Annotated in this window: 108 protein-coding genes and 2 pseudogenes (1 of these 110 only partly in view); 79 read left to right on the top strand and 31 right to left on the bottom strand. The window is 32.3% G+C overall.

Translation table 11 applies throughout. From position 1 onward, the window contains the following. Together KA894_RS06410 and KA894_RS06405 are read right to left on the bottom strand one after the other, a co-directional pair. Nucleotides 1–431, bottom strand: the 5' portion of a protein-coding gene (locus KA894_RS06410; protein ID WP_096810801.1) for a metal ABC transporter permease. Its footprint begins 400 nt before the window's first position; 431 of the gene's 831 nt are visible here — the first part of the coding sequence; the start codon lies at nucleotides 429–431; the stop codon falls past the left edge of the window. A gap of 21 nt (nucleotides 432–452) precedes the next feature. Then, nucleotides 453–1,184 carry a metal ABC transporter ATP-binding protein gene (locus KA894_RS06405; protein WP_119487934.1) on the bottom strand — a complete coding sequence of 244 codons (732 nt, stop codon included), beginning with the start codon at nucleotides 1,182–1,184 and terminating at the stop codon, nucleotides 453–455. Nucleotides 1,185–1,304: 120 nt separating this feature from the next. Here KA894_RS06405 and KA894_RS06400 point away from each other — a divergent pair, with 120 nt between their 5' ends. Next, entirely contained in the window at nucleotides 1,305–1,949 is a 645-nt protein-coding gene (locus KA894_RS06400) for a metal-dependent transcriptional regulator (protein ID WP_096810799.1), read from the top strand. 565 nt (nucleotides 1,950–2,514) lie between these two features. Here KA894_RS06400 and KA894_RS06395 read toward each other — a convergent pair. Continuing rightward, nucleotides 2,515–3,264: a M50 family metallopeptidase gene (locus tag KA894_RS06395; protein WP_103373005.1), complete on the bottom strand. Its 750-nt coding sequence runs from the start codon at nucleotides 3,262–3,264 to the stop codon at nucleotides 2,515–2,517. Between the two features lie 234 nt (nucleotides 3,265–3,498). Here KA894_RS06395 and tarA point away from each other — a divergent pair, with 234 nt between their 5' ends. Continuing rightward, nucleotides 3,499–4,245, top strand: a complete 747-nt coding sequence (gene tarA, locus KA894_RS06390; protein ID WP_096810797.1) for an N-acetylglucosaminyldiphosphoundecaprenol N-acetyl-beta-D-mannosaminyltransferase TarA — start codon at nucleotides 3,499–3,501, stop codon at nucleotides 4,243–4,245. Nucleotides 4,246–4,662: 417 nt separating this feature from the next. On the opposite strand, the gene tagH is transcribed toward tarA, so the two are convergent. Continuing rightward, entirely contained in the window at nucleotides 4,663–5,457 is a 795-nt protein-coding gene (tagH, locus tag KA894_RS06385) for a teichoic acids export ABC transporter ATP-binding subunit TagH (RefSeq protein WP_096810796.1), read from the bottom strand. Between the two features lie 361 nt (nucleotides 5,458–5,818). On the opposite strand from tagH, the gene KA894_RS06380 reads away from it, so the two are divergent. The 4 genes from KA894_RS06380 (at nucleotide 5,819) to tagD (ending at nucleotide 9,394) form a co-directional block, all read left to right on the top strand. Next, the gene (locus KA894_RS06380) at nucleotides 5,819–6,619 is read left to right on the top strand and encodes an ABC transporter permease (RefSeq protein WP_096810795.1); all 801 of its coding nucleotides are present in this window, start codon (nucleotides 5,819–5,821) and stop codon (nucleotides 6,617–6,619) included. A 139-nt stretch (nucleotides 6,620–6,758) separates the two neighbouring features. After that, nucleotides 6,759–7,850, top strand: a complete 1,092-nt coding sequence (gene tarB, locus KA894_RS06375; RefSeq protein WP_119487933.1) for a teichoic acid glycerol-phosphate primase TarB — start codon at nucleotides 6,759–6,761, stop codon at nucleotides 7,848–7,850. Further along, nucleotides 7,847–8,905, top strand: coding sequence for a glycosyltransferase family 2 protein (locus tag KA894_RS06370; protein ID WP_096810793.1), 1,059 nt, complete (start codon nucleotides 7,847–7,849; stop codon nucleotides 8,903–8,905). The genes tarB and KA894_RS06370 overlap by 4 nt, the downstream gene beginning before the upstream one ends. Nucleotides 8,906–8,995: 90 nt before the next feature. Next, entirely contained in the window at nucleotides 8,996–9,394 is a 399-nt protein-coding gene (tagD, locus tag KA894_RS06365; RefSeq protein ID WP_096810792.1) for a glycerol-3-phosphate cytidylyltransferase, read from the top strand. Between the two features lie 317 nt (nucleotides 9,395–9,711). Here the strand turns inward: tagD and pbp4 are convergent, their stop codons facing one another. After that, nucleotides 9,712–11,004 (bottom strand): penicillin-binding protein PBP4, encoded by a 1,293-nt coding sequence (pbp4, locus tag KA894_RS06360; RefSeq protein WP_103373453.1) that lies wholly within the window; start codon nucleotides 11,002–11,004, stop codon nucleotides 9,712–9,714. Nucleotides 11,005–11,245: 241 nt separating this feature from the next. Here pbp4 and KA894_RS06355 point away from each other — a divergent pair, with 241 nt between their 5' ends. The 16 genes from KA894_RS06355 (at nucleotide 11,246) to KA894_RS06280 (ending at nucleotide 28,288) form a co-directional block, all read left to right on the top strand. Then, the gene (locus tag KA894_RS06355; protein WP_103372940.1) at nucleotides 11,246–12,964 is read left to right on the top strand and encodes an ABC transporter ATP-binding protein; all 1,719 of its coding nucleotides are present in this window, start codon (nucleotides 11,246–11,248) and stop codon (nucleotides 12,962–12,964) included. 361 nt (nucleotides 12,965–13,325) lie between these two features. After that, complete coding sequence (locus KA894_RS06350) at nucleotides 13,326–14,555, top strand: NupC/NupG family nucleoside CNT transporter (protein ID WP_096810789.1); 1,230 nt, start codon at nucleotides 13,326–13,328, stop codon at nucleotides 14,553–14,555. A 753-nt stretch (nucleotides 14,556–15,308) separates the two neighbouring features. Continuing rightward, nucleotides 15,309–16,145, top strand: a complete 837-nt coding sequence (locus tag KA894_RS06345) for a YitT family protein (RefSeq protein WP_119487931.1) — start codon at nucleotides 15,309–15,311, stop codon at nucleotides 16,143–16,145. 392 nt (nucleotides 16,146–16,537) lie between these two features. Then, a complete protein-coding gene (locus KA894_RS06340) occupies nucleotides 16,538–17,341 on the top strand; it encodes an ABC transporter ATP-binding protein (protein WP_103373610.1) in 804 nt (267 codons plus the stop codon). 8 nt (nucleotides 17,342–17,349) lie between these two features. After that, nucleotides 17,350–18,351: a FecCD family ABC transporter permease gene (locus tag KA894_RS06335; protein ID WP_103373611.1), complete on the top strand. Its 1,002-nt coding sequence runs from the start codon at nucleotides 17,350–17,352 to the stop codon at nucleotides 18,349–18,351. Further along, on the top strand, nucleotides 18,348–19,364 hold the full coding sequence (locus tag KA894_RS06330) for a FecCD family ABC transporter permease (RefSeq protein WP_096810785.1): 1,017 nt from the start codon (nucleotides 18,348–18,350) through the stop codon (nucleotides 19,362–19,364). Before KA894_RS06335 ends, KA894_RS06330 begins: the two co-directional genes overlap by 4 nt. A 223-nt stretch (nucleotides 19,365–19,587) precedes the next feature. Then, complete coding sequence (gene dhaK / locus KA894_RS06325; RefSeq protein WP_107644425.1) at nucleotides 19,588–20,556, top strand: dihydroxyacetone kinase subunit DhaK; 969 nt, start codon at nucleotides 19,588–19,590, stop codon at nucleotides 20,554–20,556. Nucleotides 20,557–20,589: 33 nt separating this feature from the next. Next, on the top strand, nucleotides 20,590–21,165 hold the full coding sequence (gene dhaL / locus KA894_RS06320) for a dihydroxyacetone kinase subunit DhaL (RefSeq protein ID WP_096810783.1): 576 nt from the start codon (nucleotides 20,590–20,592) through the stop codon (nucleotides 21,163–21,165). A gap of 2 nt (nucleotides 21,166–21,167) precedes the next feature. After that, nucleotides 21,168–21,533: a dihydroxyacetone kinase phosphoryl donor subunit DhaM gene (gene dhaM, locus KA894_RS06315; protein ID WP_096810782.1), complete on the top strand. Its 366-nt coding sequence runs from the start codon at nucleotides 21,168–21,170 to the stop codon at nucleotides 21,531–21,533. A gap of 176 nt (nucleotides 21,534–21,709) precedes the next feature. Further along, nucleotides 21,710–22,210 carry a hypothetical protein gene (locus tag KA894_RS06310; protein ID WP_210133838.1) on the top strand — a complete coding sequence of 167 codons (501 nt, stop codon included), beginning with the start codon at nucleotides 21,710–21,712 and terminating at the stop codon, nucleotides 22,208–22,210. A gap of 464 nt (nucleotides 22,211–22,674) precedes the next feature. Then, a complete protein-coding gene (locus KA894_RS06305; protein WP_103373389.1) occupies nucleotides 22,675–23,742 on the top strand; it encodes a YkvI family membrane protein in 1,068 nt (355 codons plus the stop codon). Nucleotides 23,743–23,889: 147 nt separating this feature from the next. Continuing rightward, nucleotides 23,890–24,921, top strand: a complete 1,032-nt coding sequence (locus KA894_RS06300; RefSeq protein ID WP_103373388.1) for an alpha/beta hydrolase — start codon at nucleotides 23,890–23,892, stop codon at nucleotides 24,919–24,921. A gap of 715 nt (nucleotides 24,922–25,636) precedes the next feature. Next, a complete protein-coding gene (locus tag KA894_RS06295) occupies nucleotides 25,637–26,212 on the top strand; it encodes a CPBP family glutamic-type intramembrane protease (protein WP_103373743.1) in 576 nt (191 codons plus the stop codon). Between the two features lie 2 nt (nucleotides 26,213–26,214). Next, nucleotides 26,215–26,670, top strand: coding sequence for an Msa family membrane protein (locus KA894_RS14930; RefSeq protein WP_368656175.1), 456 nt, complete (start codon nucleotides 26,215–26,217; stop codon nucleotides 26,668–26,670). Then, entirely contained in the window at nucleotides 26,645–27,535 is an 891-nt protein-coding gene (locus KA894_RS06285; RefSeq protein ID WP_096810776.1) for an ABC transporter ATP-binding protein, read from the top strand. The genes KA894_RS14930 and KA894_RS06285 overlap by 26 nt, the downstream gene beginning before the upstream one ends. Next, nucleotides 27,536–28,288: an amino acid transporter gene (locus KA894_RS06280; protein WP_096810775.1), complete on the top strand. Its 753-nt coding sequence runs from the start codon at nucleotides 27,536–27,538 to the stop codon at nucleotides 28,286–28,288. It begins immediately after the preceding gene. Nucleotides 28,289–28,887: 599 nt separating this feature from the next. Here KA894_RS06280 and KA894_RS06275 read toward each other — a convergent pair. Continuing rightward, nucleotides 28,888–29,394 (bottom strand): GNAT family N-acetyltransferase, encoded by a 507-nt coding sequence (locus KA894_RS06275; protein ID WP_096810774.1) that lies wholly within the window; start codon nucleotides 29,392–29,394, stop codon nucleotides 28,888–28,890. A gap of 119 nt (nucleotides 29,395–29,513) precedes the next feature. Between KA894_RS06275 and KA894_RS06270 the strand changes: the two genes are divergently transcribed. The 5 genes from KA894_RS06270 to KA894_RS06250 all read left to right on the top strand — a co-directional run bounded on the left by KA894_RS06270 (nucleotide 29,514) and on the right by KA894_RS06250 (nucleotide 34,494). Continuing rightward, nucleotides 29,514–30,431, top strand: coding sequence for a Rossmann-fold NAD(P)-binding domain-containing protein (locus tag KA894_RS06270; protein ID WP_096810773.1), 918 nt, complete (start codon nucleotides 29,514–29,516; stop codon nucleotides 30,429–30,431). A gap of 13 nt (nucleotides 30,432–30,444) precedes the next feature. Next, nucleotides 30,445–31,119, top strand: coding sequence for a response regulator transcription factor (locus KA894_RS06265; protein WP_096810772.1), 675 nt, complete (start codon nucleotides 30,445–30,447; stop codon nucleotides 31,117–31,119). Further along, nucleotides 31,112–32,137, top strand: a complete 1,026-nt coding sequence (locus tag KA894_RS06260) for a sensor histidine kinase (RefSeq protein WP_096810771.1) — start codon at nucleotides 31,112–31,114, stop codon at nucleotides 32,135–32,137. The genes KA894_RS06265 and KA894_RS06260 overlap by 8 nt, the downstream gene beginning before the upstream one ends. 718 nt (nucleotides 32,138–32,855) lie before the next feature. Continuing rightward, on the top strand, nucleotides 32,856–33,473 hold the full coding sequence (locus tag KA894_RS06255; RefSeq protein WP_096810770.1) for a DUF47 domain-containing protein: 618 nt from the start codon (nucleotides 32,856–32,858) through the stop codon (nucleotides 33,471–33,473). Between the two features lie 13 nt (nucleotides 33,474–33,486). After that, the gene (locus KA894_RS06250; protein WP_096810769.1) at nucleotides 33,487–34,494 is read left to right on the top strand and encodes an inorganic phosphate transporter; all 1,008 of its coding nucleotides are present in this window, start codon (nucleotides 33,487–33,489) and stop codon (nucleotides 34,492–34,494) included. Nucleotides 34,495–34,768: 274 nt separating this feature from the next. Here KA894_RS06250 and KA894_RS06245 read toward each other — a convergent pair whose 3' ends face one another. Next, nucleotides 34,769–35,578 (bottom strand): CHAP domain-containing protein, encoded by an 810-nt coding sequence (locus KA894_RS06245; protein WP_096810768.1) that lies wholly within the window; start codon nucleotides 35,576–35,578, stop codon nucleotides 34,769–34,771. A gap of 453 nt (nucleotides 35,579–36,031) precedes the next feature. On the opposite strand from KA894_RS06245, the gene KA894_RS06240 reads away from it, so the two are divergent. The 3 genes and pseudogenes from KA894_RS06240 to KA894_RS06230 all read left to right on the top strand — a co-directional run bounded on the left by KA894_RS06240 (nucleotide 36,032) and on the right by KA894_RS06230 (nucleotide 38,606). After that, complete coding sequence (locus KA894_RS06240) at nucleotides 36,032–36,694, top strand: Bax inhibitor-1/YccA family protein (RefSeq protein ID WP_096810767.1); 663 nt, start codon at nucleotides 36,032–36,034, stop codon at nucleotides 36,692–36,694. A gap of 691 nt (nucleotides 36,695–37,385) precedes the next feature. Beyond that, nucleotides 37,386–38,102 (top strand): YebC/PmpR family DNA-binding transcriptional regulator, encoded by a 717-nt coding sequence (locus KA894_RS06235; RefSeq protein WP_103373331.1) that lies wholly within the window; start codon nucleotides 37,386–37,388, stop codon nucleotides 38,100–38,102. A 1-nt stretch (nucleotide 38,103) separates the two neighbouring features. Continuing rightward, nucleotides 38,104–38,606 (top strand): annotated as a pseudogene (locus KA894_RS06230) (cupin domain-containing protein). Between the two features lie 70 nt (nucleotides 38,607–38,676). Here the strand turns inward: KA894_RS06230 and KA894_RS06225 are convergent. After that, on the bottom strand, nucleotides 38,677–39,789 hold the full coding sequence (locus KA894_RS06225; RefSeq protein ID WP_103373332.1) for a 5-methyltetrahydropteroyltriglutamate--homocysteine S-methyltransferase: 1,113 nt from the start codon (nucleotides 39,787–39,789) through the stop codon (nucleotides 38,677–38,679). 209 nt (nucleotides 39,790–39,998) lie between these two features. On the opposite strand from KA894_RS06225, the gene KA894_RS06220 reads away from it, so the two are divergent. The 5 genes from KA894_RS06220 (at nucleotide 39,999) to KA894_RS06200 (ending at nucleotide 44,970) form a co-directional block, all read left to right on the top strand. Further along, a complete protein-coding gene (locus tag KA894_RS06220) occupies nucleotides 39,999–40,718 on the top strand; it encodes a ribonuclease FAU-1 family protein (protein WP_119488124.1) in 720 nt (239 codons plus the stop codon). Between the two features lie 176 nt (nucleotides 40,719–40,894). Further along, complete coding sequence (locus KA894_RS06215; protein WP_096810762.1) at nucleotides 40,895–41,749, top strand: LysR family transcriptional regulator; 855 nt, start codon at nucleotides 40,895–40,897, stop codon at nucleotides 41,747–41,749. 88 nt (nucleotides 41,750–41,837) lie between these two features. Continuing rightward, entirely contained in the window at nucleotides 41,838–43,046 is a 1,209-nt protein-coding gene (locus KA894_RS06210; protein ID WP_096823929.1) for a sugar efflux transporter, read from the top strand. A 6-nt stretch (nucleotides 43,047–43,052) separates the two neighbouring features. Continuing rightward, on the top strand, nucleotides 43,053–43,541 hold the full coding sequence (locus tag KA894_RS06205) for a DUF456 domain-containing protein (protein WP_096810760.1): 489 nt from the start codon (nucleotides 43,053–43,055) through the stop codon (nucleotides 43,539–43,541). A gap of 265 nt (nucleotides 43,542–43,806) precedes the next feature. Continuing rightward, nucleotides 43,807–44,970 (top strand): MFS transporter, encoded by a 1,164-nt coding sequence (locus KA894_RS06200; RefSeq protein ID WP_096810759.1) that lies wholly within the window; start codon nucleotides 43,807–43,809, stop codon nucleotides 44,968–44,970. A 139-nt stretch (nucleotides 44,971–45,109) separates the two neighbouring features. Here the strand turns inward: KA894_RS06200 and KA894_RS06195 are convergent, their stop codons facing one another. Continuing rightward, a complete protein-coding gene (locus tag KA894_RS06195) occupies nucleotides 45,110–45,793 on the bottom strand; it encodes a DUF1129 family protein (RefSeq protein WP_115342529.1) in 684 nt (227 codons plus the stop codon). A 97-nt stretch (nucleotides 45,794–45,890) separates the two neighbouring features. On the opposite strand from KA894_RS06195, the gene KA894_RS06190 reads away from it, so the two are divergent. The 4 genes from KA894_RS06190 to KA894_RS06175 all read left to right on the top strand — a co-directional run bounded on the left by KA894_RS06190 (nucleotide 45,891) and on the right by KA894_RS06175 (nucleotide 47,822). After that, entirely contained in the window at nucleotides 45,891–46,361 is a 471-nt protein-coding gene (locus tag KA894_RS06190; protein ID WP_096810758.1) for a GNAT family N-acetyltransferase, read from the top strand. A gap of 42 nt (nucleotides 46,362–46,403) precedes the next feature. Further along, nucleotides 46,404–46,616, top strand: coding sequence for an SA0632 family lipoprotein (locus tag KA894_RS06185; protein ID WP_096810757.1), 213 nt, complete (start codon nucleotides 46,404–46,406; stop codon nucleotides 46,614–46,616). Between the two features lie 245 nt (nucleotides 46,617–46,861). Beyond that, nucleotides 46,862–47,158: a hypothetical protein gene (locus KA894_RS06180; protein ID WP_096810756.1), complete on the top strand. Its 297-nt coding sequence runs from the start codon at nucleotides 46,862–46,864 to the stop codon at nucleotides 47,156–47,158. 94 nt (nucleotides 47,159–47,252) lie between these two features. Then, on the top strand, nucleotides 47,253–47,822 hold the full coding sequence (locus KA894_RS06175; protein ID WP_096810755.1) for a GNAT family N-acetyltransferase: 570 nt from the start codon (nucleotides 47,253–47,255) through the stop codon (nucleotides 47,820–47,822). A 73-nt stretch (nucleotides 47,823–47,895) separates the two neighbouring features. Here the strand turns inward: KA894_RS06175 and KA894_RS06170 are convergent. Beyond that, nucleotides 47,896–49,325 (bottom strand): annotated as a pseudogene (locus tag KA894_RS06170) (aminotransferase-like domain-containing protein). Between the two features lie 320 nt (nucleotides 49,326–49,645). Between KA894_RS06170 and KA894_RS06165 the strand changes: the two are divergent. Beyond that, complete coding sequence (locus KA894_RS06165) at nucleotides 49,646–50,266, top strand: LysE/ArgO family amino acid transporter (protein WP_119488127.1); 621 nt, start codon at nucleotides 49,646–49,648, stop codon at nucleotides 50,264–50,266. 104 nt (nucleotides 50,267–50,370) lie between these two features. On the opposite strand, the gene KA894_RS06160 is transcribed toward KA894_RS06165, so the two are convergent. From KA894_RS06160 to KA894_RS06145, 4 genes are all read right to left on the bottom strand, one after another. After that, nucleotides 50,371–50,937, bottom strand: a complete 567-nt coding sequence (locus tag KA894_RS06160; protein WP_096810752.1) for an LOG family protein — start codon at nucleotides 50,935–50,937, stop codon at nucleotides 50,371–50,373. Between the two features lie 3 nt (nucleotides 50,938–50,940). Continuing rightward, the gene (locus tag KA894_RS06155; protein WP_096810751.1) at nucleotides 50,941–51,405 is read right to left on the bottom strand and encodes a YaiI/YqxD family protein; all 465 of its coding nucleotides are present in this window, start codon (nucleotides 51,403–51,405) and stop codon (nucleotides 50,941–50,943) included. Nucleotides 51,406–51,410: 5 nt separating this feature from the next. Beyond that, nucleotides 51,411–52,112, bottom strand: coding sequence for a hypothetical protein (locus KA894_RS06150; protein WP_103373337.1), 702 nt, complete (start codon nucleotides 52,110–52,112; stop codon nucleotides 51,411–51,413). A 186-nt stretch (nucleotides 52,113–52,298) separates the two neighbouring features. Further along, a complete protein-coding gene (locus tag KA894_RS06145; protein ID WP_096810749.1) occupies nucleotides 52,299–53,174 on the bottom strand; it encodes an undecaprenyl-diphosphate phosphatase in 876 nt (291 codons plus the stop codon). 380 nt (nucleotides 53,175–53,554) lie between these two features. Between KA894_RS06145 and KA894_RS06140 the strand changes: the two genes are divergently transcribed. Together KA894_RS06140 and cydC are read left to right on the top strand one after the other, a co-directional pair. Beyond that, on the top strand, nucleotides 53,555–55,180 hold the full coding sequence (locus KA894_RS06140; protein ID WP_096810748.1) for an ABC transporter ATP-binding protein/permease: 1,626 nt from the start codon (nucleotides 53,555–53,557) through the stop codon (nucleotides 55,178–55,180). Further along, a complete protein-coding gene (cydC, locus tag KA894_RS06135) occupies nucleotides 55,180–56,856 on the top strand; it encodes a thiol reductant ABC exporter subunit CydC (RefSeq protein WP_103372723.1) in 1,677 nt (558 codons plus the stop codon). Before KA894_RS06140 ends, cydC begins: the two co-directional genes overlap by 1 nt. Before the next feature lie 268 nt (nucleotides 56,857–57,124). On the opposite strand, the gene mgrA is transcribed toward cydC, so the two are convergent. After that, nucleotides 57,125–57,568, bottom strand: a complete 444-nt coding sequence (gene mgrA / locus KA894_RS06130; RefSeq protein WP_096810746.1) for a global transcriptional regulator MgrA — start codon at nucleotides 57,566–57,568, stop codon at nucleotides 57,125–57,127. A gap of 225 nt (nucleotides 57,569–57,793) precedes the next feature. Here mgrA and KA894_RS06125 point away from each other — a divergent pair, with 225 nt between their 5' ends. The 5 genes from KA894_RS06125 (at nucleotide 57,794) to mdh (ending at nucleotide 61,698) form a co-directional block, all read left to right on the top strand. Next, nucleotides 57,794–58,720 carry a CobW family GTP-binding protein gene (locus KA894_RS06125; protein ID WP_107644057.1) on the top strand — a complete coding sequence of 309 codons (927 nt, stop codon included), beginning with the start codon at nucleotides 57,794–57,796 and terminating at the stop codon, nucleotides 58,718–58,720. 38 nt (nucleotides 58,721–58,758) lie between these two features. After that, nucleotides 58,759–59,667, top strand: coding sequence for an aldo/keto reductase (locus KA894_RS06120; RefSeq protein WP_096810744.1), 909 nt, complete (start codon nucleotides 58,759–58,761; stop codon nucleotides 59,665–59,667). A 25-nt stretch (nucleotides 59,668–59,692) separates the two neighbouring features. Next, the gene (locus tag KA894_RS06115; RefSeq protein ID WP_096810743.1) at nucleotides 59,693–59,992 is read left to right on the top strand and encodes a hypothetical protein; all 300 of its coding nucleotides are present in this window, start codon (nucleotides 59,693–59,695) and stop codon (nucleotides 59,990–59,992) included. Between the two features lie 41 nt (nucleotides 59,993–60,033). Continuing rightward, on the top strand, nucleotides 60,034–60,651 hold the full coding sequence (locus KA894_RS06110; protein ID WP_096810742.1) for a DedA family protein: 618 nt from the start codon (nucleotides 60,034–60,036) through the stop codon (nucleotides 60,649–60,651). A 108-nt stretch (nucleotides 60,652–60,759) separates the two neighbouring features. Then, nucleotides 60,760–61,698 carry a malate dehydrogenase gene (gene mdh, locus KA894_RS06105; RefSeq protein WP_096810741.1) on the top strand — a complete coding sequence of 313 codons (939 nt, stop codon included), beginning with the start codon at nucleotides 60,760–60,762 and terminating at the stop codon, nucleotides 61,696–61,698. A 138-nt stretch (nucleotides 61,699–61,836) separates the two neighbouring features. Here mdh and KA894_RS14695 read toward each other — a convergent pair whose 3' ends face one another. From KA894_RS14695 to KA894_RS06095, 3 genes are all read right to left on the bottom strand, one after another. Continuing rightward, nucleotides 61,837–62,112: a hypothetical protein gene (locus KA894_RS14695; RefSeq protein WP_096810740.1), complete on the bottom strand. Its 276-nt coding sequence runs from the start codon at nucleotides 62,110–62,112 to the stop codon at nucleotides 61,837–61,839. Next, nucleotides 62,109–62,726: a DUF1361 domain-containing protein gene (locus KA894_RS06100; protein ID WP_096810739.1), complete on the bottom strand. Its 618-nt coding sequence runs from the start codon at nucleotides 62,724–62,726 to the stop codon at nucleotides 62,109–62,111. The genes KA894_RS14695 and KA894_RS06100 overlap by 4 nt, the downstream gene beginning before the upstream one ends. A 484-nt stretch (nucleotides 62,727–63,210) precedes the next feature. Then, nucleotides 63,211–63,630: a PPC domain-containing DNA-binding protein gene (locus tag KA894_RS06095; protein ID WP_096810738.1), complete on the bottom strand. Its 420-nt coding sequence runs from the start codon at nucleotides 63,628–63,630 to the stop codon at nucleotides 63,211–63,213. Between the two features lie 206 nt (nucleotides 63,631–63,836). Between KA894_RS06095 and norA the strand changes: the two genes are divergently transcribed. From norA to KA894_RS06040, 11 genes are all read left to right on the top strand, one after another. Beyond that, a complete protein-coding gene (gene norA / locus KA894_RS06090) occupies nucleotides 63,837–64,997 on the top strand; it encodes a multidrug efflux MFS transporter NorA (protein ID WP_096810737.1) in 1,161 nt (386 codons plus the stop codon). A gap of 427 nt (nucleotides 64,998–65,424) precedes the next feature. Then, on the top strand, nucleotides 65,425–66,156 hold the full coding sequence (locus KA894_RS06085; protein WP_096810736.1) for a hypothetical protein: 732 nt from the start codon (nucleotides 65,425–65,427) through the stop codon (nucleotides 66,154–66,156). 170 nt (nucleotides 66,157–66,326) lie between these two features. Further along, a complete protein-coding gene (gene galU / locus KA894_RS06080; RefSeq protein ID WP_119488176.1) occupies nucleotides 66,327–67,199 on the top strand; it encodes a UTP--glucose-1-phosphate uridylyltransferase GalU in 873 nt (290 codons plus the stop codon). A gap of 78 nt (nucleotides 67,200–67,277) precedes the next feature. Next, on the top strand, nucleotides 67,278–67,757 hold the full coding sequence (ybaK, locus tag KA894_RS06075; RefSeq protein ID WP_103373443.1) for a Cys-tRNA(Pro) deacylase: 480 nt from the start codon (nucleotides 67,278–67,280) through the stop codon (nucleotides 67,755–67,757). Nucleotides 67,758–68,064: 307 nt separating this feature from the next. Continuing rightward, entirely contained in the window at nucleotides 68,065–68,823 is a 759-nt protein-coding gene (locus tag KA894_RS06070; protein WP_096810734.1) for a DeoR/GlpR family DNA-binding transcription regulator, read from the top strand. Continuing rightward, a complete protein-coding gene (gene pfkB, locus KA894_RS06065; protein ID WP_096810733.1) occupies nucleotides 68,820–69,743 on the top strand; it encodes a 1-phosphofructokinase in 924 nt (307 codons plus the stop codon). The genes KA894_RS06070 and pfkB overlap by 4 nt, the downstream gene beginning before the upstream one ends. 1 nt (nucleotide 69,744) lies before the next feature. Then, nucleotides 69,745–71,691 carry a PTS fructose transporter subunit IIABC gene (locus KA894_RS06060; RefSeq protein WP_107644059.1) on the top strand — a complete coding sequence of 649 codons (1,947 nt, stop codon included), beginning with the start codon at nucleotides 69,745–69,747 and terminating at the stop codon, nucleotides 71,689–71,691. A 185-nt stretch (nucleotides 71,692–71,876) separates the two neighbouring features. Next, entirely contained in the window at nucleotides 71,877–73,034 is a 1,158-nt protein-coding gene (gene nagA, locus KA894_RS06055; RefSeq protein WP_096810731.1) for an N-acetylglucosamine-6-phosphate deacetylase, read from the top strand. A gap of 308 nt (nucleotides 73,035–73,342) precedes the next feature. Continuing rightward, on the top strand, nucleotides 73,343–74,695 hold the full coding sequence (locus KA894_RS06050; RefSeq protein ID WP_103373439.1) for a hemolysin family protein: 1,353 nt from the start codon (nucleotides 73,343–73,345) through the stop codon (nucleotides 74,693–74,695). Between the two features lie 362 nt (nucleotides 74,696–75,057). Then, a complete protein-coding gene (locus KA894_RS06045; RefSeq protein ID WP_103373652.1) occupies nucleotides 75,058–75,897 on the top strand; it encodes an aldo/keto reductase in 840 nt (279 codons plus the stop codon). Between the two features lie 518 nt (nucleotides 75,898–76,415). Continuing rightward, on the top strand, nucleotides 76,416–77,507 hold the full coding sequence (locus tag KA894_RS06040; RefSeq protein WP_103373651.1) for a glycosyltransferase family 2 protein: 1,092 nt from the start codon (nucleotides 76,416–76,418) through the stop codon (nucleotides 77,505–77,507). Between the two features lie 58 nt (nucleotides 77,508–77,565). Here the strand turns inward: KA894_RS06040 and KA894_RS06035 are convergent, their stop codons facing one another. From KA894_RS06035 to queC, 5 genes are all read right to left on the bottom strand, one after another. After that, the gene (locus tag KA894_RS06035) at nucleotides 77,566–77,820 is read right to left on the bottom strand and encodes a GlsB/YeaQ/YmgE family stress response membrane protein (RefSeq protein ID WP_096810727.1); all 255 of its coding nucleotides are present in this window, start codon (nucleotides 77,818–77,820) and stop codon (nucleotides 77,566–77,568) included. A 61-nt stretch (nucleotides 77,821–77,881) separates the two neighbouring features. Beyond that, nucleotides 77,882–78,475, bottom strand: a complete 594-nt coding sequence (locus tag KA894_RS06030) for a hypothetical protein (RefSeq protein ID WP_096810726.1) — start codon at nucleotides 78,473–78,475, stop codon at nucleotides 77,882–77,884. 244 nt (nucleotides 78,476–78,719) lie between these two features. Continuing rightward, nucleotides 78,720–79,436: a 7-carboxy-7-deazaguanine synthase QueE gene (gene queE, locus KA894_RS06025; RefSeq protein WP_115342361.1), complete on the bottom strand. Its 717-nt coding sequence runs from the start codon at nucleotides 79,434–79,436 to the stop codon at nucleotides 78,720–78,722. Continuing rightward, nucleotides 79,429–79,854: a 6-carboxytetrahydropterin synthase QueD gene (gene queD, locus KA894_RS06020; protein WP_096810724.1), complete on the bottom strand. Its 426-nt coding sequence runs from the start codon at nucleotides 79,852–79,854 to the stop codon at nucleotides 79,429–79,431. Before queD ends, queE begins: the two co-directional genes overlap by 8 nt. Before the next feature lies 1 nt (nucleotide 79,855). Then, a complete protein-coding gene (gene queC, locus KA894_RS06015) occupies nucleotides 79,856–80,527 on the bottom strand; it encodes a 7-cyano-7-deazaguanine synthase QueC (protein WP_115342360.1) in 672 nt (223 codons plus the stop codon). A 246-nt stretch (nucleotides 80,528–80,773) separates the two neighbouring features. On the opposite strand from queC, the gene KA894_RS06010 reads away from it, so the two are divergent. From KA894_RS06010 to ltaS, 7 genes are all read left to right on the top strand, one after another. Further along, nucleotides 80,774–81,367: an anthranilate synthase component II gene (locus KA894_RS06010; RefSeq protein WP_103373314.1), complete on the top strand. Its 594-nt coding sequence runs from the start codon at nucleotides 80,774–80,776 to the stop codon at nucleotides 81,365–81,367. Beyond that, nucleotides 81,351–82,490: an aminodeoxychorismate synthase component I gene (gene pabB, locus KA894_RS06005; protein WP_210133835.1), complete on the top strand. Its 1,140-nt coding sequence runs from the start codon at nucleotides 81,351–81,353 to the stop codon at nucleotides 82,488–82,490. Before KA894_RS06010 ends, pabB begins: the two co-directional genes overlap by 17 nt. Continuing rightward, the gene (locus tag KA894_RS06000; protein WP_119488012.1) at nucleotides 82,490–83,098 is read left to right on the top strand and encodes an aminotransferase class IV; all 609 of its coding nucleotides are present in this window, start codon (nucleotides 82,490–82,492) and stop codon (nucleotides 83,096–83,098) included. The genes pabB and KA894_RS06000 overlap by 1 nt, the downstream gene beginning before the upstream one ends. Nucleotides 83,099–83,347: 249 nt before the next feature. Next, on the top strand, nucleotides 83,348–83,527 hold the full coding sequence (locus tag KA894_RS05995) for a hypothetical protein (protein ID WP_157772557.1): 180 nt from the start codon (nucleotides 83,348–83,350) through the stop codon (nucleotides 83,525–83,527). Beyond that, a complete protein-coding gene (locus KA894_RS05990; RefSeq protein WP_096810718.1) occupies nucleotides 83,524–84,231 on the top strand; it encodes a 5-oxoprolinase subunit B family protein in 708 nt (235 codons plus the stop codon). Before KA894_RS05995 ends, KA894_RS05990 begins: the two co-directional genes overlap by 4 nt. After that, nucleotides 84,219–85,223 carry a 5-oxoprolinase subunit C family protein gene (locus KA894_RS05985; protein ID WP_103373317.1) on the top strand — a complete coding sequence of 335 codons (1,005 nt, stop codon included), beginning with the start codon at nucleotides 84,219–84,221 and terminating at the stop codon, nucleotides 85,221–85,223. Before KA894_RS05990 ends, KA894_RS05985 begins: the two co-directional genes overlap by 13 nt. Before the next feature lie 955 nt (nucleotides 85,224–86,178). Beyond that, nucleotides 86,179–88,119, top strand: a complete 1,941-nt coding sequence (ltaS, locus tag KA894_RS05980; RefSeq protein ID WP_096810716.1) for a polyglycerol-phosphate lipoteichoic acid synthase LtaS — start codon at nucleotides 86,179–86,181, stop codon at nucleotides 88,117–88,119. Between the two features lie 462 nt (nucleotides 88,120–88,581). On the opposite strand, the gene KA894_RS05975 is transcribed toward ltaS, so the two are convergent. Continuing rightward, nucleotides 88,582–89,400: a ZIP family metal transporter gene (locus KA894_RS05975; RefSeq protein WP_103372535.1), complete on the bottom strand. Its 819-nt coding sequence runs from the start codon at nucleotides 89,398–89,400 to the stop codon at nucleotides 88,582–88,584. Between the two features lie 112 nt (nucleotides 89,401–89,512). Between KA894_RS05975 and KA894_RS05970 the strand changes: the two genes are divergently transcribed. The 6 genes from KA894_RS05970 (at nucleotide 89,513) to KA894_RS05945 (ending at nucleotide 97,974) form a co-directional block, all read left to right on the top strand. Continuing rightward, entirely contained in the window at nucleotides 89,513–91,393 is a 1,881-nt protein-coding gene (locus KA894_RS05970) for an ABC-F family ATP-binding cassette domain-containing protein (protein WP_103372534.1), read from the top strand. A 13-nt stretch (nucleotides 91,394–91,406) separates the two neighbouring features. Next, on the top strand, nucleotides 91,407–93,185 hold the full coding sequence (gene recQ / locus KA894_RS05965) for a DNA helicase RecQ (protein WP_119488013.1): 1,779 nt from the start codon (nucleotides 91,407–91,409) through the stop codon (nucleotides 93,183–93,185). A gap of 289 nt (nucleotides 93,186–93,474) precedes the next feature. Beyond that, nucleotides 93,475–94,437, top strand: a complete 963-nt coding sequence (locus tag KA894_RS05960) for an ABC transporter ATP-binding protein (protein WP_096810712.1) — start codon at nucleotides 93,475–93,477, stop codon at nucleotides 94,435–94,437. Continuing rightward, nucleotides 94,434–95,948, top strand: coding sequence for an ABC transporter permease/substrate-binding protein (locus tag KA894_RS05955; RefSeq protein WP_096810711.1), 1,515 nt, complete (start codon nucleotides 94,434–94,436; stop codon nucleotides 95,946–95,948). The genes KA894_RS05960 and KA894_RS05955 overlap by 4 nt, the downstream gene beginning before the upstream one ends. 193 nt (nucleotides 95,949–96,141) lie before the next feature. Next, complete coding sequence (gene hisC, locus KA894_RS05950; RefSeq protein WP_096810710.1) at nucleotides 96,142–97,197, top strand: histidinol-phosphate transaminase; 1,056 nt, start codon at nucleotides 96,142–96,144, stop codon at nucleotides 97,195–97,197. A 228-nt stretch (nucleotides 97,198–97,425) separates the two neighbouring features. Beyond that, nucleotides 97,426–97,974: a 5' nucleotidase, NT5C type gene (locus KA894_RS05945; protein WP_096810709.1), complete on the top strand. Its 549-nt coding sequence runs from the start codon at nucleotides 97,426–97,428 to the stop codon at nucleotides 97,972–97,974. Between the two features lie 190 nt (nucleotides 97,975–98,164). Here the strand turns inward: KA894_RS05945 and KA894_RS05940 are convergent, their stop codons facing one another. From KA894_RS05940 to KA894_RS05920, 5 genes are all read right to left on the bottom strand, one after another. Next, nucleotides 98,165–99,106, bottom strand: coding sequence for a diacylglycerol/lipid kinase family protein (locus tag KA894_RS05940; protein WP_096810708.1), 942 nt, complete (start codon nucleotides 99,104–99,106; stop codon nucleotides 98,165–98,167). Nucleotides 99,107–99,243: 137 nt separating this feature from the next. Beyond that, nucleotides 99,244–100,752 (bottom strand): peptide MFS transporter, encoded by a 1,509-nt coding sequence (locus KA894_RS05935; RefSeq protein WP_096810707.1) that lies wholly within the window; start codon nucleotides 100,750–100,752, stop codon nucleotides 99,244–99,246. Nucleotides 100,753–101,052: 300 nt separating this feature from the next. Continuing rightward, a complete protein-coding gene (locus KA894_RS05930) occupies nucleotides 101,053–102,567 on the bottom strand; it encodes a peptide MFS transporter (protein ID WP_096810706.1) in 1,515 nt (504 codons plus the stop codon). Nucleotides 102,568–102,983: 416 nt separating this feature from the next. Then, nucleotides 102,984–103,484 (bottom strand): preQ(1) synthase, encoded by a 501-nt coding sequence (gene queF / locus KA894_RS05925; protein ID WP_096810705.1) that lies wholly within the window; start codon nucleotides 103,482–103,484, stop codon nucleotides 102,984–102,986. Between the two features lie 13 nt (nucleotides 103,485–103,497). Next, complete coding sequence (locus tag KA894_RS05920; RefSeq protein ID WP_210133832.1) at nucleotides 103,498–104,385, bottom strand: DMT family transporter; 888 nt, start codon at nucleotides 104,383–104,385, stop codon at nucleotides 103,498–103,500. Between the two features lie 704 nt (nucleotides 104,386–105,089). Here KA894_RS05920 and nrdI point away from each other — a divergent pair. The 8 genes from nrdI (at nucleotide 105,090) to KA894_RS05880 (ending at nucleotide 113,571) form a co-directional block, all read left to right on the top strand. Beyond that, entirely contained in the window at nucleotides 105,090–105,488 is a 399-nt protein-coding gene (nrdI, locus tag KA894_RS05915; protein ID WP_096810703.1) for a class Ib ribonucleoside-diphosphate reductase assembly flavoprotein NrdI, read from the top strand. Further along, nucleotides 105,451–107,556, top strand: a complete 2,106-nt coding sequence (nrdE, locus tag KA894_RS05910) for a class 1b ribonucleoside-diphosphate reductase subunit alpha (RefSeq protein WP_103373371.1) — start codon at nucleotides 105,451–105,453, stop codon at nucleotides 107,554–107,556. The genes nrdI and nrdE overlap by 38 nt, the downstream gene beginning before the upstream one ends. A 237-nt stretch (nucleotides 107,557–107,793) precedes the next feature. Beyond that, nucleotides 107,794–108,762, top strand: a complete 969-nt coding sequence (gene nrdF / locus KA894_RS05905) for a class 1b ribonucleoside-diphosphate reductase subunit beta (protein ID WP_096810701.1) — start codon at nucleotides 107,794–107,796, stop codon at nucleotides 108,760–108,762. Nucleotides 108,763–108,999: 237 nt separating this feature from the next. Then, entirely contained in the window at nucleotides 109,000–109,968 is a 969-nt protein-coding gene (locus KA894_RS05900) for an ABC transporter permease (protein WP_096810700.1), read from the top strand. Further along, nucleotides 109,958–110,917, top strand: a complete 960-nt coding sequence (locus tag KA894_RS05895) for an iron chelate uptake ABC transporter family permease subunit (RefSeq protein ID WP_096810699.1) — start codon at nucleotides 109,958–109,960, stop codon at nucleotides 110,915–110,917. Before KA894_RS05900 ends, KA894_RS05895 begins: the two co-directional genes overlap by 11 nt. After that, a complete protein-coding gene (locus KA894_RS05890) occupies nucleotides 110,914–111,714 on the top strand; it encodes an iron ABC transporter ATP-binding protein (RefSeq protein ID WP_096810698.1) in 801 nt (266 codons plus the stop codon). The genes KA894_RS05895 and KA894_RS05890 overlap by 4 nt, the downstream gene beginning before the upstream one ends. A gap of 108 nt (nucleotides 111,715–111,822) precedes the next feature. Continuing rightward, the gene (locus KA894_RS05885) at nucleotides 111,823–112,872 is read left to right on the top strand and encodes a ferrated catecholamine ABC transporter substrate-binding lipoprotein SstD (RefSeq protein WP_210133829.1); all 1,050 of its coding nucleotides are present in this window, start codon (nucleotides 111,823–111,825) and stop codon (nucleotides 112,870–112,872) included. Between the two features lie 375 nt (nucleotides 112,873–113,247). Further along, a complete protein-coding gene (locus KA894_RS05880; RefSeq protein WP_096810696.1) occupies nucleotides 113,248–113,571 on the top strand; it encodes a PH domain-containing protein in 324 nt (107 codons plus the stop codon). A 265-nt stretch (nucleotides 113,572–113,836) separates the two neighbouring features. Here the strand turns inward: KA894_RS05880 and KA894_RS05875 are convergent, their stop codons facing one another. Beyond that, nucleotides 113,837–114,151 carry a CHY zinc finger protein gene (locus KA894_RS05875; protein ID WP_096811237.1) on the bottom strand — a complete coding sequence of 105 codons (315 nt, stop codon included), beginning with the start codon at nucleotides 114,149–114,151 and terminating at the stop codon, nucleotides 113,837–113,839. A gap of 16 nt (nucleotides 114,152–114,167) precedes the next feature. Continuing rightward, a complete protein-coding gene (gene murB, locus KA894_RS05870) occupies nucleotides 114,168–115,088 on the bottom strand; it encodes a UDP-N-acetylmuramate dehydrogenase (protein ID WP_103373375.1) in 921 nt (306 codons plus the stop codon). Between the last annotated feature and the right edge of the window lie 255 nt (nucleotides 115,089–115,343).

Below are 115,343 nucleotides of genomic sequence, written 5' to 3'. Positions count from 1 at the left end.
ACAATGACACCCACGACTACAGTCGACCAAAAAGTAGACTGTGTTACTGCCAATAAATTACCAAAAAGAATGTGATATAAATCAGTAGTACTATTTATTAAACTAATTAAAATGACCCCAGTTGCTAAAAAGGCTGTAAAACTAATGCCAATAGCTGCGTCGGGTTTGGTTTTACTGCTTTTAGTAATAAAGCCTATAAAAATGCTGGCGATCATACCTGTAACTAATGCACCAATAAACATAGGAACACCGAATAAAAAGGACAGGGCAACGCCGGGTAATACCGCATGGCTCATTGCATCCCCCATAAGAGATAAGCCTCTAAGCACGATGAGGCAACCAACTGTTCCACAAACGATTCCTACAATAATTGAAATAATTAATGCATTACTTAAAAACTTGTATTCAAATAGATGTTGGAAAAATTCCATATAATGCTACTTCCTTTCTATTTAAGCCGATTCTGAACTTTGTTGTTGGTTTGTAGGATTTAAGAATGTTCTGTTTAGATATTCTGGTTGCATAGCAACGTGACTTTCTCCAAAGAAACGAATCGTTTTATTTAAAAGAATGACACGGTCAAAATATTCTTCTGCTTTTGATAAATCATGATGAACAATCAATAGTAACTTGCCCGCTTTTTTAAGTGCGCGTAATTGAGACATAATGATTTGTTCGCTATGGAAATCAATGCCAACAAATGGTTCATCTAAAAGGTAAAGCGTACTTTCTGTCATGAGCGCTCTAGCTACTAAAACCCTTTGTAACTGACCTCCGCTTAAAGCAGATATTTGTCTGCTTCTTAAATCTTCTAATTCTAATGTTTGTAAGAGCTGATTAAGTCTAGACCTCGTCTTAGGAGTAATAAATTTAAACCATCCAATATCTTTATAAGCCCCTGAAAGTACAACGTCCTCAACTTTAATTGGAAAATCTAAATCAATATGTGCTTTTTGGGGTATATATGTTATTGTTTTTAGCGTTTGCTGCATAGCAATATTATGTAAATTAGCACTTCCAGTTGATTTAAATTCTCCGATGAGAGATTTAAGTAGTGAGGATTTTCCTGCACCATTGGGTCCCATAATTCCAATAATTTCACCTTTGACAGGAATTTCAAGATTGATATCATCTAAAACATGTTTGTTCCCTAAAGTGAGATTTAAGTTATTAATTTTTAACATTTTAGACCTCCTTAATTTAAATTTTAGGCTAACCTAATTTAATTCATAATATAACATGAACTTTTAGCGTGTCAAGTAGATTCGTGGTACAATAAAGTGAATGACTTGAGAGGTGAGACCATGCTAACTGAAGAAAAAGAAGATTATTTGAAAGCAATTTTAACGCATAATGGCGATCATTCTTTCGTTTCAAATAAGACATTGTCCCAGTATTTAAATATTAAACCGCCATCTGTAAGTGAAATGGTAAATCGTTTAGAAAAATCTGGATTTGTAAAAACGAAACCGTATAAAGGTGTGCAACTTTCAGAAGAAGGATTGACATACACTTTAGACATTATTAAAAGACATCGTTTATTAGAGTTATTTTTAATAAAAATATTAGAATATAATTGGGAAGAGGTACATCAAGAAGCAGAGGTACTAGAGCATAAAGTTTCTCATTTATTCGTAGAACGCTTAGATAAATTATTAGATTATCCAATTACTTGCCCTCATGGTGGTATTATACCAAGAGACAACCAATATAAAGAGATATATACAACCAATTTATTGTCATTTGAAGCTGGAGATGAAGTGACAATTAAGCGGGTTCGAGACAGAACAGAATTGTTAGTTTATTTAACAAGTAAAGATATATTAATTGATGAACAAATAAAGATAGTGAATAAAGATGATACAAATAAAGTCATTATGGTCCAGAAAGAAGATAAAATAACAGTGCTTAGTTATGATAATGCAATGCATATTTATGCTGAAAAATAGTAGAGTTCAATTATAGAGAATTGATTTACATTTTCTTATGAATATTGTATATAATTGTGTTTAGAAAGAGAATGATCCTTGTTTAAGCATAAGTAGGAGTTACAATTTAGTTAAATAAGGTTTATATATTAATAGCTGTTAAAGCTGATTTAACTTGATGATAGAAACAAACGTATAGAAGTAATTTCATCGTGTCAAAGTCGTCTGTTTTTGCCCACTTTTTTATAAAGGTACGATATTTTAATGCACTGATGCTATTGGGGTGTAAGGACAAGAGACCATAAAATGGCACAGCAGCTATAAGTAAGTATGAACATTCAAAATTGCAAGGTTTTAAATACTAAAAGGCACCTCCATTTCAAAAATGAAGGCGCCTTTTATTTTGAGTATGAATACTTATGGTTAAAAATCATTTTTAAGATAAATCAACAATTAAGAAAACGGAAAAATAACTAGATCCTACAATAAGTATTTAAAATCTAGTTACCAGTGATTTCATGTTATAATCATTTTTTGAAATGTAATGCTTGTTCTGTCACTTATTCCTTTACATTCAAAAATAATTTTATGGAAGGAAGTATGTTTTGAATAGTTGATAAACTGTAAATAAGTTAATCGCTATCCAAATGACACTATAAACAAAAGTTGGTATATGCGTTAATTCTTTTAAAGTGCTACCATCCCAACTCACCCTGTTTTCCGAAAATGTTAATTTAAATATAGTCCAAGATGATTGAAGAACTTCGCCGAGTAAAACACCTAATATAAAGTGTTGGGTAACAGTGACAATGTAAAGTATCATTCGTTGATTGTCACTTTGAAATAAGCAATATAAAAGTGCAACTAATAGTATCACAATGATGATAGGAAGTAATTTTCTGGAAGTTAAATATAAGAAATAGGTAAACATTAATAGGTACGCAGTGATAAATAGACTTGGATATTGATATTTAATAGATAAAAAACCTAAAAATAGCATAAGTGCAGGCATAACGTAACCACCGAAAGTAGTGATGGATTGACCTAAACTTGTTTTTGATTGTGTAATTGCAAAGCCTTGTTGCGATGTAGCAAGTCGTTCTGATGGTGTCGCTACAATGACTAGGTCTCTAGGTTTGCCACCGCTTAATTTATTGAATAGTATATGGCCAAACTCGTGGGTTAATACTGGAATATAGTTAAAATATATATCTAAAATTGGGTTGATAGATTTATTTCGATAAGTATGTATCACGATATAAAGGATGGCGATAAAAATAATCCAATAAAGATGTAATTGTATGGATGAGCTAAAAAATGCGTTAACTTTAGTCATAGAAAACCTCGTTTTAATATTTCAATTGTTTATGTTTTGGAAAATCATCAAATGCGATTGCTTACTTAATAGTATAGAGTAATATCATTCATAAAGCATTTAGACTTTTGATGTATATTGAGATAGTTTAGCTATCGTTTTATTAATATTGTAATATATGTGAGTGAAAGTGTATGTTAAAATTACAATAAAAATGAATGTATATTGAGAGATGGAGTTAGGAGATTACTAATCATGACGAAAATTGACAAATTAGAAAAAGTAAATGTACTATCTGTTTTATTTGATAATGTGACACTAATAGAAATGCGAAATCATATCAAACAATTTTTTGAATCAGAAACTCAAAACAATTTATTCATTGTTACAGCTAATCCTGAAATTGTAGATTATACTACTAACAATGAAATCTACCGTAATTTAATCAATGGCGCCAACTATGTGGTGCCAGATGGTACAGGTATTGTTATGGCTTCAAAATTACTTAAAACACCTTTAAAGGAACGCGTGCCAGGCATAGAAGTAATGGAAGAATGTTTGAAAATCGCAAATGCTAATTATCAAAACGTATTTTTATTAGGGGCCAAAGATGAAATCGTAACGCAGGCAGTACAAAAACTAAGCGAAAAATATCCTAATATTTATTTTGGTTCACATCATGGTTACTTTGATATAGAAGATGAAATGGTGTTAAAACAAGTCACTTCGTTTAAACCTGATTATGTATTTGCCGGGATGGGTTATCCCAAGCAAGAGCAATGGATTGTTCGTCATGAAAATCAATTTAATCAAACCTTACTTATGGGTGTAGGTGGTTCTATTGAAGTGTTCAGTGGTACGAAAAAAAGAGCTCCGAATGTATTTCAAAAATTAAATATAGAATGGGTATATCGCTTTATTATAGATTGGAAACGTCTTGGAAGAATGAAAGCAATACCTAGATTTGTGTTTAAAGTAATTAAACAAAAAATAACTAAGTAATGAGGCTGGTATAAACTAAATATACCAGCCTCATTACTTATGATTGGCAGTAGTTTCTTTATGGATTTTCAGTCATCTACGACATAGTGACATGTGGCATTTAATTAGAACTATAAATTTCTATATAGGTTTATTGTTGAAAATATAAATATTTATTTAGTAATAAGTAGATGTAAAGAGATACTTTTTCTAAAGCTTAATATAAAAAGCATTTTAACCGATGATCTACGGTCTATATCATATTTGTAGCCCAAGCATGGTTTATGCCTAGGCTTTTAATTTAAGTACGAACATTAAGTTTTCTAGTAAGACTGCTATAATAAAAATGATTTTAAACCAATCTATAATCATATACTGAAGTGTGATTCATTGTAGCGAAAATAAATTCATTTAATTCTATTTCAGAGTTAATGGATTTTATTTTACTTCGAATCTTGAGTTATCTAATTCGTTTCTGAATGCTTTTTGTTCATCTTTGGAATACTTTTTAAACTCATTTAAGAATTTTTCATACTCAGGTAAAACTTCTTCTAATTCGCCAAATTTTTTCAGTTTACCTGCTTCAATCCATGCAATTTTAGTGCAAAATTCTCGAACTTGTCTCATATTATGACTAACAAAGAATATTGTTTTGCCTTGTTCTTTATATTCATAAATCTTATCTAAACATTTTTGAGCGAAAGTTTGATCACCGACAGATAATGCTTCATCGATAACGAGAATATCTGGGTTTGTTGTAATGTTAATGGAAAAACCTAATTTGGCACGCATACCACTTGAATATTTTTTAACAGGTTGATAAATGAATTCCCCAAGTTCACTGAATTCGATAATATCAGGTGTTAATTCTTTAATTTGTTTTCTAGTGAATCCCATGCATAACATTTTAAATTCAATGTTTTCAATACCAGATAATTGTCCGTTTAAACCGGCATTAATTGCAATCACGCTCACTTCACCGTGTCGATCGATATTTCCAGAAGTAGCGGAAAGTGATCCACCAATAATGTTGCTTAGTGTAGACTTTCCTGACCCGTTAATACCTACAAGGCCGATGACATCACCTTCATATGCAGTTAGTGATAAATCATTTAGGGCATAAAATGTTTTGTTTTTATGAAAAGGGACTAAGGCATCTTTTAAACGCTCTTTATTATTGCGATAGATGCGGTATTCTTTAGTTACATGTTCAATGCTAACCGATACATTCATAATTTTACCTTCCTTATTTGCAGATAATGTATAGTATATTATATATTATATTAGTTGTTAAATTTATTAACCTATTGTAAAGTAAGTGAGTACAAAATTTAAAAACGATGTTCTTATACAATTGTTAAATTTTACTGAATTTGAGTTATAAAATCAACTATAGTGAAGTTGACAAATTGTAATAACTTTTTGTTATAAATGAGTTTAATATTCATGTGTTTTTGCTATTATTCTATGTATTTAGTTTACTAAAGTAAATGGCAGTTGTTAAGATAATTTATAAAGCGTATATTAGATTTGAATATAGTCTTGTTATAACATAATTATGATTAGTAAATCGATTGAAAGTGGGTTTATTTAAATGAGTGCAGTGTGGGTAGTTTTAAAAGAGCATTTCAAAAATTTCTATCTAATTCAAAGATTAGCACAGTTCCAAGTCAAAATTACAAATACAAATAATTACCTAGGCATGGCTTGGGAATTAATTAATCCAGCAATGCAAATCATGGTTTATTGGTTTGTGTTTGGTCTAGGAATCAGAAATAATGGGCCAATTGATGGTATACCATTTATTTATTGGTTACTTGTAGGTATTAGTATGTGGTTCTTTGTGAACCAAGGTATATTAGAAGGCACAAAATCAATAGCGAGTAAATATAACCATGTGGCTAAGATGAATTTCCCGTTATCTATTATACCTTCTTATATTGTTATGAGTAGGTTCTATGGACATATTGCATTATTAGTAGTTGTTGTTTTGTTGTGTATGCTAGGTGGTTTTTACCCGTCTATTTACACAATTCAATTATTCTTATATGTGCCATTTGCACTCATATTTACTACAACAGTAGCGTTATTTACGTCAACATTAGGAGTGCTCGTCAAAGATACACAACCGGCAATTCAAGCATTGATGAGAATGGTGTTCTTTGCTTCATCTATTTTAATTGTACCTCCAGAAGGTATCGTTAAAGACGTTATGCAACTTAACCCGATTTATTATCTTGCGGAAGCATATCGTGCCGCAGTTCTACATAATGAATGGTACTTTATTACACACTGGGAATTAACATTCTACAACTTTTTCATTATTGTGTTCTTATTTATCATAGGATCAATCATGCATATGCGTTATAGAGACCATTTTGCAGACTTTATGTAATACCAATTTGATAATTGATTCTTAATATATAAAATAAAATCCTTTAATGGCTTAAACGTCGTTAAAGGATTTTTCTATAATTTTAAATATAAGATGGCTATAATAGAAGAAAACAAACTATAAATCGGCGGTGGATTTTTTGAGACAGTTAATAAAAAAGCTCTATATGACAATTATTAGCTTTTTGAATTTAATTTATAAAAAGAAAAAAATAAAAAACAACCACATTGTAATCATGATGACATTTGTTGAGGATGTACTTCCGATTATTGAAACATTAAATCGTAAGTCATACCATGTTACAGTTATTTCCAAGGAAATAAATAGAAAATATGTTAAAAACTTTGAAAATGTACTATTTATTCCTGCAGGTAATAAACAAGTGTTTCAACACATTAAGATAATAAGTACAGCAAAAATCATAGTCATTGATACATATTATTTAATGCTTGGAGGGCTCAAAAAGAAACCGCAACAGACAATTATTCAGACATGGCATGCTGTAGGAGCGTTGAAAAAATTTGGACTTACAGACCATCAAGTTGATTTAAATAATAAGAAAATGGTTAAGCAATATCAAAGTGTTTATCAAGCTACTGACAAATATTTAGTCGGTGGCGAGCCAATGGTTAAATGCTTTAAGGACTCATTTGGTGCACAAGACCATCAATTTTTAAGAACAGGTTTACCACGTTTAGTGCCGTACACAAGGTTAGATATAACCCAAAGACAACAAGAATTAAAATTGCAATACGGCATCAAAGATAAAGTAGCGCTTTATGTACCTACGTACCGTGAACATAATCAATCCAATCGTAGTATTGATAAAGCACAATTTGAAGCGGCATTACCGTCATATACATTGTTTAGTAAATTGCATCCGTCCCTATCTCAAGACAAACAATCTAAGATTAACTTACAGACATTGATGATTATGGCAGATATCGTTATTACAGATTATAGTTCATTAGCAATAGAAGCAAGTTTGCTAAATAAACCAACTTTCTTCTATGTGTATGATGAAGCTGACTATGAAAAAGAACGAGGGCTAAACGCTTTTTATTATAATATTCCAGAATATTATAAAGCGTATAGTGAAAAGGAATTAATATGTAAATTAAAAGAACAACGAAATGGTTTAAAACCATTATTTGAACCTTGGCATGAGTATAATGTGCAAGATAGTTTAACCCAAGTTATAAATCATATAGAGAAAATGGTGAAAGAATGAAATTATCAATTATCATACCAGTTTATAATGCAGCTAACACAATACAAAGAGCAATCAGTTCTATCGATACTAAACAAGATTATGAAATTATTTGTATCAATGATGGTTCTACTGATGAAAGTCAGCAAATTTTGGAACAGTTGCAAAAATCATCTAAAAATATTTATATCATAAACCAAAATAATCAAGGTGCAGCGATGAGTAGAAATAACGCTTTAACTCATGTTTCAGGTGATGCTTTTATATTTCTAGATGCAGATGACGAATTTTTACCAAACAGTATAGATGCAATGGCAGATTACTATCAACAAGATGAACATGTAGATATCGTCCTAGGGCAAATAGGTAGATTAAATAAGGGCGAGTGGAAAGGCGTTTACACGCACAAACCGATACAGAAATTTGATAAAGTAAACTTAGCGCAATGCCCTGAAATGATGCAGTCTATTGGGCCTGGTGGGAAATTGTTTAGTGCCAAATTTAAAGATTTACAATTTGATGCAGATGTTGTTTTTTGCGAAGAACATACCTTTATGATTAAGGCGTACAAAAAAGCGCGCGATATTCAACTATTACCCTTTATTGTATATGGTTATCATGAAGAAAAAGGTTCAGTGACAGATCAAAGAGCAGGTCGATTTGTAAGTTATATGAGCGACGCTATTAAAGTTAGAAATAGAGTTATGAACACACTATTGTTGAGGGAAGAACGTATTTATTATAGTTACCGTATGGACGAACTCATTGTGAGTTATTTATTACAAGCGTATTTAGAACATAACAAAAAATTAACACATCAACTTTTAGATATTGTAACGTCTTATATGAAAAGCATGCAGAATACAGATTATTCTGGGGAAGCAATGTTTAGAATCATCAAAGTTGTTGAACAAGCGAACAAGTACTGGGATAAAACGTTATACAAAAAATGGCAAGAGACATTACTAAGTGTCGGCATTGGTCGACCTAATTATTATCGTTTTAAATTTGAAACAATTCCGAAACGTTTTAAATTTAGAGGGAAATTAAAATTAAAGCAAATACTTAAAAAGTAAAACTTAGTATCATTCGTAAACTTTTGATCATTATGCTATACTTTTAAAAAATGTTAATTTTAATTAAATTTTGTTAAGGAGTATGAGCGCATGAAACGTGTTATTACTTATGGAACGTATGATTTATTACATTATGGTCATATTGAATTATTGAGGAGAGCTAGAGAAATGGGCGATTATTTAGTAGTAGCTTTATCTACAGATGAATTTAATCGTGTTAAAAACAAAAAATCTTACTATAACTATGAACAACGAAAAATGATGTTAGAATCTATCCGTTATGTTGATTTAGTAATCCCTGAAAGTGGATGGGGTCAAAAAGAAATTGATGTTGATCGCTATGAAATTGATACTTTCGTAATGGGACATGATTGGGAAGGTGAATTTGATTTCTTGAAAGATAAATGTGAAGTCATTTACCTTAACCGTACTGAAGGCATTTCTACGACTCAAATTAAAAAAGAACTATATGGCGACGCTGAAAAATAAACTGACAAGCAATTATTTTTAGGTTGTTTAGTTAACCGTAAATCATACGTTAGGCACATATATGTATTAGGGCTGGGGCATAAAGCAATGTCTCAGCCCTGACTATGATATTGGTCGCAGATGGTTAGGTTAAATTTTTGATTAACTTAATTTTAGGTGTCTAGCGATTTTTACAGAATTGGAAGAAAGCAATCTTTTTGAAAAAGAGATTTCGTCTCTAAATTAATTTTAAGTAACTATGTAAAAAGGATCGTTCACAAAATGTGAACGATCCTTTTTATTGGAAAAACATTTTTTAATAAGCAGTTATTTATAGCTTATTTACGGTTTTTTCTTTTTTTGAAAGCTTCGATAATAAGATAAATAATAATAGCAATAGCAGCAATAATTAAAACAGTACCCAGTAAAGTTAAGACAGGATGTTCATCCCAAGTTGTTTTAACGATTGTAGTAGTTTGATGCATAATTGGCTTACTTACCTTAACTGTTGGTGGTCCGTATTTATCAGAAATAAATTTACGGTCATATTCAATATGCAGTTTGCCGTCGTTTATAACATATTTATAATCATCTTTATCGAAATCACTTGGAAGTACATCATATAAATCTTTCTCTACATAATATGTTTTGCCATTAATTTTATGTGTACCTTTTGAAATAATTTTTTGGTATTTATATTGATCGAAAGACATATTCATTAAGGCATTACCAATCATATTGCGTTGTTTTTCACCACCTAAATTGTTGTAATCACCTGCACCCATAATCGTCTGGTTAATTCTCAACTTATCTCTTTTGGTAGTGATGGTATGATTATAATCCGCAATATCGCTTGACCCAGTTTTTAAACCATCCGTACCCTCTAAACTCATATCTGCACCTTCTAATGAATGGTTAAATGTATAGTATGTAACACCGTGTTGTGTTGGTGCTAGTTGTTTAGTAAAGTGTAGGATATTCGGTGTGTCTTGAACTGTACGTTGTGCTAAAATAGCAAAGTCTCTAGCAGTTGAAGTATTATTATCTTCATTTTTGTATTTTTTTGGTGCAAAATCTTTTAATTGGTTATTTTCAGCGCCTGTTGGATTTACAAAATGTGTATCTTTCATACCGATAGATTTTGCTTTTTTATTCATTAAATCAGTAAAATCTGAAAGGTTGTCAGAAACTTCTTGTCCAAGTATAAGCGCTGCAGCGTTACTTGAATTTGAAACTGTAATCTGAAGCAACTCTTTTATAGTATAAGTTTCTCCAGGATAGAGCTTAGTGTTACTTAATTCAGGCAAGGTAGACATTCGATAATGTTTATCAGTGATTTTCACCTTGTCATCTAAAGCTAAATCACCTTTTTTTACTGCTTCGAGTGTTAAATACATTGTCATTAGTTTGGTCATTGAAGCAGGGTACCATTTTTGATCAATATTATATTGATAAAGAATTTGACCAGTTTGAGCAATGTTTACTGCACTTTCAGGCTGATAATCATCGGTAACATTATAACCATATTGGTTTGCCGCTTGCGTGGGTGTTATTGTTTCTGCTTCGGCAAAAGGTGTTATAATTGAACCGACGAAGAGCGCAGTTACAATTACCATAATTAACTTTCTCATAATTACATTCCCTCTTAATATATTCTGTTTGACTACAACAGAAGTATTTTAGCATATTGTATGAAGATTATAAAATGTTACACCAATGAAAATTTGAAATAATTAAATTATCGAAAACTGTTGTGCAAAACACGAAATAATTGAGTTAAAATTGAATTAGCTTATTACTTTAAAGTTAAACTGCTCACATTTAACATAAGTTATGAAACAATTAAAAAATTTTTAGAAGAGGTAAATACACATGAAACAAGAGAATCCGTTATTCTACTTATTTAAAAAATTATCGTGGCCTGTTGGTCTGATTATCATTGCTGTTTTAATTTCTTCATTAGGCAGTATTACTGGACTAGTAGTTCCTTTTTTTACAGGTAAACTTGTAGATAAATTTTCTTTTGAAAATATTAATTGGATGTTTATCGCTGCTTTTATATCCATATTTATTATAAACGCTTTACTCAGTGGTATAGGTTTGTATTTATTGAGTAAAATTGGGGAGAAAATCATTTATGCTATTCGTTCCGTTTTATGGAAACATATTATCCATTTAAAAATGCCATTTTTTGATAAAAATGAAAGTGGTCAATTAATGAGCCGTCTAACGGATGACACAAAAGTGATTAATGAATTTATTTCGCAAAAACTGCCCAATTTACTGCCTTCTGTATTAACTATTGTAGGATCTTTAATAATGTTATTTGTGATGGATTGGCAAATGACTTTATTAACATTTATTACAATACCTATATTTGTATTAATAATGATTCCATTGGGTAAAATTATGCAAAATATATCAAAAAAAACGCAAGCAGAAATAGCTAATTTTAGCGGATTATTAGGCCGTGTATTAACAGAAATGCGATTAGTTAAAGTATCACGAACAGAAAAGATTGAATTAGATAATGCGCATAAAAATTTAAAAGAGATATACTTTTTAGGTTTGAAACAAGCGAAGATTACAGCAGTTATACAACCGATATCAGGTGTTATTATGTTATTAACGATTGCAGTTATTTTAGGATTTGGTGCGATACGTATTTCAACTGGCGCAATCACAGCAGGGACACTCATTGCAATGATTTTTTATGTTATTCAATTAACACAGCCTCTTATAAATTTATCTACATTAGTCACAGACTATAAAAAAGCTGTTGGTGCAAGTAGCCGTATATACGAAATTATGGAAGAACCTACTGAAGTATTTGTTACAGGACAACTACAGCCAATTATTGATGGGAGCTTAACCTTTGAAAACGTGGATTTTCAATATGGTAGTAAACCAATACTTTCCAATATATCATTTGATATACCATCTAGCAGTGTAACTGCATTCGTAGGGCCTTCGGGCTCAGGTAAGAGTACCATATTCAATATCATTGAACGTATGTATGATATTGAGCATGGTGATATTAAATATGGCAATCAATCCATCTATGATATAGCATTAGGAGCATGGCGAGAGAAAATTGGGTATGTGATGCAGTCTAATTCTATGATGAATGGTACGATTAGAGATAACATTTTATATGGTATTAACCGGGAAGTCTCTGATGAAGAATTGATTTATTACGCACAATTGGCAAATTGTCACGAGTTTATTGTAGCGTTTGAAGAAGGCTATGACACTATTGTTGGTGAAAGAGGGTTAAAATTATCAGGAGGCCAGCGTCAACGTATAGATATTGCGCGAAGTTTTGTTAAAAATCCAGATATTTTATTATTAGATGAGGCTACTGCCAATTTAGATAGTGAAAGTGAAAGAAAAATCCAAGATGCTTTAGAAGAATTAATGGAAAATCGAACAACAATTGTGATTGCCCATAGGTTATCCACAATTAAGAAAGCTGAACAGATTATTTTTATTGATAATGGTAATGTAACAGGTATAGGAACGCACCAAGCGCTAATGGCTAGTCACGAAAAATATCAGCAATTTGTCCATACACAAAACTTAACAAGATAGTTTGAACAATTAATGAAAACAACATGAAAACACGTATAATATTGCGTGAATCAATTATGTTTCTTAAATATATGCGAACTATAAAATTGTTATTTTATATAATGTACATACATGATATAATTATTGTGAATTATTAAGTGACAATCATTGAGGGAATGATGGTTTTATCATCAAGCATAGTATTAAATAAATAGGAAATAAAATTAAAAGATGAGTGCATTGAACGATAGCTGGACTAATACATGTAGCTTAAAACAAGCAGTAGACAATGTGCTCATCTTAATAATTCTTATACATAATCGAGTGTTGCTTTTATATATTCAGCTAATTATTTATTTAATTAAGAAATGGTGGGTGTATGATGTTTTTATTGATTAACATTATTGGGTTAATTGTATTCTTAGGTATCGCTGTACTTTTTTCTAGAAAAAAATCAGACATACAGTGGAAATCTATTGGTATATTAGTCGTTATTAACTTGTTCTTAGCATGGTTCTTTATGTATTTTCCTTGGGGGAAAGCAGGCGTCCAATACTTAGCGAACGGAATTGCTTGGGTGATTGACTCTGCACATGCAGGTACAGGGTTTGCTTTTGCAAGTTGGGTAAATACTGAAACGATGGATATGGCTGTAAGTGCGCTATTCCCAATTTTATTGGTAGTACCGCTTTTCGATATTTTAATGTATTTTAATATTTTACCTAAAGTTATTGGTGGTATCGGTTGGTTTTTAGCTAAAGTTACACGCCAGCCAAAATTCGAATCTTTCTTCGGTATTGAAATGATGTTTTTAGGTAATACAGAAGCTTTAGCCGTATCTAACGAACAGTTGAAAAGAATGAAAGAAACACGTGTGTTAACAGTTGCTATGATGGCTATGAGTTCAATCTCTGGTGCAATCGTTGGTGCATATGTTTCTATGATACCGGGCGATTTAGTTTTGACTGCTATTCCATTAAATATCATTAACGCAATTATCGTATCTTCTATCTTAAATCCTGTTTCAGTAGAAGAGAAAGAAGATGTTATTTACAGTATCCGCAATGAAGAAATTGAAAAACAACCATTTTTCTCATTTTTAGGAGATTCAGTATTAAATGCTGGTAAATTAATTTTGATTATTATCGCTTTCGTTATTAGCTTTGTTGCATTATCTGATTTAATTGATCGCTTTATCAATTTAATTACAGGTATTATTGGTGGTTGGGCTGGTCTCAAAGGCAGCTTTGGTCTTGACCAAATTTTAGGCACTTTCATGTATCCATTTGCTTTATTACTTGGCTTACCATTTGACGAAGCTTGGATTGTTGCGCAACAAATGGCTAAGAAAATCGTAACAAATGAGTTTGTGGTAATGGGACAAATTAAAGATGTAGTAGATGCTTATTCTCCACATAGACGTGCAGTGATTACTACGTTTTTAGTATCTTTTGCTAACTTCTCAACGATAGGAATGATTATTGGTACGTTGAAAGGTATCGTAGATAAAAAAACTTCAGATTTCGTGTCACAATATGTACCTATGATGTTACTTGCAGGTATTTTAGTGTCACTCATGACTGCTGGCTTTGTTGGATTATTTGCTTGGTAATACACCATGCGTGAAGTGGTTGTATAAACTGAGTGAATTATTTCTCAAACAATAGAAAAATATGATGAAGTGTTATAGAAAATATATTTTTAGCATGGCGTATGAAGATAGCGCGAAATAGAAAACCAATGCATTCACTTGGTTTTCATCTCGCGCTTTTTTGTGCATTAAATGGATATAAAAAGGTCTGAAACATAAATAATCATGTTTCTCTCATTATTATATAAAGCGCATTTAATTGGAAAAAAAAAGAAGGCCGCGCTTGTATTATTTTATCTAATCATTAAAGTTCAGAGAGAAGAAAGTAAATTTAGAAGGAAGCAGCTTCTACCCGTTTCTGTTTTAAACGATTATTAAATCAAAAAATAAAGCCAAGTAATTGAAGTGACGATACACATTCAATATTACTTGGCTTTCACGGGAAATGAATTAATTGTATATTAATAGTAAGGACTAGGTACTACCAATATACTCGAGCAAAAATTGTTTTGTATGTTACTATAAACAACACAAAGGAGATGGCTTCTTATTGCTAATCAATAAGAAGATAGGTTTTATTATAGCAAAGGAAAGTGTATAAGTAAACCGAAAATTCAGAATTTTTAAACTTCTAAAAGAAGATAATGCAATAAATATGATAATATCAAGGTTTTTCACATGTATTTATAAGCTGTATTTTATGAATGATATTGTGGTATCTTCCATAGTTTGCTAATATTCAAGTGATTGGAGTTATATAAGGGGGTCATGTGAGTGAATAAAACAGTACGAGATTTAATTTTGGTAGTAATCGGATCATTTATATTTTCAGCAGGCGTTAACACTTTTATCATATCTGCTGATTTAGGTGAGGGAGGCGTGACCGGTATAGCTATCGTACTTTATTATGCCTTTCACGTATCCCCTGGTATAACTAACTTTGTATTTAATGCGGTGCTTATTGCCATAGGCTATAAATTCTTGAGTAAAAGAAGTATGTATTTAACAATAGTGGCAACCATTTTGATATCATTATTTTTAGAATTAACTGTAAGCTGGGAAATAGAAACTGGTAATATACTCGTTAATGCTGTTTTTGGGGGCATGTGTGTAGGTTTGGGTATTGGTGTGATTGTGCTTGCAGGAGGAACGACAGCTGGTACAACTATTTTAGCTAGAATCGCTAATAAATACTTAGACGTCAGTACGCCCTATGCCTTATTGTTCTTCGATTTAATTGTTGTGGCAATTTCATTAACAGTGATACCAATTCCTAGGGCATTAGTTACAGTGATATCACTGTATATCGGTACAAAAGTTATGGATTATGTTATTGAAGGCTTAAATACGAAAAAAGCAATGACGATTATTTCTAGCAAACCAGATGAAATTGCTAAGGTGATTGATGAACAAGTTGGACGCGGACTTACTATTTTAAATGGTAGAGGATATTTCTCTAAACAAGAAAAAGATATATTATATGTTGTCATTACAAAAACGCAAGTGACCAAAGCCAAACGTTTAATCAAAAAAATAGACAGTGAGGCATTTCTCGTTATTCATGATGTACGTGATGTCTATGGTAATGGTTTTTTAATTGATGAACATTAATTGAAAAATTGTAAATTAAAACCTTGTTACAGGATTTAAATCGTGTATCAAGGTTTTAATTTTTTATAAAGTTTAAATTATCAAATGTAGGAGCAGTTTTTATCAGCATGAATTGTCTTATTTCACCAATTACTGTTGATAACATATTCAAGAATAAGACGCGATTGTTATAGGCACTTCAAATCGTTTTTTTTTAACTTACATAGCAAACATAAATGTATAAATTCTTAAGATAATCAGTGATAATCTATCATATTTATTAGTCATCATACCTAAAAAATGATATAATATCATCTGTGATAATGATTATCATTTGGAAGAACAATACGATAAACAAATATAAACGATATAGATTATTTTATGCTTATTATGTATTAGGAAGAAGGGAAACTATGACTCGCTTAGAAGGAGAACAAGTTACGATAGGCTACGGGGATAATGTGATTGTGGACCAGTTAGATGTACACATTCCTACAGGTAAAATAACATCTATTATTGGACCTAATGGTTGCGGAAAATCAACCTTATTAAAAGCGCTTTCACGATTATTGCCAATTAAAGGTGGCGAAATTAAACTAGACGGCGAAGATTTGCATGCGCAATCAACCAAGGAAGTAGCTAAAAAAATTGCTATTTTACCTCAATCACCAGAAGTAGCAGATGGATTAACAGTTGGAGAACTTGTATCTTATGGACGTTTTCCACATCAAAAAGGGTTTGGCAGACTATCTGCAGAAGATAAAAAAGAGATTGATTGGGCTATGACAGTGACGGGAACTTATGAATTCCGTCTGCGTCCTATCAATGATTTAAGTGGCGGTCAACGTCAAAGAGTATGGATTGCAATGGCATTAGCGCAACGTACAGATATTATCTTTTTAGATGAACCTACAACCTATTTAGATATTTCACATCAATTAGAAATATTAGAATTAATTACCCAACTTAATGAAGAGCAAGGTTGTACTATCATTATGGTATTACATGATATTAATCAAGCAGTGCGTTTCTCAGACCATTTAATTACGATGAAGCAAGGAGATATCGTTGCAGATGGTGACACTGAAGAAGTATTAACAAAAGAAATTTTAGAAAAAGTATTCAATATAGACGTAGAAATTAGTACTGATCCCAGAACTGGGAAACCTATGCTAGTTACCTATGATTTATGTAGAAAAAGCTATTCAGAAGTTTAGGTGTAATGATGACCACACAGAAAAAAGGGAAGCTAAATTTTACAACAACATTTATCATTAGCGTAGTATTACTCATTGTTGCTTTGATTGTATCAATTGTAATTGGGGATGCTAAAATCCATATCTCAACTATATTTGACGCTGTTTTCAATTATGACAGTAAAAATCAACAACATAATATAATAAGTGAAATACGCATACCAAGAGATATAGGAGCTATGTTAGTCGGGGTTGCTTTGGCGACTTCAGGAGCAGTTATTCAAGGTGTGACTAAAAATGGCTTAGCAGATCCAAGTTTGATTGGGTTAAATTCAGGAGCCTCTTTCATGTTAGCACTCACTTTTGCATTTTATCCAACAGCCCCATTTATAGTATTAATGATAGCGGGGTTTATCGGCGCCATTATGGGTGGTTTTATAGTCCTCATGATAGGTAGATCAAGAAGTGATGGTTTTAACCCTATGAGAATTATCCTTGCCGGTGCTGCAGTAAGTGCTTTATTGACAGCTTTAAGTCAAGGTGTTGCACTATTGTTTAGATTAAATCAAAGTTTGACGTTCTGGAGCGCAGGCGGCGTATCTGGCACAACATGGGGTCAATTAATATGGGCAGCTCCATTTATAATAGTTGCACTTGTCATCATTGTTGCGATGAGTAAGCAACTAACTATTTTAAATTTAGGCGAAACTCTAGCCATAGGTTTGGGTCAAAACGTAGCATTAACACGTGCAATTGCTTTGATTATTTCAATGGTTATGGCTGGTATTGCAGTAGCCATGGTTGGTCAAATTGCATTTGTAGGACTTATGGTACCTCACATAGTGCGTTATTTAGTCGGTACAGATTATGCACGTGTACTTCCATTAACAGCTATTATAGGTGGTTTGTTATTGTTGGTTGCAGATACGGTAGCTCGTATGTTAGGTGAAGCTCCAGTTGGGGCAATCATTTCATTTATTGGCGTACCTTACTTTTTATATTTAGTTAAAAGAGGAGGGCGCTTTTCATGATAGATCCAAAGTTAAGACATAAGCAGTTATTAACAATGGCGATACTTATCATATTGGTACTATTGGCGTGTGCTTGGAGTATGACATCGGGTGAATACAAGATGTCAGTAGGTACGTTCTTTAAGACATTAATAGGACAAGGTGAATACACTGATACACTTATCTTAATGGAATTTAGGCTTCCAAGAATGATTATTACTATTTTAGCTGGCGCTGCTTTAGCAATGAGTGGAGCTATTATACAAAGTGTAACTAAAAACCCGTTAGCTGAGCCTGGTATTTTAGGTATAAATGCTGGCAGCGGGTTCGCTATCGCATTATTTATCGTGGTAGGACAAGTAAGCGCAGATAACTTTGTTTATGTATTACCGTTTATCAGTATGTTAGGCGGTATAATTACTGCATTAATTATATTTTCATTTAGTTACAATAGGGGTGAAGGTATCACGCCGGCAAGTATGGTATTAGTAGGTGTGGGTATGGCTACAGCGTTAAGCGGTGGTTCGCTCACGCTCATGTCTACATTTGATGAAGACCAATCGGAATTTATTGCTTCATGGCTTGCGGGTAACATTTGGGGTGACGAATGGGCTTTTGTAATTGCATTCTTGCCTTGGGTCATTGTACTTATCCCATTTTTATTATTAAAATCGAATGTTTTAAATCTGTTAAATACGCATCAATATATTGCTCAAGGCGTTGGTGTGAAAATTGGAAAAGAACGCATAGTGCTATTATTAATCGCAGTCGTACTCTCTTCAGCAGCGGTGTCAGTTGCTGGTGCTATTGGTTTTATTGGATTATTGGGCCCACATATTGCTAAATCTATAGTTGGCCCAAGACATCAATTATTCTTACCAATATCTATATTTATCGGTGCGTTTTTACTTGTGTTAGCAGATACGGTAGGGCAAATCATATTACAACCTTCTGGTATCCCAGCAGGTATTGTAGTATCAATTATCGGTGCCCCTTATTTCTTATACTTAATGTATAAAACAAAATCAGTTTAAGAGGGATATTTTGGGGAATTATATGAAAGTATCACATTAAACCTAATAAATTAAAAAATATTAAAAAACCATAATTATTCAACAAGAGTGGGTATCTATAATCAATCCAGTACACATTGATTAGTAACCCACTCTTTTTAAAAGTACACGAGGAGTTGTTAGCGTTTACATTTATAGATAATGTATACTATATATGAATAGCTAAAAATAGGAGGTCGTCGTTATGAAAAAATTAATCAAAGATAAAACACAATTTTTATCAGATATGTTAGATGGTCTTACGATTTCAAATAAACAGATTGAAGTTATTTCCGATACAGTTGTGGTACGAAAAAATAAAAAAGAAAAAGGTGTAGCGATTGTTTCTGGCGGGGGCAGTGGTCACGAACCAGCTCACGCTGGTTACGTTGCAGAAGGTATGTTAGATGCTGCAGTGTGTGGTGAGGTCTTTACATCTCCAACGCCGGACAAGATTTTAAGTGCGATCAAAGCCGTAGATAATGGCGATGGCGTGTTACTTGTTGTCAAAAATTATGCCGGAGATGTTATGAATTTTGAAATGGCACAAGAAATGGCGGAGATGGAAGATATACAAGTTGAAACAGTGGTAGTCAAAGATGATGTAGCTGTAAGTGATGAAACCCAACGTAGAGGCGTAGCTGGTACTGTATTTGTGCATAAAGTTGCTGGTTATCTAGCAGATAAAGGAGAGTCACTCGCTACAATTAAAGAAAAACTAGAACAATTATTACCAACTATAAAATCTATAGGTATGGCACTAACGCCCCCGTTAGTGCCTACAACCGGACAATATGGCTTTGATATTGATGATGAATCAATGGAGATTGGAATTGGTATACATGGTGAAAAGGGATTAGCACGTAAGAAAATTGAAAGTGTTGATTTGATTGTAGAACGACTAATAGCTGAGTTATTAAAAGAAGTAAAAGCTAAACAACTGATTGTCATGGTCAATGGCATGGGGGCAACGCCATTGTCTGAACTAAATATTGTAACAAAATATGTGTCACAACAATTAGATGATAAACAAAAAGACGTTAAACTGTGGTTAGTCGGAGATTATATGACTTCATTAGATATGGAAGGTGTTTCATTAACATTTGTGCCATACTCTGAAGCCGTATATGAAGCTCTGACTACATCTACAAGTAGTCCGTATTTTAATATTTAATACGGTGATAGATATAAGAGGGAGTGAAGATATATGAATGTAGCAGAGTTAAAAGAGAGACTACTTAATTTAGTTGATGTTTTTGAGGAAAAAGAGCCGTTATTAACAGAGTTAGATAGAGCGATTGGCGATGGCGACCATGGCGTGAATATGTTAAGAGGATTTAAATCCTTGCCTGAACAACTAGATGATAACTCAATGGCAGCATTATTCAAGTCTACTGGAATGGCATTAATGTCAAATATTGGCGGGGCCTCTGGTCCATTGTATGGCTTTAGTTTTGTAAAAATGTCACAAGTCGTCAAAGATGAATTAGATAATGATAACTTGAAAGAAGTGCTCAAAACATTTTCAGAAGCAGTTGCTCAACGTGGCAAAGTTGAATTGAATGAAAAAACAATGTATGACGTGATTGAACGTGCAAGCGAAGCGGTGAGTAATGGAGACACACTAGCGTTTGAGGACCTGCAATCTTATGCAGATTTGACCGAAAATATAGAAGCTACAAAAGGCCGAGCAGCTTATTTCAAAGAAGCATCAAAAGGTCATGTTGACCCTGGCGCCCAAAGTAGTGTGTATATCTTAAACGCATTGATTGGAGTTGATTAACCATGACACAAATTATCATTGTAAGCCATAGCAAGGAGATCGCTGAAGGAACAAAAGCGCTTATTAATCAAATGGTAGGAGAAGATGTTGGAGTTGTAGCTCAAGGTGGCGCAAATGGTAATATTGGCACTTCTTATGATGATATTCAAGAAATGATCAACCAATTGGATAATGATGCTTTATGTTTTTATGATATAGGTTCTGCTGAGATGAACCTTGATTTAGCCATTGAGATGTATGAAGGAAATTACCGTGTAGAAAAAATGAATGCACCGATAGTGGAGGGTGCTTTTAATGCAGCTGTAAAAATCTCTGTAGGGAACTCAATTGATGAAGTAGTAGATGAATTGAACAACCAATTCAATTAGTGCAAATTCAAGGATACATGTATAAAATTTCAGCAATGGTGTGAATTGAACAGTTATAATTAAAAGGCCTTCAATTAACTTGATAAAAATATTCTTTTTAAATGAATATATAATTGAGATGTGGTAAAATAATGTATAACTGTTATAGAAATCTGGATATCTAGGAGGACATTGCCATGAAAGCATTGATACAGAAGTATGTCTTAAACGGCGAATTTGAGTCAGTAAAACGTCTTATGTCCCAGACAGATTTTATGGAATTTGAAGAAGCTTATATCTCAAGTGCTCATGAAGTGGAAAGTATCATGTTCTATACATGTATTTTAGATATGATGAAAAATGAAGAAACTGCAGAAATGCACGACTTAGCTTTTCTATTACTTGTCTATCCATTAAGTGAACTACAAGGAGCTTTAGATTCTGCTTATTACCATGCGGAATCATCCATAAAACTTACTGACGGCAAAGAAGTAAAAAGCTTATTGCAAATGTTATTATTACACGCAGTTCCCGAACCAGTCATTTCTGATAAAAAAGCATTAGAGATTTCTCGCCAAATACTGAAAATAGATCCTTCAAATAGTGTTGCACGTAATGTATTAAAAGAAACTGCTAAACGTTTAGATAATGTAGTAGTCGATTTCAATGAACTTAATCATTTTAAAAATGCACATTAATAAGCAATAGTTAAATGTTGGATATGATTGAATTCTGATGTGGTAACAATTGAATATGAAAATGGTTTCAGCCGAAAACAATTCGATTCTATATTGATTGTTTTCGGTTTTTTTATGTTCAAAAATAGGACTATTGTTTAATCATGATTAGGATGAAATAGACGTTTATTTAAAAAAATAAAAATTTTTTCAAAAAAATTTACTTGTATTTTTGGTGTGTCTTTATAAAGAGAAAATGTATAAAGTTGCAAAATGTTAATTGATATTATTTATTATAATAGTATATGTGATATGCAATTATTTATTTTTAAAAGTAAAAGTGAATGATTAAAAAGGAATAAATAGTCTGTATATAATCTTTATTTTTTAATGGATTGTGTAAACTTTAATTTTGTCATGTTGCAAATTATAGTCAGTACGTTATAATTACAAAATGTGTTAACTATGAGGAGGTTATTTATCACATGGGGTTGAATAAAGAAGCTATAAAAATTGGTTTCGCTTATGTCGGTATCGTTGTAGGTGCTGGCTTTTCAACAGGACAGGAAGTTATGCAATTCTTCTCACCATATGGCTTGTGGTCATATATTGGTGTTATACTTTCTGGTCTCATTTTAGGATTTATAGGTAGACAAGTTGCAAAGATTGGTACGGCGTTTGACGCACAAAACCATGAATCAACTTTAGATTATTTATTCGGAAGTGCATTCAGTAAAATTGTGGACTATTTACTTATCTTTTTCTTATTCGGTATTTCAGTTACAATGATTGCTGGAGCAGGATCAACATTTCAAGAAAGTTTCGGTGTACCGACGTGGTTAGGTGCATTGATAATGGTTATTGCAATATATATCACACTATTGATGGATTTTAATAAAATTGTTAGAGCATTAGGCATTGTTACGCCGTTTCTAATTGTGTTAGTAGTTATTATTGCTGGGTATTATTTATTTAACGGTAGTATCTCATTTGGTGAGGTCAATGAGACTGTACCAGAAGCTACTTTATGGAAAGGAATTATATATGGTATAAACTATGGTGGACTGGCTTTTGCCGTAGGGTTTAGTACAATAGTAGCAATCGGTGGCGACGCTTCAAGACGTAGAGTTTCAGGCGCAGGCGCTTTATTTGGTGGTATTGTTTATACGGTATTATTAGCTTTAATTAACTTTGCGTTACAGTCTGAATTTCCTAAAATTAAAGATGCAGACATACCAATGTTGACGCTAGCGAATGATATAAGTCCATGGATAGCGCTTGTCTTATCAATCATTATGTTAGCTGTAATGTATAATACAATCCTTGGTTTAATGTATTCGTTCGCAGCGCGGTTCACAGAACCATATAGTAAAAAGTATCATATTTTTATTGTAGCTATGGTAATTATAGCTTATGGTTTAAGCTTTGTTGGTTTCGCAGGCTTAATAAACTATTTATATCCAATTATGGGTTATGTTGGTCTTATCGTTGTTATTGGCGTACTTATTAAGTACTACAGTAGAAAACGACAAAACAAAAAATTCATTGCATAAAATGTTAAAGAAACAATATAAATAAAAATATAATGTAGCTCAGCTTGCTAATAACTGCAAGCTGAGTTTTCTAGTGTGTCAATTCTTAATAATACTATTGTGAAATTATTTATTATGGTACAATGCTTCCGAAAGGAAAGGTAATCTATGAAAAATAAACGTAAGTGGACCCTTATCACGACGGTCATTATTATTATTGTTGCAGTAATTATGGCATTACTTTTAAAATTCCAATATGACAGACAAAATACAAGAGAAATAGATGAAAAAGTACAAATCAATAATAAAAATGTGAACGCATTTACAAATATCACTTATGGCACCGGCTTGCCGAATAGCCGACTGGATATATTAACCCCAAATGAATTAGACCAAGATAATAAACTCCCGGTGATTTTTTGGATGCATGGGGGCGGTTTCATCGCTGGAGACAAACAGTACAAAAATCCTTTGTTAGCTAAAATTGCTGAGCAAGGGTATATTGTCGTGAATATCAATTATGCACTTGCGCCGGATTTTAAATATCCTATGCAACTACAACAAATTGATCAAGCAGTAAGTTTTATTAAAAGAAATAAACATGAATTACCGATTGATTTTGATCAAGTTATTTTTGGTGGAGATTCTGCTGGTGCACAATTGTCGAGTCAATATGCCGCGATCCAAACAAATGAATCATTAAGAGAAGATATGGAATTTAAACAACAATTTGAGCCTGACCAACTTAAAGCAGCAATCTTTTTTGGTGGATTCTTTGATATGAAAACAGTTAGGGCAACAGAGTTTCCGAGAATTCAATTGTTTATGGAAAGTTATACTGGTAAACGAAATTGGGAACAACAATTTAAATATATTAGTGAAATGTCTACCATAAACCAAGTTACTGAAGATTATCCGCCCACATTTTTATCTGTTGGTGATGCCGATCCGTTTTATAGTCAAAATATTAATTTTTATAAAAAATTAAAAGCAACAGACGTACCGGTCGACAAATTGTTTTATGATGGTACACATAAATTAAGACATCAATATCAATTTCATATGGAATTGCCAGAGTCACAACAAAATATGAAAGACGTGTTAGCATTTCTAAGTAGAAACACAACATCATCAGGTGTCGAAACTGAATTTAACGCAGAACAGACTAACCCTAATGGCGTTGAACTAAATCCATACTAAAGTAATGTAGTATAACATCATGCCTATATACATTTACCAAAAAAGCACCCCATTTTAATGGAGGTGCTTTTTTTGATATGAAAAGTTTAATTTTGGTTGTGCATTTTTCGGCCGAATCGTGGATATTCAAAACGACTCGCAAACAATTATTTTCAGAAGATAAGTAACAATCAGCTATAAAAAGCATATCATTATTTAGTCAGTACCCTAAGCATTATTATTACTTCAATAATGATAAGCGCATCAATGCTAAGAAATAATTGTTAACACCCAGTTACTTTCACACTATAACACTAGCTTATCAAAATAGATTAATGCACACTTTTTAATATTTATATGCTTATTTAAAGTGATTATGAAGTATTATAAATAGAACTTTGTATAATATACTTATACCTTTAAAACATCATAACTAAAAAATCATTATTTTATATTAAACTGTAGATAACTAAAAAAATATAAATATATTAAAATTATGATTGTATTGTGTCTTATAAAAAAATAGAGTATACTCATAGTGAAAGGAGGGGAGCGTTATGAAATCATTAATGGATCTTTTTTCTTTGAATGAGGTAAATATATGGATTTTTAAATTTGGTAGAAGAGGTAAAAGATGGTATTTCTAAGCAAAATAAGTGGTAGTTAAAGACTAAGATATTAATAAAATTTTAAATTAATATCTTAGTCTTTTCCATTCTGAGGCTAGGAGCTAATAATGAAAAAATTTGAAAGTGTTTTATCATCAAGCGCGTTAATTATGATTGTAGGTGTTTTTTTTAATGTATGTATAATGTTTATTACGTTTTTCAACGACAGTGTATTTTCACGTATATACTTAATGTCTTTTGTGGTGTGTTTTTTATTATCTTTTATACTTTTACCGCTTTTATTAATTAACCGTTTTTTAGGCAAACCTATAAAACACCTTTTGAACCATGTATTTGACTGGAAAAGAACAGTAATATTATTTCCGATAGTCTTCTTATTATCATTATACTTAGCTGGCAAAGCAGCAACAATAGAATATTTTATAGTCGCTTTCGGTGAAGAATTTTTATTCCGACATTTAATATTAATGATACTGATGTCTGCTTTTAATAAAAAATGGAGTTTTATTATAGGTTCTTTAATGTTTGCTTTAATTTTACATTTAAATGGGAATTTTTTAATAAATTTGCTGACGAAGTTTCCAATAAGTCTTTTATTGTATTATCTATATCATAAATATAAATTACAGGATGCTATTTTTCTTCATTGGTTATATAACGTGTTTGTATATAGATTTTCTTAAAAGTGGAGGTTTTAAAATTGAATGCAAAATATAAAAGTATTTTAATTTCATTCGTTTTAAATATTGTATGTTCTATAATGATGTCAATTATAAATATTAATTTAGGTTTGATAGTAATGCTATTAGGTATTATCATAATTCCAATTATGATAAATATGATTTCTATATGTTTTAGTAAAACTAAATATACTATATCACTCATATTTATTATGAGTATTTTTAACCTAATCTATTACGTGATATCTGCTAAATCAATTATGCATAACCCTGTTTTTTATGATATAGCTTCAAAATATGCTTATGAAAAAGACGGATTTTATACTAGTATGAATACGAATCTGTTATCACTCTCCCAATTAACATTTCTTTTTTTACTGTACTTTGTTCTAAGTTATTTACTGGCTAAACTATTTACGAAAAGAGGGAGCAAAGATGTTAAAAATAGATCATATTTATAAAAAGTTTAAAAATGATAATGTCATGATTTTGGATAATATAAATTTAACTGTTAATGAAGGAGAAATAGTGGGTCTACTAGGTAAAAATGGTGCTGGCAAAACAACTTTAATGAAAATAATCGCTAAAACTAAAAAACCAACTTCAGGTCATATTTATATTGATAAAATAGATATTTTTAAACACGACAATATATTAAAAAATGTTGGAATTATGATTGATACTGTTTATTATGAGCATTTAACAGCTGAAAGGAACTTATTATACTTTTTAAAGGTAAATAATCAAACGCAATACATAGATAATATTCATAATATATTAAAATTAGTGGGTCTATTAGATACTAAAAATAAAAAAGTTAAAGATTTTTCTTTTGGTATGAAACAAAGACTCTCGTTAGCAATGTGTTTATTAACTGAGCCTAAATTAGCAATTATGGATGAACCTTTCGTAGGATTAGATCCTAATGGCGTGAAAATATTGATAAGCTCACTTAAAAATTGGGTTAAAAACAAGCGTATTTCTCTTTTAATATCAAGTCACCAATTAAATGAACTAGAAGAAGTATGTGATAGGTTTGTCATGTTAAAAGAAGGCAAGCTGCATAGTATAGAATTAGATAAACATGTTTCGTTTAAAATAGTACTTAATAAAAATGTTACACAAGCAGACACGCTTTCATATATAGAATTTTTCCCAATAATTAATAAAATAGAAGATAATATTATTTATATTAATAAAGAGGGAGATGACTATAATGGTTTAATGCAAAAGATACTCGAAAAATATAATTTAGTAAGCATAGAAAATACTGAAGAAGATTTATATCACATTTTCAATCATTTTGAAAATAAAGGAGATGATTAAATGTTATTTAGAAATATTTTCTTGAATATATCATCCCGTACATCTGCTAAAATTTTTTTCGCTATCGCTTTATATCCGTTACTCTATTTAATCACTTTATTTCTACCAACTAATTTTATGCAAGTTGGTGGCGTCAACAATGGATTGTCTGGTTTAGATTTTTATTGTGGCATATTATTGGCGCAATCTCAATTCGCCATACCCTTAATCATGATGTCTTATTTTGTTAGTTTACTATTTTACGAAGAATACAGTAGCGGTAAATTAATTTTTTACAAAGATATTAAACGTACAAAACTGCTTAACACTAAACTATTTACTTTGATTACTATATACACTATTTATTTCTTTATACTGTTTATAGTCTCGGAAGTACTCTATTTTACTTTTATTAAAAATTTCAACTACGCTTCTGGGATGTTTTTGCCTACTGAAACAGAGGATATGTATTCTGATATTTTAAGTATTTTTGGCATTTTTGGTATTTCATTTATCGCTATATGTTTTGCAGTATTATTATCTATGAAGTTTTCAACTGGTTTTACTATATTAGGTGTTATTTTATTATTTATGTTTATATCAATTGCGCCATTAATTCATGGCCTCCATTATCTTTTCCCTAATGGTTTCACAGATGCTAACAGCCTCAAAGTATTTTTATCACAATTTATTATTATATTAATTATGTCTATCGCTTATTGTTTAATTCTTTATGCTGCTAGTTTAATTTTATTTAAAAGAATTGAATATTGATTGTGGTCATTTTTGTTTAAACTAACTAACCAAGGCAAGATTTCTGGTTTTCACAGATATCTTGCTTTTAATTTACTTGTTTTTTGTATTTTTAACTATATGAGATTAGAAATTTTGGTAACTAAAGCGTTACACTGATTGTAATAGTATTTTATTTAAAATTATTTAATATTGTATGCTTTGCCTCATATTCTATAACTTCATGTTTTAAAGTTGTACACTTGAATTAACTTTAATTGAAATCTATAGTGCACTTTACTACACATAAATAAACACTCCTGAAGTTGAATTTTAGCGTTCAAGTTTAGGAGTGTAGCATAATCATAAGCATATACTTCATTTGGAATACAGGGTAAGGTTTAGTTGATTCATGATATATTATTTGATTTTAGCCATATTAGTCAGACAGCACTTGGAAATGTTAGAGTTGTATTTCACACTTTTCAAAGCATCGAATTTCAACTTACAAAGTTTAGTAATTAAATAAAAGCAGTGTTTTATATCTTAATTCAAAACATGTCATTGTCATTTGGATATTTATAAAAAAAAGATTAAACTATAAATAAGAAAGTTATTTATGTTTTTTTACATTTAAATCGTTAAATTAGTAATTTAGCCATGATATATTTATTATAGTAACGATGATCAATAAATAGTTTATCTTTAAGTTCTCCTTCGATTTGATAATTAGCACTTTTAAATAAATCAACAGCGGTCGTATTTTCAGGAACTACTTCGACTTCGATGCGATGAATATCATGATTTAAACACCACGCTTCGATAGAATTGATTAATGATTGTCCTAATCCTTTTTCGCGATAGTGTCTTATAACACCCATAGAAAAATGTGCTTCATGACGTGTGCGTTCGAAATTTTCTGTAGCGACGATTGCAAAGCCAACGAGTTCGCCATTATTTTCTGCGATATAAATGGCATTAGAAGGGGAAGTAATGTAATGTTCTAAAGTTGCAACCGCGTCTGTATTAGACGGCGCATATTCGCCCGGATTGTATATCAAATAATCAGATTCATCATAGATCGTGCTTAATAGTTTAACGAAAGGTTCTATATCATTGATACCAATTTCTCGAATTTGATGAACCATATATGTCCACTCCTTATTCCTAATTTTTAAACTCAGTTATAGTATAACTTAACATCATTAACTTGAATTTACTAGGGAATATTTAAAATAAGAAAATATACGTTAAAGGATGGAGTATTATGAAACCTAATATACTACTTGCAGGTGTTACAGGCTATATAGGGAAAAATTTAATTCCCTCTATTAAAGACGATGCGGTATTATATACTTTGTCGAAGTACCCTAAGGAAAAAGATTTTAAAGAAATTATTTGGCTAGAAAAAGATATTTATAACTATAATGATGTGTTATCAGCTATGAATGGCATGAATATAGCGATATTTTATTTAGATCCAACGAAACATTCGGCTAAATTGACGCAGGCAGCTGCTAGAGACATGAATTTAATAGCGGCAGATAATTTTGGTAGAGCTGCAGCTAAACAAGGTGTAGGCAAAATAATTTATATTAGTGGTAGCCGTTTTGATACCGAAACAATACAGCGTTTATCAGCTTATGGTACTGAAGTAACACAGACGAAAGCGGAAGTAGCGCGCCCACACGTAGCTGTAGAACTCCAATCATCGAAATATGATGATGTGAGAAGTGCATTGAGTATACAATTACCGATGAATTGGACTTTAAATCAAATGGTAGAATATTATTTTAAATGGTTAGATGAAACGAAAGGTACTTTTTTACATACAGTTCAAAAAGAAGATTATTTTATTATTTATATAAAAAATAAGCATGACCCTTTATTGGTACTTCAGAGGATTGAAACTGATACAGACATGATTACTTTATTGCTCGTAGGTGGTAAAATTGTAAAATCTAATTTCAAAAAGCAAGGAAAGTTAGAATTCCGTAAATTAAAAGGCACACAACAAGTCTTAGTGCATTTATATGATTATATTCCTAAGTTAACTTGGCCAGTTTATTATCTATTTCAATCCCCATTTCAAGGTTTAATGATGAGAGGATTTGAAATCGATTGCCGAATTAAACATTATCAAGTACGTATCAATTCGGGTGAAAAAATAAAATATACAAAATAATTGAGGTGAGTATATGGAGATTTTGTTAGTGGAAGATGATATGACATTATTTAAAGAACTGAGTGAAGAACTAGAACAATGGGATTTTAATGTTAATGGTGTTGAGGACTTTAATCTAGTGATGGATAAATTTAATGAAGTAGATCCAGCAATTGTGATCATGGATATAAAACTACCTAAATATGATGGTTTCTATTGGACACGTAAAATCCGAGAAATATCAAATACACCAATTCTCTTTTTATCTTCTAGAGATAACCCAATGGACCAAGTTATGAGTATGGAATTAGGGGCAGATGATTATGTTCAAAAGCCATTTAATACAAATGTATTAATTGCAAAATTACAAGCTATCTATAGACGTGTTTATCAATTTAGCTTAGATGAAAAAAGAGTAATAACTTGGCAAGAAGCGACACTTGATCTTACAAAAGATAGCATTAGCAGAGAAGATAAGGTGATTTATTTATCTAAAACAGAAATGATTATTTTAGAAATGCTAGTGAAAAAACAAGATACAATTGTCACTAGAGATACTTTGATTACTGCGTTATGGGATGATGAAGCATTTGTGAGTGATAATACGCTGACGGTCAATGTAAATCGTTTAAGAAAAAAATTATCTGATATTGATATGAAGGATGCAATTGAAACTAAAATAGGAAAAGGGTATATGGCCCATGGATAGTATTAAATGGGTATGGATGTTTATACGTTCACGTAAGCATTGGATATTATGGCTACTGTTTTTACAATTTATTTTTTTGGGTATTGCGTACTTAGATTACGATTTAAGTGTAGATAGCATTTTATATATTATCATTTTAAATATAGGGTTAAGTTTTATATTTTTACTGTATACCTATATAAAAGAAGTTAAATTTTTAAAACATTTAGATGAAAATATTGAACCTGAAGCTTTAAAGCATAAATCACTTGCAGATACGCCGTTTCAACAACAAATGGTTGAATATTTGTATAATCAAATTACAACTCAAAAAATGTTAGTAACAAAGCAAAAAAAGCAAATTAAGTCTACTGAAGCTTCACTAACTGATTTTGTGCATGATATTAAAACACCTGTTACTGCTTTAAAGTTATTAATTGAAAAAGAAAATGACGGTACAAGAAAAAGAGCTTTATTATTCGAATGGACACGTATCAACGATATGTTAGATAGACATTTATTTTTAACTAGATTAGAATCACAAAATAAAGATATGTATTATGAACATGTTGATTTAAAACGTTTAGTTATTGATGAAATTCAGATTTCTAGATATATCAGCCAAGCAAAAGGTATAGACTTTGAACTCAATTTCGAAACATCCTACAAGGTGTATACAGATACTAAATGGTGTCGAATGATGATAAGGCAAATTATATCTAATGCAGTCAAATATAGTGAACATAGTACAATCCATATTAATGGAACGTTAATTAAAAATCATGTAGCGTTGAATATAAAAGATGAGGGGAGAGGCATTAGCCAAAAAGATTTGCCAAGAATATTTGATAAAGGTTTTACTTCCACCTCGAATCGTAATGAAACAACGTCTTCTGGTATAGGTTTGTATCTTGTCCAAAATGTAAAAGAAAAATTAGGTATCACAGTCCATATTAATTCAGAAATGCAAAAAGGAACATCAGTCCAATTTATTTTCCCTAACCAAAATGAATTAGTATCCAGATTATCTGAGCATTAATTATTTCAATTTTTAAAATAACCACTTCCAAATATCTAAACTGTGTATTTTTACCCTTAAGTTATAACTAACTTAGAAAACAAATAGAGAGTCTAGGCTATTAGATGTTAAGCTTTTCTATGTAATTGGTAATGATTGCCTGAATTAGAAAGTGTATTTAAAATAAGTTTGAATTAAAATGTAATATTCATAGTGAGTGAGGTAACAAAATCTTTTAAGAAAGTATGATTTTGTTGCTTCTTTTATTTTTTTATTTTGATATTTATAATTGAATAGAAATTGAGAGGTTCGTACCATTTAAAGTTTTAAAAAATGAATCAAAATAGTTGTTGATTATAGATGGAAATTATGCAATTATTGCTATTGTGAGTTTTGATTAACGATGTGTAATATGCAATTGAAACTTTTTATGGAAAAGCAAAATGTAATAGTAGAAATAAGCACATTTTTATTAATTTAACTAAAATGTAATGTTAAGAATTTGTAAATTTAATTGTGAGTTTGTTAAATTTGTGCTATTTTCAAATAAGAGCAAATCAACATTTGTAAGATTTTTTAAACCTAGAAAGCAAAAGTTCATTTACATAATTTTAATAATTGTCAAAATAATGAGCGCATTGTAAATCTTGCCAATCTTAATTTGTCTCTAAAGGAATCTAATTTTTTTAAATTTATTGAAGGTGATTGTAATGGTCACTGTAAATGGAGGATTTTTTGAATGTTTAACAAGAAAAAAGATAAGTTCATGGTGAAACTTGAGGAAATGGTATTCAACTTAGACCGTGCAGCAATTGAATTTGGCAAAATGGATTTTAATACACATTTAGATCTTAAAGCATACTCAGACAATATTAAAACATACGAATCACATGGTGATGAATTAATGCATCAAGTGATTTCAGATTTGAACCAAACATTCATTACACCTATTGAACGTGAGGATATCCTCTCTTTATGTAACGCCATTGACGATGTTTTAGATGCAATAGAAGAAACTTCCGCAATGTTTGAAATGTACTCTATTGAATATACGGATGAATATATGGCTGAATTTGTTGATAATATCCAAAAAGCTATTGCTGAAATGAAATTGGCAGTAGGTTTATTGGTTGATAAGAAACTCTCTCACATGCGTATTCATTCTATTAATATTAAAGAATTTGAAACTAATTGTGACGGTATATTACGTCAGTCTATTAAACATATTTTTAATAGTGAGACAGATCCGATCACACTGATTAAAATCAAAGAAATTTACGAAAGTTTAGAAGAAGTTGCCGATAAATGTCAGGCTGTAGCGAATAACTTTGAAACAATAATAATGAAAAATAGCTAAGGAGTCCTAACTTATGGAATATATTTTGATTATCACAGTAGCTATCGTTATTTTTTCTTTGATATTTGACTTTATCAATGGTTTCCATGATACAGCCAATGCCGTCGCTACTGCTGTTTCAACACGTGCCTTAACTCCTAGAACTGCAATTATTTTAGCGTCTGTTATGAACTTTATTGGTGCGTTAACATTTACTGGAGTTGCAAGTACGATAACAAAAGACATTGTAGACCCATTTAAATTAGAAAATGGGCTTATCGTTGTTTTAGCTGCAATTTTGGCAGCAATTATATGGAATTTAGTGACTTGGTTCTTTGGTATACCTAGCTCATCTTCCCATGCTTTAATCGGATCAATCGCCGGTGCAGCAATTGCTTCACAAGGCTCGTTTGCTGTACTGCACTATCAAGGTTTTACAAAAATTATTGTTGTATTACTTTTATCGCCGATTATTGCTTTTTGTGTTGGTTTTATTATGTATTCAATTGTAAAAGTGGTATTCAAAAATGCTAATCTTACCAAAACGAATCGTAACTTTAGATTTTTCCAAATTTTCACTGCATCGCTACAATCATTTTCACACGGTACAAACGATGCACAAAAATCAATGGGGATTATTACTTTGGCCCTAATAGTAGCAAATATCCAAACAGGGACAAGTACCGAACCACAATTATGGGTAAAAATAGCCTGTGCTACTGCAATGGGCTTAGGTACAGCTGTTGGTGGTTGGAAAATCATCAAAACTGTTGGGGGAAATATCATGAAAATACGTCCAGCGAATGGCGCAGCAGCAGATTTATCGTCTGCATTAACAATATTTGTTGCTTCATCATTACACTTCCCGTTATCAACTACGCATGTTGTATCTTCATCTATTCTAGGTGTCGGTTCATCTAATCGTATCAAAGGTGTTAAGTGGAATACAGCACAACGCATGATTGTAACTTGGGTAATTACATTACCAATTTCTGCGTTAGTAGCAGCAATTATTTACTATGCTATTGATATTTTCTTATAAAACATTTAAAAGGTTATGTTTATATTATTAATCTTAAATTTGAATCGAGGTCGGGACATCAATAACGTCTCGGCCTCGATTAGTATATAAGCAGGATTGTCTCCTTTTTAAACGTTTTTACGAGCGTAGACAATAAAACCCTTTGTAAAAAATGAAAAGAAAATGGTTTGTTTTCATTTTTTACAGTCAAGATGAAAAATAAAAACCACTAAATACTTTATATAAGATTTAGTGGTTTACTTTCATTATTCATTTTCTAAATTTTAACTATATTTTAGTGAATATAGTTATAGCTTGAAGCTTGTGAAGCAGGAATTGTACGGTAATCCACTGTACCTGGCGGCGTATTATAATTCATTTCTGAAATTAAGATGCTGCCATCAGGATTTACTTGCTCTACATACGCGACATGACCAATTGGGCCTTCGTAATTTTGCATAATAGAACCGGCAGTTGGTGTATTATTTACTGTATAGCCATCTGCCGCTGCATTGCTTGCCCAATGATCAGCGTTCCACCAATATGTGCTAATTGGTTTGCCAGTTTCTGCTCTACGATTAAATACGTGCCAAGTACATTGTCCCCAATCATATAAGTTAGCGTCACTAGCTGATGAACTACCAGTATTTGGTGTTTGTGTTGCTCCGTTACCAGAACCACCAGAACCACCAGTACCTGTTCCATTTGGGATTGTAAGCGACTGTCCAGGATGGATTAAATAACCATTTAAATTATTAGCTGACATTAATTCATCTACTGACACGCCGTAATTGCTAGCAATTACATTAAGTGATTCACCAGATTGAACTGTATGTGTTGAACCGCCTGATGTTTGTGAAGAATTGTTTGAACTTGAATCTTGATCACTTCCACCAATTTCGATAACCTGTCCCGGAAATACCATATTGTTATCGAGATTATTGTTTTGTTTAATCTCATCTACGGAAACACCATATTGTTCTGAGATTGACCAAAGTGAATCACCTGATTGTACTGTATGTTGCGTTGACGCTTCAGCTTCATGGTTAGCAATCACTGCTGCTGCACCCGAAGCAGCGGTTACTGCAAATGCAAACTTTTTCAAAAGAACTCCTCCTCACACCTATATACATAACTTTGTTTAAATTAAATATATGAGTTTAATCTTTTCTTTAACTGGATTCACGTTACATATTAACAAAAAATAAGAGGCTTGTGTTTATTGTTATAGAGATGTAATATTATTAACATTTAAAAAAATAGATTATAAAAACCACTAAATACCTTTGTTAGGGAATTGAGGAGACTTTAATTATAAAAAAATGATTTCGAATTTTATTACTTTGTAACATTTGAAAAGACAGTCATTTCAATTAAATTATAAAATGTCCAAAAAAATATATCAGAAATGTTTGATTTTTGGCGGATTAGTGAAAATGATAATAACACATTTAAATAAGAAGTGAAATTTATTAAAGCTGATATGCGTTAATTATGCTGTCTGAATGAGTAAAATAATCAACGTGTAAAACATAAAAACATCTAAGGAGTGAATGCATTGGCTGACTCAGCACAACACGTAAACCACAAGCAACATAAACCAAAACAAGATAAATCTAAAGCACGTGCTTATGGCAAAGTATGGCTGTTCTTTGTTTATTATTGGATTATATTTGGTATCGGTTGTTATTTTGGACAATTTTTACCTATGGAATGGAGAAAACCGCTCTCTATTGTACTGCTAGTATTAGTATTGTTTACAGTTTTAACTAATCGTGCGCGTAAATATGGGCTAGTCATTTCTCACATATATGCTATTGTTGTTGGTTTGCTGTCGTATGCGACATTTACAGCTTATCTGCAAAATTTAGGGACAGAAGTATTCTATAAAAATGTGTTGTTAGCTATAGGAGCATTTATTGCGTTTGGCATTATAGGTTACTTTTTTGTGGGTAATGCATCGAGTATGGGTAAATACTTATTTGTAACATTAGTCGCATTAATTGTTGCGGGCATTATTGGTATGTTTGTAAATAATCCAATTTTTCATACGATCATTACCATAGTTGGTTTGTTACTATTTCTATTATATACATTATATGATTTCAACCGTATGAAACGAGGGCAATATTCGCCGCGTGAAATGGGCTTTAATTTATTCATTAATTTATTACACATTATAAAATACGTACTAAGATTAGCAAATAAATTTAGAAAATAGTAATATTGCATGAAATGATATAAGCTAAGCCTCATATATAAGTGTTACTAATTTAGAAATAAGACATGCAAGCGCTAAACCTTTAAAGAAGCGGCGCTTAAAAAGTGTTTTTAAGGTTTATAAGAAATGGTTTAGATTGAATAACTAAAATAGGTTTAGACAAAGATAAGGTAGGCTGCTGATTTCTTATGTTCTAAGAGAAGTTAGTAGTCTAATTTTGATTGTGTTGGATTTTTAAAATCATTTTTATCTATGTATGGCCTGACAATTCACTATTTAAAACGATCTGCTTTGTTAAATATAATAAAAATTGAATGCATACTTATATTGAAACTTTAAAAAATATATTAAATGTCATATGTTTGTATAAACGACAAAAAATTAACTATCTTAATTCTAAAGTTATATATACGATGTTTAGGATTAAAATATTTATAGTAAGGACGAGATAGTAATCCAATTTAAAAATTGAATTTCTATCTTGCTTTTTCTTAACAAACAAGTGTTTTGGCTTTGAACCAATCATACCGTTATCGAAAGTATAATGATACAAGACTCTATTTTATTAATAAATATAGTCTGTTTAAGTGTTAATTCAAAAAAAACATCGCTTAATCTATGTAATATAATGAAAATATTGTATAATATATCATATTGATAAAGGTATTTATTTAGAAAGTGAGATGAAATCATGGGACGTAAATGGAATAACATTAAAGAGAAAAAAGCCCAGAAAGATAAAAATACTAGTAGAATATATGCTAAATTTGGTAAAGAGATTTACGTAGCAGCTAAATCTGGGGAACCAGATCCTACATCTAATCAAGCATTACGCTTAACATTGGAAAGAGCAAAAACGTACTCCGTGCCAAATCATATTATCGATAGAGCAATCGAAAAGGCCAAAGGTGGCGGGGAAGAAAATTACGATGAACTGAGATATGAAGGTTTTGGTCCTAATGGTTCAATGTTAATCGTTGACGCACTTACAGAAAATGTTAATAGAACAGCTTCAGATGTCCGCGCTGCGTTTGGTAAGAATGGCGGTAACATGGGTGTTTCTGGCTCTGTTGCTTATATGTTTGAACATACTGCGGTATTTGGCATTGAGGGTAAACCAGCTGACGATATTTTAGAAGGTTTGATGGAACAAGATATCGATGTTAAAGATGTTTTTGATGAAGACGGTCTAACCATTGTATACGCTGAACCAGATCAATTTGCTCAAGTACAAGACGCTTTACGTGAAACAGGTGTTGAAACATTTAAAGTAGCTGAGTTTGAAATGTTACCACAGACAGATATTGAATTATCACCAGAAGATCAAGAAACATTTGAACAATTAGTAGATGCGCTAGAAGATCTAGAGGATGTTCAAAACGTATTCCATAACGTGGATTTGAAATAATATGAACAAAAATAACGCTGTAGAACAATGGCTTAATCAATTACAATTACACCCGCACCCAGAAGGTGGATATTATAAAGAAGTGATTAAAGAAGTATGGAATGAGGAAAGTTTAAGACCAGCTTACTCAAGTATTTACTTTCTTTTAACACATGATAATATTTCACATTTTCATCGTATAGATGCTGATGAAATTTGGTATTATCATGCAGGCGATTCGCTTACTGTGCATATGATACATCCAGAAGGTAATTATCAACAAGTCACGGTAGGGCCTCATATTGAGAATGGCGATGTTTTACAATTTGTAGTCCCAAAGGGGACGATTTTTGCTTCGTCTATTGAAGGTGGTTCTGGTTATGCGCTCGTGGGATGTATGTGCCATCCTGCATTTGAATTTAATCATTTGAATTATACAGTAAAGAATGGTTGAATAAAACTTATCCAAATTTAAAAACAATTAACAATCGTTATGCTTTATCACAAAAAGATATAAAACGTTAAATACTTGAAAGAGCGTATGACTCTCACAATCGTTTTGATGTGAAAAAGTCATACGCTCTTTTAGTTTAAGTTATTTTGAAGTGCCAAAAATTTCATTTGCTATTTCAACAATATATGCTAATTTTTTCCATTGGGCGTCTTCAGTTAATTTATTTCCTTCTTCTGTAGAGGCAAAGCCACATTGTGGGCTTAAGCAGATTTGATCTAAATCTATATAGTTCTGTGCTTCTTTCACCCGTTTTAAAATAGTACTTTTATCTTCTAACTCACCTGTTTTTGAAGTGAATAATCCTAATACTGCATAGGAACGCGATTTAGGGAAGAATCTTAAAGGTTCAAAATCACCTGATCGGTTATCATCATATTCCAAGAAAAAACCGTCTAATTGTTCTTTAAATAAATAAGGTGCAATTGGTTCGTACCCTCCTGAGATTGCCCAAGTAGATTGATAATTACCACGACAAATATGTGTTGTAATTAATAGGTCTTCCGGCAATCCTTCTACTGCATCATTAACGACTTTATAAGCAAGTTGACGTGCAATTTCTTTTTCTTCTTCACTTCTGTCTCTACCACGTGTATTTTGTGTTCCAGACGTTAGATTTGCCCAATAGACATCGTCTAGTTGGATATAACGCGCGCCTAATTCATAAAATTTAAGTAAACTATCATGATAAGCTTTTGATACGTCACGTGCAAAGTCATTGATGTCTGGATAGATAGCTTCATTTAAAATATTAGGATGGAACAACTGATTTGGGCTTGGAATAGAAACTTTAGCTGTTGCTCGACCATTCACTTTATCGAATAAAAATTTAAAGTGCTCAAAATGAGGATGGTTTGGGTTGAATTTCACTTTATCAACTACTTTGACATTGTGATTACGAGTTTCAACACCTTCAAATGATAATCCGCGGTCAGATGTATAGCCTTCTACACCGTCTAAATTTTCTAAGAAATCGAAATGCCACCAACTTCTGCGAAATTCGCCATCAGTAATACTATGTAATCCAATTTCTAGCTGTTTTTCTATGATGCGTTCAATTTCTTCATCTTCAATACTTTTTAATGTCTGTGCGTCAATGGCATTGTTCTGGAAATCTTTACGCGCGTCTTTTAAACGTTGCGGGCGCAATAAACTTCCTACATGATCTGCTCTAAATGGTCTTTGAGTCGTTGGCATAATACTATCTCCCTTTTAAAGAATTTTCTGAAAAATATGTATAAAATTTAACAAAATTATCAATGATTGTCAATTTCGCTTTTACACTATGAAATATAGTACAATAAAAATAATTATCTTTTCGATACCAATTTTAAAACTAAATGCAACAAACATAAGATGACATGTAGGATTCAGTTTTATATAATAATGACAAGGAGATGGTGGCAGTGAAAGTAAAATATATTGATAAACGTCACTGGCGTCGCATCGTTGACCGAGAATATACCGAAGTCAAAGTGAATAATAACAAATTCAAAGGTATTATTGGGTTAGTAACTATGAAAAAAGTACGGGAACCGCTAGAAGTCTCGGTTGTAGGACAAAATATTATTGTCGCTGATGATAATTATCAGTGGTTACAAATATTACCTGAAAAAAAACGTTATAGTATCACGGTGATGTTAGACGACAAGGGCAATCCATTAGAGTATTACTTCGATATAAATATAAAAAATGTTACACAAAAGGGCAATGCACGGACTATTGATTTATGTCTAGATGTATTAGTTTTGCCTAATGGTGAATACGAACTTGTTGATGAAGATGACTTGATACGTGCATTAAATCAAGGGCAAATAACAAACAAGCAATACCATGAAGCGTATATTATAGCCCATCAATTGATGATTAAAATTGATACAGACTTTACAACGATGCAAGATAAAATGATGTATTGTTATCATAAAATAAAGCAAAAAGCTAAAAACCAAAAGCAATCGTCTGTGTATAAAAATAAAGCTAAAAGCAAAAAACGTAAAGATTTCACACATAAAGATACGCAGTATAAGAAGTCTGGAAATGATAATAACCATCATTGTGATACTAGCCAAAATAAAAATAAAGCCAATAACAATATAGACTCCAAAAACACTTATACTTCACGATGATTTTTAGGTTATGAGATATAGAAATTAGCTATATGAGTTATGGTATAACCATGTTATAGTAAACACTGCAAGTTTTGAAAAAATCGCATTTAAATAGATTGTTGAAGCGTAACCGGAAAGTCGCCACAAAAGGAAATAAAAATATTGAAGTATTTGCCAAAAATAGGGGGATAATTATGAAGATTGACGATTATCGCTTGTTAACTACATTAGATGAGACAAAAACGCTTAGAAAAGCAGCGGAAATTTTATATATTTCGCAACCGGCAGTAACACAGCGGTTGAAAGCGATAGAAAATGCATTTGGTGTAGATGTATTTATACGTACTAAAAAACAGCTGATAACTACAACAGAAGGCATGATGATAATTGAACATGCACGTGATATGTTAAACAGAGAACGGTTGTTTTTAGATAAAATGCAAGCACATATCGGTGAAGTAAACGGTACGATTTCGATTGGTTGTTCATCTTTAATTGGCCAAACATTGTTACCAGTTGTTTTGAATTTATATACACGACAATTTCCAAATGTAGAAATCCAAGTTCAAGTAGGTTCAAGCGAGCAGATTAAAGCAAACCATAGAGATTACCATGTAATGATTATACGTGGTAATAAAATGATGAATTTGAGTAATACACATTTATTTAATGACGAACATTTTTTCATACATCCTAAAAATCGAAACGATGAAGTTGAGAAAATGCCATTTATCGAGTTTCAAGCTGACCCGATATACATTAATCAAATTAAAGAATGGTACGGTAATCAAATAGGACAAGATTACCATGCGATGATTACAGTTGACCAAGTTGCAACATGTAAAGAAATGTTATTAAATGGTGTTGGCGTTACGATTTTACCTGAGATTATGATGAAACACTTAGATCGGGAACAGTTCGAATTTCAACGTGTAGACATCGATGATAAACCATTAATTCGTTCGACTTATTTGAGTTATGACCCGAGCATGTTACAGTTGCCCCAAGTAGATTCATTTATTAATTTAATGATGGAATATGTAGAGTAATCGTACATGGAAAGTGCTTATCATTATTCGATTATAAATTTAACTTAGCCAGAAGCTAATTGAAATTAATAGGAATAGAGGCTGCTAAATGTTTAGAGAACTATTACATATAAAAAATTATAAATTATTTGTAGTTAATATGATGTTGTTAGGTATGGGGATTGCTATTACAGTGCCATATCTTGTTTTATTCGCTACAAATGATTTAGGTATGACATCTACTCAGTACGGTTTATTGTTAGCGTTAGCCGCAATTAGTCAATTTACTATGAATACAATTGTAGCGCGTTTTTCTGATACACATAGTATCAACAGGAAAGTCATTATCATTACTGCACTTTTTATGGGAGCAATCAGTTTTTCAATTTATTTTTATATTCATGAGATATGGATATTTATAGCAATGTATGCCATCTTTCAAGGATGTTTTGCTCCGGCTATGCCTCAAATGTATGCATCGGCAAGAGAATCCATAAATACTTCTACTTCAAAAGATAGAGCTAAATTTGCCAATGCGGTTTTACGTTCGATGTTTTCATTTGGCTTCTTATTTGGTCCACTAATTGGGGCATTGTTACTAGAGTTTAAAGGATATGCAGGATTATTTAGCGGAACGATAACAATCATTTTAATTACACTTTTATTACAAGTATTTTTCTTTAAAGACATTAAAACGAAGCGTCCAGTTGCTGACAGTACGCATGTAGAAGCGGCTGCACCGAATATGTTACGTGATAAAGTACTATTTGTACCGTTTTTAGCTTTCATTTTATTGCATATTGGTCAATGGATGTATACCTTGAATATGCCATTGTATGTTACCAATTATTTAAAAGAACCAGAGAGCCGCGTGGGCGTTTTAGCAAGTATTTGTGCAGGTTTAGAAGTACCATTTATGGTCATATTAGGCATTTTATCAGCTAAACTTACTACACGAACTTTACTCCTACTAGGTGGACTATTTGGAGGGTTGTTCTACTTTAGTATTGGTGTGTTTAACAGTATTGTAATGATGATTGTAGGACAAGTGTTTCTAGCTATTTTCCTAGCTATTTTGTTAGGTTTAGGTATTAGTTACTTCCAAGATATTTTACCTGATTTCCCAGGTTACGCATCTACGCTGTTTGCGAATGCAATGGTAATAGGACAACTATGTGGGAACCTTTTAGGGGGAATTATGAGCCATTGGGTAGGTTTAGGCAATGTGTTTTTTGTTTCTGCGTGTTCTATCTTTTTAGGTATGATATTAATATACTTCACAAAAGAACAAAAATTTACGGAAGAAAGTTTGGAGTAGGTTTTGATGACATTTATTTTATGGTTATTCATTATAGCGTCATTTGTTTTGGCGTTCATCGGGCTTATTAAACCGATTATTCCTTCAGTACTTATATTATGGATAGGTTTTTTGATTTATCAATTTGGTTTTGATAATCAAAACTTATCTTGGGTATTTTATGTATCGATGATTTTGTTTACAGTATTTATTATTATAGCGGACTTTGTTATGAATAAGTATTTTGTAAACAAATTTGGCGGTTCTAAATTAAGTGAATATGCAGCATTAATCGGTGTGGTAATAGGGTGTTTTGTCTTTCCACCTTTTGGAATAATTATTATTCCGTTTGTGGCCGTATTAGCGGTAGAGTTAATACAAGAGCCGAATTTGTCGAAAGCGTTAAAAGCAAGTTTTGGTTCAGTTATAGCGTTTTTAGCAAGTTCTATTGCGCAAGCAATCATTATGGTTATTATGGTTATATGGTTTTTTATCGATGCTTTATTAATCAATTAAACCCAAAAGCTAGTAGTTATATTCAATCATAAACATGTATAAAGTTTATGGTTTGATTTTTAAATAATTACTAGTTTTTTTATTTTGTATTGCTTTTTTGAAGCTTCAGAGGTGGCTATATAGCAATAAATAAAAAAGGTAATTTATGTAAGCGCATTAATATAATGTATTGGAAAAATTTTAAGCAATACGCTTGTTTTCGCTGTGGTTACTTTAGTATAATCACAAACATGTGTGAAAAACGGAAATAGGAAGGGTGTCTTAAATGAAATATCCAATTGCCATATGGATGCTTGCAATCGGTGCTTTTGCAATCGGTATGACAGAGTTTGTAATAATGGGGTTGTTGCCTAATATCGCTCGAGACTTTGACGTTAGTGTTAGCCAAGCAGGGCAGCTGATCACTGGTTATGCTTTAGGCGTTGCAATTGGTGGTCCTATCATTGTGATGTTAACCATTAAATGGAACAGAAAGTACTTATTATTAGCGTTAATGACCATATTTATTATCGGTAATTTTGCAGCGTCATTCAGTCCAAGTTATGGTTTTATGATGACAAGTAGAATTATCACTTCATTAGCTCATGGTTCATTCTTTGGTATAGGCTCAATATTAGCCGCAAGCATGGTTAAGCCTGAAAAACGCGCTAGTGCGATGGCATTAATGTTTATGGGGTTAAGTATGAGTAACATATTAGGTGTGCCATTTGGAACATTAATAGGGCAAAACTTCGGTTGGCCAATGACATTTATTATTATTTCTATCATAGGTGCATTAGCATTAATTGGTATTATTATATTTGTGCCAATGCAAAAAGAAACTGTGAAATCCTCTGTTTTAAATGAATTGAAAATATTAAAAGAAAAACGTTTGTGGCTCACTTTAGCAGTTACACTTTTTGGATTTAGTAGTGTATTTGCATACTTTACTTATATATCAACTGTATTAATTGATGTTTCACATGTACAAGAAAACTTAATTTCTTATCTATTGATTATATTCGGTGTGGGCGTCACATTAGGTAATATTGTAGGTGGGAAACTTGCGGATTGGAATTTGAATAAAGCACTAAAAATTATATTTAGTGTGTTTATCTTATATTTCATCTTACTATACTTTGTCCAAATGAATGGATTGTTGATGGTAGCAGGTATTTTCTTCTTTGGCCTCATAGGTTTCAGTATGAGTCCTTCACTTCAATATAAGAGTACATTAATTTCTCAAGACGCGCCGACACTTGCCAGCACACTCAATCAATCAGCATTTAATTTAGGTAACGCATTAGGTGCATTTATTGGAGGCGTCGTAGTAACGAATTTACCAGTCGCATCACTAAGCTTAGTTGCGCCAATTTTAACGGCTATAGGCCTTATATTCTTATTTATAAATGTTGCAGTAGAAAAGAAAGAAAGCATGACAATGTCTTAATTAAAACATTTATAAAAATTGTGCATGCATTATTTAATGTTAAACACTCCCTTCAATGTAGACACTTAAAAAGTGAGAACTTTGAAGGGGGTGTTTTTGTTATAGGGTAATTTATGATAGCTTGTTTATAATATTTAGATTATAAACAAGCATTCGTATCTTTATTAGTGAAGTGATGATCGATATAAAGTGAAGTTGGAATGAAAATGAACGAAATAATGATAAATGTCCAATTATTAATGAGTATATAAGGACCTATGGCCAAAAAAGTTTGGGGTATGAAAAATACGTAAAATATCCCGCATACAGATAGCAAAAGAACTAGATAAGTTAAAAACCATGCCCAATGTGAAGTGCTAAAACAACGTATTTGAACGGTTTTGAACAACATCCAAATAAAGAAAAAGATAATCGCAATACCGACAAATAATGTGATTGGAAAGGTATATAGATATAACCGTTTAGCACCAATAAAAAAACCTGCAAAACCTTTAAGGAAACAAAAGATACCAACAAAAAGCATAATATGTCTTATAATATATTTGAAAATATTTCTTATTGTTTCATTAGGTAAACGTCTAAGTTCTTTCTTAGCATGGGTTTTAGGGTCATGATCAAAAAATTCCATTGCTAGCGCACCATCTTTTTCAGCTTCTAGCAATTGGTTTAATACACGATTTAACATTTTTTCAGAGTCATGTGGATTTACACTTAAATCGGCTCTTACGTATGTCATATAATTTTCAAATGTATCACGATCAGTATTATTTAAACGTAATGCTTTCACATTATTTTCACGCATTAATTTATCAGTAGATTTCATTGTCACTTCACATTCCTTCTTAATATGAAATAGATTGATAAAGCTAATTATGACTAATATAGTAATATAAATCAATAACAGATTTAAAGGAGGCATTATGGAACAATTAAAATTATCAGAACAACGATATCTAAGTGAAATTGCTGAAATTCATGAACAAGAACTCGAGCAACAATATGAAAATTATAAAAAGACAACGATCACTGTTGCTTTACGTAAAGAAATGATTGAACGTGGATTAAAAGCTGAAACGGATATTGTATTAATTGAAAGGGAGCATTCACAATTAATTGCATTTATTTGTGCCAGATATTTGAAACAACAAGAAAAAGTCGTTGTAGAAATACTTTATGTTGCTAAACCGTATCGTCATCAAGGTATAGCCCAATCATTAAAAAAAGAGATTGAATTATGGGCTTATGCTAAAGGTGCAGTTGAGATTGAAAGTACAGTAGCAAACGATAATAGCATCATGCAAGGGCTCAATATAGAACAAGGTTATCATATAAAAAAGGTGATAATGAGTAAAAGATTAACAATAAATAATGAAGATAAAAGTGAAAAATGATAAAATTATATTAATATTAAGACATTAAAAAGGAGTTCTTACATGAAAAAGTGTTTAGCACTCATACTTGCATCAACTGTATTATTTACAGCGTGCGGGCAAAATGACGAAAAAGCATCGCTAGAGAAAGATATTGATAAATTAGAAAAACAAAATAAAGATTTGGAAAAACAGAAAAAAGATTTGGAAAAAGAAAAAGACAAACTTCAAGATAAATCTAAAAATTTAGAAAAAGACATCAGTGCTGAAACATAATTTGTAATTAAATTAAATCAGTTTATAAAATAATAATACTGTATTTCCCAGGAAATGATTGTATTATCGTTTTACTAATTGTTATAATGGGTATCATTAACATAATGAGCATAAATAAAATTGTAAAAGTACATTTAAAATTAAAAGTCTGATTAATGAATGGGACAATTTTTAATTTATTGATTTTGACTTTATGATTCGAAGTTTATAAAGAAGCATTTTTCATAAGGAGAGAGGGAATAACAATGCATGAAAAAGATTTTATTTTATTGGAAGGTCGTTCTATTACACTACCAGAATTAGGTAGAGAAATTGAGCATATAACAGGCAGAGAAATTAAAGACTCAACTGGTGAGATTAAACGTGTTATAGCACATTTACCTAACTTTGAGTCGGATACTGATACGTTTGTTGCTACTTACAAATTAAATCATAGAAATGATTTTATAGACGCAACATTCACTGCGCCAAAAAGCGAACGTGGTCGTTTAAAAGAAGTGGCTGTGAACGTTGAGTTAATTAGTTATATTTCAAGAGCATAAGCAACGCTTGATACATGTAGTAGCGCGATATGAGGATAATCATAACGCGTTACTTTTCTATAGAAATTTATTTTTCAGTTTAGAGGTGTAACATATGACCGTTTATATAGAAACTGAGCGTTTAAGATTACGGGATTGGCAGGCGGAGGATTTACTCCCGTTTCAACAGATGAATGCGAACCACCAAGTGCGTAGATATTTCCCAAGTTTATTGAGTTATAGACGTTCAGAACATGATATGAAAAAAATGAATGAAATCATAAAAAATTATGGTATTGGACTTTTTGCTGTTGAATTAAAAGAAACAAATGGATGGTTAGGTTTTATCGGATTGAATTATGTACCTAAAGAAAGTAAATATTCATTTGATGAATTACCATTTTATGAAATTGGTTGGCGTTTGATACCTGAAGTATGGGGAAATGGTTTGGCTACTGAAGGTGCAGAATCAGTGCTAACATACGCCAAACAACAGGGCATTAACGAAGTTTATGCATTTACTTCTGAAAGCAATGCTGCTTCGCGTAAAGTAATGGAAAAAATAGGTATGGAACGATATGACTATTTTGAATACCCAGAACTAAGTAAATATCATCCACTTAAAAGGCACGTGAGATATTTTAAAGATTTAACAAAAAAGCAAAATAAAGAACAAGACCTTTAAAAAAGGGTTAACTGATTGGTGGTTATAATCAGTTAACCCTCTTTTTAATTATTATGCAAATTTTGTTAGATATTTAATTTGTTTTATTACAAATTTGGTTTTTGATTAGTTTACTCAAGGTGCCTAATGCAAAATCAATGTCTTCAATATTTATATAAGAATAAGAAAAACGAATATAATCTCGCGCGTTTTTATCGTATATTTCACCAGGGTTGATTAAAATATGGTGACGAATAGCTGAATCAAACAGTAATTTCATGTTCAACGGTACATTTAATTTGAACCAAATATAATAAGATCCTTGGGGGACAGTCCAGGTACCAAGTGCTTGAAAATGTTTATTTAAAGCGTCTAAAAATTTATCACGTCGTATTGAAAGCGCTCGATTTAGATGTGTTAAATGTTGCTCATGGTATGCAGGGTTTTTTAACCATTCAGTAGCGACAAATTGTGATAATGAGCTTGCGCCATAATCATTTTGCATTTTTAAATCTGCTAAATGCATCACAACAGATGGCTTGCCTATAATCCATACTACTCTTAGGCCCGGGCTAACTGTTTTAGATAGACTACTGATGTATAATATATTATCGCTATCTTCTAAAGATTTTAAAGGTTGAGGGCGTTGATGCTCAAACCACAAATCACCATATACATCATCTTCGACAATTGGTATATGTGCCTGTTTACATTGTTGAATTAGCTTATACTTTTCTGCCTGTGTATATGAATTTTGCGTAGGGTTATGTAAAGTTGGTATACAATAGAAGATATTATTTTGATTTTGAGTGTTAACATTAAAAATATTATTAATTTGTTGTTTAATCTTAGAAATTGGTAGAAATTTAAGGTCTGCTCGAATATTATGCCACGTGTGCACTGAATTTATATATGAAGGCGTTTCTATAATAATCTTTGAATGCGGTATTAGCAGTCCATCAGCAATAAGTTTTAACCCTTGCAATGCTCCAGAAATAACACAAATATTATCCTCACTGCATTGAATACCTCTTTTTTTACGTAATCTACAATAGCGCTTCTTAAATTTAAATTCCCTAAAGGGTGTTCATAATTTGTATTGAGAGGCGTTGTCAGATTCTTGGAAAAGATATTTCGAAATTTTTCGTTTGGAATTAAATCTGGACTAAGTTCTCCTGTACTTAAACGTAATAAACTTTCATCAAACTCTAATTCATTGATTCTTTGTATAAAGTATTGATTGTTCTTTGAGCTGCTATTGTGAATATATTCATGCCAATTCATATTGTGATTAATGTAAGTATTCCATTTACTATTCGACACATATAAACCATCACGTTCTTTACTTTCTAAAACACCATAACTTTGCAATATTTCTAATGATTGAATAACAGTTGAACGATTGACGCCGTAGTGATTAGCTAAATTTCTTTGAGAGGGGAGTTTCATCCCTACTTCTAAATCGCCGTCATGTATTTTTAATAATATATCATCAATAATTCGCTTGTATTTTGGCATGAACATTAAAACTTCTCCTTTGAATGATTGGTGGGTTTTTTAGTTTGTAGCTGGTTGATAAAATCAATTTGAAATTATTGTATCATACTTAATATAGAGGAATAGATTAGAAGATATACCTCAAATATTTAATTCTAATTTGTAGTATACAAATAACTTCTTATAGGCAATATACTAACATTAAGCATGAGTTAAGGGAGAACAGATTATATCAACATATGATTTAAAGATGTAAATAAATTGGTTGGTTAAATAATGTGTTTTGAAGATGATGGTATGATTTTATATTGGAAAGTTGTGTTATTACAAAGAGAAAGGAAGATAGGATGATTCAACCATTAATTCATGGTTTGATTTTAGCCTTTGGTTTGATTTTACCTTTAGGTGCGCAAAATGTATTTGTATTTAATCAAGGAGCAAATCATAAAAGATTAATCAAGGCAATGCCAGTCATTATAACTGCGAGGCTATGTGATACATTTTTAATTGTGTTAGCTGTTTTAGGCGTCTCCGTTATATTATTATCTTTACCGGTATTACAAATTATCATTTATTGCATAGGTTTTGTATTTCTTATTTATATGGCTTGGTCATTGTGGAAAGAACAGCCACAAACACTTGAACATTATTACTCTATGACAGCCCGAAAACAAATAGGGTTCGCAATATCTGTATCATTATTAAATCCACATGCGATAATGGATACGATTGGCGTTATTGGCACCAATGCTGCGTTATATGAAGGTTCGGATAAAGTGTTGTTTACTGTGGCAACGGTAACTATTTCATGGATTTGGTTTATATTTTTGGCAATTGCAGGTAAATTTGTAGGGCATGTTGATAGAACAGGTAAATACATCATAGTATTAAATAAAATTTCAGCCATTATTATCATCATTGTTGCATGTCTCATATTAAAACAATTGTTGAATATATTATTTAGATAATTATAAAAAGAGAGCGGGGAAGGACTACATTTTAAAGAATTCGTCACCCCGCTCTATTATCTTGAATCTTGTGCTATTTATGATTTATTCATATTTTTATACTTTTAATCATATGTTCTAACACCTAATGGTTTATAGTTATGAATGGAGTCAAACAATTCTTTCGGGCTGTCACAAAGTGGGGCAAGTGTTTTGTATTTTTCGTCTATAAAGCCTTCTTGAATCATATGATTAATTAACGATTGTAAAGGTTCGAAAAAACCATTGATATTAAATACAGCAATCGGTTTTTGATGAATACCTATTTGTGCCCAACTATACATTTCAAAAAACTCTTCTAAAGACCCTGCGCCACCTGGTGCCATAACAAATGCATCTGCTAATTCAGCCATTTTATTTTTTCTTTCATGCATAGAATCAACTAAAATAAGTTCACTTAATCTTGTACTGGTGATTTCACGTTCATTTAACATATTCGGCATGACACCAATGGCTGAACCGCCATAGTCTAATACACCGTCTTGAATAGCACCCATGATTCCCACTGAACCTGCGCCAAATATGAGTTCATAACCATTCTCAGCCATATAACGACCTAAATGATATGCTTCTTTCATATAAGAAGCATCTTTACCTTTGCTTGCACCGCAATAAACAGCAATTTTTTTCATATGTCATTCCTCCGTAAATAATGATGATTCATTTATAATAGACAAAAATCTTTGTTCAAATAAAGCGACATCTTCTGATGTGAAAGCAGACGGTCCTTTAGTACGACCGCCACTTTTTCGAAATTGTGCACTCGCATGTCGTTGTTCAAGTAATGTATTGATATTATGTTGATTATAAATAAAACCTTTATGATGCATTACTAATTTGGCTTTATTTAGTAATAAACTTGCAAGACCATAATCTTGTGTAATTACAATATCATTTGGTTGGACCAGCTTAACAATCTTATAATCGACAGCATCTGGTCCATCATCAACGTAAATAATATTGACATGGTCAGGTTGTATAGTGGTAGAAAAGTGACTAAAGCTACGAACGACGGTAACAAAGATGCTTGTCCCTTTAGTCAATTCAATTACTGAATTGGTAACAGGACAAGCATCTCCGTCAATTATGATTTGAGCCATAATGTTTATTTACCTTTTTCTTCATCGTTCTGTTTAACAATACTTTTAGCAACATAATCTTTATATTTTTTGAATTCAGCTAAACGCGCTTTTTTATTTTTTTCACGAGCTTTGTCTTCTTCTTTATGACGTTTGTCTATATTTTTTTGGAGCTTTTTATTCATTTTGTCTGCTTCTTTGCGATTTTCTTTTTCTAATTTTTCGCCTTTTTTCTCAGTTTCTTCGTCAAGTTTTCCTGGTGTCATGCCAACTTTTTCCATATGTTTGTTAGATTTTTTCATTGAATGGATGCGTTGTTTTTCGTTTTCTTGACGTGATTTATCTTCTTCTTTATGACGTTTATCTATATTTTTTTGAAGCGTCTTATTCATTTTATCTGCTTCTTTGCGGTTTTCTTTTTCAAGTTTTTCGCCTTTTTTCTCAATATAGGCAGGATCATGTTCTTTAGCAATACGTTTTAATTCACGTTTTTGTTCAATATTGTGTTTTTTATCAATTACGTAATCTTTAGCATTAGCAGATTTGTCTACCACTGTATCTTTAATTTGAACAGATTTGTTTGCTACTGTTTTTGAAGCTTTAGCAGTTGCATCACTTGCTTTTTTAACATCAGGGTGATCCTTAATACGTTTACGTTCAACGATTAACGGTACTAAAAACACAGGTGCTACTGTGATGATTGTTCTGATTAATTGCTTTTTGTCCATACTCGTTGCCTCCAATAATTTTATACTATCTACTTATTACCCTATGATACATGAAAATAAACGGTAAATATACGGTCTTTCAAGGATTTATTGCTTGGATTATTAAAGGGAAATATTAAAAAAACTATTGAAATTTTTGGTGAATTTCAATAGTTTTTCAAGTATTAATTGGTATTTAATCTCATTTTATTGACCAGAAATACCTTGTCCTATACCAAAGCCAAAGTATAGAATAGCAATAATAATAACCAAAATAATTCTATAGATAGCAAATGGAATGAGTTTTATTTTACTAATCAAGAATAAGAACGTTTTGATTGCAATTAAACCAACAATAAAGGCTGTAATAAAGCCTAATAAGTAAAAACCAAAGTGATCTAATTGTATATATTCAAAGTTTTTGAATAAAGATAATCCACTAGCGGCTAACATCACAGGTACTGCCATAATAAACGTAAAATCGGAAGCTGATTTATGATTCATTTTCATTAAAACGCCTGTAGAAATTGTAGATCCTGATCTACTAAAACCTGGCCACATAGCAATGGCTTGAGATAAACCTATCACAAAAGCTTGGAAATAGTTTATTTGGTCAACCGTTTTAGGGTGAGCTACTCTTTTACTATACACATCGGCAATAATCATATAAATTGCTCCAACAAATAGTCCAACCATAACTGTTGGGACGCTAAATAAATATTTTTCAATAACATCATCGAACAATAAACCTAAAATGCCTGCTGGAATCATACCAACGATAATATGTAACAAGTTTAGACGTTTTGGTTTTTGGCCTATACCGTCGATAGGCTCACCTCTATATTTTCCTATATGTAACATTTCAAAGTAACGTTCACGGAATACCCAAGCTCCTGCGAAAACGGATCCTAGTTGAATGACAATTTTAAAGGTGAATGCGGATTCTGAACCTAAAAATTGAGTTGATTTGAGCCACATATCATCTATAAGAATCATGTGACCAGTCGAAGACACCGGTGCAAACTCAGTTAAGCCTTCAACAATCCCTAAAATGATACCTTTTATTAATTCAATCAATATCATAATTAACCTACTTTCGTATTATGGATTATAATTTATTTATTTTCATTTTATAATAATAGCACATTAAAAATGTAATGTGCTACAGATATATATGAATTTGGACTAAAGGCCGAGAGAAAATAAAAATTTTTAGATTAGCTTAATGTTTATGCGTTTAAATGTCTTAATAAAGCAAGAAAAACATAGAATTATCTACTATAATCCAAAAACTAAATAGGATTGTCAAAAAAGAATGGTTTACATGAATGTAATTTAGGTTTTAATAATAAAATTATAATTATGACAAAAGTATGAATTACATTCATAAAAATACATAAATCAATGAGCGAATTGATTTAATTTTTGTATAATCCCTATATAATATGAACTAGGTGATAATTGTGAAAAGATTAACAAATTTAGCGGTAAAATATAAAACTTATCCTATTTTAATGTTTGTAATCAGTGCATTATTAGCTATTACTGTAGTTATTCAAAATATTGCTATAGCAGAAATTTTAAATGCAATGTTAAGTAATACGCATCAAGATTTGTTAATTTTACTACTGATAACATTAATTATTTTATTAGCAAGAGCGACATTTAATACAATGAATCAAATGATAGGCGATCGTATGTCTACACGAGTAAAATATGATTTGCGCCGTCAATTGATTTTAAATAAATCTTCAGATCCAATCGGTGTTCAAATTAATACACTGACAGAAAATATCGATGGCATCGTACCATTTTTTAATAGTTATTTTCCACAAGTATTCAAATCAATGATGATTCCTTTATTTATCATTATCGCCATGTGTTTTATTCATTTGAATACAGCGTTAATTATGATTGTAACAGCGCCATTTATCCCATTATTTTATATCATTTTTGGACTAAAAACACGCGATGAGTCGAAAGACAAAATGACTTATTTAAATCAATTTAGTCAACAATTTTTAAATAAAATAAAAGGACTTATCACATTAAAACTATTTAATAAAACAAAGACTACCGAACAAGCTTTATACGAAGAAAGTACAACATTTCGAGATTTAACAATGCGTATTTTAAAAAGTGCATTTTTATCGGGTTTAATGTTGGAATTTATTAGTATGTTAGGTATTGGTCTTGTCGCGTTAGAAGCAGGGTTAGGGTTAATTTTATTTCACAATATAGACTTTAAAACTGCAGCTATCGCCATTATTCTAGCTCCAGAATTTTATAATGCAATCAAAGATTTAGGTCAATCTTTTCATACAGGAAAGCAGAGTGAAGGCTCAAGCGACGTTGTGTTTGATTTATTAGATCGACAAGAAACAATTAACAAACGCGAAGTGCCGACCAATATACAGCAAACGCCTTTAATTCAACTTGAGAATGTGGACTATCAATATGAAGGTGCGAAACATCGGGCATTGAAGCATATCAATTTAAATATTTATAATGGAGAGCATATTGCATTAATTGGTCAAAGTGGTGCAGGCAAGTCTACTTTAGCCCAAGTAATCGCGCAACATTTTATACAGCAAACTGGGTCTGTTACTTATCAGAAAAAACAATTGAAAATTGGATTTTTAAGTCAGAGCCCATATATTTTTAATGCGTCCATTCGTGATAATATGACGATGTTTCAAGAGATAGATGATAATCAGATATTTGCAGTCCTTGAAGATGTTGACTTAAAACAACAAGTTAATATTTTAAAAGACGGTATAGATACCTGGATTGGCGAGGGAGGAGAAATGCTATCAGGCGGACAAATGAGAAGAATCGAACTCTCAAGACTGTTATTAATGCGACCTGATGTATTGATTTTTGATGAGCCAGCAACAGGGTTAGACGTGCAAACAGAACAAATCATACAATCAGCAATCAGTAGAAAATTTAAAAATACTACTATTATTACGATAGCTCATAGAGAGAATACAATTAAAAATGCAGATAGACGTATTGTAATTAATCAAGGTACGGTTGAATCTAACAAAGTAACAAACGAAAATGAATATAAAGGTGGTGACATGTGATGAGACCACGTATTCAATTTAAGCTAGATAAAGATTTAATATTATCTATTATTGTTGGCGTATTAGGTAGTTTAACTGCACTCGGTATGTTTTTCTTAAGCGGTTATATGGTAACCCAAAGTGCGCTCGGTGCACCACTATTTGCATTAATGATATTAATCGTAACTGTCAAATTCTTTGGATTTTTAAGAGCTGTTGCAAGATATATTGAACGTCTATTATCGCATAAAACAACATTTACTATGCTTAGAAATGTCAGAGTACAATTTTTTAAACGGATTATACCTGTTGTACCAGATGTTTATAGAAAGTTTAATTCAAGCGATCTTCTTGGTCGTATGGTAGGTAGTGTAGAATCACTGCAAAACATTTATCTAAGAGTCTATTACCCGCCGGTCGTTATAGGTTTAACTGCGTTGATTGCAATGATTGTAACATTTTATTTTTCTTATGTTCATGCAATAATCATATTTTTAAGTATGTTAATAACGTTGGTATTGATACCTTGGCTAAGTGCTAAAAAAGCGCAAACACTAAAAAAACGGGTTAACCACGTACAAGGTCAGTTTTTAAATCAATTTTATGACTATAAAGAAGGATATGAAGAATTAGAGCGTTTCCAACAAACGGCTTTGTATGAACAAAGGGTTTTAAACCAATTAGGTAAATATGAACAAGCTCAAGCAAAAGAGCAACGGTTTTTATCTTTGTATGAATTTAGTTTGAATGTAGTATCAATGATTGCTTTATTTGCTACTTTATCTTTGGGTGTAATACAAGTGCAAAATCACCAATTAGATGTTGTCTATTTGACAAGCATTGTGCTAATGATGCTGACACTATTTGAACAAGCTATACCTATGAGCAATGTTGCATATTACAAGGCAGACACAGATGAAGCTTTAAGTAATATAAATGAAGTTATCGCACATCCAATGAAACAAGGGGACGAGCAATTAGAGTTAACTGCTACTAGCAATAAACCTTTATTAGAAGTTCAAAATGTTAACTTTAAATATTGGAACCAATCCACATATACTTTGCAAGCAGTTCAATTAAATATTCATGAAGGTGAACATGTCGCAGTTATTGGACCTTCAGGTTCAGGAAAGAGTACATTGTTACAATTGATGTTAGGTCTTTATCAAAGTGATAATGGAGCTATTTTAATAAATCAACAAGATGTCACAAACATTTTAGATTCAAATAAATATGATGCCATTAACGCATTATTACAGACACAACAATTATTTGATGGTAAAGTACGTGATAACTTATTTACAGATGAAGAGGATGAGGTAATAAAAGAAGTTTTCGATATATTAGGATTGACGCATATAGACTTAGATAGAAATATTACGCTTTCTGGTAATACATTATCAGGTGGAGAAATTCAACGGCTAGGTATTGCAAGATTACTGTTGAAGGAAGCGCCTATATGGATCCTTGATGAGCCAACGACAGCTTTAGATATTTATCATACGAACCTTGTAATGGAAGAAATTCATAAACAAGCACAAACCTTAATTGTTGCAACTCATGACTTAAGATTATTACCAAAATTTGATAAAATAGCAGTTATGGTCGATGGTGAAATCATTGAATATGGTGATTATCAATCACTATTAGCAAACAAAGGTTATTTATATCAAATGGTAACGATAAATCAATTGTAAATTTAAACTTTAATAGATACTAAAGAAGAGGCTGAGACATTATTAAACGTCTCAGCCTCTTAATCTGATATTGGTATTTGGTGAATCAGTCTAAAAATAAACTAACTTATACCAAGTAGTTCTAATGCAATCCACCAATGTCTTGGCGAGACAGTAAGCAATGCTTCTTTTTCAAAATGCATTGCTGTCCTGTACACCTTATCATCAATCAAATATATTTAGATTATCCAATTTGAGGTAGTTCAACCTAAACATTTAATACTTAGCGTTATTTTGCTTTTTCTTCTGTAAAGGCGTTAATTACTTTAGAAAGTAATCGGTTTAGTTCTTTGTTTTCTTCTGAGCTTAGTGAAGATGCAATTGCTACATCTTGACATGCAGTATCCAATTCAGGACGGATTGCTTCACTTTTATCTGTTAAGTGAATAAATACTTCACGTTGATCGACTTCAGAACGTTCACGTTTGATTAAATCAACTTGCTCCATTCTTTTCAGTAATGGTGATACAGTGCCTGTATCAAGCGCTAATTCAGTAACGACTTTTTTCACGTTAACAGGTGATTCAGCCCATAAGATTGTTAAAACTAAAAACTGTGGATATGTTAGCTTGTATTTTTTAAAGACATTATTTGAGTAGTAGCGATTTACTTGTCTTTGAGCGTTATACAAACTAAAACATAGTTGATCCTTTAAATTAAGTGGTTCAGACATAAAGTTCTCCTCCAGACATTCTATCCGTTTTCTTCCTTCTGTTTCGGATTTGAATCCGTCTAATGTTGTGTAACACTTCCTCAAACATACTTTCGCACTGTGCCATGCTAAAATAAAGTATGTATAAAGTTTAGAAGAAAATCAATATTTTATCAAGTGAAAGATTAATTATAAGAATAATTAAGGTTTTACGCAAACATTTTTAATTACGAAATGAGTGAGTATATGAAAAATATTAAAAATCAAAAAACATCAATTACAGTCATCACAGGGTTTTTAGGAAGTGGCAAAACCACGTTCTTAAGCAAATATATAAAATATTTACAAAAAAACAATGAAAACCCAGCAGTTATCGTAAATGAATACGGTAATTTAGATATTGATAGCCATGCAATAAGCAATGATATTGAGGTTGTGTCCATATTAAATGGTTGCGTATGCTGTGATTTGCAACTAGATTTAATAAAACAATTAAAACATTTTCTTAGCAAAAGTGCAACGCGCCATATAATAATTGAAGCTACAGGTTTGGCACATCCGATTGATATTATTGCAGCATGCCAAGACCCAGAAATTGTTGAACAAGTCAGTCCACCAACGGTGATAGGCTTAGTAGACGGGCCTAGATTCTTAAATCGTGGCCAATATACAAAGCATACAATACAGTTAATGGAAGAGCAATTAGCTGTGTGTCATGCGATTGTTATGAATAAAATGGATCTTATTGACCATAATAAACAGGTAATGGATATGGCAGTAAATGAAATTAACCCTACCGCTTCTAAGTACTTTACCACATACGCGAATTTAAGTATGGATAATATTCATATAACTTCAGACAATAGTGGTGTTAAAGCTAGCACTCATGCACATCATCATGGTATAAATAGTGTAAATTATCATTTTTCTGGTCCGATTAATAGGCAGCTGTTTTATCAATTTATTTTACGCTTACCAGATAATGTTCTAAGATTAAAGGGATATGTAAAGTTTAGAGATATGCCTAATGATATTTATGAGTTTCAATATGCATTTGGTTTGCCTGATTATCAAATTGTAGATGAAGCATTGCCACTCACGCTAGTTATTATTGGTGAGCAATTAGACGAGAATAAGTTACGGAATCAATTGGATATGCTTCAATTCACATAATTTACATCAATGAAATAAAGAAAGGGGTTTGATTTATTATGGATAGAGTAAAGATTAACCAGCATGTATCATTTTCAAATGTAATACAAGGTTTTTGGAGAGCGAAAGATTGGCAGTGGACGCCACAACAGTTAAATCGCTATATTAATGAATTGGTCGAACGTGGTATAACGACGATGGACCATGCAGATATATATGGCAATTATACTTGTGAAGGAATTTTTGGAGAAGCGCTCAAATTATCACCCAATTTACGAAATCATCTTGAGATCGTATCTAAATGTGGCATTATATTGCCTTCAAATAAAATAGAACAAGCAGATGGTCATCGATATGACCACAGCAAAAAGCATATCATACAATCTGTCGAGCGCTCGCTTAAGCAATTACAAATAGAACAATTAGATGCTGTGCTTATTCATAGACCTTCCCCATTAATGGATCCTCATGAAATAACAGAAGCCGTTAAAATTTTAGTGAAAGAAGGGAAAATTAAATCATTTGGTGTATCTAATTTCAATAAATCACAATATGATTTATTGAGTAAATGTTTAGTTTGTGACAAATTGCATATTACTTTAAATCAATTAGAAGTTTCACCTTATACATTAGACGCAATTGAAGATGGAACAATTAATCACATGTATAAAGATGATGTTAAAATGATGTCATGGAGTCCATTAGCTGGAGGAAAGTTATTTGATTTAGAAGATGAAAAAACGGCAAGAATCACAGCGGTGATTTCTCCGTTAGCACAAAAATACCAAGTTACAACAACGGCAATTATTATGGCCTGGTTAAATAAGCATCCAGCATCTATTATGCCTGTGTTTGGAACGCAAAAAATTCACCGTGTCGATGAAGCATTACAAGGTATGGAATTATCGTTGACTGATCAAGAATGGTTTGATATTTATACAGCTTCTTTAGGTCATGATATTCCTTAGTTTTAAAATAGAAGGAGCGTAAATGATGAACAATCAAAACGAACAACATTATAGAAATCAGTTTAAATTTCAACGCAATTTTATTAATTTCCCATTTTTAGGATTCGCGTTGATAATTGCTTTATTAAACATTATCTACCCCGATATTAATGTAATGATGACATTATTTGGTTTGTTTTTCCTATATAATGGAGGGATATTATTTGTTGCATTTATTAAACATTATAAACGCGTAATGGTTTTAGCTGTCATATTAACGCTACTATCTCTAGCATTATTTGGAATGACAATGTATTTATACGCTAAAGCAAACAATTTACTGTAGTACCAAAAAAGTACATGAACTAAATAATCAGGAGGCAATACATGGAGCAATGGATTACACATTTTATGGAGCAATATGGCTATTGGGGGATTGCATTTCTGATATTTTTGGAGAATATCTTTCCGCCTATACCATCAGAAGTTATATTAACCTTTGGTGGTTTTATGACCACACAAGCTAACTTAGGTTTTGTTGGTGTCGCGTTAACATCTACAGTGGGATCCGTTGTTGGGGCTATTGCACTCTATGGTATCGGTGCTTGGATAGGTGAACGCAATTTATATAAAATTGTAGCCCGTTATGGCAAAGTAATACGCGTAAAAGAAAGTGACTTGGATAAAACAATTCAGTGGTTTGAACAATACGGTTATTGGACTATATTTTTCTGTCGTTTCGTCCCCCTTTTAAGAAGTTTGATTTCAATACCAGCAGGCTTAACGCGTATGAATATGCCATTATTTTTATTATTTACTACTATTGGTACGTTGATTTGGAATGTAGTATTAATCTATTTAGGACAAACTGTTGGCAGTAACTGGAAAGCAATCGTGCATTACATGGATATTTATTCTAAAATTATTTATATTGTACTTATTATTTTGATTATTTTTATTATTTGGAAATGGGTAAAGCGTCAAAGAAAATATAAGAAAAAGTAATGATAAGCTCAAAGAAATTGAATGCACCTTTTGACTCTTATTGTGTAATTATTCCACGTGCTAGATGTTATAATGATGTATAAATCGAATGCTGAAAGGGATGACATTATGACAAAGCGAAAAATTTCAATTATAGGCGCCGGCAATACGGGCTCAACGTTAGCGTTTCTTATTGCCGAACGTGAATTAGCAGATGTAGTATTGATTGATCAGCCTAAGAATGAAGGGCAAGTCAAAGGTAAAGCTTTAGATATACTAGAAAGTAGTCCTATTTATGGTTTTGATGTAAATGTATTTGGATCAGTAGCTTATTCGGATATAAAAGATTCTGACATCGTTGTTATTACTGCGGGGGTACCACGTAAACCCGGGATGAGTAGAGATGATTTAGTCAAAATTAATGAAAAAGTAATGGAAGAAGTCACAACAGAAATTATTAAATATGCGCCTGACTGTAAAATTGTGGTTCTTACAAACCCAGTTGATGCGATGACGTATACAGTTTTGAAAACATCAGGGTTTTCTAAAAATCGTGTAATAGGGCAGTCTGGCGTTCTAGATACTGCAAGATATCAAACATTTATTGCACAAGCTTTAAGTGTGTCCGTTAAAGATATTAAAGGTTTAGTATTGGGTGGGCATGGAGACACGATGGTTCCACTTGTAAAAGCTACAAATGTTAATGGCGTTCCATTGACTGACCTTTTAGATGAAAGTGTGATTAATGAGATTGTCGAACGCACTCGAAAAGGTGGTGCTGAAATTGTCGAATTACTAGGCACAGGTTCAGCATATTATGCACCTGCCTCAGCGGTATATAGCATGTTGGAAGCTATTTTAAAAGACCAACAGCGTTTACTACCAACCATTGCACTTTTAAATGGTGAATATGGTTTTTCAGATATTTGTTTGGGTGTCCCTGCAATATTAGGAAAAAATGGTATAGAGCATGTACTAGAGCTGACACTTTCAGATGAAGAACAAAACCAGTTACAAACTTCTGCAAATGCTGTACAAGAAGTAAAACAGTCTCTTAAAAATGTATAAGTTTAGCAATCGGATCAATGGTTAATGGGTTAGTGAAGCATTAAAAAGATTGATATTCCGTTCATATAAAACCCCACAGAATGATGAATAAACATTTCTGCGGGGTTTAGTTTATATTATTTTTTCAATTGTCTCTAATTACATTCTGAAAATACATATATATACAGCAACATATTCAAAGAAAGTGAAGATATACATATATTTTAACTTCAGTTTTTCTTGAATAGAGACATGCCAATTAGGGTGACGGCGTTCGTAGTAAAACAATTGTAGATAAAATAAACCTACGCCCAATGGCAAACACATGAGCAAAATACTTTTAGTATAGGAAAACCCTATGTCATGAAGTAAATGCCCAATGATTAACTGAAATACGATGAGTACAATAATTAATATTAAAAGATTGATGGTCATTTTGCACTTCGTACTCCTTTCGCAAACGCATAAATCAATATTTGTAGTAATACGAGTAATGTTATAAAAAGTAAAGCATCGAGGTTTAAGTTATTTGTTACTTCTCTAAATATCCTAAGAGGTTCGTTGATAAGGTAAACAGAGTGTAAACGTAAAAAACGTCCGATGTATATACCAAAACCATTGAGCATCATCATGATTAATATTAATATTCTGTTAAACCAATGAGCACTAGTAAAGTGCTCTATTTCTATAAACATTAAAATTAATAAATATAATGCAAGCAACACGCCTGAAATTAGAAATGTAAAATACATCCATTCAACGATGACTAAACCTTGGTAAAAATTGAAAGTAAATTGATTTAAATGTATTAAATCTGTCACCATGTACAACGTATTAGGAACCATGAATAAAAATATGAGTATAAAGACAATGAATAATGGCCATTCATATTTATATTTAGGTTTAAATAAATTTAAAAGTAAGCACAGTTCAAACGGTATATATGCTAGAAAAAGATTCAATGTCATAAATTGATAAAAATGATTAAAGAAAATAGAAATAATCATTAATATTAGGAATACTGTCCTAGCAATGTAACGGGGGGCCATACTTACACCTACTTTCTTTTTAAATTTATATAAGTGGAATAGGGTAATAATCTAGTTTTATAACCAGAATTTGTTGTTTGTTCAGATATTCACCACTTATACCATATGAGCGTTTAAGCCTTTTATAGTCAATGTTACAAACCATATGAAAACAAAAATTCCCATAAAAGCGCATTGCTCAAGGGAATATGAACACAAAATTTTGAATATGGATATTTATAATACAAGTTCACCTGATAAATTTCAATTATAAACATAGTCTATATGTAATGAAAACGGTTATAATGAAAAGGAGTGAATCAGAAAGCAAAGCATTTAGTTTGGTTTCTTATGATTACTCCCTTTGCATAGGATGACTATATTGCTAAAACTACTAAATAGATGTATTTTTGAAGCCTTATGAAGTGCTAATTTGTCATAAATATTTATATAGTGATGTTTGTATAAACGAGAATAGTTTTTTTACCTCTTAATGCACAAACAGCTATAAATCTAGTAAATTCAAACCGATATGTTCATCGTGTTTACGATTGATATCGAGATTTGTCATTGTAATAACAATTTCTGCCGTGGCAGAAACGACTGCTTTTGTTAAATGACCACTTAAAGTTTCATATTTATCGGTGCCAAATGTTGCATGTAAATGCGCGAATGGCTTTTCGTCTATATGAGAAATATTACCTAACAAGCTAATTAACTCTAAAGGCGCTTTAATTTCTTTTTTCTCATATGACTTAGTTTCTAAATTATAGAAATTTAATTCTACATCATCACAGGCACCTACGCCACTCACTGTGCCAAACTTACCATTTTGTTCACGCGCAATATCCGTCACTGCGTCGACAATATCTTCCCCTTGTTCTAACACTAATACAATTGTTTTGCCATCAACTTGATATACCATTTTGAAACCTCCATTCAAATGATTAACTTTAATTACATTATACAAATAATTATTTATAAGATGTATAATATTGTTTATGAAGTTGAATTTTTCTATTGTGTTTCTATTAGAAAATGTTATAGAATGTTCTAATATTATGCATTCCTCGAATAAGATAACGTAAAACAAAAACAATTTAAAATCTACGAAAGAATGGAGTGAAAAGCGTGAACAAACAATTTTATATTTTATATTTTAATATATTTTTAGTCTTTTTAGGTATAGGTTTGGTTGTACCAGTACTACCAGTATATTTAAAGGATTTAGGTTTAAAAGGTAGTGACTTAGGTATTCTTGTTGCGGTTTTCGCACTAGCGCAAATGATTATTTCGCCTTTTGGTGGTACGCTTGCAGATAAATTAGGGAAAAAATTAATTATTTGTATCGGTCTCGCACTTTTTGCTATTTCAGAATTTTTATTTGCAGCGAGTTACACATTTCCACTATTAATCGTTTCCAGAATTTTAGGTGGTTTCAGTGCTGGTATGGTTATGCCAGGGGTTACTGGTATGATTGCAGATATTTCTTTAGGAAAAGACAAAGCAAAGAATTTTGGTTATATGTCAGCCATTATTAATTCTGGTTTCATTTTAGGTCCTGGTCTAGGTGGTTTACTAGCTGAATTTTCACATAGATTACCATTCTATGTAGCAGGTACAAGTGGTGTGATTGCACTCATATTATCAGTTACATTAATTAAAAATCCTAAACATGAGACACAAGATGGCTTTACTCAATATCAACCGGAATTACTTTCTAAAATAAATTGGAAAGTGTTTCTTACTCCGGTCATTTTGACGCTCGTATTAGCGTTTGGTTTGTCAGCGTTTGAAACGTTATTCCCATTATATACAGCGGACAAGGCACATTATTCACCTATAGATATTTCACTTGCAATTACAGGTGGAGGTATCTTTGGGGCACTCTTCCAAGTGTTTTTCTTTGATAAGTTTATGAAATATTTTGAAGAGCTTACATTTATTACGTATGCTTTGCTTTATTCTGCTATAATATTACTCGCATTGACATTGATGCATAGTTACTGGTCAATTATGGTCATTAGCTTTGTTGTATTTATAGGTTTTGATATGATTCGACCAGCTATTACAAATTATTTTTCTAATATAGCTGGCAACCGACAAGGATTTGCTGGTGGGCTAAACTCTACATTTACAAGTATGGGAAATTTCATCGGTCCTTTAGTCGCGGGTAGTTTATATGATGTGAACTTTGAATTTCCATTATATATGGCAATATTAGTAATGTTTATAGGTATGATAGTAATATTTGTTGAAAAAATAATTCAAAAGAGGACAAAAAAGTCTTAACTGGATATAACTTAACATTGTGAAAGTTTTTGATAACGAATAAAATGTATGGGTCAGTCTAAAAGTATTTAAATAAGAGTTGGAAATATCTTTTAAAATGATAATTACAATTTATTTGAAATTGTGTGGTATTGATAACGTAAAGAGGGAGCGGGCAGCAGTCTTTAAAAAAAGATGGCTATCCGCTTCTTCTTATATGTGATAGACAAATATGATTGACGTGTTTGTCTCTTTAATTAATACAAATTCCCTTGTTAGAAAACAGCACTAAATATGACACGTATGTTTAAGATTAATTGCACATATAATATTTATGTTACAGAAGTTACAATTGTTTTAAATTGCGGTCTATATAAGTTTTTTGTTAAATATATGTGCTAATATGAAATTGTTATTAATAAAGAGAGAATGAATTAAGGGGATAAACTTGAAAAATTTACTATTGGCGATATTGGCTTTTCTGCTTTCGTGTTGTTTCATATTTTTATTGGTATTAGTTACTAACCAGCAAGCACTTGCTAAAGTACATGAGACAATCTCGAGTTACTCTGAAACAAATAAAGCGATTCAATCCAAAACGAAAGATAACAACGCTCACTCAGATGCAAAGGGAGAAAAGAAAAAAGAAAAGCCATATAATGCAAAAAATCATGTACCAATTGCATCATCAGCGACACATCATTTGAAAGATAAAACCTCTGGGGAAACTAATTTGCCTCAGTTTACAGCAGCTTTAAGTAAAGCTCAAACTATTGTGAATGATGATAACCATTCTGAAAATAAATATAATGATTACGGGATAGATCGTACATGTCAAGGAGCATTTTACTATGTATTTACATTTAAAAATCAGAAAAAACCAAATACATATTATAGAGTTACTGTAGACCAAAATAACCATGCAAGAATATTTGATAACAGCTATCGCGTTCAAGATAACCCGGATTTAAATAAACCACGTATTTCACCACATGAATCAGAAGTCATAGCACAAAAATATGCAAAAGATGCACTAGGTAACTATGCTACTTTGAAACAAGTCCAAGCGTCTAAACAAGGTATGTCTTATACATTTTATAATTCGACTGCTAACAAAGAGTATAAAGTTACTGTAAATAAAGTAGGCGATGTCATACGTCAACCTGCTTTGAATAAGTGATAAATAAAAACATTCAGCTTCCTGACTTTATTGAAGTTGAATGTTTTTATTTTTGGAAAAATGTATAAAGTTAAATGTATCAATGGTATGATTATATTAACATTAAAGACATTTTATATTCTAAAAAAATATATAACAATAACTAATTTGAATTGAAAAGGATGAATGTTTTGAAAAAAATAAAAAAAGCAATTATACCTGCAGCTGGGTTAGGTACAAGATTTCTTCCAGCAACTAAAGCTATGCCAAAAGAAATGTTACCAATCTTAGATAAGCCAACGATTCAATACATAGTTGAAGAAGCCGCTCGTGCTGGCATTGAAGATATTATTATCGTAACTGGAAAACATAAACGTGCAATTGAAGATCATTTTGATAATCAAAAAGAATTGGAAATGATATTACAAGAAAAAGAAAAAACAGATTTATTAGAAAAAGTGAATTATTCTACAGAGTTAGCTAATATTTTTTATGTTAGACAAAAAGAGCAAAAAGGACTAGGGCATGCTATTTATTCAGCTCGCCAATTTATTGGAAACGATCCTTTTGCGGTACTATTAGGTGACGATATTGTAGAGTCTGAAAATCCGGCTATTAAACAATTAATGAATACCTATGAAGAAACTGGTAAGTCTGTCATCGGAGTTCAAGAGGTAGATGAAAATGAAACGCATCGATATGGTATTATTGATCCGTTAGAAAAAACAGGTCGAAGATACGAAGTAAATCAATTTGTTGAAAAGCCCAAACAAGGCACTGCACCTTCTAATTTAGCGATTATGGGACGTTACGTATTAACACCTGATATTTTTGATTATTTGGCGAACCAAGACAAGGGCGCCGGTGGTGAAATTCAACTCACTGATGCAATTGAAAGACTAAATAAAGATAGCCAAGTATACGCGTATGATTTTGAAGGTAATCGTTATGATGTGGGAGAGAAGCTAGGTTTTGTTAAAACAACAATAGAATTTGCTTTAAAAGATAAAGAAATGAACGAAGCATTAACACGTTTTATTAAACAACTGAATTTGGATGATTAAGTTATAAACATTTAAGCGGTGGAGATAATAATTTATTTGTTAAACATCGCACATCTTGAAGTGTTACGAGGTGTAGAAATGAAGCAAAAGAAGACCAACGCAATGCGCATATTAGATCGTCAAAAAACCAATTATAATGTGAATACTTATGAAGTTACAGATCAACATATGGACGGTACTGAGGTAGCAAATAAAGTAGGCATCGAAGATAAGTTTGTATATAAGACGCTTGTTTTAGAAAATAGTAACCATGATCACTTTGTTTTTGTTATTCCTGTAAATGCTACGTTAGATATGAAAGCAGCAGCTTATGCTGTAAACGAAAAGAAATTACATTTAATGCCGCTAGATGACTTGAAGAAAGTGACAGGATATATTAGAGGCGGTTGTTCACCAATAGGCATGAAAAGACAATTCCTAACAGTGATTGACCAACAAGCAACGTTCTTAAATTCAATTTATGTTAGCGGTGGGGAACGCGGTGTGCAAATTGAAATGGCAGTAGATGATTTAATTGATACCACTCATGCTAAAGTAACAGAAGTTATTCATAATTAAAAAAAGTAGTATAAAATGTATCATCACGAAACGGTAAACTTGCCATTTCGTGATTTTTTATGCGCACAAATAAAATACTTAACCTCATATTTTGCCTCATATGTTAATCGCTAAAGCTTAATGCGTTTTATTACCAATTTTGTATATGATTTACATTTCATTTAATAAAAAAAGGGACGGTTTATGTAAAAAGATATAAATGATGAAATATGCACCCTTTTTTTGACTGTTTTTGACTGTTTTTGATAAAAAATGATTGAAATAAGAAAGCGTAACCATTATAATGATGATGGAATGAGGTGAAGAGATGATTACGGAAAAACGTCATGAACTCATATTGACTGAATTGTCAAAAAAGGATTTTTTAACGTTGCAAGAATTAATAGAGCGTACAGGTTGTAGTGCTTCAACGATTCGTCGAGATTTATCGAAATTACAAAAAATCGGGAAATTAAAAAGAGTACATGGAGGCGCAACACTTAATCAATCATCTCTTTTAGAACCCAATTTAGCTGATAAGCGTGCTACAAATTTAAAAGAAAAACAAGAAATAGGACGATTAGCTGCTCTGGAAATAGAAGATAACGAGTGCATCTTTTTAGATGCTGGCTCGACGACACTAGAGATGATTCCTTATATAAAGGCGCAAAATATTGTGGTTGTTACAAGCGGCTTAACTCATGTTGAAGAGTTAATTAAGTATGGTATTAGAACATTTATTTTAGGTGGAGAAATTAAAGCGACGACGTTTGCGACAGTAGGCGCAAGTGCTCTAGAAACATTGAAACGATACCGATTTGATAAAGTCTTTATTGGAATGAATGGCATAGATACGAAGTATGGTTTAACAACACCAGACGAACAAGAAGCAATTATTAAAAAATATGCGATACAGTTAGGCGCAGAAGCCTACTTATTAGCTGATCATGATAAATACGACAAGGTATATTTTGCGCATGTCCCAATCGAAGATGAAATTACAATCGTTACTTCTAAAAAAGTAAGAGAGAGTGGGATTTTTGAAAAATTTGCGGACAACTATAAATTTATTGGAGGCACACGATGATCTACACAGTAACTTTTAATCCTTCTATTGATTACATTATGTTTACTAATGATTTTGAGTTAGATGGATTAAATAGAGCGACAGAAACATATAAATTTGCAGGAGGCAAGGGCATCAACGTTTCAAGGGTGTTACAAACATTAAATGTGTCATCGACAGCGCTTGGCTTCGCAGGTGGTTTTCCAGGTCAATTCATTATAGAAACAATGAAAAAAGCGGGAATCTATACTGATTTTATTCAAGTTGATGAAGATACACGTATTAATGTGAAACTAAAAACTGGTAGCGAAACTGAAATAAATGCACCGGGACCAAGTATTTCAGAAACACAATTTACAGCATTACTTACACAACTTCGAAATACTGCTAAGGAAGACACAGTGATAGTAGCAGGTAGTATACCAAAGAGCGTACCAACAGATGCATATGAACAAATTGCAAAAATCACCAAACAAACAGGTGCGCAATTAGTTGTAGATGCTGAAAAAGATTTAGTAGAACCTGTATTAAAATATAATCCATTATTTATTAAACCAAATAAAGATGAATTAGAAGTCATGTTTGACACAACGATAAAATCAGATGAAGATGTCATCATTTACGCACGAGAAATTTTAAAAATGGGCGCTGCATCAGTCATTGTTTCACTTGGTGGTGAAGGCGCTGTGTACGTAGACCATACGCATAACTTAAAAGCGACAGTCCCAAATGGCAAAGTTGTGAACACGGTTGGCTCTGGTGATAGTACAGTAGCGGGTATGGTTGCTGGCCTTGAAGCAGGTCTTTCTATTGAAGCATCGTTTAAACAAGCAGTGTCTGCGGGAACAGCAACTGCATTTAATGATGATTTAGCAACAAATAAGGCAATTGAAGCTATTAAAAATCAAGTGACAATTACGACACTAAATGGGAGTGAATAAGATGAGAATTACTGAGTTATTAACAAAAGATACGATAGCTATGGATCTTTCTTCAACAGACAAAAATGGCGTAATAGACGAATTAGTTAATCAACTAGATAAAGCGGATAAATTAAATGATGTTTCAACTTTTAAAGAAGCGATATATAACCGCGAATCTCAAAGTACGACTGGTATCGGAGAGGGCATTGCCATCCCTCACGCTAAAGTTGCTGCAGTAGATACGCCTGCTATTGCCTTTGGTAAATCTAAAGAAGGAGTAGATTATCAAAGTTTAGACATGCAACCAGCACATCTATTCTTTATGATTGCAGCACCAGAAGGTGGCGCACAAACACATTTAGACGCATTAGCCAAATTATCAGGTATTTTAATGGATGATAAAGTACGTGAAGATTTACTTCATGCAACGTCTCCTGAATCGGTATTACAAATTATTGATAAAGCTGATGATGAAGCAACAGAAGAAGAGGAAGCAGAAGAAGTAAATAATACAGACGCTGAAAGTGCAGCTGATACAAATGAACCATATATATTAGCAGTTACAGCTTGTCCAACAGGGATTGCCCACACATACATGGCACGCGATGCTTTGAAAAAACAAGCTGATAAAATGGGTGTTAAAATTAAAGTAGAAACGAACGGTTCTGGAGGAATAAAGAACCATCTTACGAATGAAGATATCGAACGCGCTAACGGCGTGATTGTAGCGGCAGACGTACACGTCGAAACAGCTCGATTTAATGGTAAAAATGTAGTAGAAGTACCAGTTGCTGATGGCATTAAGCGACCAGAAGAGCTAATTAACATGGCGCAAGATACTTCTCGTAAACCATTTGTTGCGAGCAGTGAGTCAAGTAGTAAACAGTCAGAAAGTAATGAAAAACAAGGTATCGGTAAAACAATATATAAACACTTAATGAATGGTGTTTCTAATATGTTACCACTTGTTATTGCTGGTGGTATTTTAATGGCTATTGTGTTCTTGTTTGGTGCAAATGCATTTGATCCAAAAAGTTCAGAATATAATGCCTTTGCGGAACAATTGTGGAATATAGGGAATAAGAGTGCCTTTGCGTTAATTATACCAATATTAGCTGGATATATTGCACGTAGTATTGCGGACAAACCAGGCTTCGCAGCTGGTCTTGTTGGTGGTATGATTGCTGTTTCGGGCGATTCAGGGTTTATTGGTGGTATCCTTGCAGGTTTCTTAGCAGGTTACTTAACACAAGGTATTAAGAAAGTAGCCAGTGGGTTACCTCAATCATTAGAAGGTTTGAAACCGACATTGATTTTCCCGGTATTCTCAGTTTCAATCACTGGTTTACTCATGATTTATGTATTAAATCCGCCGGCATCATGGTTAAATAATTTATTACTAAATGGTTTACAAAGTTTATCAGGAACGAACATTATGTTATTAGGCTTAGTCATTGGTGCCATGATGGCAATTGATATGGGTGGTCCATTCAACAAAGCAGCATATGTATTTGCAACAGCTGCATTGACTGAAGGCAACGCAGCGCCAATAACTGCTGCAATGATAGGTGGAATGGTTCCGCCAATTGCCATCGCTACTGCAATGGTTATCTTCCGTAAGAAATTCACAAGAGAACAGAGAGGTTCTGTTGTACCAAACTACGTTATGGGGCTATCATTTATTACTGAAGGTGCTATCCCATTTGCAGCAGCAGACCCTATCAGAGTGATTCCATCAATGATGGTTGGCTCAGGTATTGGCGGAGCGATTGCTTTAGGGTTAGGTTCAGCGATTCAAGCACCACATGGTGGTATTTTTGTCATCATCGGAACAGACTTTAGCCATGTGCTACAATCACTCATCGCTATTGTGATAGGCGCGATTATAAGTGCAATTATTTATGGTTTATTAAAACCAAAGTTAACTGAAGAAGAAATTCAAGCATCAGAAGCTATGAATGATTAAAAATAGATTGATGTATGTTATAAAGCCAGAAGAGACTCATTATTGAGTGATCTTCTGGCTTTTTGCGCCGTCATTTTATGAATTAAAAACTTTTGAATATAATAAAAGTGATGAATTTGGTAAAATAAAATAAAAGTTATACAATCATATTTGAGCGTAAAATCATTGAAAAGAAGGTAGAACAAATGACTGAATATGTAATTGAAAATGGGCGAATATATACGGAAGAAGAAATCATCGAACGTGGATATATTATTATTAAATCCGGTAAAATCGCTGGTGTAGGTATAGGGGATTATGAAGGTGAGTTACAAACTATCGATGCACAAGGACATCACATCTTACCTGGCTTTATTGACATTCATATGCATGGGGGTTATGGAGAAGATGCGATGGATGCTTCGTTGGAGGGCTTGAAACATTTATCTGAATCATTATTGTCTGAAGGAACTACCAGTTTCTTAGCAACGACTATGACGCAATCAGATGATAATATTACGCGTGCACTTGAAAATATTGTTGCATACCAAGCACAACACGATGCGTTAAATGCGGCAGATATTGTGGGTATACATCTGGAAGGGCCATTTATTTCTGAACATAAAGTGGGTGCACAAAATCCAGGCTATGTACAAAGACCTTCAGTAGAAAAAATAAATTATTTTCAAAATGTAGCGAATCATCAAATTAAGGTGATGACATTTGCACCTGAAGTTGCTGGCGCACAAGAGACGCTAGCAGCTTTTCATGATGACATTATCTTTTCAATCGGACACACGGTAGCAACATTTGATGAGAGTAATGAAGCGGCTGAAAATGGAGCAAAACATGTAACGCACTTATATAATGCAGGAACGCCATTTGAACATAGGGAACCGGGATTATTTGGCGCAGCTTGGCTTAATGATAAATTAAGCACTGAAGTTATCGTGGATGGCATCCACTCCCACCCAGCAGCTGTAAAAATTGCTTATAAGCAAAAAGGTAATAAACAATTTTACTTGATTACAGACGCTATGCGAGCGAAAGGTATGCCTGATGGCGAGTATGATTTAGGCGGTCAAAATGTCATTGTAAAAGGTTCAGAAGCTCGTTTAGCCTCAGGGGCATTAGCAGGGAGTATTTTGAAAATGAACAACGGTCTCTACAATCTTATGCAATTTACAGGAGATACGTTGGATAACCTATGGCCTGTTACCAGTTTAAACCAAGCAGTAGCTTTAAAAATAGACAACGAAAAAGGCAGTCTGAAGGTTGGCAAAGATGCAGATATTGTCATAGTTAACGATGATATTGAAGTGCTAACAACAATTAAACAAGGTGAGATTCATAAATTTAATTAGTTATAATAACCAAACGATTAAAAAGAATGAAGCCTATTTAGTACGTCTGAAATATAAATCAGAAAGTTGACTTAAAAGTGAATTTGCGTTTAAATGGTAAATTAGGTGAATATAAAATTTTAATTATTATAAATGACTTTCAATACAAATATTATGATAAAATAAAAGTAATGCGTGTTTTTAGGGAGGTGTTACAATGGGAAGGATTTAGCCTATAAAACAATAATCAACAATCATGTAAGATTTGATAAGCAGTCACCTATTGTGACACAAAATTTGGAGGTGAATCCCTAGAAATAGGGAACTAATTGGAAACAGTGACCATAATGAATTTAGTAATATTCTTTTTCTTAATAGCATTAACTACTGTCTTTGTAGGGTCGGAATTTGCTTTAGTGAAAGTACGTACCACAAGGATTGAACAACTTGCTACAGAGGGCAATGGTAATGCACGCATTGTAAAAAAAATGATTAAAAACCTAGACTATTATTTATCCGCATGTCAATTGGGGATTACCGTGACATCTTTAGGTTTAGGTTGGTTAGGAGAACCAACATTTAATAAGTTATTGCATCCACTATTTGAAGTAATCCATTTACCTGATGCATTAACGACGACGATATCATTTATTGTAGCATTTATTATTGTGACTTATTTACATGTGGTTCTTGGTGAATTAGCACCGAAAACACTTGCAATTCAATATACTGAAAAGTTGGCGCTTGTGTATGCAAGACCGCTATATTATTTTGGACTTATCATGAAACCATTAATTTGGTTAATGAACGGTTCAGCAAGAATGATTATTCGCATGTTTGGCGTAGATCCAGATGCTAATAATGATGCTATGTCAGAAGAAGAAATAAAAATTATTATAAACAATAGTTATAACGGCGGCGAAATTAACCAAACAGAATTAGCATATATGCAAAATATTTTTTCGTTTGACGAAAGACATGCTAAAGATATCATGGTTCCTCGTACGCAAATGGTTACATTGAATGAACCATTTAACGTTGATGAATTATTAGAAACGATTAAAGAACATCAATTTACACGTTACCCGATTACTGAAGATGGGGATAAAGACCACGTCAAAGGGTTTATTAATGTAAAAGAATTTTTAACAGAGTATGCTTCTGGGAAACCGATGAAAGCAAGTAATTATATTCATGATCTACCAATGATTTCTGAAACAACAAGGATAAGCGATGCACTTATAAGAATGCAGCGTGAACACGTCCATATTAGTTTAATTATAGATGAATATGGGGGAACAGCTGGTATTCTAACAATGGAAGACATACTAGAAGAAATTGTTGGTGAAATTCGTGACGAATTTGATGATGACGAAGTGAACGACGTTTTAAGATTAAGCGACAATAAGTATCAAATTAATGGTAGGGTCTTATTAGATGACTTGAATGACCAATTTGGTATTGAATTTGAAGATTCTGAAGATATCGACACTATCGGTGGCTGGCTACAAGCGCATAATACGAATTTACAGCCTAATGATTACGTAGATACACAATATGATCGCTGGGTCATATCAGAAGTAGATAATCATCAAATTATCAACGTGATTTTAGAATTTGAATATCATGAAACACGTCCAACATTGGAAGATGAAGAAGACGAAGAAGATGACGATAACTAAGGCGTGATATATGATCCCAAGCCATTTTCTTACTAAAATTTAGTTTATTGAGCATAAATGAGATTTGGTAGGTTGATGACGCATTTTTGTGTGAGCTAAAAAATAGATGTTTAGTTACCTTAACAGTAGTTGGCATAAAATCAATATTCAAATCCACCTATGGTATTGTCACTAGATAACTAAAATAAAAGCAAGCTTTTATCGCTATAATCATTCTAATTATAACGGGATAATGAAATCTTTAAAGCATCATAGATTTCTATCCCGCTTTTTTATATCTAAAATTTAGAAAGTATACATTTATTAATTTAAATATTAAAATAATAATGATACTTAAATTAATAAAGAGAGGGATTGTTTCTATGTTAGCCGATACATATTATTTAAATAATGGTTATCCAATGCCGAAAGTTGGTTTGGGTGTTTATAAAATCACTGAAGAAGAAATGGAAAAAGCGGTCAATGCTGCATTAGAATCAGGTTATCGTGCGTTTGATACAGCCTACTTTTATAAAAATGAAATAGCATTAGGAAATGCTTTAAAAAAAGCAGATATACCTCGTTCTGATTTATTCATTACATCTAAAATCTGGAATGATTACCAAGGATATGATAAAACAATAGAGTTTTTCACTAAATCAATAGAAAATTTAGGCACGGATTATTTAGATTTATTCTTAATACATTGGCCATGTGAAGCAGATAATTTGTTTATAGAAACCTATAAAGCAATGGAAAAACTATATAAAGAAGGACGTATTCGTGCAATTGGTGTTTGTAATTTTAAACAACATCATTTAGAGACATTAATGGCTGAAACTGAAATCACACCAGCTGTAAACCAAATCGAGGTACACCCTTACTTTAGCCAACACGAGTTGCAAGCTTATTGTGACGATAACGATATTGCTGTAACAGCTTGGATGCCATTAATGAGAAATCAAGGATTGTTGGATCATCCAGTGATAACTGACATCGCAAATCGATACGGTAAGACACCTGCACAAGTTGTTTTACGTTGGCATTTAGCACATAATCGCTTGATAATTCCTAAATCAAAAACACCAGAACGTATTAAGGAAAATTATGATATTTTTGATTTCACTTTAGAATTAAGGGATATTGCTGAGATAGATAATTTAAATCGAAATGACCGTCAAGGTAAAGACCCAGATAAGGTACGTATTGGTGACTTAAAATAATACCTTCATGCAGTATCACTTTGGGCGGATAGGCCACTTATTACAGGTTATAAGCGTCTCATTACAGTAATTAAGTATAGCTATATCTATTCATATTAAATATGTTGAAAACTTATTATATTCTTGTTAAAGGACAGGGGAGAAAATCAATTTAGTAACTTTTGATTTCTTTCCTGTTTTTTAGATTAAAGTTATAAAGGGTTTTATTTTCAATCGTTTGCAATAGTTGATAAACTTAATGGACAAAGTTACAACTTTTTACAAAAAATATATAGAACAATATTTAAGTTTAATGATTTATTACTGTATTAAGAAAATTTGTAATTCAAACAGTGACAATTCCTAATTATAAAAGCAGTTTAGTTAACAACAATTTGCAATATTTGTTAAACAATTAAGTTTCATTAATGAATATTAAGGTAATATAAAGATTGCGTAAATCTAAATAATAAGAATGGCAAAATAACTGTGAATATTGATAAAGTGAAATTGAAGTCATTGAAATGAAGGTGTTTAATATGGATATAAGAATAATAGTGCCATGTTATAATGAAGGTGAAGTAATATTAAAAACGTATGACAGATTAACAGAAATCTTAACGGAAGACAGTCTCAACCGTCAGTATAACTACGAATTATTATTTATAGATGACGGTAGTCACGATAAAACAATCAATTATATTCAAGAAATGGCGACACATGACAATCATGTGAAATATATTTCATTCAGTAGAAATTTTGGTAAGGAATCCGCAATGATTGCTGGTTTTCAACACAGTGTCAATTGTGATGCTGTAGTGATGATTGACGCTGATTTACAACACCCCCCTGAGTTGATCCCCCAAATGGTTGACAGTTATTTAGATGGTTACGATCAAGTTGTGGCTAAACGTGATAGAACAGGTGAAAAACGTTCAAGAAAATGGCTAACTAAAGTGTATTACAAAGTGATTAATCATCTTGTTGAAGACATAAAATTAGAAGACGGCATTGGTGATTTTAGGTTGCTCAGCCAACGTGCAATTCATTCATTGACAGAGTTAAATGAATACAATCGTTTTTCAAAAGGATTGTTCGAATGGATTGGTTATAACACTAAGGTATTCACTTATGAAAATGTTGAAAGAGAAGACGGAAAATCGAAATGGTCATTTGGTAAATTATTGAATTATGGTATTGATGGTCTCATTTCATTTAACAATAAACCATTACGTGCCATGATTTATTTAGGGCTTGTTGTTTTCTTTGTGAGCTTACTCTATATTGTCTTTAGTTTTGGAAGCATTATGATTAATGGTGTTAAAACACCAGGTTACTTTTCAACGATTGCAGCGATTTTATTACTCGGCGGTATCCAACTCATTTCAATAGGTATTGTTGGAGAGTATATTGGTAGAATTTATTACGAAGTCAAACAACGTCCAAAATATATTGTGCAAGTTTCTAATTTGGATCCTAAAAATAAAACAAAGCAATCTGAATCTAAATTGCAAATGTCAGATTATACAATTAAAGATAACCAAAATAATGTGAACAGCGCAGCATCTTTATATACACCGTCGCGTAAAGCAACTTCTGATAAAGATAAACCACTTGTAAAACACAGATAAAAATAACCTCAGATTAAGCTTGGTTTCGCTTAATCTGGGGTTATTTAAATATGATATATTATTTTTTGCGCAATTTACCTAATATAAATGATAAGAGCGCTACAAGGATAATCGTTCCGATAAGCGCAGGGAATATCGCAATGCCACCTAAGTGCCAACCCCAATCGCCTAAAATCCAAGAACCCAGTGCAGAGCCTACAACACCAGCAATGATATTACCGATAATGCCACCGGGGATATCTTTACCTAAGATGCCACCAGCAATCCAACCGATTAAACCACCGACGATTAACATAAGGATAAATCCAAACATGATATACCTCCTCTATAATTTATTTAACTATTATTACATACCACAAAATATAATTTGTTAATCATTTTTGTGAAAAAAATATATTCTGCCATAATAAAAAAAGTATAAATAACAAATGTACAATAATAAAGGCATACCAATACGGTGTTAATAAAGTCATGATAGTAAAAGATAATATAATACATATTTGTCCAATCGTGATAGGCCGGCGAATACGATTTAATACTTTAATTTGTTCTTTTTCATGTGTTTGGAAAGTACTATAGAACAACAAAGTTGCGCCTATAATAAAAATGGCCGGTGCTAAATATGGAATAGACATATAGTAAGAATCGTTACTTGTATCGTATGAAAGGATTAAAGATGTACTCATGATAATTGATAAAATGAAACCAATCAATTTTTGATCAGTAATCACATATACTTTGATCTTTTTATTTAAATACAATTGTAGCATTGTCCAAATAATCAATTGAACACAAGTATAAAATGTTATGTAATCATATTTGCCCACAATAACTAAATTGATCATAGCATTTATAGTTATTGCTAAAAGTATAGAGCTGAACTTAAGTTGTTTGAAATTCTGACGATATAAATCAATACCTAGAATGATTAATACCGTAGCTATATTTATGATTATATTTATTAGCATGTTGCTCTCCTAACCTAGATACTTCACTGCAACATTATATCAAGTAAGTTTAATTTAATCATTTAATAACAGTTGATATTTTATAATTTATGAAATAAAAACGAGTCAACCTGTAAAAGGTTATTAATTTAAATCATTATACATATACAGTGACTATTGTTCCTAAGTCTATTGATTCAAATGAAAAAACGGTTCATTGTATAGACAAAAGGCATTATACAATGAACCGGTTATTCGACACAATTTAAACACCTTTTTTGTTACTCCAGAGTAAAGTGTGTAATTGAGGCAATACATATACATTATTCATATCATTACTTACCATTACTCGATCTACAAGCGTTTCGTATAATGATAGTAATTTTTCTGTATGTGCTTCGACATACTCGCCATCTAAGTAGGGGTTACCAACTTGTAGATAAAAAGGGGTATCGGGATACCGGTGATGAATCATTTTAGCAAACTCATAATCATCATCATCAAAAATAACAACTTTTAGATTTAGTGTTTCTGGGACACATTTTGCAATAACGTCATCTAAGATAGGTAAGTTTGGCTTCATCATTGAACTAGGTGGTTTAGGGCTAATCGTTAAATCATCAATTTGTGTCATCCATGGTTGGAATTTACTACCTTGTGTTTCTAAGGCGCTTTGTATACCTTTTTCTTCAAACAAATCCACTAAGCCCTGAATTCCTCTGATTAAAGCAGGGTTGCCACCAGAAATGGTCACGTGATTAAACGACTCACCAGCAAGGTCATATAATGCCGCATAAATTTCTTCAGCATTCATCATACGTATATCTTCTTTTGCACTGCCATCCCATGTAAAACTAGAATCACACCAGCTACATCGGTAATCGCACCCAGCTGTACGTACAAACATCGTCTTACGACCAATGACACGACCTTCGCCCTGAATGGTTGGGCCAAAAATTTCAAGAACAGGAATTTTACTCATGATTTAACTCCTTTGGTCTAAATATGACATAACTCGTTGGTGTTTCTCTTACATAAACTTGTAAGCATTGTGGTTGATTGGCTCTTTCGTTTAAAGAGGTTTGCACCATTTCGTAAATGGTTTGCGCAACTATTTCTGTGGAAGGGCTTTTATCTTTAAATTGTGGTAATTCATTTAATAAATGGTGATCAAATTGATCATGCACTAACTTTTTCAATTCACTAAAATTCACTAAGAAACCATTATGATCTAAGACGTCCCCACCAATAGTTAAATTTACAAAGTAAGTATGGCCGTGAGTACGCATACATTTTCCAGCGTCATCACTCGGAATATAGTGCGCGGCTGAAAAATTAAAATCTTTATTAAGTTCAAACTGGTAGTTATGGTTAATGCTAGGGTAATGTTGTTGGAACATATTATTTCGCTCCTTTTTCTTCTAAATAAGCGTTTAATCCTCGAGCACGTAGTTTACACGCAGGACACTCGCCACAGCCTTCGCCGACAATACCGTTATAACAAGTTAAAGTTTGATATCTAATATAGTCGAGTACACCCAGCTCATCACTCAATGCCCATGTTTGTTTCTTATCAAGCCACATAAGTGGTGTATGGATGACAAAATATTTATCCATAGAGAGCGAAAGTGTGACGTTCATTGATTTAATAAAACTATCACGACAATCAGGGTAGCCAGAAAAGTCAGTTTCACAAACGCCAGTAATAATATGTTTTGCATTAGTTTGGTATGCCAAAGCCCCAGCAAAAGATAAAAATAATAGGTTACGTGCTGGTACAAAAGTATTTGGTACGCCATCTTCTCCTTCTTCGATATCCATATCATGTTGTGTTAATGCGTTCGGAGTGAGTTGAGATAATAGTGACATATCGAGTACATGGTGTTCAACTTGTTGTTCCTTAGCAATTTGTTTAGCAACTTGGATTTCTGTATCATGTCGTTGACCATATTCGAAAGTGACCAAAGCGACTTCTTCAAAATGTGCTTTAGCCCAAAATAAACATGTCGTACTATCTTGACCGCCGCTAAATACGACGATGGCTTTATTATTGTTTAATGTGCGTTGCGTCATTCTAATTTACACTCCTTAAAATATATTAGCTTTCATATAAATGTTATGACGCCATAAAAAAACGTCTATCTCTATAAAAAAGATAGACGTCGTTCCGGTGTCTAGTTTTTTATAGAGGGTGTCAGCTAGAAACCTCTGTTTCATTTATACCGTGACTAGAATAATACATTTAAGCTGTAAAATCAAGTTAGGATTTGGGATAATGAACATAATAAATGTTTATATAAATACTATTGAGGTGATTTAATGCTACTTGTAATCGATAATAAAGATTCATTCACATATAATATTGTAGATTATCTTAAACAATGCTATGCAAGAGAAGTGTTTGTTATTGATGTTGATGAAGTTGTTATAGATGAGATTTTCGGTATGAAACCAGAAGCGATTGTCATATCGCCAGGGCCAGGCAAGCCAATAGATTATCCTATACTGAACAAAGTGATAGACCGATTTGCCAAACATGTCCCGATTTTAGGTGTTTGTTTAGGATTTCAACTCATAGTTACACATTTCGGCGGTGACATTATAAAAAACAAAAAACCAATTCACGGTCATACAACTTTCATTACGCATAAAGGTACAGACATTTTTAAAGGCTTACCTACGACGTTTTCGGTCATGCGTTATCATTCCTTAATGGCTAACATACATACATTTCCTTCAATACTACGCGCTACAGCTATCAATGATGAAGGTGTTATTATGGCATGTGCACATCAAGATGATGCTGTTTACGGTGTGCAATATCATCCTGAATCAATTTTAAGTGAGTACGGTATAGAACAAATTAAATTATTTATTGAAATTGTGGAGGCATATCATGCAAATAAAGTTTAATTATCGTTATTACATAGATGAAGAACAAAATGAAACATATCAATTGCAACTCACAAAATATTTGCGTAAAAAAATTGCATACCACATTGAAGAGGTAGGAGAAGTTGTACGTTTTGCTGAGACGCATCAAAATAATGGCGATTATGTCGCTTTATATTTGCCTTATGAAGCAGCTACTTACTTCAACAGTCAAATGGCAACTATCGAATCAGAATCTTCATTTATATATGCAGCCGCTTATGTATTTAAACAAGCAAAAAATGAAGGGAAAAAAGTGTGTAATGGATATCAAAAGAAACATCATTTTACCTTCCAATATGCACATGAACAAATGATTAAACACATCAAATGGGTACAACATGCTATAACTGAAGGCAATACATATCAAGTCAATTATACGACAAGGCTAAAAGACGATATACGAGGGCCAATCTCTGAATTGTACCATGTATTGCAAAGAGACAACCATGGTTATTATTCTGCATTAATCGACACAGATGAAGTGCAAATTGCATCATTGTCTCCAGAGCTTTTCTTTCAATACGGACCTTTTAAAAAACAATCTAACACCATTTTAAGCAAACCTATGAAAGGTACAATTGCTAGGGGTAAAACAGAATTAGAAGATCGAGATAATTTAAATCAGTTAATATGTTCCACGAAAGACAGAGCTGAAAATGTAATGATTGTTGATTTATTACGCAATGATATTAGTAGAATTGCTAATACTGGAACGGTGAAAGTCTACAAACCATTTCATATTGAAACATACCAGACAGTCTATCAAATGACCTCCATGGTAACTGGACAGTTGGGACGCCATTTGTCTTTAGAAAGTATATTAAAAGCAATATTCCCATGCGGTTCTATTACTGGTGCGCCGAAACTCAACACAATGACCTATATTAAACAATTAGAACAAACATCTAGAAATGTCTACTGTGGCACAATTGGTTTGTTGTTACCTAGTGGGAAATCTATATTTAATGTACCAATTCGTACAATACAATATATAAACGGAGAAGCAGTATATGGTGTGGGAGCAGGTATTACAATAGATTCCAATCCTGAAGCAGAAGTACAAGAATTTAAAGATAAGACTAAAATATTGGAGAGATTATAATGCAATTATTTGAAACGTTGAAATTAGAAGCAGGAGATTTTTTAAGGTTATCTTATCATCATGACAGAATGAAGCGGTCTGCAGAACACTTTCACATTACATTTCAAGATGAAAGATGGCATGCAATCATTAGAGAAATTAAAGCGTTGTGCTCGAATGACACCTATAGAGTAAAAATATTACTTAATCCAAATGGCGTATTTGATTGCGAGTTAGCAAGTTTACCACCAAAAGATAGCTTTACAGCTAAACTTGTTCAGTTACAGCCTATTCAAGATAACCGTATACTCACAAATAAAACAACAAACAGGGCACATTTAATGCACAATCATGAGACAGATCTCATATTATTATATGATAAAGAAGGTAAAATATTAGAATTTGATATAGGTAATATTATGATTAAAGAGAGAAATGAATTGTATACGCCTGTTTTTGATAACGATTTTTTAAAAGGTTGCAAAAGGCAAGCACTTATAGATGAAGGTAGATTAATTGAAAAAAATTATGATATACAAGAATTTAGAGAAAAATTAAGCCGCCATCAAATAAAGGTTTTTCTAATAAATAGTTTGAGAGAGGTTGCCGATGTTGAAATAAATCTATAGAATATAGAAAGTATAAGAAATATATATTTTTCCATTCTAATGATTGTAGTTAAGGTGTTGAAAAAGCAGTTTACTATAACTCCGCTATCAACATTTAATAAATAAAATGAGATGACGTATTCTAAAATTATAATTAAAACAATATAAATGAAGTAAGACAAATCTTAAAAAATTTAATGTCGGCGAGTGAGGCAAAATAATGATAGTGCTATGGTTTTTATTAATTATTATTCTAAGTGTGCTTACTAAATGGCACGCGAATTATTTAATGAAACAGCAAAAATATTATATTACAAAATTAATAGTCACTATATCATGCGCGATTCAGTTGATATTTATTTACGCTTTAGTCAAAGAAATAATAAGATATTTAACGCAGATATTGAATGTATTTTATCGATAGAAACAATAGATGAGGTGAATTTATGAAGATATACAGTCAAGGTGATCAAGCCATTGTGGTTTCTATAGAAAAAGAGGTTTCTAAGGATTTAACTGAAGACCTACTAGCATTAAAAACATATCTTGTTAATAAAAACTATCCATTTATTACAGAAATTGTACCGACAGAGTCTGATATGATGATTTGCTATGATGCGCGAGATATGATTAAACATCACAACATAAAATCACCATTTCTATACATGAAAGCATTGTTGCAATCTGTAAAGTTAGAAATTAAACATGTAGAAAAAACGGCGGACCCAATACAAATACCTGTAGTATACGGGAGTGATTTTGGGCCTGATTTAGCATCTTTATTAAAATATTATGAAATGGATTTTGATAAATTTGTAAAATTGCATACAGCTCCAAACTACTTTGTGTCAATGATGGGATATTCTCCTGGTTTTCCCTATTTAACTGGTATGGATAAACGTTTATTTGTAAATCATACAGGGGGCAAAAAAGTCTTTATCCCGGCAGGATCAGTAATCATTGAAGGAAAAAAAACAGGCATTACTACAATTGATACGTATGGAGATTGGCTAGTCATCGGTTATACTCCAGTTGAATTATTTAACCCGCATCAATCAGATTTCACTACTCTAAAATTAGGTGATAATGTACAGTTTAACGCAATTACTGAGGAAGCACTGGATTTAGGAGGCTTTGAACCATGTCAATCATAATAGAAAGTGAAGGATTATTCTCTAGTTTCCAAGATTTTGGTCGTAAAGGCTATGAACATAACGGCGTGATTCCTGGAGGTGCTTTAGATCCACTCTCACACGAAATTGCTAATCGTTTAGTAGCTAATGATAAAAATGAAGCTACTTTGGAAATGACAAACAGAATGGCTAGTATTCGTTTTACTGAGTCAACTTTAATTGCACTAAGCGGTGGGAATTTTAAAGCTAAAACAGAACAATTAAAAGTTTTACCAAATAAACTTTATTTAATGGAAAAAGGAGACGTGCTTGAATTTACAGAAACTACACGTACTTCAAGAGTTTATTTAGCCGTAGGTGGGGGCTTCGAGTTAGACGAGTGGTTAGGGTCTGCATCTACAGACTTTATGTCTAAAATAGGAGGATTTCATGGTCGTAGATTAGAAAAAGGCGATGAAATCAACATGAAACGTAACTATACAGAACGTCATTATAAACTTTTTGAAAATCTTGAACATACGCACCAAACGAATTGGGGTATAGACGGTTATGCGCTTTCTTTTAACTATATGTCAGATGTGTTCCATGTCATTAAAAATAAAGGTACAGAAGATTTTGATCAAGATGCATTAAATCGATTCACTTATGGAGAATATAAAGTAACAAGTAAAGCGAATAGAGTAGGGATGTATGTAGAGGGACAGCCTGTTAAAGCATTTTATGAAGACATGCCGGCGCATCAATCTGTTCAAATCGGAACAATCCAAGTGAAAAGAGATGGCACCCCAATCATTTTATTAAACGATCACTACACACTAGGGAGTTACCCCCAAATTGGAACTGTTGCAAGTTATCATTTAACAAAATTAGGGCAGAAACATCCCGGAACTAAATTGAAATTCCAATTTATAGATATCGAAACTGCAGAAAAAAATCTAATAAAATATACGAATTGGTTAAACCAACTATTTCATGGAATTGAGTATAGAATGCAACTAGAGATGTTAAAATAGTTAACGTAGTGTCTTTATAGAATATAGTTGCGCACGAATGCAATACTACAATCACATTTTAACTCACATCAAAATTGAAATTAAAATCATATTACGATAGCTGATACTAATGAGACAAGTCTAAATCAAATTTTATAGAATGGTTTTGCTGTGGTATTTGAGCAACCATAACTAGAAAAAAGAATATAAGCGCTAGGGCTCACATATAAGTTTTGCTTTAAAAGTCTTATATAAATACATTAGCACTTCATTGCTTGAGAGCCAATACCAAAAATTGCCTGGGATATTGCTTATGTTCCAGGCTTTTTATTTAAAGTGTAACTAGCGTTTTATACGTATACTCATGTTAAATGGTTGTTTAACTCAATAGGTATAATCCCTCTTTGATTTAAATAGGTCCATAGTCTGATTAATTCGTCGCATGAAACACGTATAATTATATAGGAAATTTAATTTTTTACTTTAATTTAATCTTGTTTTCATACGCGTTTAACAATGCCTTCATAAAAGGTTTTGATAGGGGTTTTTTATGAAAAAAAGTGTGTTTTTACTTGATATTACTTAAGAATTGCTTTATATTTATTAATTGAACTATAATCGTTTTATTACAAAAATATTACATGGTAAAGTAGTAGTAAAAGCGATGTAAATAACAATCATAATTCTGAACAATAACGTAATTTACAATAAAACACCTATAATTCACAAATTTTTAGAAAATATTTTTAATTAATAGAATTAATTGATCATTGATGAAACAAGTACTCATAAGTGAGATTTGGTTGAATTTAGCTATATAAATTGTAAACCATATTTTTATAAATTTTAACTTTCGCAAATAACGATAAAAGTATAGTTAGAAGATGTTAACTACGAACTAACAATGATTACAAATATATTTTATTGGACTAGGTACTAGGACCAACTTTTATTAATTTATATCGGGGGAACAAACATGAGTCTACACAAAAAGAAATTAACTCTTTTTGCGTTTTTTATCATAACTGTCTTAACAGTTACTGCTAAAACGTATTTTTCATACTATGTTGATTTTTCTTTAGGTGTTAAAGGGTTAGTTCAAAACTTAATCTTATTAATGAATCCATATAGTTTAATCGCTTTAGTATTGAGTATTTTCTTATTTTTCAAAGGTAAGAAAGCCTTTTGGTTTATATTTATAGGTGGTTTTCTTTTAACTTTCCTATTATACGCAAATGTAGTGTATTTTAGATTTTTCTCTGATTTCTTAACATTTAGTACATTAAACCAAGTAGGGAATGTTGAATCAATGGGAGGCGCTGTTTCTGCTTCATTTAAATGGTATGACTTTGCTTACTTTATTGATACAATCATTTATTTATTTATATTAATTTTCAAACAAAAATGGTTAGATAAACGGGTGTTTAGTAAAAAGTTTGTCCCGGTAATCATGGCAGCATCTGTTGCATTGTTCTTCCTGAACCTTGCTTTTGCAGAATCAGATCGTCCAGAATTATTAACACGTACATTTGACCATAAATACTTAGTAAAATACTTAGGCCCGTATAATTTCACAGTTTATGATGGTGTGAAAACAATTCAAAATAATCAACAAAAAGCGTTGGCCAATGAAGATGATTTAACTAAAGTATTGAATTACACAAAACAAAAAAGAACCGAGCCAAACAAAGAATATTTTGGCGCGGCTAAAAAGAAAAATGTGATTAAAATACATTTAGAAAGTTTCCAAACGTTCTTAATTAATAAAAAAGTAAATGGAGAAGAAGTAACGCCATTCTTGAATAAACTTTCAACTGGTAATGAAGGATATAGATATTATCCAAACTTCTTCCATCAAACAGGACAAGGTAAAACTTCTGACTCAGAGTTCACGATGGATAATAGTTTATATGGACTGCCTCAAGGTTCAGCATTCTCACTTAAAGGTGATAATACGTACCAAGCATTGCCAGCTATTTTACATCAACAACAAGGTTATACATCAAGCGTAATGCACGGAGATTATAAAACGTTCTGGAATCGTGACCAAGTATACAGACATTTTGGTATCGATAAATTTTATGATGCGACCTATTATGACATGTCTGAAGAAAATCTTGAAAATTTAGGTCTAAAAGATAAAGAGTTCTTTAAAGAGTCAGCGAATTACCTAGCGAAAGAAAAAGAACCTTTCTATAGCCATTTAATCACATTAACGAACCACTATCCATTTACGTTATCGCCAGAAGACGCGTCAATTGATAAGCCAAATACTGGAGATTCAACTGTAGATGGTTATGTACAAACGGCTAGATATTTAGATGAATCATTAGAAGAGTTTGTCAATGAATTGAAAGAGAAAGGCATCTATGATGATTCTGTTATTATGATTTATGGTGACCATTATGGTATTTCAGAAAACCATAACAAAGCAATGGAAAAATTATTAGGTGAAGAGATTACACCAGCTAAGTTCACTGATTTAAACCGCACAGGCTTCTGGTTGAAAATACCTGGTAAAGAAGGCACTGTAGATAAGACATATGCTGGGCAAGCAGATGTTATGCCTACATTGCTCCATTTGATGGGTATTGACACTAAAAACTATTTAATGATGGGAACGGACTTATTATCAAAAGATCATAATGATACAGTACCATTTAGAAATGGTGATTTTGTTACCAAAGACTATAAATATGTAAATGGTAGAATATACGATAATAAGAATAACGAACCGGTTACTGAAAAACCAAGCGATTTTGATGCACGAAAACAACAAGCTGAAAAAGACTTGGAAATGAGTGACGACGTGATTAACGGTGATTTATTGAGATTTTATGATAATCCCGATTTCGATAAAGTCAAACCATCCCAATATAAATACGAACCAGGACCAAAAGGACAAGAGAAAAAATAGTTAAATGATAAGCCCTCATTCCATTTAAATAATGGATGGGGGCTTAATATTTTATCTGGCATTTTCCTCAGGTTGACTGAAACGTGTGTTTACATAACTATCTTACAAACAAAGATGAGCCGGAGACATAAGGTGCAATGTCTCCGGCTCATTTGTATTATTGGGGCAAGTGGACTGGTCTGAAAATGCGCTTATAAAAATGAATCATTCATGCGATTCACTTAATCTAAACGTTTATCCTAGTCGTTCTTGCCAAAGAGGACAATGAAACCTATTTAGAAAGTGTCATTTCTGTCTAGTTCTTCTTTCTTTGATATTGAAAGCAGGTGATTAAACCTAGAATGATATTTATTGCATACGTTAATAAATTAATTATCAATATCATAGCAGGCTAACAAAGCGTGTAATAAAACCCTCTAATTGAGCCCGGTTCTTTTGTTCAAGTATTGTCATAATACTCCTTTATCCAAGTGCAACATCTAAAATCATCATAATTGTAAAGCCTAACATTAAGCTTAATGTAGCTAAATCAGTGTTATTACTAGCTTGAGAATCTGGGATAAGCTCTTCTACAACAACAAATATCATAGCACCAGCTGCAAACGCAAGTGCATATGGTAACATTGGCGTAATGAATAGAACGGCTGCAGCACCTATAGTAGCGAATATCGGTTCAACAATAGCAGAAGCCTGTCCATAGTTGAAAGCTTTCCATCTTGAAGCGCCAGCTGCTCTAATAGGCATAGAGAGTGCAGCACCTTCCGGAATGTTTTGAATACCGATACCGATAGCTAAACCAAGTGCACCTAACAACGTTGCTTGCCCATTACCAGCTACTACGCCTCCAAAAGCTACACCAATAGAGAGACCTTCTGGTATATTATGTAACGTTATTGCTAATACGAGCAAAGTATTCTTATTGAGTTTTTTAGTTCCTACACCTTCTTGGTATTGGTTCGTATCTTGGGTGTTTGGGTGTATGTGTGGAATAACTAAATCTAAAGCGCGAATGAAAAAACCGCCCAATAAAAAACCGATAGCTGCTGGTGCCCATGCAAAAGCTGATCCTGCACCATAATTGATGGCGGGTTGTAGTAGAGACCAGAAACTTGCAGCAATCATAATGCCTGCAGCAAAACCTTGCATTGAATTAAGTATTTTATCGTTAACTCTTTTGAAAATAAAAACGGCTGCAGCACCTAATGCAGTAAGTAACCAAGTGATGATACCTGCAATTAATGCTTGGATAAAAGGAGGTAAATCTTGGAAAAAATCCGACATAAGCTACGCTCCCTTGTATCATTTGAGTTCAAAAAGGTGTATAATATATAGAACTGAAATTAAGTTTAACAGAATTCATTATAATTTTCGATATTAAAAAGGATGTTGGACGATGGAAGCCTACAAAATTGAACATTTACATAAATCATATGCCGATAAAATCATTTTTGATGATTTACATCTGTCTATTTCTGAAGGTGAGAAAATAGGACTCGTGGGCATAAATGGTACAGGAAAGAGTACGTTATTGAAAGTCATCGCGGGTTTGGATGAAGATTTTGAAGCAGAAATCTCACACCCTAATGCTTACCGCATACGTTATTCATCTCAAAAGCAAGAATTTCAAGATGATTTAACCGTTTTTGAAGCAGTATTAACTTCTGAAACCAAGACGCTTCAAGTGATACGCGCTTATGAAGCTGCCGTAGTACGCTATAGTGAGACACAGAGTGAAACAGATTTCCAAAAAATGATGCAAGCACAGGAAGCGATGGATAATTATCAAGCTTGGGATTATAGTGCTGAAATCAAAACGATTCTATCAAAATTAGGCATCAATGACACAGCTAAAAAAGTGAAAGCATTATCAGGTGGACAACAAAAACGTGTCGGGCTTGCGAAGACACTTATAGAACAACCTGACTTATTATTATTAGATGAGCCTACAAACCATTTAGATTTTGAGTCAATTAATTGGTTAATTAATTATGTAAAACAATACCCTCACACTGTATTGTTTGTTACACATGATCGTTTTTTCTTAAATGAAGTATCATCCCGCATTATTGAATTAGATCGTGGTAAATTAACAACATACCCTGGTAATTATGAGGATTACATTGCGCAACGTGCTGAAAATGAAGTCATTGAACAAAAACAACAAGCTAAACAACGTGCTTTATATAAACAAGAATTAGCATGGATGCGTGCAGGTGTAAAGGCACGTTCTACCAAACAGCAAGCACGAAAAAATCGTTTTAAAGATTTAGAGGAAGACGTCAAAAATCAACACCAACAAGATAAAGCTTCCTTAAATCTCGCATATTCAAGATTAGGAAAACAGGTATTCGAACTTGAAGATATATCAAAATGTATAGGCAATAAAACGTTATTTGAACATATCACTGAAATTATTAAAAATGGACAACAAATTGGTATTGTCGGTCCCAATGGTGCAGGTAAAACGACATTGCTGAATATTTTAAACGGTGATGACCAATCATTTGAAGGGGTATTAAAAGTTGGTCAAACTGTCAAAATTGCTTATTTTAAACAAACCGAAGAGCGCATGGATAGAGATATTAGAATGATTGATTACTTAAGAGAAGAGAGTGAAGTGGCTAAAGAAAAAGATGGCACGGCAGTTTCTGTTACACAACTATTAGAGCGTTTCCTATTTCCAAGTACTACACATGGAAAGAAAGTGTATAAACTATCTGGTGGAGAACAAAAGAGGTTATATTTATTAAAATTACTCGTACATCAACCGAATGTTTTATTATTAGATGAACCAACTAATGATTTAGATACTGAAACTTTAACGATTTTAGAAGATTATATTGCTACTTTTGGTGGCACTGTAATCACCGTGAGCCACGACAGATACTTTTTAAATAAAGTTGCTCAAGAATTTTGGTATATCCATGATGGAAAGATGGATCGTATCATAGGCAGTTTTGAAGATTATGAAGCGTACCAAAAAGATTTAGAAAAACAACAAGCGCAAGAAAAACAACAAACGAAAGCCAAATCAACGCATGAAAAGAAACAGAAAAAAGGTTTATCTTATAAAGAGAAAAAGGAATATGAAACAATTATAGAACGTATTGAAACAACTGAGCATAGATTAGAAGCAATTGAGCAAGAAATGGTAGAAGCAAGTTCTGATTATGCTAAAGTAAAAGAATTAAATGAAGAACAACAAAGACTCAATGCTTTATACGAAGCAGATATAACAAGATGGAGCGAACTTGAAGAACTAAAAGAACAATGAGGGATTTTATAACATGGAAGCAACGTTATCACATTATTTTGGCTATGACACCTTTCGTCCAGGTCAAAAAGAAATAATAACTAAAGTAATGGATCATCATAATGTACTTGGCGTTTTACCAACTGGTGGGGGAAAATCAATTTGTTATCAAGTACCAGGATTAATGTTAGGCGGCACAACAATCGTAATCAGCCCTTTAATCTCGTTGATGAAAGACCAAGTTGATCAATTAAAGGCCATGGGTATTAACGCAGCATATTTAAATAGTAGTTTGACGCAAAAGCAACAAAAACAAATTGAAGCGCAATTAAAAAATGGAGAAATCCAATTCCTATATGTCGCACCGGAACGCTTCGACAATGCTTACTTTATGCGTTTGTTACAGCAGTTAGAAATATACCTGGTCGCATTTGATGAAGCACACTGTATTTCAAAATGGGGCCATGATTTTAGACCAAGTTACCAAGAAGTCATTCACAAAGTTTTTACTTTACCACAAGATTTTACAATTGTAGCGCTGACAGCAACAGCCACGATTGAAGTGCAAAAAGATATTATGGATCGCTTGAATATCGACAAACAAGATGAAATTAAAACAAGCACGAAACGTCGTAATTTAGTGTTTCAAGTTAATCCTACATATCAACGACAAAAATTTGTTTTAGAATACGTTGCAGATCATAGTAAAGAAGCAGGTATTATTTATTGTTCAACACGAAAACAAGTGGAAGAATTGCACGAAGCGCTTGAGAATCATAAGGTTAATAGCACTATTTATCACGCCGGTTTATCAAATAAAGAACGCGAAGCGGCACAAAATGACTTTGTATACGACCGTGTTCGCGTGGTCGTGGCGACTAATGCTTTTGGTATGGGGATTGACAAATCCAATGTGCGGTTTGTTATTCATTATAATATGCCTGGGGATTTAGAGTCGTATTATCAAGAAGCAGGCCGTGCAGGTCGTGACGGTCTAAAAAGTGATTGTATTCTTTTATTCAGTGATAGAGATATCGGTTTGCACCAGTACTTTATTTCATCATCGAAGGCAGACGATGACTATAAAGAAAAAATGGGTGAAAAATTGAGTAAAATGCTTCTCTATACAAAGACTAAAAAATGTTTAGAAGCAACCTTGGTTCATTATTTTGAGCCAAATGAAAAACTTGAAGAATGTGGCCAATGTAGTAACTGCGTTAGGGAAAATAAAACGTACGATATGACTAATGAGGCTAAGATGATTGTGAGTTGTATTGCGCGTATGAAGCAACAAGAAAGTTATAGTGTTATCATACAAGTCTTAAGAGGTGAAGATTCTGATTACATTCGCTACTGTGATTACAATCAATTGTCAACGCATGGTATTATGAAAAACTATACAACGTCAGAACTCAGCCATCTTATTGACGAATTACGATTTAAAGGGTTTTTAAATGAACATGATGAAATATTAATTTGTGATGTTTCTGTTAAAGAATTATTGAATAATGAGGTTGCGATTTACACGACGCCGTTTAAACGTAAATCAAAAGAAAAAGTAAATATTAATACAGTTGAAGGTGTTGACCGTGCGTTATTTGATGAATTGATTGATGTTCGTAAACAATTAAGTGAAAAATTAGACATTCCACCTGTGAGTATATTTTCAGATTTTACTTTAGAAGAGTTTGCAAAAAGAAAACCAGAATCCAAACAAGAAATGATATTGATTGATGGCGTTGGAAGTTATAAATTAAAACACTATTGCCCCATATTTTTAGATACCATCCAATCATATAAAGCTCAAATCTAATTGAGCAGATAATTGTTTTTCGAATATATAAACGTATATACTTACTTTTAATGATATTAAGATTTATTATTTTGGAATTATTGAAAAAGCGAAGTTAATTTGACAACTATAGGTATACTATGCGAATACAAATGCAATAGTTATATTGGTTAGTTGAGAATTAACTTCTTTTTTATACTAGATTATAGAAATAATAAGATTAACTTGTTAGCAAATAGGTTATGTGATTAATATATGTATTTATTTTAAAGAGATAGTGAAGTGCTATGAATAGAGTGAGGGTGACAAAGTGATAGAATTTAAAAACGTAGTAAAACGTTATGGGGATAAAACAGCTGTAGATAATCTCAGTTTTAATATAGACGAGGGTGAATTTTTTGTTTTAATTGGTCCTTCAGGTTGTGGAAAAACGACCACGCTAAAAATGATCAATCGCTTAATTTCATTAACAGAAGGGTATATTTATTTCAAAGATAAACCGATAAGTGATTACCCTGTTTATGAAATGCGCTGGGACATAGGTTATGTGTTACAACAAATCGCATTGTTCCCCCATTTAACCATCAAAGAAAATATTGCACAAGTACCGCAAATGAAAAAATGGAAAGAAGCAGATATTGATAAACGTATAGATGAATTAATGGATATGGTCGGATTAGAACCAGAAGTATACAAAGATAGAAAACCGGATGAGTTGTCAGGAGGCCAACAACAACGTGTTGGTGTAGTGCGTGCTTTAGCGGCTGATCCTCCAGTTATTTTAATGGATGAACCGTATAGTGCCCTAGACCCAATCAGTAGAGAGAAGCTGCAAGATGACTTAATTGAATTACAACAAAAAATTAAAAAAACAATTGTTTTCGTAACGCATGATATACAAGAAGCCATGAAACTGGGTGACAGAATTTGTTTGTTAGACAAAGGACATGTCGAACAAATAGATACTCCAGAAAATATGGTTAACCATCCTAAAAGTGATTTTGTAAAACAGTTTATTGGGGATAAAGTGCCAAAAATAGAAAAAGATATCAAATTATCAGAACTTATCGGTGATTTAACGATTAGTGAATCAGAGGCAACACAAGGGTATCCAATTGTTAGTAGTAATCAATCAGTTAAAAATATTTATAGTGATTTGGCAAACCATGAAGCTATTATTATTGACGATGAAGCGACTGCTACACAACATGTGCTTAAACGAGAAGATATGTTCCAATATCTGTCGAAACGTACGGGGGGTAGTGATAAATGAATGAATTGATCAATACGCTTTTAGACCGTAAGGGACAATTATTAACTACGATATTAGAACATATACAGATATCTTTTATCGCGCTACTTATCGCTGCAGTAATTGGTGTTCCACTTGGTATTTTGCTAACAAAAACAGATAAGATCTCTGAAATTGTGATGAATATTGCAGCAGTATTGCAAACAATACCATCATTAGCATTATTAGGGTTGATGATACCATTGTTTGGCATTGGGAAGGTTCCCGCAGTCATTGCATTAGTTGTTTATGCATTATTGCCGATATTAAGAAATACATATACAGGCATTAGTGAGGTAGATAGCTCACTAATAGAAGCTGCAAAAGGTATCGGTATGAAACCAGGGCGAAGACTAACGAAAGTAGAATTACCATTAGCGACCCCAGTAATTATGGCAGGTATTAGAACGGCTATGGTGCTTATAATAGGAACTGCTACGTTGGCAGCTTTAATAGGTGCTGGGGGTTTAGGTGATTTAATTCTTTTAGGTATTGATAGAAATGATACATCACTTATAATCATTGGTGCTATTCCTGCCGCTTTATTAGCGATCCTATTTGATTTAGTTCTGCGTTATATGCAAAAAATTTCTTACAAAAAATTACTTATTTCTCTCGGTTCAATGGTCGTCATATTGCTATTAGTTATTGTTGGACCAATGCTTGCACAAAAAGGTGATAAGATTACATTAGCAGGTAAACTTGGTTCAGAACCATCCGTAATTACAAATATGTATAAGATTTTAATTGAAGATGAAACAGATAACACAGTTGAAGTTAAAGATGGTATGGGGAAAACCACATTCCTTTTCAACGCATTGAAATCTGATGATATCGATGGTTATCTAGAATTTACAGGAACTGTGCTTGGAGAATTAACGAAAGAAGATTTAAAATCTAAGCAAGAAGATAAAGTATATAATCAAGCTAAATCGAGTTTAGAAGATAAATATGATATAACAATGTTGAAGCCAATGAAATACAATAATACTTATTCATTAGCGGTAAAAAAAGATTTTGCAGAAAAACATGACCTCAAAACAATAGGTGATTTGAATAAAGTGAGCGATCAGATTAAACCTGGTTTTACGTTAGAGTTTAACGACCGTAGTGATGGCTATCCAGCAGTTAAAAAAGCATATGATTTAAATGTTGGTAAAGCGAAGACAATGGAACCAAAATTAAGATATCAAGCAGTTGAAAGCGGCGATATTAATTTAATAGACGCATATTCAACTGATGCTGAGTTAAAGCAATATGATATGGTTATACTAGAGGATGATAAAAAAGTATTCCCTCCATATCAAGGCGCTCCAATGTTTAAAACGTCGTATTTAGAATCTCATCCTGAAATAAAAGCACCACTGAATAAACTGGAAGATAAAATTTCTGATGAAGATATGCAACAAATGAATTATGAAGTTACAGTAAAAAAACAAGATCCATATCAGGTAGCGAAAAATTATCTAGAAAAACATGATTTAGTGGATTAACTCATAGATATATACAAGTTCAATGAAACCTTTATTAGCTAGAAAATAAGCGGGTTCATTTGAACTTGTATTTATTTTTGGTGTACAACTCTGGTTTTATAAATAAAGGCGCATTGATTTTCAATAGGCATAAGGTTTATAATAGTTACTAAGTTTTGAAATTTCTGTAAATTTAAGGAGGCCCGAACTAACAATGAAAAAACAAATTGAACAATTATCAGCATACCAACCAGGCTTATCACCTAGAGCATTAAAAGAACAATACGGGATTGAAGGTGAGTTGTATAAATTAGCCTCTAACGAAAACTTGTATGGACCATCTCCAAAAGTAAAAGAAGCAATTAAAAATCATTTAGATGAATTGCAATTTTACCCTGAAACGGGTTCTCCGTTAATTAAAGAAGCAATAAGTAAGCATTTAAACGTTGATCCTGCACGTATTTTATTTGGCGCAGGGCTAGATGAAGTTATATTGATGATTTCGCGTGCTGTGCTAACAGCAGGGGATAAAATCGTCACAAGTGAGATGACTTTTGGCCAATATTATCATAATGCAATTGTAGAATCGGCAGACGTTGTGCAAGTACCTTTAAAAGAAGGCGGATTTGATTTAGAAGGTATCTTATCCGAAGTTGACGATAATACCAAATTAGTATGGCTATGTAATCCGAACAACCCTACTGGTACATATTTTACACATAATGAATTAAAAAGTTTCTTAGAACGTGTGCCAAGTCATATTCCAGTAATTATTGATGAGGCTTATGTCGAATTCGTAACGGCTGAAGATTTTCCTAATTCATTAGCATTACAAGAAGCATTCTCGAATGCCTTCTTACTTAGAACTTTCTCTAAAGCATATGGCTTAGCAGGTATGCGTATCGGTTATGTTGTTGCTGCCCAAGAAGCTATTGAGAAATGGAATATCATTCGTCCACCATTTAACGTAGGGCGTCTATCAGAACATGCTGCACTAGCAGCATTGGCAGACCAAGATTATTTAACTTCTATTCGTGAAAAAAATGCACGAGAAAGAACTAAATTTTTTAATTTAGTGAAAAGTGATCGATTAAACCCAAGTCAAACGAATTTCATTTTTGTGCATACATCTAAGCCACACGAATTATATGAAGCATTATTAAAAGTAGGATGTATTACAAGAGAATTTCCTAACGGTGTTAGAATTACAATAGGATTCCCAGAACAAAATGATAAAATGATTGAAGTTTTAAATAACTTTAATCTATAAAACTTTAAATATAAAAATAAAACGCTCAACGAACTCAAATATATTAACGCCATAGTATAGATATATAATTGCTGTAAGATTATATGAGAAAGCTATATATAAATTTGGTTTAGTTGAGCGTTTTTTGCTATACTGTTAGTGATTCATAGCGCAATAATGTGATAGGATACAAGATTAGCACATTAGAATAATTGAGGAATGAGATTTTAAAAGGGAGTAGAGTATTAGATGACAAGAAAATCAATTGCTATTGATATGGATGAAGTGCTTGCTGATACAGTAGGCGCACTTATTGAAGATGTAAATAAACGTACAGATTTGGGAATTACGTATGACATGTTAGATGGCAAGAAATTAAGACACGCAATGCCAGAACATGATGGCTTACTACATGAAATTTTACGCGAGCCAGGTTTTTTCAAAAAATTAAAAGTAATGGCACATTCGCAAAAAGTAGTTAAAAAACTTACTGAACATTACGATGTATTTATTGCTACTGCTGCGATGGATGTCCCGACTTCATTTCATGACAAGTATGCATGGTTAAGAGAATATTTTCCGTTTTTAGACCCACAGCATTTTGTATTTTGCGGTCGCAAAGATATCGTTAATGCAGATTATTTAATCGATGACAATCCGCGCCAACTCGCGATATTTACTGGTAAATCAATCATGTACACAGCTTCACATAACGTGAATGATGACAGGTTTACACGGGTGAATAATTGGTATGATGTGGAGCAATATTTCTTAGGCGATAGCGAATATAACATTTAAGATAGACAAGATAAAAAGTAGTTATAAATCATTATCTAGAAATAGAAGTTTTTTATAACCAGTCAAATAGATATCAGTTAAACAGAAATTTAACTTTTTATAAGATATTTATTATCTAACTCAAACAAAGAGCGATGAAACAATCTGTAATGTAGATGTTTTTATCGCTCTTGTTAATGTGATAATAAGTTTAATCATCATATTGTTCTTTTTTATTAGCAGGCAAGGTTAAAATTTTAATTGCGTTAGGTATTATTTCAATATTAATGGGCGTTTTCAATGCAATTTCTCCATCGATATCGACCTTTATTTGAGGTTCAGTTTCTATGGATATCTTTTTAGATAAGAGATGTTGAATACCGTCTGTCATATGATTCCAATTCATGCTGTCTCTTTGTTTAAATATATCACTTAGGACGCTTGAACTATGTTCTTCAAAAATAAATAAATTTAAATACCCATCATTAGGAGAAAGGTCTGTTAAAGGTATGCGACTGCCACCTATGAATAAGCCATTTGCAACGACAAGCATCGCTGTATTACCATCAATGACTGTATCATCTACTGTCAATTTGTAGTCAAAGTGTTCTGGGTTAAGCAATGTTTTAACAGTAGAACTTACATAACTCAATTTACCAAAGAGATCTTTGTTACCGTTTTGAACATTTTCAGCATTTTGCACAATGAGTCCCAATCCCGCAAAGTTTAATGCGTATTGGTCATTAATTTTCATAACATCGTAGGATTGCAACTCTGATTGGATAAGTTGTTGGCTAGCGGTTTTATGACGTGGGCTTATGTTTAACGTTTTAACAAAGTCATTAAATGTACCACCAGGGATAATACCGATAGGGACATCCAATTCATGTTGCATGATGCCGTTTACTAATTCATTTATTGTCCCGTCTCCACCTAGAATAAAGATAATATCAACATCATCACTGTAACTTTGGTTTTTAATCTTTTGACAATATTGAATAATATCTCCTTCATTTTCACTTAATTGTATAGAAAGATGTTTGCAAAATGTAGTTAACGACGTTGCAACATCTCCTAATCCTCTATAAATATCTTTAATACCGCTTTGTTCATGATAAAATAAGACACCGTGTTTGAATTTATTACTTTCCAATTGAGTCACCATATTCCTTTGAATTTTGTTTTCTCCTAAACTTTACCCCAAATTTACTAGATGTAAATATAAAAAGAAGGAGCAGGTCAAAAATCATTTTAGGAAAAAGTGATTTTTGTACCGCTCCCTCGAACTTATTATTTAATGCCACGCATGCCTTTTACAATTTTTGGTACAAAAGCTAAAATAATTAAGCTGACTACGATTGCGATGCAACCTAAGAGTAAGAAATAGTTTTTGTAACCAAGGGGATCAATTAATTTAACTAAAGTTCCGTTAATTGCTTGAGCACAAGCATTAGTTAATAACCATAAGCTCATCATTTGTGTGTTGAAAGCTTTTGGTGCAAGTTTTACTGCTGCACTGTTACCAGTTGGTGATAAACATAGCTCACCAATGACACAAATGATATAAGATAAAATAACCCAGTTAACGCTGATCGATGCACCGCCTGAAGCATGACCGATAGAGCCAATCATTATGTAAGAAGCGCCGGCTAACAGTGCACCTAAAACAAATTTTGTTGCAAGACTTGGTTGGCGTCGAGCCATTTTAGCCCATATGAGTGAAACAACTGGCGCGAGCAACACGATAAATAATGGGTTAATGGATTGGAAAAGTGCAGGACCAAAGTCTGCTGTCCATCCAAATATATTTAATTTCATATCACTGCTTTCAAAAGCAAATAAGTTAAGTACGTTAGCGCCTTGTTCTTGAATTGACCAGAATACAACACCAAGAATAAATAAAGGTATAAACGCAATAACTCTTGAACGCTCGTCATCAGTTACTTCTTTGCTTCGAATCATAATTGTGAAATAAATGATAGGTAACGCTACACCTAGTATAAGTACAGTTGTACTGACTAAGCTAAATGACAGTGTACCTGTTAATCCAGTAATTAATACCACCACTGCTATAATAACGATGATAGCGGCAAATAAAAGTCCATATTTCTTTTTCTCACTTTTGCTTAATGGATTTGATGGTTTTGTACCGATTGGCCCAATATTTTTTTTGTTAAAAAACATATACCAAACAAGTCCAAGTGCCATACCAATTGCAGCGATTAAGAAACCACCATGGAAATTACCAGTTTGCACGAATTGATCTAAGATAATTGGTGAAATTAATGCACCTAAGTTCACTGACATATAGAATATAACAAATCCAGCATCGATACGTGTATCTCTATCTGGATACAATCTGCCAACAATATTGGAAATACTTGGTTTCATTAAACCAGAACCTACGATAATGAAGAACATAGAAATAAATAATCCAGCAATATCTAAAGGTAAGCTTAAGAAAATATGACCGATAATAATGAGCACACCACCATAAAACGTTGCAGCACGTGTACCAGTAATCCTATCGGAAATCCATCCGCCAAGCACAGATGTCATATAAATTAACGCACCATATACAGCCATAATAGACTGAGCAGTGCCTTTGTCCATACCTAATCCGCCATCTTTAATAGCGAAATACATATAGAAAATAAGTAGGGCACGCATACCGTAGTAGCTGAACCTCTCCCAAAATTCAACAAAGAATAAAACGCCTAGCCCTTTAGGGTGTCCAAAAAATCCTTTCTGTGGAATAGATTGAACAGCTTGTTCATGGGCTTTATCTTGATTTTGCATAAGCAACATTCCCCGTCCTTTCTTGCTCCCAATAAGAATGTATAAAAATGATTTTACGCTTAATCAAATTAAATTGCAATAATATTCTCAAAACAACAATATTCAAAATATTCAGTTATTTATGTAGGGAATATAATAATAAATTTATATTCATATAAATTAAAGTTATTAAATAGTATAGTTACAAAAAAATAGGCAAAGCAAAAATGATTTTTTTGCTTTGCCTATTATTGAAGCTTGAATTGAAATTTATGATATAACGCTATATTCAATTTGACGCCACACTTTATATACCAATAATTAGTAAACACCTTTCATTGCGCGTTTTACTATTGGAGAAATGAACAACAGAATAACACCAATGACTACGGCAACTAAACCTGAGTACATAAAGTAATCACTTTGATTTATTTTTGTGTATACAACAACAAGTTGAGCGTTAAGGCCTTGAGCTGTGGCATTACTTAACATCCATAAGCTCATCATACGTGCAGTAAAAGTGAGTGGTGCAAGTTTCGTAGTAGTTGATAAACCGACAGGTGATATGCATAATTCGCCGATGGTAATTAATAAGAAACTTAATACGAGCCATAATGGATTGACTAACTCGTTACCCGTTGCCAACGGGATTATCATGATTAAATATGAAAAACCAGCGATAATAGCACCGTAAGCAAATTTATGAACTGTAGGTGGGTTACGTTTACCTAACTTCATCCATAATGTTGCAAACACTGGTGCTAATAGCACAATAAAAATTGGGTTTAATGATTGCGCCCATGAAGCTGGTATTGAAAAATCAATTAATCCATTGGTTAACACTGACATTTCTAATTGTGTTTTTTTATCAGCAAATGTTGCAAGTATCGTCGCTCCTTGTTCTTGAATCATCCAAAATGCAACAGATGTAATATATAATGGTACATAGCTGTATACACGAGAACGTTCATCTTTCGTAACATCTTTACTCACAATCATATTGATAAATATGTATATCGGTAACACAATCCCTAAAATTGTGATTAAGAAGCTAAAGTTACCTAATGTAAGTGCGTCGTTTAAATGTAGTATAAATAAATAGATTAAAAACAATACGATGACCACAGTAGTAATTAAGGTGAATTTTTTGATTTCTGGTTTAGTTAACGGTTTTGGTACATTACGACCTGCAAGACCTAGATATTTTTTACGTTTTAATGCGTAAACTACTAACCCACAGAACATACCAATGGCTGCTGCTAAAAAACCAGCATGGAAACTGATTCTAGTTTGTAAATAGCCTGTGATTAATGGCGCAAATAGACTACCAAAGTTGATCCCCATATAAAATAAAGTGAACGCTGCGTCTCTTCTAACATCATTTCGTTCATACAATTCTCCGACAGTTGTTGAAATATTTGGTTTTAGTAATCCGGTGCCGGCAATAATTACGCCTAAAGCGATAAGTACAACTGTTAAATTATTCGGTAATGACAGTAAAATATGGCCAATCATGATGAGGAATCCACCGTAGAAGACCGCATTTTGGGTACCAGTAATTCGGTCTGCAATCCAACCCCCGATAATGCCTGACATATAAATTAACGTACCGTATATTGCAACAATTTGCATGGCAACGCTTTGTGGTAACGCAAAACCGCCATCTGCTACTGTGTAATATAAGTAGTAAATTAAAATGGCCTTCATACCATAGTAACTGAATCTCTCCCAAAATTCAGTGAAGAATAAAGTGCTTAGCCCTTTTGGATGCCCGAAGAAACCTTTGTTTGGAATATCTTTCATAATTTCTTCGTGCGTATAATTAGTTTTCTTCATAATTTCCCTCCCCTTTAACGATTGGATACATTCTATACTGTATTTATTCAAATAACAAGTATAATATGAAATAAATTAAAATATATTCAAGGAATTCGATAGTTAAATGAACTGAGATGAAAAAAATAAGCCGAGACGTAAATCATAATGTCTCGGCCATAAATATTGTATAGTCAGTAGATGACTAAAATTAAAATGTAAACTATCTTTTCTAAAAACTATTTTTAACGTACTATTTTTTACTCAAGAGTCTTGGTTCTTGGATTCCTGATTCCTGAGCTAGTAGTGTTTATGCATGAGCCTAAGCGTGTGTAAGGGCATAACTTAACTTTCTGTTTTTAGCCACCTCTGCCGCGATAATCTCTCGAAACTAATTTAAAATATGAGTTCAATTTTGTTTACTTATTCATATTATTTTAACGGTTATCTATTTTCTCTGGGTAAAGATCGTGATTCATCAAACGATGTTCAGCCATTTTTTCGTATTTAGAGTCAGGACGACCATAGTTTGTATAAGGATCAATAGAGATGCCACCGCGAGGGGTGAATTTACCCCAAACTTCAATATAATGCGGATCCATTAACTCGATAAGGTCATTCATAATAATATTCATACAATCTTCATGAAAGTCACCATGATTTCTGAAGCTAAATAAATATAATTTTAAAGATTTAGATTCTACCATTTTAACGTTTGGTATATAAGAAATATAAATTGTAGCAAAATCGGGTTGACCTGTAATAGGGCATAAAGATGTAAATTCAGGGCAATTAAATTTAACAAAATAATCACGGCCTTGATGCTTGTTATCGAAAGACTCTAAAACATCTGGGCGATAATCGAAATCATATTTATTGTTTTGGTTTCCTAGTAAAGTAATATCAGTTAAATCTTCTTGATTGCGTCCTTCAGACATAATACGCGCTCCTTTAATATTTAGATTTTTGTTCTTTTTTTTGAATTGTTAATGGTTGACGTCTTGCTTTTTCAAACATGTAATAACTTGCACCTATGATAATAGCGTAACCTAGAATGGCATAGAAATCTGGAGATTCTCCGAATAAAATAAAGCCAAATAATGCTGTGAAGATAATAGACGCATACGAAAATATTGAAATATCTTTAGCTGGCGCGAAACTATATGCTAAGGTAATACCAATTTGGCCAGCTGCCGCCGCTAGTCCAGCGCCTATCAAATAAATGACTTGCATAGTAGACATTGGTTCGAATGTGAACATTGTAAATGGAATGAGCACTATAATAGAAAAGAATGAAAAGTAAAATACAATTGTATAAGGTGCTTCTCTATTACTTAATGCGCGAACACACGTATAAGCACTTGCAGCAAAAATACCTGAGAATAACCCACCAATAGCTGGTATCATTGATGAAGAAAATTCTGGTTTTACAACGAATAACATACCAAAAATGGCTACAATCATTGCAATAAATTGATAGTTTCGAACTTTTTCATTTAAGAAAATTAAACTAAGTAGAATAGTCCAAAAAGGATTTAATTTCATTAAAGTATCTGCATCACTTAAAATCATATGGTCAATTGCATATATATTTAATAGTACGCCAATTAATCCTAGTGCAGAACGAGAAATTAATAATGGTTGGCTACTTAATTTACCAAAAAGCGGTTGTTTGTATTTAAAAATAAAATATAAAGGTATAAACATTGCAACTAAATTTCTAGCCAATGACTTCTGAAAGACAGGGAGATCTCCAGCTAATCTAAAAAAAACAGACATAAAGCTAAAGCCAATTGCAGAAATTAGAATAGCAATAATACCTTTCATTTTTGGATTCACATATATCGCCTCAATTTTAATAATTTAACGTATCTATATTAGCATAGTTAATTAGATTATGTATATATGCTTGAAACGAGAGAAAAAATATAATACGCTACTAATACGAACAAACGTTCTTTTTGTTGAGGTTGAAATGAGAAAAAAGCTCGAAGCTATTTAAAAGTATCATCAATTAAAAAATAAAATATATAAAACGCAATATACCACATTGAATGGATCAACGTGCGTACATCAAGGGCTACAGAAGAATTGAAAAAAGCAAGCATTGTGACTCTAAAAATGATAAAAAAATTTTTGAACAATGAAAAAATGATTTTAAGGTTGAATTGGTGCCATTTTCATTCTCTTTTCATCATTTTGTCATAAATTAAAGGCTTTTAATCAGTCGATGAGTTATGTATAATGAAACACATAATATAGTATTACTGTTAGAGACGAAACACTATATATTGTGTTTCAATAGACAGTCAATTTATTTATAATAAATCAAATTTAAAGTAAAATCACACAGTTTTAGGCTTTGAATAATGACAAATAAGGCATTAATACTTAAATGTTGAGTTTTTACATACCTACTTAATAGAATTAAAAGTTACTATATATAGTGGTTACTTCAATCATTTAAAACATATTAATATTATACCTCGAAAGCCTTTCGATTTTCCATTTTACATATGTCTATTTAGAAAGAAGGTGATCCAATGAAAGTGGTATATTTTTCATTTTCCGGCAACGTGCGTAGATTTATTAAACGAACTGAACTAACTGACGTTATGGAACTCACGCAGAATAATTGTTCTGAGAGAATAGAGGAGCCATTCGTTTTGGTCACTGGAACAATAGGATTTGGTGAAGTGCCCCAACCAGTTCAATCATTTTTAGATGTAAATGAAGATTTATTAAAAGCTGTTGCAGCAAGCGGAAATCGTAACTGGGGACAAAATTTCGCGAAAGCTGGACGATCTATTTCGGAACGCTATCAAGTTCCATTGCTATTGAAGTTTGAAGTACAAGGTACAGCAAATGATGTAAATGAATTTAAAGAGAAGGTGGGTAATTTCAATGAAGATTATGGACGAGAAGAAATACAATCATATTGAATTAAATAATGAGGTTACAAAGCGTAAAGAGAATGGTTTCTTTAATTTAGAAAAAGATCAAGAAGCGTTAGCAGTTTATTTAGAAGAAATTCAAGATAAAACGATTTATTTTGATAGTGAAATTGAACGCCTTCGTTATCTTGTAGATAATGACTTTTATTTTGATGTTTTCGAAAAATACGCTGAAGCAGATTTGGTGGAAATTACAGATTATGCTAAAAGTATTCCGTTTCGTTTTGCAAGCTATATGTCAGCTAGTAAATTCTTTAAAGATTATGCATTAAGAACAAATGACAAATCTCAATTCTTAGAAGATTACAAGCAACATGTTGTCATTGTCGCGCTTTATTTAGCAAATGGACATAAACCTACAGCTAGACAACTTATTTCAGCTATGATTGAACAACGTTATCAACCAGCAACACCTACATTTTTAAATGCTGGTCGTGCGCGTCGTGGTGAACTCGTATCATGTTTCTTATTGGAAGTAGATGATAGTTTAAATTCAATTAACTTTATCGATTCCACAGCTAAACAATTGAGTAAAATTGGTGGCGGCGTTGCGATTAACTTATCTAAATTACGTGCAAGAGGTGAAGCGATTAAAGGCATTAAAGGCGTAGCCAAAGGTGTCTTACCAGTTGCAAAATCTCTTGAAGGCGGCTTTAGTTATGCAGATCAATTAGGCCAACGTCCCGGTGCGGGTGCTGTATATTTAAATATCTTCCACTACGATGTTGAAGAATTTTTAGATACTAAAAAAGTGAACGCAGATGAAGACTTACGTTTATCAACGATTTCTACTGGATTAATCGTACCTTCAAAATTCTTTGACTTAGCTAAAGAAGGTAAAGATTTTCATATGTTCGCGCCGCATACAGTTTACAATGAGTACGGTGTTACACTAGATGATATTAATTTAGATGAATATTATGATGATTTAGTTGCTAATCCAAATGTTGATAAAAAGAAAAAAGATGCTCGTGAAATGTTAAATATGATTGCTCAAACACAACTACAATCTGGGTATCCATATTTAATGTTTAAAGACAATGCTAATAAAGTGCACCCAAACTCTAATATTGGTCAAATTAAAATGAGCAACTTATGTACTGAAATTTTCCAATTACAAGAAACTTCTATCATTAATGACTATGGTATGGAAGATGAAATTAAACGTGATATTTCATGTAACTTAGGTTCTTTAAATATTGTTAACGTTATGGAATCAGGGAAGTTTAAAGACTCAGTGCATACAGGCATGGACGCGTTGACTGTAGTGAGTGACGAAGCTGATATACAAAATGCGCCGGGCGTTAGAAAAGCCAATAGTGAGCTTCATTCAGTCGGCTTAGGTGTTATGAACTTACATGGCTATCTTGCTAAAAACAAAATTGGCTATGAGTCGGAAGAAGCTAAAGATTTTGCTAATATATTCTTTATGATGATGAATTACTATTCACTTGAAAGATCAATGCAAATAGCAAAAGAAAGACAGGAAACGTTTAAAGACTTTGATAAGTCAGATTATGCAAATGGAAAATATTTCGAATTTTATACTTCGCAATCATTTGAACCGAAATACGAAAAAGTACGTAAATTATTTGATGGTTTAGAAATCCCAACGCCTGAAGATTGGAAAGCATTGCAAAAAGAAGTTGAAACTCACGGTTTATTCCATGCTTATCGTTTAGCGATTGCACCGACTCAAAGTATTTCATATGTGCAAAATGCTACAAGCTCTGTTATGCCTATTGTAGACCAAATTGAACGTCGTACTTATGGCAATGCGGAAACATTTTATCCGATGCCATTCCTATCACCAGAAACAATGTGGTACTATAAATCAGCATTTAACACTGATCAAATGAAGCTAATTGATTTAATTGCAACGATTCAAACACATGTGGATCAAGGCATTTCTACAATTCTTTATGTTAATTCAGAAATATCTACACGTGAATTATCTAGATTATACGTTTATGCGCATCATAAAGGATTGAAATCTTTATATTACACTAGAAATAAATTATTAAGTGTTGAAGAATGTACGAGCTGTTCAATATAAAATGTAACTTTTGTATTAATGATAACGAGCGTTGATAAGAATGGAAATAGCATATGCTTTAAGTAGGTAAAGTTAAAGTGTATTAAGAGAATGAATTTCAAAGTAATATATACCGAGTTTTTCGAAATTTATTCTTTTTGCAAAGGGGAGGAAATCTAGATTTAAATCTAGATTTCTGCCCCGTTTTCTGTAAGTCACTTATTAATTAAATATTTACTAGATAGGGGAATTATCTAAATGAAAGCAGTCAATTGGAATACTCAAGAAGATATGACAAATATGTTTTGGCGACAAAATATTTCACAAATGTGGGTAGAAACTGAGTTTAAAGTATCAAAGGATATTGCAAGTTGGAAGACATTATCTGATGAAGAAAAAAATGCATTCAAAAAAGCATTAGCTGGTTTAACTGGTTTAGACACACATCAAGCAGATGATGGTATGCCTTTAATCATGTTACATACAACAGATTTACGTAAAAAGGCTGTGTATTCTTTTATGGCAATGATGGAACAAATTCATGCTAAAAGTTATTCTCATATTTTTACTACATTATTACCATCTAGCGAAACTAATTATTTATTAGATAAATGGGTGTTAGAAGAACCACACTTGAAATTTAAATCAGATAAAATTGTAAATAACTATCATAAACTTTGGGGCAAAGAAGCCTCAATTTATGATCAATACATCGCTCGTGTATCAAGTGTTTTTCTAGAAACATTTTTATTCTATTCTGGTTTCTATTATCCATTATATTTAGCTGGACAAGGAAAAATGACGACGTCAGGAGAAATCATTCGTAAAATTTTATTAGATGAATCTATTCATGGTGTGTTTACTGGTATGGATGCACAAAGTTTACGTAATGAATTATCTGAAAGTGAAAAACAACAAGCTGATCAAGAAATGTACAAACTACTAGATGAATTATATAAAAACGAAGTTTCTTATACTCAGTCGTTATATGATGATATTGGTTTAACTGAAGATGTGCTGAATTATGTGAGATATAATGGTAATAAAGCACTATCTAACCTTGGATTTGATCCGTATTTTGAAGAAAAAGAATTTAACCCAATTATCGAAAATGCTTTAGATACATCCACAAAAAACCATGATTTCTTCTCTGTTAAAGGCGATGGATATACTTTAGCGCTAAATGTTGAAGCACTACAAGACGAAGATTTCATATTTGAAGATTAAGTGAAAGTCACATAAATATAATTATAATAATTAAAAAACCCATCCTTTCTATTGGCTATTAATAGATTGGATGGGTTTTTATTGCAGATTATTCATTTATTAAGCTAATTATTTGTACAAACTCAGTAGTAGCTATTGAATTTACATATAAAGATGATAAAATTTAATTATAAACGTTGATAATGATTATCATCGCCAATGAAATATAAAAGTTTATGAAAGGATTATATACTCACTATGAAATTTTTATTAAATGGTGTGGTCTTATCTATTATTTTATTCATCTTAACTATCCTTTCTTTATTTATCGGTGTAAGTAAGGTGTCGATTACTGATATTTTTCATTTATCCCAAGAGCAAATTAATATCATTGTATCTAGTAGAATACCTAGAACAGTTAGTATATTAATTTCAGGAAGCACTTTGGCACTTTCGGGTCTCATTATGCAACAGATGATGCAAAATAAATTTGTAAGTCCTACGACTGCAGGAACGACCGAATGGGCTAAGTTAGGCATATTGATATCAATGATTTTTTTTCCACAAGAAAATATTATCATTAAATTAATATTCGCTGTGATCTTAAGTATTGGTGGAACATTTATATTTGTGAAATTAGTTCAATATATACGTTTTACAGATGTTATTTTTATTCCGTTATTAGGTATTATGCTCGGTGGTATTGTGTCTAGTTTTTCAACATTTACAGCGTTAAAAACCAATACAGTTCAAAGTATTGGAAACTGGTTAAATGGCAATTTTGCAATCATCACCAGTGGAAGATATGAAATATTATACTTAAGCATCCCATTACTAATTCTTACATACATATTTGCCAATCATTTTACAATTGCTGGCATGGGGAAAGATTTTAGCAATAATTTAGGGGTTAATTATGAAAAAATAATTAATATTGGTTTATTTATCACAGCAACGATTACTGCGTTAGTAGTTGTTACTGTTGGAACTTTACCTTTCTTAGGATTAATAGTTCCGAATATTGTGTCAATTTTTAGAGGAGACCACTTGAAAAACGCATTGCCTCATACGGCCATGTTAGGCGCTGTTTTTGTTATGTTTTCAGATATAATCGGCAGAATTATAGTATATCCGTACGAAATTAACATCGGATTAACGATAGGTGTATTTGGCACTATTATTTTCTTGATTTTGCTGATGAAAGGACGACATGATTATGCAAATTAGCGCTAAGACAAAATTATTTATTTTAATAGCAATAACGCTGTTAGCAGCTGGACTCTATCTTGTTATAGGTATTGATTTTGATATTTTCCAATATCAATTTTCTAGTCGATTAAGAAAACTTATTCTTATGGTGTTAGTTGGAGGGGCAATAGCTGCATCAGTAGTTATCTTTCAAGCAATTACCAATAACCGACTGTTAACGCCTTCAATTATGGGGCTGGATGCAGTATATATGTTTGTTAAAGTTCTAATTGTTTTTGTATTTGGTGTTCAATCAGCTTTAGTAACTAACTTGTATTTGAGCTTTGCGATTACATTAATTGTTATGGTTGCTTTTTCATTATTATTATTCCAAGGCATTTTTAGAATAGGAAACGTATCAGTTTATTTTATTTTGCTAGTCGGTGTCATTCTAGGTACTTTCTTTAGAAGCATTACTGGATTTTTAGAGCTTATCATTAACCCAGAAGATTTTCTAGCAGTCCAAAGTGCTATGTTTGCAAACTTTGATGCTTCTAATAGTAAATTAGTAACATTATGCGGCATCATATTAATTATATTGGTGTTCATTACAGTGATAGCCATACCTTACCTAGATGTGCTTTTATTAGGTAAAGACCAGGCTATTAATTTGGGCATTTCTTATAAGCGGTTAACACGGCTATTGCTCATTCTTGTGGCAATATTAGTATCAATTTCTACTGCGCTTGTAGGGCCAATTACATTTTTAGGTTTATTAACAGTAAACTTAGCACATGAATTGATGAAAACGTATGAACATAAATATATACTGCCTGCAACAATTTGTATTAGTTGGTTAAGTTTATTTATTGCACAAGGTGTCGTAGAAAATTTATTCGAAGCAACAACGCAAGTAAGTATTATTATTGATTTAGTAGGTGGTTCTTACTTTATCTATTTATTGATAAAAAGGAGACATGCAAATTGATTAGTGTACAAGGTCTTAATAAAACGATTCAAGATAAAGCGATTTTAAAAGAGATAAATGTTGATATAAATAAAGGTCGATTGACCTCTATAATTGGGCCTAATGGGGCTGGTAAGAGTACACTGCTCTCAGCTATTACGCGACTTATAGATTTTGAAGATGGTGGTATAGAAATAGAGAATAAATCTATTTCAGATTATAAAAGTAATGAATTAGCTAAAAAACTATCTATTTTAAAACAATCTAACCATACAGAATTGAATATTACGGTCGAACAATTAGTTAATTTTGGGCGTTTTCCATACTCAAAAGGACATTTAAAACAAGAGGATAAAGAACAAGTTGAATACGCGTTAGAATTGTTACAGCTTAAAGAAATCAGACATCGCTATTTAAAAACACTTTCTGGAGGCCAACGCCAACGTGCATATGTTGCGATGACCATAGCCCAAGATACTGATTATATATTGTTAGACGAACCGCTAAACAATTTAGATATGAAACATTCAGTTCAAATTATGCAGACGCTACGTCAACTTGCGAAGTCACTGAATAAAACTATTGTTGTAGTAATACATGACATTAACTTTGCCTCATGTTATTCAGACGATATCATTGCGCTCAAAGATGGCGAAGTCATTAAAGCGAGTACTAAGGATGATGTGATTCAATGCGACACATTGAGAGAATTATATGAAATGGAAGTCCAAATCGAACAAATTCGAGGCCAACGTATTTGTATTTATTTCGATGAATTAACAACAGACCAAGAATTATCGTTAGTAGAATCTGTATGATGTACAAATAGATATATTCATTGAAAGGAGTGATGCACCTGTAACGTTGTTTAACTTTTTAGGTGTATAAAAGGGACAAACCATTAGGATTTCAGGAGGAGTAAGCACATGAAAAAATTTGCTTTATTGTTAGTAGTAGGATTAATGTTTTTATTAGTAGCATGTAGTAATGGTGGATCAGATGATAAAAAATCATCAGATACTAAATCAGATAATGAAGATTCAAATAAAACTGTAAAAATTGAAAATAAATATCAAGCGAGTGGGGAAAAGCGTGACGGTAGTGACGCTAAAGAAGTTAAAGAAACAGTTGAAGTACCTACAAACCCTAAAAATGCAGTTGTATTTGACTATGGTACATTAGATACATTAAAAGAATTGGGTGTCGAAGATAAAGTTAAAGCAGTTCCTAAAGGTGAAGGAAATAAATCACTACCTGATTTCTTAAGTGATTTTAAAGACGAAAAATACTTAAACACTGGTAGCCTGAAAGAAGTTAATTTTGATAAAGTTGCAGAAGCTAAACCAGAAGTTATCTTCATATCTGGACGTACAGCAAATCAAAAAAATCTTGATGAATTTAAAAAAGCAGCTCCTGATGCAAAAGTAGTATACATGGGCGCTGACGATAAAGATGAAGTGAAATCATTAAAAGACAATGCTGAAAAATTAGGTAAAATTTATCAAAAAGAAGATAAAGTTAAATCTATAAATAAAAAATTAGATGACAAAATTTCAAGCATCAAAGATAAAACTAAAGACTTAAAAGACAAAAAAGCAATGTTCTTATTAGTTAATGAAGGTGAACTATCTACATTTGGATCTGGTGAACGTTTTGGTGCAATGATTTTTGATACAATGGGCTTCACAGCAGCTGATGACAATATCAAAAATAGTAAACATGGACAAAACGTGACAAACGAATATATTTCAGAGAAAAATCCAAATATTATCTTTGCTATGGACCGTGGACAAGCCATTGGTGGTAAGTCAACTGCTAAACAAGCGTTAAGTAACGATGTTATTCAAAACGTTGATGCAATTAAAAATGACAAAGTTTATGAATTAGATCCAAAACTTTGGTACTTTGCAAGTGGTTCAACGACTACAGCAATCAAACAAATTGACGAAGTAGAAAAAGCATTAGATAAAAAATAAAATAGACATTAAGTGGGGACTGTCTAAAGTATGACTTTTTAAAAGCAGCAGTGAAGAATCGATAAATATGATTTTTCACTGCTGCTTTTTTACGCATTAACAAGGGGGAGGATGAAGTTATAGCTGGCATATGTTCATAAAAATTCAAAATGGGCTCAAAATTAGCTTCTAAGTTGCATATAATATGCGTATGCGTTAACCAAGTCAGAAAAAGCATTTATATTAAATGTTTCATTATTCGTTCTCAATAATTAAGAGCATAAATACTTATTGGAAAATTTGATAGCTTTACTAACTTTCTAGTTGAGCAGTTCGATAATAAAATAATGTGAAAACTTGTATAATGAATTAAAATACGAGAAAGGTAGGATGTCAATGATTTTAGATAATGTAAACCCAAATGATTTGTTTCCAACAGAGAAGAAAGGGCCAAGCGTGTTAGGTACAATTGAATACTCAGTACAAGGTACTTCTGAATTTGAAGGGGCATTTATAGCTACCAATGAGCGAATTATTCTAAATGTGGATATGAATGGAGAATTTTATTATAGAAATATTGGATATGATGAAGTAGAAAATATTACATATGAAGATGGCCAAATTCATTTCACATTTAATATCGGTCTTATGCCAATGAAAGCGATACAAAAGGGCGATGCTGAGGCGTTCGTACAATATGTTAATGATAAAATAGAATAGATATTTGACTAGAATATCTGAGGCAAATTAAATCGTTTATGCAACATTTAAAGCCAAATGTTTAAAGTTTAAAATAAATAAAAAAGCGCAGACAGAAACCTAATTTTTAAATTGGGTCTTGTTGCGCTATTATTAAAAGGTAACGAGTAACAGAATACAAAAGCCCAAGTGCTTGATTGTATACAAATTACTAATTGTATCTGACGATAGCATGGGCACACCTGGGGCATTCATTTGTGTTCCAGATTTTTTATTTTGTCATTATTTATATTTCAAAATAAGTACTGTAATGGTATTTACATCGATTATTGAAATGCGCATCACAGTTTGGGCACGCTTCAATAAGCATATATTCATTGATTGTCATCTCGTATTTGCATACACCACATAAAATAGCCTTCGTATCAAATTCATCAGCAGACCATCTTTTTATCGCGTGAGATACATCTTCATTATGACATTTGTAGCATGGATAATACTTATCACAGCACTTGAATTTGATAGCAATAATATCTAAAGGCGTGTGATAGTGTGTACAACGAGTTTCATTATCTATAGTCGCACCGTAAATTTTGGGTATCATTGACCTGCTCCTATCAATCTGTTGGATGTTCACCAATAATTCTTACTTCAGGGTGAAGTTCAACATCAAATTTTTCTTTAACTGTCTTTTGCACGTAGTGAATTAAATCTTCATAGTCAGTTGCTGTGCCCTTACCCACATTTACCATAAAGCCAGCATGTTTCTTTGATACTTCAACGCCACCTATACGATAGCCTTGTAAATTTGAATCTTGTATCAATTTCCCAGCAAAGTGACCTGGTGGTCGTTGGAAGACACTGCCACAAGATGGGTATTCTAAAGGTTGTTTAGATTCTCTTCTTTCCGTTAAATCGTCCATTTTTGCTTGAATCTCTTTTTTAACGCCAGGCGCTAACGTAAATGCAGCTTCTAATACCACTAAGTGCGCTTTCTGAACGATACTATTTCGGTAATCTAATTCAAGTTCCTTATTGGTAAGTGTAATTAAATCACCTTTGTTATTAACACATAGTGCATAATCAATACAATCCTTGACTTCGCCGCCATATGCGCCTGCGTTCATAAATACAGCGCCGCCTATAGAGCCTGGAATACCACATGCAAACTCTAAACCAGTGAGCGCATAATCGCGTGCAGTACGGGATACGTCAATAATCGCAGCGCCACTACCTGAGATAATCGCATCGTCAGATACATCGATATAATCTAGCTGAAGCAAACTAATTACAATACCTCTGATGCCACCTTCACGTATAATGATATTTGATCCATTGCCTAAATAAGTAATAGGAATATCATTTGTGTATGCAAAGTGAACTATGGCTTGAACATGTTCATTTTGAGTTGGAGATAAATAATAGTCAGCTTGTCCTCCTGTTTCTGTGTATGTATAACGTTTTAGAGGTTCATCTACTTTTATAATTTCTTTTGGGACAATCGATTCTAATTCTTTTAAGATGTCATCTTTATGCAATTATAGAACATCCTTTCCTGTTGAATTCATTTATATATTATACCAATGATTTACCATATTTGTTAAATAGTATAAAGGATAATTTGAAATATTTATTTTGAAAGTTAATAAGCTGACTTACGATTTAAGTTATAAATAATTATTTTTGGTTTCTAGGTCATTCATTGTTTAGCTGCCGTAACAATTGGTTAAAAAGCGCTTGTTTTGATTTTTATAAATACGTATTTGTAATACATCATTGGCTAAAGAATATTT

The sequence above is a fragment of the Staphylococcus sp. GDY8P131P genome (assembly GCF_017891975.1).
GTDB classification, from domain to species: Bacteria; Bacillota; Bacilli; order Staphylococcales; family Staphylococcaceae; genus Staphylococcus; species Staphylococcus nepalensis.
This window is presented reverse-complemented; position numbering and strand designations above follow the sequence as displayed.

What these genes read in the sequence shown, in the direction of transcription:
- KA894_RS06405 (WP_119487934.1), bottom strand. Translation starts at nt 1,184, where the DNA reads ATGTTAAAAATTAATAACTTAAATCTCACTTTAGGGAACAAACATGTT.
- KA894_RS06400 (WP_096810799.1), top strand. Translation starts at nt 1,305, where the DNA reads ATGCTAACTGAAGAAAAAGAAGATTATTTGAAAGCAATTTTAACGCAT.
- KA894_RS06395 (WP_103373005.1), bottom strand. Translation starts at nt 3,264, where the DNA reads ATGACTAAAGTTAACGCATTTTTTAGCTCATCCATACAATTACATCTT.
- tarA (WP_096810797.1), top strand. Translation starts at nt 3,499, where the DNA reads ATGACGAAAATTGACAAATTAGAAAAAGTAAATGTACTATCTGTTTTA.
- tagH (WP_096810796.1), bottom strand. Translation starts at nt 5,457, where the DNA reads ATGAATGTATCGGTTAGCATTGAACATGTAACTAAAGAATACCGCATC.
- KA894_RS06380 (WP_096810795.1), top strand. Translation starts at nt 5,819, where the DNA reads ATGAGTGCAGTGTGGGTAGTTTTAAAAGAGCATTTCAAAAATTTCTAT.
- KA894_RS06370 (WP_096810793.1), top strand. Translation starts at nt 7,847, where the DNA reads ATGAAATTATCAATTATCATACCAGTTTATAATGCAGCTAACACAATA.
- tagD (WP_096810792.1), top strand. Translation starts at nt 8,996, where the DNA reads ATGAAACGTGTTATTACTTATGGAACGTATGATTTATTACATTATGGT.
- pbp4 (WP_103373453.1), bottom strand. Translation starts at nt 11,004, where the DNA reads ATGAGAAAGTTAATTATGGTAATTGTAACTGCGCTCTTCGTCGGTTCA.
- KA894_RS06355 (WP_103372940.1), top strand. Translation starts at nt 11,246, where the DNA reads ATGAAACAAGAGAATCCGTTATTCTACTTATTTAAAAAATTATCGTGG.
- KA894_RS06350 (WP_096810789.1), top strand. Translation starts at nt 13,326, where the DNA reads ATGTTTTTATTGATTAACATTATTGGGTTAATTGTATTCTTAGGTATC.
- KA894_RS06340 (WP_103373610.1), top strand. Translation starts at nt 16,538, where the DNA reads ATGACTCGCTTAGAAGGAGAACAAGTTACGATAGGCTACGGGGATAAT.
- KA894_RS06335 (WP_103373611.1), top strand. Translation starts at nt 17,350, where the DNA reads ATGACCACACAGAAAAAAGGGAAGCTAAATTTTACAACAACATTTATC.
- KA894_RS06330 (WP_096810785.1), top strand. Translation starts at nt 18,348, where the DNA reads ATGATAGATCCAAAGTTAAGACATAAGCAGTTATTAACAATGGCGATA.
- dhaK (WP_107644425.1), top strand. Translation starts at nt 19,588, where the DNA reads ATGAAAAAATTAATCAAAGATAAAACACAATTTTTATCAGATATGTTA.
- dhaL (WP_096810783.1), top strand. Translation starts at nt 20,590, where the DNA reads ATGAATGTAGCAGAGTTAAAAGAGAGACTACTTAATTTAGTTGATGTT.
- dhaM (WP_096810782.1), top strand. Translation starts at nt 21,168, where the DNA reads ATGACACAAATTATCATTGTAAGCCATAGCAAGGAGATCGCTGAAGGA.
- KA894_RS06310 (WP_210133838.1), top strand. Translation starts at nt 21,710, where the DNA reads ATGAAAGCATTGATACAGAAGTATGTCTTAAACGGCGAATTTGAGTCA.
- KA894_RS06305 (WP_103373389.1), top strand. Translation starts at nt 22,675, where the DNA reads ATGGGGTTGAATAAAGAAGCTATAAAAATTGGTTTCGCTTATGTCGGT.
- KA894_RS06300 (WP_103373388.1), top strand. Translation starts at nt 23,890, where the DNA reads ATGAAAAATAAACGTAAGTGGACCCTTATCACGACGGTCATTATTATT.
- KA894_RS06295 (WP_103373743.1), top strand. Translation starts at nt 25,637, where the DNA reads ATGAAAAAATTTGAAAGTGTTTTATCATCAAGCGCGTTAATTATGATT.
- KA894_RS06285 (WP_096810776.1), top strand. Translation starts at nt 26,645, where the DNA reads ATGTTAAAAATAGATCATATTTATAAAAAGTTTAAAAATGATAATGTC.
- KA894_RS06280 (WP_096810775.1), top strand. Translation starts at nt 27,536, where the DNA reads ATGTTATTTAGAAATATTTTCTTGAATATATCATCCCGTACATCTGCT.
- KA894_RS06275 (WP_096810774.1), bottom strand. Translation starts at nt 29,394, where the DNA reads ATGGTTCATCAAATTCGAGAAATTGGTATCAATGATATAGAACCTTTC.
- KA894_RS06270 (WP_096810773.1), top strand. Translation starts at nt 29,514, where the DNA reads ATGAAACCTAATATACTACTTGCAGGTGTTACAGGCTATATAGGGAAA.
- KA894_RS06265 (WP_096810772.1), top strand. Translation starts at nt 30,445, where the DNA reads ATGGAGATTTTGTTAGTGGAAGATGATATGACATTATTTAAAGAACTG.
- KA894_RS06260 (WP_096810771.1), top strand. Translation starts at nt 31,112, where the DNA reads ATGGATAGTATTAAATGGGTATGGATGTTTATACGTTCACGTAAGCAT.
- KA894_RS06255 (WP_096810770.1), top strand. Translation starts at nt 32,856, where the DNA reads ATGTTTAACAAGAAAAAAGATAAGTTCATGGTGAAACTTGAGGAAATG.
- KA894_RS06250 (WP_096810769.1), top strand. Translation starts at nt 33,487, where the DNA reads ATGGAATATATTTTGATTATCACAGTAGCTATCGTTATTTTTTCTTTG.
- KA894_RS06235 (WP_103373331.1), top strand. Translation starts at nt 37,386, where the DNA reads ATGGGACGTAAATGGAATAACATTAAAGAGAAAAAAGCCCAGAAAGAT.
- KA894_RS06225 (WP_103373332.1), bottom strand. Translation starts at nt 39,789, where the DNA reads ATGCCAACGACTCAAAGACCATTTAGAGCAGATCATGTAGGAAGTTTA.
- KA894_RS06215 (WP_096810762.1), top strand. Translation starts at nt 40,895, where the DNA reads ATGAAGATTGACGATTATCGCTTGTTAACTACATTAGATGAGACAAAA.
- KA894_RS06210 (WP_096823929.1), top strand. Translation starts at nt 41,838, where the DNA reads ATGTTTAGAGAACTATTACATATAAAAAATTATAAATTATTTGTAGTT.
- KA894_RS06205 (WP_096810760.1), top strand. Translation starts at nt 43,053, where the DNA reads ATGACATTTATTTTATGGTTATTCATTATAGCGTCATTTGTTTTGGCG.
- KA894_RS06200 (WP_096810759.1), top strand. Translation starts at nt 43,807, where the DNA reads ATGAAATATCCAATTGCCATATGGATGCTTGCAATCGGTGCTTTTGCA.
- KA894_RS06195 (WP_115342529.1), bottom strand. Translation starts at nt 45,793, where the DNA reads ATGAAATCTACTGATAAATTAATGCGTGAAAATAATGTGAAAGCATTA.
- KA894_RS06190 (WP_096810758.1), top strand. Translation starts at nt 45,891, where the DNA reads ATGGAACAATTAAAATTATCAGAACAACGATATCTAAGTGAAATTGCT.
- KA894_RS06185 (WP_096810757.1), top strand. Translation starts at nt 46,404, where the DNA reads ATGAAAAAGTGTTTAGCACTCATACTTGCATCAACTGTATTATTTACA.
- KA894_RS06180 (WP_096810756.1), top strand. Translation starts at nt 46,862, where the DNA reads ATGCATGAAAAAGATTTTATTTTATTGGAAGGTCGTTCTATTACACTA.
- KA894_RS06175 (WP_096810755.1), top strand. Translation starts at nt 47,253, where the DNA reads ATGACCGTTTATATAGAAACTGAGCGTTTAAGATTACGGGATTGGCAG.
- KA894_RS06165 (WP_119488127.1), top strand. Translation starts at nt 49,646, where the DNA reads ATGATTCAACCATTAATTCATGGTTTGATTTTAGCCTTTGGTTTGATT.
- KA894_RS06160 (WP_096810752.1), bottom strand. Translation starts at nt 50,937, where the DNA reads ATGAAAAAAATTGCTGTTTATTGCGGTGCAAGCAAAGGTAAAGATGCT.
- KA894_RS06155 (WP_096810751.1), bottom strand. Translation starts at nt 51,405, where the DNA reads ATGGCTCAAATCATAATTGACGGAGATGCTTGTCCTGTTACCAATTCA.
- KA894_RS06150 (WP_103373337.1), bottom strand. Translation starts at nt 52,112, where the DNA reads ATGGACAAAAAGCAATTAATCAGAACAATCATCACAGTAGCACCTGTG.
- KA894_RS06145 (WP_096810749.1), bottom strand. Translation starts at nt 53,174, where the DNA reads ATGATATTGATTGAATTAATAAAAGGTATCATTTTAGGGATTGTTGAA.
- cydC (WP_103372723.1), top strand. Translation starts at nt 55,180, where the DNA reads ATGAGACCACGTATTCAATTTAAGCTAGATAAAGATTTAATATTATCT.
- mgrA (WP_096810746.1), bottom strand. Translation starts at nt 57,568, where the DNA reads ATGTCTGAACCACTTAATTTAAAGGATCAACTATGTTTTAGTTTGTAT.
- KA894_RS06125 (WP_107644057.1), top strand. Translation starts at nt 57,794, where the DNA reads ATGAAAAATATTAAAAATCAAAAAACATCAATTACAGTCATCACAGGG.
- KA894_RS06120 (WP_096810744.1), top strand. Translation starts at nt 58,759, where the DNA reads ATGGATAGAGTAAAGATTAACCAGCATGTATCATTTTCAAATGTAATA.
- KA894_RS06115 (WP_096810743.1), top strand. Translation starts at nt 59,693, where the DNA reads ATGAACAATCAAAACGAACAACATTATAGAAATCAGTTTAAATTTCAA.
- KA894_RS06110 (WP_096810742.1), top strand. Translation starts at nt 60,034, where the DNA reads ATGGAGCAATGGATTACACATTTTATGGAGCAATATGGCTATTGGGGG.
- mdh (WP_096810741.1), top strand. Translation starts at nt 60,760, where the DNA reads ATGACAAAGCGAAAAATTTCAATTATAGGCGCCGGCAATACGGGCTCA.
- KA894_RS14695 (WP_096810740.1), bottom strand. Translation starts at nt 62,112, where the DNA reads ATGACCATCAATCTTTTAATATTAATTATTGTACTCATCGTATTTCAG.
- KA894_RS06100 (WP_096810739.1), bottom strand. Translation starts at nt 62,726, where the DNA reads ATGGCCCCCCGTTACATTGCTAGGACAGTATTCCTAATATTAATGATT.
- KA894_RS06095 (WP_096810738.1), bottom strand. Translation starts at nt 63,630, where the DNA reads ATGGTATATCAAGTTGATGGCAAAACAATTGTATTAGTGTTAGAACAA.
- ybaK (WP_103373443.1), top strand. Translation starts at nt 67,278, where the DNA reads ATGAAGCAAAAGAAGACCAACGCAATGCGCATATTAGATCGTCAAAAA.
- KA894_RS06070 (WP_096810734.1), top strand. Translation starts at nt 68,065, where the DNA reads ATGATTACGGAAAAACGTCATGAACTCATATTGACTGAATTGTCAAAA.
- pfkB (WP_096810733.1), top strand. Translation starts at nt 68,820, where the DNA reads ATGATCTACACAGTAACTTTTAATCCTTCTATTGATTACATTATGTTT.
- KA894_RS06060 (WP_107644059.1), top strand. Translation starts at nt 69,745, where the DNA reads ATGAGAATTACTGAGTTATTAACAAAAGATACGATAGCTATGGATCTT.
- nagA (WP_096810731.1), top strand. Translation starts at nt 71,877, where the DNA reads ATGACTGAATATGTAATTGAAAATGGGCGAATATATACGGAAGAAGAA.
- KA894_RS06045 (WP_103373652.1), top strand. Translation starts at nt 75,058, where the DNA reads ATGTTAGCCGATACATATTATTTAAATAATGGTTATCCAATGCCGAAA.
- KA894_RS06040 (WP_103373651.1), top strand. Translation starts at nt 76,416, where the DNA reads ATGGATATAAGAATAATAGTGCCATGTTATAATGAAGGTGAAGTAATA.
- KA894_RS06035 (WP_096810727.1), bottom strand. Translation starts at nt 77,820, where the DNA reads ATGTTTGGATTTATCCTTATGTTAATCGTCGGTGGTTTAATCGGTTGG.
- KA894_RS06030 (WP_096810726.1), bottom strand. Translation starts at nt 78,475, where the DNA reads ATGCTAATAAATATAATCATAAATATAGCTACGGTATTAATCATTCTA.
- queE (WP_115342361.1), bottom strand. Translation starts at nt 79,436, where the DNA reads ATGAGTAAAATTCCTGTTCTTGAAATTTTTGGCCCAACCATTCAGGGC.
- queD (WP_096810724.1), bottom strand. Translation starts at nt 79,854, where the DNA reads ATGTTCCAACAACATTACCCTAGCATTAACCATAACTACCAGTTTGAA.
- queC (WP_115342360.1), bottom strand. Translation starts at nt 80,527, where the DNA reads ATGACGCAACGCACATTAAACAATAATAAAGCCATCGTCGTATTTAGC.
- KA894_RS06010 (WP_103373314.1), top strand. Translation starts at nt 80,774, where the DNA reads ATGCTACTTGTAATCGATAATAAAGATTCATTCACATATAATATTGTA.
- pabB (WP_210133835.1), top strand. Translation starts at nt 81,351, where the DNA reads ATGCAAATAAAGTTTAATTATCGTTATTACATAGATGAAGAACAAAAT.
- KA894_RS06000 (WP_119488012.1), top strand. Translation starts at nt 82,490, where the DNA reads ATGCAATTATTTGAAACGTTGAAATTAGAAGCAGGAGATTTTTTAAGG.
- KA894_RS05995 (WP_157772557.1), top strand. Translation starts at nt 83,348, where the DNA reads ATGGCACGCGAATTATTTAATGAAACAGCAAAAATATTATATTACAAA.
- KA894_RS05990 (WP_096810718.1), top strand. Translation starts at nt 83,524, where the DNA reads ATGAAGATATACAGTCAAGGTGATCAAGCCATTGTGGTTTCTATAGAA.
- KA894_RS05985 (WP_103373317.1), top strand. Translation starts at nt 84,219, where the DNA reads ATGTCAATCATAATAGAAAGTGAAGGATTATTCTCTAGTTTCCAAGAT.
- ltaS (WP_096810716.1), top strand. Translation starts at nt 86,179, where the DNA reads ATGAGTCTACACAAAAAGAAATTAACTCTTTTTGCGTTTTTTATCATA.
- KA894_RS05975 (WP_103372535.1), bottom strand. Translation starts at nt 89,400, where the DNA reads ATGTCGGATTTTTTCCAAGATTTACCTCCTTTTATCCAAGCATTAATT.
- KA894_RS05970 (WP_103372534.1), top strand. Translation starts at nt 89,513, where the DNA reads ATGGAAGCCTACAAAATTGAACATTTACATAAATCATATGCCGATAAA.
- recQ (WP_119488013.1), top strand. Translation starts at nt 91,407, where the DNA reads ATGGAAGCAACGTTATCACATTATTTTGGCTATGACACCTTTCGTCCA.
- KA894_RS05955 (WP_096810711.1), top strand. Translation starts at nt 94,434, where the DNA reads ATGAATGAATTGATCAATACGCTTTTAGACCGTAAGGGACAATTATTA.
- hisC (WP_096810710.1), top strand. Translation starts at nt 96,142, where the DNA reads ATGAAAAAACAAATTGAACAATTATCAGCATACCAACCAGGCTTATCA.
- KA894_RS05945 (WP_096810709.1), top strand. Translation starts at nt 97,426, where the DNA reads ATGACAAGAAAATCAATTGCTATTGATATGGATGAAGTGCTTGCTGAT.
- KA894_RS05935 (WP_096810707.1), bottom strand. Translation starts at nt 100,752, where the DNA reads ATGCAAAATCAAGATAAAGCCCATGAACAAGCTGTTCAATCTATTCCA.
- KA894_RS05930 (WP_096810706.1), bottom strand. Translation starts at nt 102,567, where the DNA reads ATGAAGAAAACTAATTATACGCACGAAGAAATTATGAAAGATATTCCA.
- queF (WP_096810705.1), bottom strand. Translation starts at nt 103,484, where the DNA reads ATGTCTGAAGGACGCAATCAAGAAGATTTAACTGATATTACTTTACTA.
- nrdI (WP_096810703.1), top strand. Translation starts at nt 105,090, where the DNA reads ATGAAAGTGGTATATTTTTCATTTTCCGGCAACGTGCGTAGATTTATT.
- nrdE (WP_103373371.1), top strand. Translation starts at nt 105,451, where the DNA reads ATGAAGATTATGGACGAGAAGAAATACAATCATATTGAATTAAATAAT.
- nrdF (WP_096810701.1), top strand. Translation starts at nt 107,794, where the DNA reads ATGAAAGCAGTCAATTGGAATACTCAAGAAGATATGACAAATATGTTT.
- KA894_RS05900 (WP_096810700.1), top strand. Translation starts at nt 109,000, where the DNA reads ATGAAATTTTTATTAAATGGTGTGGTCTTATCTATTATTTTATTCATC.
- KA894_RS05895 (WP_096810699.1), top strand. Translation starts at nt 109,958, where the DNA reads ATGCAAATTAGCGCTAAGACAAAATTATTTATTTTAATAGCAATAACG.
- KA894_RS05885 (WP_210133829.1), top strand. Translation starts at nt 111,823, where the DNA reads ATGAAAAAATTTGCTTTATTGTTAGTAGTAGGATTAATGTTTTTATTA.
- KA894_RS05880 (WP_096810696.1), top strand. Translation starts at nt 113,248, where the DNA reads ATGATTTTAGATAATGTAAACCCAAATGATTTGTTTCCAACAGAGAAG.